This is a genomic window from Streptomyces sp. NPDC006711, assembly GCF_042869775.1.
Lineage (GTDB): Bacteria > Actinomycetota > Actinomycetes > Streptomycetales > Streptomycetaceae > Streptomyces.
This window is the reverse complement of record NZ_JBIAGO010000019.1, coordinates 56,371-156,414: the sequence shown is the minus strand read 5'-3', so window position 1 is coordinate 156,414 and position 100,044 is coordinate 56,371. Positions and strand designations below refer to the sequence as shown.

At 71.4% G+C, this 100,044-nt stretch carries 87 protein-coding genes, 1 tRNA gene and 1 pseudogene (1 of these 89 only partly in view); 63 read left to right on the top strand and 26 right to left on the bottom strand.

Annotation, left to right across the window (positions count from 1 at the left end; all coding sequences use genetic code 11):
- The first annotated feature begins 891 nt into the window (after window positions 1-891).
- From ACFYM2_RS29595 to ACFYM2_RS29490, 22 genes are all read left to right on the top strand, one after another.
- Window positions 892-2,367, top strand: coding sequence for an FAD-dependent monooxygenase (locus ACFYM2_RS29595; RefSeq protein WP_359002063.1), 1,476 nt, complete (start codon window positions 892-894; stop codon window positions 2,365-2,367).
- A gap of 45 nt (window positions 2,368-2,412) precedes the next feature.
- Window positions 2,413-3,066 carry a TetR/AcrR family transcriptional regulator gene (locus ACFYM2_RS29590; protein ID WP_359002061.1) on the top strand — a complete coding sequence of 218 codons (654 nt, stop codon included), beginning with the start codon at window positions 2,413-2,415 and terminating at the stop codon, window positions 3,064-3,066.
- Window positions 3,067-3,098: 32 nt separating this feature from the next.
- Window positions 3,099-3,428: a TcmI family type II polyketide cyclase gene (locus tag ACFYM2_RS29585; protein WP_359002059.1), complete on the top strand. Its 330-nt coding sequence runs from the start codon at window positions 3,099-3,101 to the stop codon at window positions 3,426-3,428.
- 43 nt (window positions 3,429-3,471) lie between these two features.
- A complete protein-coding gene (locus ACFYM2_RS29580; protein WP_359002057.1) occupies window positions 3,472-4,746 on the top strand; it encodes a beta-ketoacyl-[acyl-carrier-protein] synthase family protein in 1,275 nt (424 codons plus the stop codon).
- Complete coding sequence (locus ACFYM2_RS29575; protein ID WP_359002055.1) at window positions 4,743-5,960, top strand: ketosynthase chain-length factor; 1,218 nt, start codon at window positions 4,743-4,745, stop codon at window positions 5,958-5,960. The genes ACFYM2_RS29580 and ACFYM2_RS29575 overlap by 4 nt, the downstream gene beginning before the upstream one ends.
- Before the next feature lie 102 nt (window positions 5,961-6,062).
- Window positions 6,063-6,332, top strand: coding sequence for an acyl carrier protein (locus ACFYM2_RS29570; protein ID WP_350230928.1), 270 nt, complete (start codon window positions 6,063-6,065; stop codon window positions 6,330-6,332).
- Window positions 6,333-6,455: 123 nt separating this feature from the next.
- Window positions 6,456-7,241, top strand: a complete 786-nt coding sequence (fabG, locus tag ACFYM2_RS29565; protein WP_359002053.1) for a 3-oxoacyl-ACP reductase FabG — start codon at window positions 6,456-6,458, stop codon at window positions 7,239-7,241.
- A gap of 47 nt (window positions 7,242-7,288) precedes the next feature.
- Window positions 7,289-8,248 carry an aromatase/cyclase gene (locus ACFYM2_RS29560; protein ID WP_388840476.1) on the top strand — a complete coding sequence of 320 codons (960 nt, stop codon included), beginning with the start codon at window positions 7,289-7,291 and terminating at the stop codon, window positions 8,246-8,248.
- Between the two features lie 2 nt (window positions 8,249-8,250).
- Complete coding sequence (locus tag ACFYM2_RS29555) at window positions 8,251-10,608, top strand: SDR family oxidoreductase (protein WP_388840473.1); 2,358 nt, start codon at window positions 8,251-8,253, stop codon at window positions 10,606-10,608.
- A 105-nt stretch (window positions 10,609-10,713) separates the two neighbouring features.
- A complete protein-coding gene (locus tag ACFYM2_RS29550) occupies window positions 10,714-12,135 on the top strand; it encodes an MFS transporter (protein WP_388840469.1) in 1,422 nt (473 codons plus the stop codon).
- Window positions 12,136-12,140: 5 nt separating this feature from the next.
- Window positions 12,141-12,725 (top strand): NAD(P)H-dependent oxidoreductase, encoded by a 585-nt coding sequence (locus tag ACFYM2_RS29545; protein WP_359002045.1) that lies wholly within the window; start codon window positions 12,141-12,143, stop codon window positions 12,723-12,725.
- A gap of 71 nt (window positions 12,726-12,796) precedes the next feature.
- Window positions 12,797-13,216, top strand: a complete 420-nt coding sequence (locus tag ACFYM2_RS29540; RefSeq protein ID WP_388461346.1) for an acyl carrier protein — start codon at window positions 12,797-12,799, stop codon at window positions 13,214-13,216.
- Entirely contained in the window at window positions 13,213-14,049 is an 837-nt protein-coding gene (locus tag ACFYM2_RS29535) for a 4'-phosphopantetheinyl transferase superfamily protein (RefSeq protein ID WP_359002041.1), read from the top strand. Before ACFYM2_RS29540 ends, ACFYM2_RS29535 begins: the two co-directional genes overlap by 4 nt.
- A gap of 5 nt (window positions 14,050-14,054) precedes the next feature.
- Window positions 14,055-14,360, top strand: coding sequence for a hypothetical protein (locus ACFYM2_RS29530; RefSeq protein WP_388840465.1), 306 nt, complete (start codon window positions 14,055-14,057; stop codon window positions 14,358-14,360).
- Window positions 14,361-14,394: 34 nt separating this feature from the next.
- Window positions 14,395-15,957 carry an acyl-CoA carboxylase subunit beta gene (locus ACFYM2_RS29525; RefSeq protein ID WP_388840462.1) on the top strand — a complete coding sequence of 521 codons (1,563 nt, stop codon included), beginning with the start codon at window positions 14,395-14,397 and terminating at the stop codon, window positions 15,955-15,957.
- A gap of 56 nt (window positions 15,958-16,013) precedes the next feature.
- On the top strand, window positions 16,014-16,877 hold the full coding sequence (locus ACFYM2_RS29520; RefSeq protein WP_359002035.1) for an NAD(P)H-binding protein: 864 nt from the start codon (window positions 16,014-16,016) through the stop codon (window positions 16,875-16,877).
- Between the two features lie 59 nt (window positions 16,878-16,936).
- Window positions 16,937-17,626: an antibiotic biosynthesis monooxygenase gene (locus ACFYM2_RS29515; protein WP_388840459.1), complete on the top strand. Its 690-nt coding sequence runs from the start codon at window positions 16,937-16,939 to the stop codon at window positions 17,624-17,626.
- Between the two features lie 5 nt (window positions 17,627-17,631).
- A complete protein-coding gene (locus ACFYM2_RS29510) occupies window positions 17,632-18,408 on the top strand; it encodes a class I SAM-dependent methyltransferase (RefSeq protein WP_388461351.1) in 777 nt (258 codons plus the stop codon).
- 40 nt (window positions 18,409-18,448) lie between these two features.
- Window positions 18,449-20,077 carry an MFS transporter gene (locus tag ACFYM2_RS29505; RefSeq protein WP_388840456.1) on the top strand — a complete coding sequence of 543 codons (1,629 nt, stop codon included), beginning with the start codon at window positions 18,449-18,451 and terminating at the stop codon, window positions 20,075-20,077.
- Between the two features lie 11 nt (window positions 20,078-20,088).
- Window positions 20,089-20,721 (top strand): DsbA family protein, encoded by a 633-nt coding sequence (locus tag ACFYM2_RS29500; protein ID WP_359002028.1) that lies wholly within the window; start codon window positions 20,089-20,091, stop codon window positions 20,719-20,721.
- Between the two features lie 152 nt (window positions 20,722-20,873).
- Window positions 20,874-21,122 carry an acyl-CoA carboxylase epsilon subunit gene (locus ACFYM2_RS29495; protein WP_359002026.1) on the top strand — a complete coding sequence of 83 codons (249 nt, stop codon included), beginning with the start codon at window positions 20,874-20,876 and terminating at the stop codon, window positions 21,120-21,122.
- Window positions 21,119-21,589 (top strand): nuclear transport factor 2 family protein, encoded by a 471-nt coding sequence (locus ACFYM2_RS29490; protein ID WP_388461356.1) that lies wholly within the window; start codon window positions 21,119-21,121, stop codon window positions 21,587-21,589. Before ACFYM2_RS29495 ends, ACFYM2_RS29490 begins: the two co-directional genes overlap by 4 nt.
- 94 nt (window positions 21,590-21,683) lie before the next feature.
- Here the strand turns inward: ACFYM2_RS29490 and ACFYM2_RS29485 are convergent, their stop codons facing one another.
- Window positions 21,684-22,568 carry a hypothetical protein gene (locus ACFYM2_RS29485; RefSeq protein WP_388840452.1) on the bottom strand — a complete coding sequence of 295 codons (885 nt, stop codon included), beginning with the start codon at window positions 22,566-22,568 and terminating at the stop codon, window positions 21,684-21,686.
- A 226-nt stretch (window positions 22,569-22,794) separates the two neighbouring features.
- Between ACFYM2_RS29485 and ACFYM2_RS29480 the strand changes: the two genes are divergently transcribed.
- From ACFYM2_RS29480 to ACFYM2_RS29470, 3 genes are all read left to right on the top strand, one after another.
- Window positions 22,795-23,790 (top strand): alpha/beta hydrolase, encoded by a 996-nt coding sequence (locus tag ACFYM2_RS29480; RefSeq protein ID WP_359002020.1) that lies wholly within the window; start codon window positions 22,795-22,797, stop codon window positions 23,788-23,790.
- A gap of 65 nt (window positions 23,791-23,855) precedes the next feature.
- Window positions 23,856-24,011: a hypothetical protein gene (locus ACFYM2_RS29475; protein WP_388461361.1), complete on the top strand. Its 156-nt coding sequence runs from the start codon at window positions 23,856-23,858 to the stop codon at window positions 24,009-24,011.
- 141 nt (window positions 24,012-24,152) lie between these two features.
- Window positions 24,153-25,424, top strand: coding sequence for an MFS transporter (locus ACFYM2_RS29470; RefSeq protein WP_388840449.1), 1,272 nt, complete (start codon window positions 24,153-24,155; stop codon window positions 25,422-25,424).
- On the opposite strand, the gene ACFYM2_RS29465 is transcribed toward ACFYM2_RS29470, so the two are convergent.
- Window positions 25,352-26,830 (bottom strand): FAD-dependent monooxygenase, encoded by a 1,479-nt coding sequence (locus tag ACFYM2_RS29465; protein ID WP_388840446.1) that lies wholly within the window; start codon window positions 26,828-26,830, stop codon window positions 25,352-25,354. The two genes, ACFYM2_RS29470 and ACFYM2_RS29465, sit on opposite strands and share 73 nt — an antisense overlap.
- A 370-nt stretch (window positions 26,831-27,200) precedes the next feature.
- On the opposite strand from ACFYM2_RS29465, the gene ACFYM2_RS29460 reads away from it, so the two are divergent.
- Together ACFYM2_RS29460 and ACFYM2_RS29455 are read left to right on the top strand one after the other, a co-directional pair.
- On the top strand, window positions 27,201-28,271 hold the full coding sequence (locus ACFYM2_RS29460; RefSeq protein WP_388840443.1) for an LCP family protein: 1,071 nt from the start codon (window positions 27,201-27,203) through the stop codon (window positions 28,269-28,271).
- A 115-nt stretch (window positions 28,272-28,386) separates the two neighbouring features.
- On the top strand, window positions 28,387-30,102 hold the full coding sequence (locus tag ACFYM2_RS29455; RefSeq protein WP_388840491.1) for a class I adenylate-forming enzyme family protein: 1,716 nt from the start codon (window positions 28,387-28,389) through the stop codon (window positions 30,100-30,102).
- A 63-nt stretch (window positions 30,103-30,165) separates the two neighbouring features.
- Here ACFYM2_RS29455 and ACFYM2_RS29450 read toward each other — a convergent pair whose 3' ends face one another.
- Complete coding sequence (locus ACFYM2_RS29450; RefSeq protein WP_388840488.1) at window positions 30,166-31,473, bottom strand: M6 family metalloprotease domain-containing protein; 1,308 nt, start codon at window positions 31,471-31,473, stop codon at window positions 30,166-30,168.
- A gap of 314 nt (window positions 31,474-31,787) precedes the next feature.
- Here ACFYM2_RS29450 and ACFYM2_RS29445 point away from each other — a divergent pair, with 314 nt between their 5' ends.
- Window positions 31,788-32,444 (top strand): TetR family transcriptional regulator, encoded by a 657-nt coding sequence (locus ACFYM2_RS29445; protein ID WP_359002010.1) that lies wholly within the window; start codon window positions 31,788-31,790, stop codon window positions 32,442-32,444.
- Window positions 32,445-32,539: 95 nt separating this feature from the next.
- On the top strand, window positions 32,540-34,084 hold the full coding sequence (locus tag ACFYM2_RS29440) for an MFS transporter (protein WP_359002008.1): 1,545 nt from the start codon (window positions 32,540-32,542) through the stop codon (window positions 34,082-34,084).
- Between the two features lie 55 nt (window positions 34,085-34,139).
- Here ACFYM2_RS29440 and ACFYM2_RS29435 read toward each other — a convergent pair whose 3' ends face one another.
- Window positions 34,140-34,631, bottom strand: coding sequence for a MarR family transcriptional regulator (locus ACFYM2_RS29435; protein WP_359002007.1), 492 nt, complete (start codon window positions 34,629-34,631; stop codon window positions 34,140-34,142).
- Between the two features lie 417 nt (window positions 34,632-35,048).
- Here ACFYM2_RS29435 and ACFYM2_RS29430 point away from each other — a divergent pair, with 417 nt between their 5' ends.
- On the top strand, window positions 35,049-36,071 hold the full coding sequence (locus tag ACFYM2_RS29430) for an RNA polymerase sigma factor RpoD/SigA (protein WP_388840440.1): 1,023 nt from the start codon (window positions 35,049-35,051) through the stop codon (window positions 36,069-36,071).
- A gap of 123 nt (window positions 36,072-36,194) precedes the next feature.
- Here the strand turns inward: ACFYM2_RS29430 and ACFYM2_RS29425 are convergent, their stop codons facing one another.
- Window positions 36,195-37,187, bottom strand: a complete 993-nt coding sequence (locus ACFYM2_RS29425; protein ID WP_388840437.1) for a helix-turn-helix transcriptional regulator — start codon at window positions 37,185-37,187, stop codon at window positions 36,195-36,197.
- A gap of 63 nt (window positions 37,188-37,250) precedes the next feature.
- On the opposite strand from ACFYM2_RS29425, the gene ACFYM2_RS29420 reads away from it, so the two are divergent.
- The 3 genes from ACFYM2_RS29420 (at window position 37,251) to pfkB (ending at window position 40,681) form a co-directional block, all read left to right on the top strand.
- Window positions 37,251-38,780 (top strand): MFS transporter, encoded by a 1,530-nt coding sequence (locus tag ACFYM2_RS29420; protein ID WP_359002001.1) that lies wholly within the window; start codon window positions 37,251-37,253, stop codon window positions 38,778-38,780.
- Window positions 38,781-38,972: 192 nt separating this feature from the next.
- Complete coding sequence (locus ACFYM2_RS29415; RefSeq protein WP_350230900.1) at window positions 38,973-39,734, top strand: DeoR/GlpR family DNA-binding transcription regulator; 762 nt, start codon at window positions 38,973-38,975, stop codon at window positions 39,732-39,734.
- Window positions 39,731-40,681, top strand: coding sequence for a 1-phosphofructokinase (gene pfkB, locus ACFYM2_RS29410; RefSeq protein WP_388840434.1), 951 nt, complete (start codon window positions 39,731-39,733; stop codon window positions 40,679-40,681). The genes ACFYM2_RS29415 and pfkB overlap by 4 nt, the downstream gene beginning before the upstream one ends.
- Before the next feature lie 87 nt (window positions 40,682-40,768).
- Here pfkB and ACFYM2_RS29405 read toward each other — a convergent pair whose 3' ends face one another.
- Entirely contained in the window at window positions 40,769-41,011 is a 243-nt protein-coding gene (locus ACFYM2_RS29405; RefSeq protein WP_328312306.1) for a hypothetical protein, read from the bottom strand.
- A gap of 131 nt (window positions 41,012-41,142) precedes the next feature.
- On the opposite strand from ACFYM2_RS29405, the gene ACFYM2_RS29400 reads away from it, so the two are divergent.
- Window positions 41,143-41,397, top strand: coding sequence for a hypothetical protein (locus ACFYM2_RS29400; RefSeq protein WP_359001997.1), 255 nt, complete (start codon window positions 41,143-41,145; stop codon window positions 41,395-41,397).
- A gap of 39 nt (window positions 41,398-41,436) precedes the next feature.
- Here the strand turns inward: ACFYM2_RS29400 and ACFYM2_RS29395 are convergent, their stop codons facing one another.
- The 6 genes from ACFYM2_RS29395 to ACFYM2_RS29370 form a co-directional block, all read right to left on the bottom strand.
- Window positions 41,437-42,330 carry a DUF6227 family protein gene (locus ACFYM2_RS29395; protein WP_359002075.1) on the bottom strand — a complete coding sequence of 298 codons (894 nt, stop codon included), beginning with the start codon at window positions 42,328-42,330 and terminating at the stop codon, window positions 41,437-41,439.
- Between the two features lie 166 nt (window positions 42,331-42,496).
- Entirely contained in the window at window positions 42,497-43,795 is a 1,299-nt protein-coding gene (locus ACFYM2_RS29390) for an Ig-like domain-containing protein (RefSeq protein WP_388840431.1), read from the bottom strand.
- A gap of 112 nt (window positions 43,796-43,907) precedes the next feature.
- Window positions 43,908-44,963: a P1 family peptidase gene (locus ACFYM2_RS29385; RefSeq protein WP_388840428.1), complete on the bottom strand. Its 1,056-nt coding sequence runs from the start codon at window positions 44,961-44,963 to the stop codon at window positions 43,908-43,910.
- A 50-nt stretch (window positions 44,964-45,013) separates the two neighbouring features.
- A complete protein-coding gene (locus ACFYM2_RS29380) occupies window positions 45,014-45,214 on the bottom strand; it encodes a DUF397 domain-containing protein (RefSeq protein WP_388840425.1) in 201 nt (66 codons plus the stop codon).
- A gap of 95 nt (window positions 45,215-45,309) precedes the next feature.
- Window positions 45,310-45,429, bottom strand: coding sequence for a DUF397 domain-containing protein (locus ACFYM2_RS29375; protein WP_359001990.1), 120 nt, complete (start codon window positions 45,427-45,429; stop codon window positions 45,310-45,312).
- Complete coding sequence (locus ACFYM2_RS29370; RefSeq protein WP_388840422.1) at window positions 45,398-46,303, bottom strand: Scr1 family TA system antitoxin-like transcriptional regulator; 906 nt, start codon at window positions 46,301-46,303, stop codon at window positions 45,398-45,400. The genes ACFYM2_RS29375 and ACFYM2_RS29370 overlap by 32 nt, the downstream gene beginning before the upstream one ends.
- A gap of 157 nt (window positions 46,304-46,460) precedes the next feature.
- On the opposite strand from ACFYM2_RS29370, the gene ACFYM2_RS29365 reads away from it, so the two are divergent.
- A complete protein-coding gene (locus ACFYM2_RS29365; protein ID WP_359001986.1) occupies window positions 46,461-46,691 on the top strand; it encodes a hypothetical protein in 231 nt (76 codons plus the stop codon).
- A gap of 373 nt (window positions 46,692-47,064) precedes the next feature.
- Window positions 47,065-47,268: a hypothetical protein gene (locus tag ACFYM2_RS29360; protein ID WP_388840418.1), complete on the top strand. Its 204-nt coding sequence runs from the start codon at window positions 47,065-47,067 to the stop codon at window positions 47,266-47,268.
- A 60-nt stretch (window positions 47,269-47,328) separates the two neighbouring features.
- On the opposite strand, the gene ACFYM2_RS29355 is transcribed toward ACFYM2_RS29360, so the two are convergent.
- From ACFYM2_RS29355 to ACFYM2_RS29345, 3 genes are all read right to left on the bottom strand, one after another.
- Window positions 47,329-47,595, bottom strand: a complete 267-nt coding sequence (locus tag ACFYM2_RS29355) for a histidine phosphatase family protein (protein WP_388840485.1) — start codon at window positions 47,593-47,595, stop codon at window positions 47,329-47,331.
- A 164-nt stretch (window positions 47,596-47,759) separates the two neighbouring features.
- Complete coding sequence (locus ACFYM2_RS29350; RefSeq protein WP_388840415.1) at window positions 47,760-48,041, bottom strand: hypothetical protein; 282 nt, start codon at window positions 48,039-48,041, stop codon at window positions 47,760-47,762.
- Between the two features lie 61 nt (window positions 48,042-48,102).
- The gene (locus ACFYM2_RS29345; protein ID WP_359001978.1) at window positions 48,103-49,263 is read right to left on the bottom strand and encodes a low temperature requirement protein A; all 1,161 of its coding nucleotides are present in this window, start codon (window positions 49,261-49,263) and stop codon (window positions 48,103-48,105) included.
- 415 nt (window positions 49,264-49,678) lie between these two features.
- Between ACFYM2_RS29345 and ACFYM2_RS29340 the strand changes: the two genes are divergently transcribed.
- The 8 genes from ACFYM2_RS29340 to ACFYM2_RS29305 all read left to right on the top strand — a co-directional run bounded on the left by ACFYM2_RS29340 (window position 49,679) and on the right by ACFYM2_RS29305 (window position 56,848).
- Window positions 49,679-50,446: a DUF1838 family protein gene (locus ACFYM2_RS29340; protein WP_388840412.1), complete on the top strand. Its 768-nt coding sequence runs from the start codon at window positions 49,679-49,681 to the stop codon at window positions 50,444-50,446.
- Window positions 50,447-50,558: 112 nt separating this feature from the next.
- The gene (locus tag ACFYM2_RS29335; protein WP_388840409.1) at window positions 50,559-50,993 is read left to right on the top strand and encodes an ester cyclase; all 435 of its coding nucleotides are present in this window, start codon (window positions 50,559-50,561) and stop codon (window positions 50,991-50,993) included.
- A gap of 308 nt (window positions 50,994-51,301) precedes the next feature.
- Window positions 51,302-52,417 carry an MFS transporter gene (locus tag ACFYM2_RS29330; RefSeq protein ID WP_388840406.1) on the top strand — a complete coding sequence of 372 codons (1,116 nt, stop codon included), beginning with the start codon at window positions 51,302-51,304 and terminating at the stop codon, window positions 52,415-52,417.
- Window positions 52,414-54,714, top strand: a complete 2,301-nt coding sequence (locus ACFYM2_RS29325) for a molybdopterin oxidoreductase family protein (RefSeq protein WP_388840403.1) — start codon at window positions 52,414-52,416, stop codon at window positions 54,712-54,714. The genes ACFYM2_RS29330 and ACFYM2_RS29325 overlap by 4 nt, the downstream gene beginning before the upstream one ends.
- 8 nt (window positions 54,715-54,722) lie before the next feature.
- Window positions 54,723-55,379, top strand: coding sequence for a 4Fe-4S dicluster domain-containing protein (locus tag ACFYM2_RS29320; RefSeq protein WP_388840400.1), 657 nt, complete (start codon window positions 54,723-54,725; stop codon window positions 55,377-55,379).
- Window positions 55,376-56,017, top strand: coding sequence for a ubiquinol-cytochrome c reductase iron-sulfur subunit (locus ACFYM2_RS29315; RefSeq protein WP_388461403.1), 642 nt, complete (start codon window positions 55,376-55,378; stop codon window positions 56,015-56,017). The genes ACFYM2_RS29320 and ACFYM2_RS29315 overlap by 4 nt, the downstream gene beginning before the upstream one ends.
- Entirely contained in the window at window positions 56,014-56,472 is a 459-nt protein-coding gene (locus ACFYM2_RS29310; RefSeq protein WP_388840397.1) for a hypothetical protein, read from the top strand. Before ACFYM2_RS29315 ends, ACFYM2_RS29310 begins: the two co-directional genes overlap by 4 nt.
- Before the next feature lie 172 nt (window positions 56,473-56,644).
- Window positions 56,645-56,848 carry a hypothetical protein gene (locus ACFYM2_RS29305; RefSeq protein ID WP_359001964.1) on the top strand — a complete coding sequence of 68 codons (204 nt, stop codon included), beginning with the start codon at window positions 56,645-56,647 and terminating at the stop codon, window positions 56,846-56,848.
- A 202-nt stretch (window positions 56,849-57,050) separates the two neighbouring features.
- On the opposite strand, the gene mscL is transcribed toward ACFYM2_RS29305, so the two are convergent.
- The 6 genes from mscL to ACFYM2_RS29275 form a co-directional block, all read right to left on the bottom strand.
- Window positions 57,051-57,608 (bottom strand): large conductance mechanosensitive channel protein MscL, encoded by a 558-nt coding sequence (gene mscL, locus ACFYM2_RS29300; protein ID WP_359001962.1) that lies wholly within the window; start codon window positions 57,606-57,608, stop codon window positions 57,051-57,053.
- 123 nt (window positions 57,609-57,731) lie between these two features.
- Window positions 57,732-58,223 (bottom strand): hypothetical protein, encoded by a 492-nt coding sequence (locus tag ACFYM2_RS29295; RefSeq protein WP_388840394.1) that lies wholly within the window; start codon window positions 58,221-58,223, stop codon window positions 57,732-57,734.
- A gap of 600 nt (window positions 58,224-58,823) precedes the next feature.
- Window positions 58,824-59,657, bottom strand: coding sequence for an S-methyl-5'-thioadenosine phosphorylase (locus ACFYM2_RS29290; RefSeq protein WP_359001956.1), 834 nt, complete (start codon window positions 59,655-59,657; stop codon window positions 58,824-58,826).
- Between the two features lie 74 nt (window positions 59,658-59,731).
- Complete coding sequence (locus ACFYM2_RS29285) at window positions 59,732-60,043, bottom strand: FmdB family zinc ribbon protein (RefSeq protein WP_350230877.1); 312 nt, start codon at window positions 60,041-60,043, stop codon at window positions 59,732-59,734.
- 68 nt (window positions 60,044-60,111) lie between these two features.
- Window positions 60,112-61,383: an MFS transporter gene (locus ACFYM2_RS29280; protein WP_359001954.1), complete on the bottom strand. Its 1,272-nt coding sequence runs from the start codon at window positions 61,381-61,383 to the stop codon at window positions 60,112-60,114.
- A 284-nt stretch (window positions 61,384-61,667) separates the two neighbouring features.
- Entirely contained in the window at window positions 61,668-63,254 is a 1,587-nt protein-coding gene (locus ACFYM2_RS29275; RefSeq protein WP_388461412.1) for a potassium/proton antiporter, read from the bottom strand.
- A gap of 259 nt (window positions 63,255-63,513) precedes the next feature.
- Between ACFYM2_RS29275 and ACFYM2_RS29270 the strand changes: the two genes are divergently transcribed.
- Complete coding sequence (locus ACFYM2_RS29270) at window positions 63,514-66,267, top strand: penicillin acylase family protein (RefSeq protein ID WP_359001950.1); 2,754 nt, start codon at window positions 63,514-63,516, stop codon at window positions 66,265-66,267.
- A gap of 18 nt (window positions 66,268-66,285) precedes the next feature.
- On the opposite strand, the gene ACFYM2_RS29265 is transcribed toward ACFYM2_RS29270, so the two are convergent.
- Complete coding sequence (locus ACFYM2_RS29265) at window positions 66,286-66,867, bottom strand: 5-formyltetrahydrofolate cyclo-ligase (RefSeq protein WP_388461416.1); 582 nt, start codon at window positions 66,865-66,867, stop codon at window positions 66,286-66,288.
- 104 nt (window positions 66,868-66,971) lie between these two features.
- Here ACFYM2_RS29265 and galU point away from each other — a divergent pair, with 104 nt between their 5' ends.
- The 7 genes from galU (at window position 66,972) to ACFYM2_RS29230 (ending at window position 72,575) form a co-directional block, all read left to right on the top strand.
- Window positions 66,972-67,874 (top strand): UTP--glucose-1-phosphate uridylyltransferase GalU, encoded by a 903-nt coding sequence (galU, locus tag ACFYM2_RS29260; RefSeq protein WP_350230872.1) that lies wholly within the window; start codon window positions 66,972-66,974, stop codon window positions 67,872-67,874.
- A 6-nt stretch (window positions 67,875-67,880) separates the two neighbouring features.
- Window positions 67,881-69,182: a gephyrin-like molybdotransferase Glp gene (gene glp, locus ACFYM2_RS29255; protein WP_359001946.1), complete on the top strand. Its 1,302-nt coding sequence runs from the start codon at window positions 67,881-67,883 to the stop codon at window positions 69,180-69,182.
- Between the two features lie 59 nt (window positions 69,183-69,241).
- Window positions 69,242-69,739 carry a cyclic pyranopterin monophosphate synthase MoaC gene (gene moaC, locus ACFYM2_RS29250; protein ID WP_359001944.1) on the top strand — a complete coding sequence of 166 codons (498 nt, stop codon included), beginning with the start codon at window positions 69,242-69,244 and terminating at the stop codon, window positions 69,737-69,739.
- Between the two features lie 89 nt (window positions 69,740-69,828).
- Window positions 69,829-70,335, top strand: coding sequence for a molybdenum cofactor biosynthesis protein B (locus ACFYM2_RS29245; RefSeq protein ID WP_388840482.1), 507 nt, complete (start codon window positions 69,829-69,831; stop codon window positions 70,333-70,335).
- A complete protein-coding gene (locus tag ACFYM2_RS29240; RefSeq protein WP_388461472.1) occupies window positions 70,332-70,967 on the top strand; it encodes a GNAT family N-acetyltransferase in 636 nt (211 codons plus the stop codon). Before ACFYM2_RS29245 ends, ACFYM2_RS29240 begins: the two co-directional genes overlap by 4 nt.
- Window positions 70,968-71,280: 313 nt before the next feature.
- Window positions 71,281-72,426, top strand: coding sequence for a gephyrin-like molybdotransferase receptor GlpR (gene glpR / locus ACFYM2_RS29235; RefSeq protein WP_388840390.1), 1,146 nt, complete (start codon window positions 71,281-71,283; stop codon window positions 72,424-72,426).
- Between the two features lie 75 nt (window positions 72,427-72,501).
- Window positions 72,502-72,575, top strand: a tRNA-Ala gene (locus tag ACFYM2_RS29230).
- A gap of 194 nt (window positions 72,576-72,769) precedes the next feature.
- Here ACFYM2_RS29230 and ACFYM2_RS29225 read toward each other — a convergent pair.
- Window positions 72,770-74,035: a hypothetical protein gene (locus ACFYM2_RS29225; RefSeq protein ID WP_388840387.1), complete on the bottom strand. Its 1,266-nt coding sequence runs from the start codon at window positions 74,033-74,035 to the stop codon at window positions 72,770-72,772.
- Window positions 74,036-74,951: 916 nt separating this feature from the next.
- Between ACFYM2_RS29225 and ACFYM2_RS29220 the strand changes: the two genes are divergently transcribed.
- From ACFYM2_RS29220 to ACFYM2_RS29200, 5 genes and pseudogenes are all read left to right on the top strand, one after another.
- Entirely contained in the window at window positions 74,952-75,500 is a 549-nt protein-coding gene (locus ACFYM2_RS29220) for a hypothetical protein (RefSeq protein WP_388840384.1), read from the top strand.
- A complete protein-coding gene (locus tag ACFYM2_RS29215) occupies window positions 75,497-77,926 on the top strand; it encodes a LamG-like jellyroll fold domain-containing protein (protein WP_388840381.1) in 2,430 nt (809 codons plus the stop codon). Before ACFYM2_RS29220 ends, ACFYM2_RS29215 begins: the two co-directional genes overlap by 4 nt.
- Before the next feature lie 152 nt (window positions 77,927-78,078).
- Window positions 78,079-85,176: a polymorphic toxin-type HINT domain-containing protein gene (locus ACFYM2_RS29210; protein WP_388840378.1), complete on the top strand. Its 7,098-nt coding sequence runs from the start codon at window positions 78,079-78,081 to the stop codon at window positions 85,174-85,176.
- Between the two features lie 755 nt (window positions 85,177-85,931).
- Window positions 85,932-86,462, top strand: a pseudogene (locus tag ACFYM2_RS29205) (XRE family transcriptional regulator); the annotation flags it as partial.
- Window positions 86,463-86,464: 2 nt separating this feature from the next.
- The gene (locus ACFYM2_RS29200) at window positions 86,465-86,935 is read left to right on the top strand and encodes an NUDIX hydrolase (protein ID WP_388840375.1); all 471 of its coding nucleotides are present in this window, start codon (window positions 86,465-86,467) and stop codon (window positions 86,933-86,935) included.
- Between the two features lie 70 nt (window positions 86,936-87,005).
- Here ACFYM2_RS29200 and ACFYM2_RS29195 read toward each other — a convergent pair whose 3' ends face one another.
- Window positions 87,006-87,491, bottom strand: a complete 486-nt coding sequence (locus ACFYM2_RS29195; RefSeq protein WP_388840372.1) for a GNAT family N-acetyltransferase — start codon at window positions 87,489-87,491, stop codon at window positions 87,006-87,008.
- 61 nt (window positions 87,492-87,552) lie between these two features.
- Between ACFYM2_RS29195 and ACFYM2_RS29190 the strand changes: the two genes are divergently transcribed.
- A complete protein-coding gene (locus tag ACFYM2_RS29190) occupies window positions 87,553-88,356 on the top strand; it encodes an exodeoxyribonuclease III (protein ID WP_388461430.1) in 804 nt (267 codons plus the stop codon).
- A gap of 81 nt (window positions 88,357-88,437) precedes the next feature.
- On the opposite strand, the gene ACFYM2_RS29185 is transcribed toward ACFYM2_RS29190, so the two are convergent.
- On the bottom strand, window positions 88,438-89,064 hold the full coding sequence (locus ACFYM2_RS29185; protein WP_388840479.1) for a MerR family transcriptional regulator: 627 nt from the start codon (window positions 89,062-89,064) through the stop codon (window positions 88,438-88,440).
- A gap of 321 nt (window positions 89,065-89,385) precedes the next feature.
- On the opposite strand from ACFYM2_RS29185, the gene ACFYM2_RS29180 reads away from it, so the two are divergent.
- The 3 genes from ACFYM2_RS29180 to ACFYM2_RS29170 are packed head-to-tail and all read left to right on the top strand — an operon-like array spanning window position 89,386 to window position 92,809.
- Window positions 89,386-90,978 (top strand): flavin-containing monooxygenase, encoded by a 1,593-nt coding sequence (locus tag ACFYM2_RS29180; RefSeq protein WP_388840369.1) that lies wholly within the window; start codon window positions 89,386-89,388, stop codon window positions 90,976-90,978.
- Entirely contained in the window at window positions 90,975-91,937 is a 963-nt protein-coding gene (locus ACFYM2_RS29175; protein WP_359001914.1) for an alpha/beta hydrolase, read from the top strand. The genes ACFYM2_RS29180 and ACFYM2_RS29175 overlap by 4 nt, the downstream gene beginning before the upstream one ends.
- Window positions 91,934-92,809, top strand: coding sequence for an SDR family oxidoreductase (locus ACFYM2_RS29170; RefSeq protein WP_350230859.1), 876 nt, complete (start codon window positions 91,934-91,936; stop codon window positions 92,807-92,809). The genes ACFYM2_RS29175 and ACFYM2_RS29170 overlap by 4 nt, the downstream gene beginning before the upstream one ends.
- Before the next feature lie 649 nt (window positions 92,810-93,458).
- On the opposite strand, the gene ACFYM2_RS29165 is transcribed toward ACFYM2_RS29170, so the two are convergent.
- Window positions 93,459-97,025: a S41 family peptidase gene (locus tag ACFYM2_RS29165; protein WP_388840367.1), complete on the bottom strand. Its 3,567-nt coding sequence runs from the start codon at window positions 97,023-97,025 to the stop codon at window positions 93,459-93,461.
- A 188-nt stretch (window positions 97,026-97,213) separates the two neighbouring features.
- On the opposite strand from ACFYM2_RS29165, the gene ACFYM2_RS29160 reads away from it, so the two are divergent.
- Together ACFYM2_RS29160 and ACFYM2_RS29155 are read left to right on the top strand one after the other, a co-directional pair.
- A complete protein-coding gene (locus ACFYM2_RS29160) occupies window positions 97,214-97,789 on the top strand; it encodes a TetR/AcrR family transcriptional regulator (RefSeq protein ID WP_359008187.1) in 576 nt (191 codons plus the stop codon).
- A gap of 118 nt (window positions 97,790-97,907) precedes the next feature.
- Window positions 97,908-100,044: the 5' portion of an MMPL family transporter gene (locus ACFYM2_RS29155; protein ID WP_388840364.1), read on the top strand. The gene runs 89 nt beyond the window's last position; the window shows 2,137 of its 2,226 coding nt (coding positions 1-2,137); its start codon is at window positions 97,908-97,910; its stop codon lies beyond the right edge, outside the window.

Below are 100,044 nucleotides of genomic sequence, written 5' to 3'. Positions count from 1 at the left end.
CGCGCCCAGCCACCCACGGCCCGCAGCCGGGGCCCCTGGGGCTCCGCCCCAGACCCCCTTCGCGCCTGAACGGCGCTCGTCCTCAATCGCCGGACAGGCTGAAGATGCCCATGCCGGCCCGCACGGGATGCCTCAGGGGCGCGGGGAACTGCGCGACCAGCCATCCACGGTCCGCAGCCGGGGCCCCTGGGGCTCCGCCCCAGACCCCGTTCGGCCTGAACGGCCTCGTCCTCAATCGCCGGACGGGCTGAGGTTGCTTGGGTGGGCCAGCACAAGCCGTACTCCCGGACAGGCTGAAGGCGCCGCTGCGGGCCAGCACAAGCCCCTGCGGCTCCGCAGAAGGTGACTTCTGGCGGCCATACGAATTGGCGTACAACACCGTAACCCCCCATGCGACATGCGCCGATTCACGCAGGGCCGGCCCAGAACGCGTACGTCAACGCGAACGCCAAGGGCGGGAATCCCCCGGGCAATCGCCACCCGCGCCTGGAATTGTGCGGGAAATCGCGGGGCCGGAAGCGTGGTTTCCGGGGCGGCAGAAATCCGGCCCGCAATTTACGCACCACACACACCCCTGACGCAAGGTGTTTTCCTCCGCCCCCGGGGCAGGGTCAGGAAGCGGGGTGTGGGCTCGGCCCGGGTTCTGGGGTGGGGGCCGGGGGGTCTGTAGTTCACATGACGTTCCCCGGACGTATCTGTGGACGCACCACCAATGCGTGAAGAAACACCGCACCGTCTTGAACGGCCGCCCCTTGAACTCCCTTTGCCGGGCGAAGAAGCTCATTCCTAGCTTCCGCGGTTGTGTGTTGGACCGCGTGTACTCCCCAGGTGCGTGACGCGTTTTCGTCGCGGCGCCCTTGCAGGAATCCCTAGATGGCCAAGGAGAGGTACATGGACGCTTCGGTGATTGTCGTGGGCGCGGGCCCCGCCGGAATGATGCTGGCGGGCGAACTGCGGCTCGCGGGGGTCGAAGTCGTCGTCCTGGAGCGCCTGGAGAAGCGCACCGGGGAGTCCCGGGGGCTCGGCTTCACCGCCCGCACGATGGAGATCTTCGACCAGCGGGGCATCCTGCCGCGCTTCGGGGACGTCGAGACCAGCGACCTGGGGCACTTCGGGGGGCTGCCGATCGACTTCTCCATCCTGGAGGGCGCCCGGCAGGCCGCGAAGTCCGTTCCGCAGTCGGCCACCGAGACGCATCTGGAGGAGTGGGCCACCAGCCTGGGCGCGGACATCCGGCGCGGCCACGAGGTCCTGTCCATCACCGACAAGGGCGACGGCGTCACGGTGAAGGTGCGCGGCCCCAAGGGCGAACACACCCTGCGCGCCCCCTACTTGGTGGGCTGCGACGGCGGCCGCAGCCTGGTCCGCAAGGCGGCGGGCTTCGACTTCCCCGGCACCCCCGCGACGATGGAGATGTTCCTCGCCGACATCAAGGGCGTCGAGCTCAAGACGCGCATGATCGGCGAGACGCTGCCCGGCGGCATGGTCATGGTGGGCCCGCTGCCCGGCGGCACCACCCGCATCATCGTCTGCGAACGCGGCACCCCGCCGCAGCGCCGTGAGGTCCCGCCGTCCTGGCACGAGGTCGCCGACGCCTGGAAGCGTCTGACCGGCGAGGACATCTCGGCGGCCGAGCCCGTCTGGGTCAGCGCCTTCGGCAACGCCACGCGTCAGGTCACCGAGTACCGGCGCGGCCGCGTCATCCTGGCCGGCGACGCCGCGCACATCCACCTGCCGGCCGGCGGCCAGGGCATGAACACCAGCATCCAGGACGCCGTCAACCTGGCCTGGAAGCTCGCGGCCGTCGTCAAGGGCACCGCCCCGGAGGACCTGCTCGACACCTACCACAGCGAGCGGCACAAGGTCGGCGAGCGGCTTTTGATGAACACCCAGGCGCAGGGCCTGCTCTTCCTCAGCGGCCCCGAGGTCCAGCCGCTGCGCGACGTACTGAGCGAGCTCATCAAGTACGACGACGTCGCCAAGCACCTGACCGCCATGGTCAGCGGCCTGGAAATCACCTACGACGTCGGATCCGGCAGCCACCCGCTGCTCGGCAAGCGCATGCCGCACCTGGAACTGACCACGGCCAGGCGCACCACGTCCAGCACGGAACTGCTGCACGCCGCCCGGGGCGTACTGCTCGACCTCGACGACAACCCGAGGCTGCGGGCCCGGGCCGCCGGCTGGTCCGACCGGGTCGACATCGTCACCGCGAGCACCGGACCGCTCTCCGAGGCGAGCGGCCTCGCGGGCACCACCGCCGTGCTGATCCGCCCCGACGGATACATCGCCTGGGCGGCGCCCGGCAGCAACCACGACCTGCCGATGGCCCTGGAGCGCTGGTTCGGCCGGCCCCTGGCCGGCTGACCGGCCCGACACCGTCCGACCAGCACGTCAACGGAGGAACACACCATGGCTACGCCGCAGGCAACCATCGCGCCGCCCCAGGCAGGGCCGGCGGAGGAGCGCAGGGACGTCGTGCGGGCGGCCCGCGCCGTCTTCGCCCGCGAGGGCTGGAACCACACCACCATCGAGGACATCGCCGAGGAGGCCGGACTCGAACCGGCCACCGTCACCCACTACTTCAAGGACAAGGAGCAGCTGCTCCTGTCCGTCCTGCTGGAGAGCGCCGCGTCGGTCGCCGCCGCGGGGACCGTCATCGCCGAGGACCACCTCGCCGATGTCACCGACCTGGTGGGGGACCTCACCGCCCTTGGCCGGGCCTGGCTGACCCCGCTCGCCGACTTCCCCGAGCACTTCGCCATCGTCCGCCACCTCGGCGCGGAGGCCACCCGCCTGCCGGCCGGTGTGCTGGAGATGTGGCAGACGGCGGGCCCGCGCCAGGCGCAGCGCGAGCTGGCCCGACGGCTGCGGCGGATCGCCGACGCCGGGCTGCTTGACATCCCCGACGCGGACCACGCCGCCGGCCGGTTCACGCAGCTGGTCGCGGGCAGCGTCGTCCAGCGCTCGTTCCACGGCGCCCTGCCGCTCGCGGACTTCGAGACCGAGGAACTGATCGCGGCGGGCGTGGCGGACTTCGTCCGTCTCTTCGCCCCCGCCGCCTGACAGCGCCCCACACCCACGGAAGAGGAAAGACATTGCACAGCACCCTGATCGTGGCCCGCATGGACGTCGAGTCCAGCGCCCAGGTCGCCAAGCTCTTCGGCGAGTTCGACCAGACGGAGATGCCGCACCGCATGGGCACCCGGCGCCGTCAGCTGTTCTCGTACAAAGGCCTGTACTTCCACCTCCAGGACTTCGACGGCGACAACGGCGGAGAGCTGATCGAGGAGGCCAAGACGGACCCCCGGTTCGTGGGGATCAGCCAGGACCTCAAGCCGTTCATCGAGGCCTACGACCCGGCCACCTGGCGCTCGCCGGCCGACGCCATGGCCACCCGCTTCTACGACTGGACGGCCTCGCGGTGATGCTGTCCGCCACCGACATGACCACTGACACGAGAGGAGGCCTTTGCTAGTGGGCCGCCGAGTAGTAATCACTGGGGTGGGAGTGCTGGCGCCGGGCGGTATCGGTGCCAAGAACTTCTGGAGTCTGCTGAGCGAAGGACGCACGGCGACCCGGGGGATCACCTTCTTCGACCCGTCCTCCTTCCGCTCCCAGGTCGCGGCCGAGGCCGACTTCGACCCGGAGCTGCACGGGCTGAGCCCGCAGGAGATCCGCCGCATGGACCGCGCCGCGCAGTTCGGCGTGGTCACCGCCCGCGAGGCGCTGGCCGACTCCGGTCTCGACCTCGCCGGGTTCGACCCGCACCGCACCGGGGTCACCATCGGCTCCGCGGTCGGCGCCACCACCGGTCTCGACGACGAGTACCGCGTGGTCAGCAACGACGGCAAGCTGAACGAGGTCGACCACACCTACGCGGTGCCGCACCTGTACAACTACTTCGTGCCGAGCTCGTTCTCGGCGGAGGTGGCCTGGGCGGTCGGGGCCGAAGGCCCGGCCACCGTCGTCTCCACCGGCTGCACCTCCGGAATCGACTCGGTCGGCCACGCCGTCGAGCTGATCCGCGAGGGCACCGCCGACATCATGATCACCGGCGCCACCGACGCCCCGATCTCGCCGATCACCATGGCGTGCTTCGACGCGATCAAGGCGACCACGCCGCGCAACGACGACCCCGAGCACGCCTCCCGCCCCTTCGACGGGACCCGCAACGGCTTCGTCCTCGGCGAGGGCAGCGCCGCCTTCGTCCTGGAGGAGTACGAGAGCGCCAAGAAGCGCGGCGCGCACATCTACGCCGAGATCGCCGGCTACGCCTCGCGCTGCAACGCCTTCCACATGACGGGTCTGCGTCCGGACGGCCGCGAGATGTCCGAGGCGATCAACGTCGCCCTGGCCGAGGCGCGGATGAACCCCGACCGGATCGACTACATCAACGCGCACGGCTCCGGCACCAAGCAGAACGACCGCCACGAGACGGCCGCGTTCAAGCTGAGCCTCGGCGAGCACGCGTACCGCACCCCCGTCAGCTCCATCAAGTCGATGGTGGGGCACTCGCTGGGCGCCATCGGCTCCATCGAGATCGCCGCGTCGATCCTCGCGATGGAGAACAACGTAGTGCCGCCCACCGCGAACCTGCACACCCCCGACCCGGTGTGCGACCTGGACTATGTGCCGCTGACCGCGCGGGAGCACCGTACGGACGCGGTCTTGACAGTCGGCAGCGGATTCGGCGGTTTCCAGAGCGCGATGGTGCTGGCCCGCCCGGAAAGGAGCGCGGCATGAGTGCCAAGGCAGTGATCACCGGCATCGGCGTGGCCACCCCCAACGGGCTCGGTGTGGACGACTTCTGGGCCGCGACCCGGGTCGGCAAGAACGCGATCGACCGGATCACGCGGTTCGACGCCTCGTCCTATCCGTCCCAACTCGCGGGCGAAATACGCGGGTTCGAGGCGTCCGAGCACCTGCCCAGCAGGCTGCTGCCCCAGACCGACCGGATGACCCGGCTCGCCCTGGTCGCCGCCGACTGCGCCTTCGAGGACGCGGGGGTCAGGCCGGACGACATCCCGGAGTTCGACATGGGCGTCGTGACCGCGTCCACCTCGGGCGGCTTCGAGTTCGGCCAGAACGAGCTGCAAAAATTGTGGAGCCAGGGCAGCCAGTACGTCTCCGCATACCAGTCCTTCGCCTGGTTCTACGCCGTCAACAGCGGCCAGATCTCCATCCGCAACGGCATGAAGGGCCCCAGCGGCGTCGTCGTCAGCGACCACGCCGGCGGCCTCGACGCCATCGCCCAGGCCCGCCGCCAGATCCGCAAGGGCAGCAAGCTGATCTTCTCCGGCGGCTTCGACGCGTCGGTCTGTCCCTGGGGCTGGGTCGCGCAGATCGCCGGCGGCCGGATGTCCACCAGCGACCGGCCCGAGCGCGCCTATCTGCCCTTCGACAAGGACGCCTGCGGCTATGTGGCAGGTGAGGGCGGCGCCCTGATCATCCTGGAGGACGAGCGGACGGCGCGTGAGCGCGGGGCGGCGAACATCTACGGCGAGGTCGCGGGCTACGGCTCGACCTTCGACCCGAAGCCCGGCAGCGGGCGCGAGCCCGGACTGCGCCGCGCCATCGAGGTCGCGCTCGCCGACGCCGGTGTCTCGGCCGAAGAGGTGGACGTGGTCTTCGCCGACGCGGCCGGCACGCCGAGCCTCGACCGCGAGGAGGCCGACGCCATCATCGCGGTGTTCGGGCCGTCCGGTGTCCCGGTCACGGCGCCCAAGACCATGATCGGCCGCCTGTACTCCGGCGCCGCCCCGGTCGACGTGGTCTCCGCCGTCCTCGCCATCCGCGAGGGTCTGATCCCCCCGACCACCAACGTCGAGCTGTCGCCCGAGTACGACATCGACCTGGTCACGGGCCAGCCGCGCACCGCGTCGGTGCAGACCGCGCTGGTGCTCGCCCGTGGCGTCGGCGGCTTCAACTCCGCCGTGGTCGTGCGCTCGCTCGACTGAGCCACCGCACCTGCCAGGACGCCGGCCCGCAGCCGCGGGAGGCGCCCCCCATTTGCCGTCGCACCCGCGCACCCGGTGCGAACTCTTCACGAAGGAGACCCCATGTCCGCCCAGGAATTCACCATCGACGACCTCAAGCGCATCCTGCTGGAGGGCGCAGGCGCCGAAGAGGGCGTCGACCTCGACAGCGACATCCTCGACACGGACTTCGAGGAGCTGGGTTACGAGTCGCTGGCGCTCCTTGAGACCGGTGGCCGTATCGAGCGCGAGTACGGCATCTCCCTCGACGACGACGTCTTCGCGGAGAACCCCACCCCGCGCACCCTCGTCGCCGCGATCAACACCTACCTCGGGGACCTCGTCGGCGCCTGAACCGCTCCGCCGGCGCCGGGACGGCACGACGATGCGTGCCGTCCGGCGGCCGGGGGCCCGCTGTGCCCCGATGCTCCCTCTTTCTCTTTCTCTATTTCGCTCTGTCCATTGGAGAAGCAAGCCATGTCGCAGCAGGACAAGCGCGTCGCCCTCGTCACCGGCGCCACCAGCGGGATCGGCCTGGCCGTCGCCCGCCTTCTGGCCACGCAGAACCACAAGGTGTTCATCGGCGCCCGCAACGCGGACAACGTCGCCGAGACCGTCAAGCAGCTCCAGGACGAGGGCCTTGAGGTGGACGGCACCACCCTGGACGTCCGTTCCTCCGACGACGCCCGGGCCTTCGTACAGGCGGCCGTCGACCGCTTCGGCACCGTGGACGTGCTCGTCAACAACGCCGGCCGCTCGGGTGGCGGCGTGACCGCCGACATCGACGACGAGCTGTGGCACGACGTCATCGACACCAACCTCAACTCGGTCTTCCGGCTGACCCGCGAGGTCCTGACCACCGGCGGCCTGCGCCACAAGGACCGCGGCCGGATCATCAACATCGCCTCCACCGCCGGCAAGCAGGGCGTCGTCCTCGGCGCCCCGTACTCGGCCTCCAAGCACGGCGTCGTGGGCTTCACCAAGGCGCTCGGCAACGAGCTTGCGCCGACCGGCATCACCGTCAACGCGGTCTGCCCGGGGTACGTCGAGACGCCGATGGCCCAGCGGGTGCGCCAGGGGTACGCCGCCGCCTACAACGCCACCGAGGACGCCATCCTCGAAAAGTTCCAGTCGAAGATCCCGCTGGGCCGCTACTCGACGCCCGAGGAGGTCGCGGGCCTCGTCGGCTACCTGGCCTCGGACACGGCCGCCTCGATCACCGCGCAGGCCCTCAACGTCTGCGGCGGCCTCGGCAACTTCTGATCCGTCCGTCGCCCTCAACTCACCTTCACACACAAGGAGTTACCAGCATGTCGCAGCCCGGCCTGCGCGAGGTGGAGCACGAGATCACGATCTCCGCTCCGGCCGCCGCCGTGTACCGGCTGATAGCCGAGGTGCAGAACTGGCCCCGGATCTTCCCGCCGACGATTTACGTCGACCACGTGGAGCGCTCCGCCACCGAGGAGCGCATCCGCATCTGGGCCACCGCCAACGGCGAGGCCAAGAACTGGACCTCGCACCGCACCCTGGACCCCGAGCGGCTGCGGATCACGTTCCGCCAGGAGGTCTCGGCGCCGCCGGTCGCCTCCATGGGCGGCACCTGGATCATCGAGCCGGTCTCGGCGACCGACTCCCGTGTGCGGCTGCTGCACGACTACCGGGCCATCGACGACGACCCCGAGTCGCTGAAGTGGATCGACGAGGCCGTCGACCGCAACTCGCGCTCGGAGCTCGCCGCCCTCAAGACCAACGTCGAGGCCGCGCACGCCGCCGAGGACCTGACGTTCTCCTTCGAGGACACCGTCCAGATCGCCGGCTCGGCCAAGGACGTCTTCGACTTCGTCAACGAGGCCCAGCTGTGGCCCGAGCGCCTGGCGCACGTGGCCACCGTCCGCTTCGAGGAGCCCTCCCCCGGCCTTCAGGAGCTGGAGATGGACACCCGCGCCAAGGACGGCTCGGTGCACACCACCAAGTCCTACCGCGTGGCCTTCCCGCACGAGAAGATCGCGTACAAGCAGGTGACGCTCCCGGCGCTGATGACGCTGCACACCGGTTACTGGACGTTCGCCGAGAACGCCGACGGCGTCGCCGCCTCCTCGCAGCACACCGTCACCCTCAACACCGCGAACATCGCCAAGATCCTGGGCGCCGACGCCACGGTCGAGGACGCGAGGAAGTACGTCCACACCGCGCTGAGCACCAACAGCCGCGCCACGCTCGGCTACGCCAAGGACCACGCCGAGAACATCGCCCAGAACAAGGCGGCCTGACCATGGCCGGGGACCACACCGAGACCCAGGTGATCGTGGTGGGCGCGGGCCCGGTCGGGCTGTTCCTCGCCGGTGAGCTCCGGCTCGCGGGCGCGGACGTGGTGGTCCTCGAACGGCTCACCGCGCCGACCACCGAGTCGCGGGCGTCCACCCTGCACGCCCGCACCATGGAACTCCTGGACGCCCGCGGCCTGTTGGCGCCGCTCGGCGACATTCCCAGCGACGTGATGGGCCACTTCGGGGGCATCCCGCTCGATCTCACGCTTCCCGGCCCCCACCCGGGCCAGTGGAAGGTCCCGCAGACCCGCATCGAGGAGCTGCTGGGACAGTGGGCCAAGGACCTGGGCGCGGACATCAGGCGCGGTCACGAGGTGACCGGGCTGACCGTGACCGAGGAGTACGCCGAGGCCGAGGTGCGCACGGCCGGGGGAGTGACGGAGTTCTTCCGGGCCAAGTGCGTCGTCGGCTGCGACGGCGAGAACAGCGTCGTGCGCCGGCTGGGGGGCTTCGGCTTCCCCGGCGCCGACGCGAGCCGCGAACTGCTGCGCGCCGACGTGGCGGGCATCGACATCCCCAACCGCCGCTTCCAGCGGCTGCCGCGAGGACTGGCCATCGCCGCCCGGCGTCCCGATGGAGTGACCCGGGTGATGGTGCACGAGTTCGGTGCGGTGCCGCGCGGCGCCCAGCCCGAGTTCGCGGACGTCGTCGGCGCCTGGAAGCGCGTCACCGGGGAGGACATCGCCGGCGGCACCCCGCTGTGGGTGAACTCCTTCGGTGACGCCTCCCGGCAGGCCGCCACCTACCGCGACCACCGGCTCTTCCTCGCCGGTGACGCGGCCCACCAGCAGATGCCGATCGGCGGGCAGGCCCTCAACCTGGGTCTTCAGGACGCCGCCAACCTCGGCTGGAAGCTCGCCGCGCAGGTGACCGGGCGCGGGCCGAAGGGGCTGCTGGACAGCTACGACGGCGAACGGCGGGCCGTGGGGCAGAAGGTCCTGAGCAACATCAGGACCCAGGCGCTGCTGCTGCTCGGCTCGGCGGAGGTCGACGCCACCCGCGAGGTCTTCGCCGAGCTGATCGGCGAGAGCGAGAACGTAAGGACCCACCTGGCCGGAATGATCTCCGGCCTCGACATCCGCTACGACGTGGGTCCGGACGACCTGGGTCCTGACGGCGTAGGCCCGGGCAGCCACCCGTTGCTCGGCCTGCGTCTGCCGCACTGGCAACTGGCCACGCCCGAGGGCGAGTTGACCACCGCCGAGACCTTGCGCGCAGGGCGGGGCGTGCTGCTGATCCTGCCCGGTGACGCCGCGCGCGGCGCGGAGCTGGCCTCCGCCGCCGCGCCATGGACGCCGCTGGTGCGCACGGTGCACGTGAGCGCCCTGGCCGGCGCCCCCGCGCCGGACACCGGCGCCCTCCTGGTGCGCCCCGACGGCTATGTCGTCTGGGCCGACACCGACACCGACACCGACAGCGGCCCCGGCAACGCCCGGGCAGCCGGCCTGCCGCGAGCGCTGACCCGATGGTTCGGCGACCCGGCAGGCACCACCAGGACGACGACGCCGGCCACCGCGCCGGCCAAGAAGTGGAGTACAGACATGGGCAAGCTCACCGGCAAGACGGCGCTCGTCACGGGCTCCAGCCGCGGCATGGGGCGCGCGACGGCGATCCGCCTCGCGCGGGAGGGCGCGCTCGTCGCCGTCCACTACACCGCCAACAAGGACGCGGCCGACGAGGTCGTCGAGATCATCGAGAAGGACGGCGGGCGCGCCTTCACCGTGCGGGCCGAACTCGGCGTCCCGGGCGACGCGCACGAGCTCTTCCTCGCCCTGGAGAGCGGCCTGCGCGAGCGCACGGGCACCACCGACCTGGACATCCTGGTCAACAACGCCGGTGTGATGGGCGGCGTCAAGCCCGAGGAGACCACGCCGGAGAAGTTCGACGAGCTCTTCGCGGTCAACGCCAAGGCCCCGTTCTTCCTCATCCAGCGGGCGCTGAAGAACATGCCCGACGGCGGCCGCATCATCAACATCACCTCCGGCCTCACCCGGTTCGCGAACCCGGACGAGATCGCGTACGCGATGACCAAGGGCGCGGTGGACCAGCTGGCGCTGCACTTCGCCAAGCACCTGGGGCCGCGCAACATCACCGTCAACTCGGTGGCGCCCGGCATCACCCGCAACAGCAACCCCGTCTTCGACATCCCCGAGGCGGTGGAGGCGATGGCGGGGATGTCCGCCTTCAACCGCGTGGGCGAGCCCGAGGACGTCGCCGACGTCGTGGCCTTCCTCGCCACCGACGACGCCCGCTGGATCACCGGCTCGTTCGTCGACGCCACCGGCGGCACCCTGCTCGGCTGAGGCCGGGCCCCCGCACCGGGCCGGCCGCGGCACTTCCCCCCATCGCGGCCGGCCCCACGGACCCCATCCACCGACACCCCACGACCCCTGCGGAGCGAGGTCACGATGCTCTCGACACCCACGCGCCCCGGCCGGGCCGGCGCCCGCTTCACCCCCGCCCAGTGGGGGCTGCTGTCCGTGCTCGCCGGCAACATGCTCATCGACGCCCTGGAGGTGTCCGTCGCGCTGGTCGCGCTGCCCTCCATCGGCGACGATCTGGGCCTGGCGACGGCCGGACTCCAGTGGGTGGTCTCCGGGTTCGCCGTCGGCTTCGGCGGGCTGCTCCTGTTCGGCGGCCGTCTCGTCGCGATCCACGGCCGGCGCCCCGTCTACCTCGTCGCGCTCCTGGTGTTCGCCGCCGCGTCACTGGCGGGCGCACTGGCGACGAGCGCGGCGCTGCTGATCGCCACCCGCTTCGTCAAGGGCTTCTGCGCCGCGCTCACCGCGCCCACCGGGTTCGCGATCATCGCGTCCGTCTTCCCCGAAGGGCCCGCGCGCAGACGGGCGTTGTCGGTGTACTCGCTCTTCGGCGCCAGCGGCTTCTCGGCCGGACTGCTGCTGTCCGGCGCGCTCACCGAGCTCAGCTGGCGCTGGACCTTCGCCTTCCCCGCGCCGGTCGCGCTGGTGCTGTTCGGCGCCGCGCTGCGGCTGATCCCGCGCGATGAGCCGGGCACGGCGGTGAACGCGCCGCGCCGCTACGACGCGGCGGGCGCGCTCGCCCTCACCGGCGCGATGCTGGCGCTGGTAGCCGCACTCACCCTCGGCGCAGGGCGCGGCTGGGACGCCCCGGGCACCGTCGCCCTGTTCGTGCTCGCCGCGCTGCTCGCGGCCGTCTTCGTCCGCGTCGAACTGAGCGCGCACGAACCCCTGTTGCGGCTCGACCTGCTGCGCCACGGCCCGCTCCTTCGCTCCGCGCTCGGCGCCGGCGCGCTCAACGGCTCGTACCTGGGGCTGCTCCTGGTGGTCACCCTCAGGATGCAGCGACAGGCCGGCCACGGCCCCTGGTCCACCGGCCTCGCGTTCCTGCCGGCCGCCGCGCCGCTCGCCGTCACCGCGCTGCTGTCGGGCCGGCTCGTCGCCCGCTTCGGCCCGCCCCGGCTCATCGCGGCGGGCGCGGCGTCCGCGACCCTCGGGTACGCCCTGTACGCGGCCGGGCACCAAGAGTCCTACGTGCGCGACCTGTTGCCCACGTTGGTGCTCGTCGGCATCGCGTTCGTGCTGGCCTTCACCGCCTTCCACGTCCAGGCCACCAGTTCCGTAACCCCCGCCGACCAGCCCGCGGCCGGCGGCCTCTACCAGACCTCCGTACAGCTGGGGGCGGCCGTCATGACCGCCCTGTGCGCCGCGGTGCTGCCCTCGGGGCAGCGCCCGGTCCTGTACCTGATCACGGCCGTGGGACTCCTCGGCCTGGTCGTCGCACTCCGTGGCCTCGCGCCCGGGCGGGTGGCGCGCGGCGCCGCCCGGCAATCCCCCGAAGATGAAAGGTGAAAGACATGTCGAACGAGCCCCTGCGGCTTGCCGTCATCATCAGCAGCGTCCGCGAGGGCCGGTTCGGACCGGTCATCGGGGAGTGGTTCGCCGCTCAGGCGAAGGAGCGCGCCGACCTGGAGGTCGACGTCATCGACCTGGTCGACCACGAGCTGCCGTACGCGCACTCGTTCAGCCCCGCCGGTGAGGCCGCCGACATCCTGGCGAAGATCTCGCCGCGTCTTGAGGCGGCCGACGCCTACGTCGTGGTGACGCCGGAGTACAACCACAGCTACCCCGCCTCGCTCAAGCACCTCATCGACTGGCACTACACGCAGTGGCGCGCCAAGCCCGTCGGCTTCGTCTCCTACGGCGGCCTGTCCGGCGGTCTGCGCGCCGTCGAGCACCTGCGTCCGGTCTTCGCCGAGCTGCACGCGGTGACCGTCCGCGACGCCGTCAGCTTCCACAGCCCCTGGGGCACGTTCGACGACAACGGCAAGCCCAAGGACGAGACCGGTCCGGCCGGTGCGGCCAAGGTGCTCCTGGACCAGCTCACCTGGTGGGGCACCGTGCTGCGCGAGGGCCGGGCGAAGACCCCGTACCAGGCCTGACGCCCGGCTCCTCGGGGGAGCGCGGCGCACCGCGCTCCCCCCGGGGAGCGGGACATCCATCGGAAAGGGACATGACTGTGAACCGCACGGGTCGCTCCGCCCGTACGTGCGGGGCCACCGCCAGGGCTACGGCGGCGCCGGCCCCCGACCCGGCCCGCCTCGCCCGCGTCGGCCACGCCGAACGCACCCGCGTCCTCGACGCCTACGTACGTCAGGAGCTGGGCCGCGTCCTGGGCATCAGCGCGCACCAGGTGGACACGGTCGGCCGGCCGATGCGCAGCCTCGGCGTAGGCTCGATCGCCGGGCTCGAACTCCAGCACCGGATGGAGCGGGCCCTGCGGGTCGAACTCGACTTGCAGATGCTGCTGCTGGCCAACAGCGCGGCCGAACTCGTCGCGTGCCTGGCCGGACAGCTGGGGCCGCGCCCGGCCCGCCCGCACGACAGCGCGGTTCACGACAGCGCGGCCCACGACAGCGCGGTCACGGCATGAGCGACGCCCGCGCCAGGAGCCACGCCTTCCTCCCCGAGCCGTCGCCGCGCCGGGCGGACGAGGAGTTCACCCTCGGCGACGGCGCGCTCGACCTCTGGCTGATGCGCAGCCCGCACCCCGACCGCGCGCACCTGCTGGACCGCTCCGAACTCGACGCGGCCGAGCGTCGCCGCGCCGACTCCTTCATCCGTCCCGCCGACGGCCTGCTGTACGCGACGGTCCATGTCGCGCTGCGCCGGCTGCTCGGCCGCTATCTGGACACCGCGCCGAAGGACGTGCGCTTCACCCGCGAGCCGTGCCCGGGCTGCGGCGAGCGCCACGGCCGCCCGGCCCTCGACCTGCCCGCGCCGCCCCTGCACTTCTCGCTCTCGCACAGCAGCACCGTCGCGTTCATCGGCGTCGCCACCACCCCGCTCGGCGTGGACGTGGAGCGGCTGCCCGGCGCCGAGACGATCGACGTGTGCGTCGGGGCCCTGCACCTGGACGAGCAGCGCGAACTTGCGGGATGCCCGGCCGGGACCGAGCGGGCGGCGGCCTTCGGCCGGATCTGGACCCGCAAGGAGGCCTACCTCAAGGGCATCGGCACGGGCCTCAGCCGTTCTCCCGCCCAGGACTACCTCGGGGCGCGGGCCGAGCGCCATCCGGCGGGCTGGACCGTGCTGGACGTGCCGTGCGGCGCCACCCACGCGGCCGCCGTCGCCGTGCGCGGCGGCGTCCCGCTGAGCACCCGGGTGCGCCTGCTGGAGGAGGAGTGGCTGCGCGCCGGCCCCGCCGCCCCCGCCGACGGACACCGGGCCCCGGCCCTCGCTCGCCGACCGACGACAAGGACGTGATCCAGATGACCGGCACCGCATGCGTCTTCCCCGGACGGGGTTGCGTGCGGGTGGGCATGGGCCGGGACGTGCTCGTGGCGCGCCCCGAACTCGCCCTCGCCCACCACCGGGTGGCCGCGGACCACCTCGGCATCCCGCTGACGCAGCTGTGCCGGCACGGCCCGGCCCGCGAGCCGGTTCGTCGAGACGGGGCCCGGCCTGGTGCTGAGCGGCCGCTCCGCTCGATTGCCCCCCGTGTGCCCGTGTACGCCGGCGGCAGCGCCCGCCAACTGGCCCTGACCGAAAGCGCGTTGGCGCCCGCCGCCGTCTGACCGACTTTTTTGACCAAGGAGAGTGGGAACCATCATGTCCGCGAGCGACCAGTCGATACGTGCCCGGGTCGAGGAGCTGTCGGAGCTCAAGGAGACGGTGCGCGGCGGCGACGCCGGCGCCACCGAACGCCAGCACGCCAAGGGAAAGCTCACCGCGCACGAGCGCATCGAACTCCTGCTGGACAAGGGCTCGTTCAACGAGGTCGAGTCGTTGCGCCGCCACCGTGCCACCGGCTTCGGCCTTGAGCACAAGCGGCCGCACAGCGACGGCGTCGTCACGGGCTGGGGCTCCGTGCACGGCCGTACCGTCTTCGTGTACGCCCATGACTTCCGGGTCTTCGGCGGGGCGCTCGGCGAGGCCCACGCCCAGAAGATCCACAAGATCATGGACCTCGCGGAGGCGGCGGGCGCCCCGCTGGTCTCCCTCAACGACGGCGCGGGCGCCCGCATCCAGGAGGGCGTCACCGCGCTCGCCGGCTACGGCGGCATCTTCCAGCGCAACACCCGCGCCTCCGGCGTCATCCCGCAGATCTCCGTGATGCTCGGCCCCTGCGCGGGCGGCGCCGCCTACTCCCCGGCGCTCACCGACTTCGTCTTCATGGTCCGCGAGACCTCGCAGATGTTCATCACGGGCCCGGACGTCGTCAAGGCGGTCACCGGCGAGGAGATCACGCAGAACGGCCTGGGCGGCGCCGACGTGCACGCGGGGACCTCAGGCGTGGCGCACTTCGCCTACGACGACGAGGAGCACTGCATCGAGGACGTGCGCTACCTGCTGTCGCTGCTGCCCGCCAACAACCGCGAGCTCTCTCCCGTGCAGCACTCCGGCGACCCCGCCGACCGGATCAACGAGGCGCTGCTCGACCTGGTCCCGGCCGATCCCGGCCAGGCCTACGACATGCGCAAGGTCATCGAGGAGGTCGTCGACGACGGCGAGTACTTCGAGGTGCACCCGGCCTGGGCGCCCAACATCGTCTGCGCGTTCAGCCGCCTGGACGGCCACGTGGTCGGCATCGTCGCCAACCAGCCGGCCGCCATGGCGGGCGTCCTGGACATCGAGGCCTCCGAGAAGGCCGCGCGTTTCGTCCAGTTCTGCGACGCGTTCAACATCGCGCTGATCACCCTCGTCGACGTGCCGGGCTTCCTGCCGGGCGTCGACCAGGAGCACAACGGCATCATCCGGCGCGGCGCCAAGCTCCTGTACGCGTACTGCAACGCCACCGTGCCACGGATCTCGCTGGTGGTGCGCAAGGCGTACGGCGGCGCCTACATCGTCATGGACTCCCGTTCCATCGGCGCGGACCTGGCCCTGGCCTGGCCCACCAACGAGATCGCCGTCATGGGCGCCGAGGGCGCGGCCAACGTCGTCTTCCGCCGCGAGATCAACGCGGCCGACGACCCCGACGCCGTACGCCAGGCGCGCATCCAGGAGTACAAGGACGAGCTCATGCACCCCTACTACGCGGCCGAGCGCGGCCTGATCGACGACGTGATCGACCCGCGTGAGACGCGCTCGGTGCTCATCCGCTCCCTGGACATGCTCCGCGCCAAACACGCCGAACTGCCCTCGCGCAAGCACGGCAACCCGCCCCAGTGAGCCCCCGCGGCCACACCCCCTTCCCCTCTCGACCGCTTGACCTAGGGAATGCAACGATGCCGAAGAAGAACACCGTCCTGGTCACCGCCGCCACCGGCAACGTCGGCCCGCACGCCGTGGCCCAGCTGCTTGAAGCCGGCGCCGACGTGCGCGCCCTGGTGCTGAAGGACGACCCCAACCTTGGCCGGCTGCCCGCGGGCGTCGAGCTGTTCGAAGGCGACCTGGCCGACCCCGACAGCCTGGACGCGGCCCTGGACGGCGTCGACGGCGTCTTCTTGATGTGGCCGTTCTTCACCACCAGCGTGGAGACCGCGCCCGCCGTGGTGAAGAAGATCGAGGCCCGGGCCCGCAGGGCCGTCCTCGTCTCCTCCATCGGCGTCCACATCGGCCTGGAGCGCGTCGACAACAACTGCCACGCCTATCTGGAGGAGCTGCTGGAGGCGACCGCCCTGGAGTGGACGTTCCTGCGCACCACCGGCTTCCAGGCCAACGCGCTCGGCTTCGCCCAGCAGATCAAGGACGGGGGAGTGGTCCACTTCCCCTACGGCGCCGCCACCCGTACCTCCGTGCACGAGGCGGACCTCGCGGCCGTCGGCGTGGCCGCGCTCACCGAGGACGGGCACGCCCACCAGAAGTACCTGGTGACCGGGCCCGAGGCGCAGTCGCAGGAGGAGCAGGTCCACATCATCGGTGAGGTGCTGGGCCGTGAGCTCGGCTGGCAGGACGTGGAGCACGACGCCGCCCGCGCCGCGATGGTCGCGACCGGCTGGCCGCCCTCGTACGCCGACGGCGCCCTGGACTATTTCGCGGCCCTCACCAAGGAGCCCGAGCTGGGCTCGACCGTGGTCCAGGACGTCACGGGCAGGCCGGCCAGGACCTTCCGGAGCTGGGCCGATGAGCACGTCGAGGCGTTCCGCTGAGCGAGGCCCCGGCCGCCGTCGAAGGCCTCAAGTCACCGCAGTCGCAACGGAGTTGTCGTATGTCAATCGCAGTCGAGCGGGCAGCCGCGCCGAAGGCCGGGTTCGTCACCTTCGGTGTCCTGCGCGTGGACGGACCCGGGACCGCCGCGTCCCTGGTGCGGATCCTCACCGACGAGGTGGGTTCCTGGGTGCGCCACACGGAGGGGTTCATCTCCTCCCGCGTCCATGTCAGCGCCGACGGCACCACCGTGATCAACCGCGGTGAGTGGACCAGCGAGGCGGCCTACCGCACCTCGTTCGGCACCAACCCGGCCGGGGGCGTGCTGCACGCGCTCGGCACCCGCCCCGGCGTGCTCGCCGCGACCGTCTTCAGCGGCGCCCCCGCCGAGGGCGCCATCGAGGGGCCCGCCGCCGGCGAGCGGCCCGGGGTGGTCGTCGTGGCCACCCGGCACCTGGGCGGACCCGAATCGGCCCACCGGCTGCTGGACCTGCTGGCCCGCAGCGGCGAGTGGAAGCGGGACTTTCCCGGACTCATCTCGGTGACGCCCTACCTCAGCGAGGACGGCACCGAGTTCGTCAACTACCCGATGTGGGTGAGCGAGGTGGCCTACAGCAGATGGATGGCCGACCCCCGCATCCTGGAGGGCCAAGAAGAGCTCGCCCGGCTCGAAGTGGCCCCGCCCCAATACGTGTTGTGCGCCGTCGCCGCCCATGTCGACGCGGCCGCGCGCACCGAACAGAAGAGGTGACCCGCATGACCACCACCGCACAGGACTCCGAGACCGCGTCGGTCGAGGCCGCGCTCAGCGACCTGTGGGAGTCGATCTACGACCCGGGCAGCCGCGCCATCATCGAGCAGCTGCCCATCGGCCGCACCTGGCGGATCCTCGAACTGGGCGCTGGCGCGGGCTCGATGGCGTACTGGCTGGCCGAACGGGCCGACCAGGGCTCCGTGCTCGCCGTCGACAGCGACACCAGCGCCCTCGACGCGGACCGCCACCCCAACCTGGAGGTCCGCCGGCTCGACATCGCCGAGGCCGACTTCGAGCCCGGCTCCTTCGACCTGATCTTCGCCCGCGCCGTCTTCGAGCACCTGGAGCGGCCCGAGGAGGTGCTGCGCCGCGCGGTGACCTGGCTGGCGCCCGGCGGGCACTTCCTGGTCGAGGACTTCTACTTCCTGCCCAGCGAGCACTGCGCGACGGCCGTGGGCCGCGCCCTGGTCGGCGCCTACCTCAAGGGCTGGGAGGCGGCAGGCGCCGACATGCACTGGGGCCGCAGGCTGCCCGCGACCCTGGCCCGCGCCGGGCTCGGCTCGGTGGACCTGCGGGTGACGCCGCTGGGCCCGGGCCAGCACGCCGCCGACAACGAGCTGATGCGTCTGCGCATGAAGCTCCAGGGGGCGGGCCTGGTCGAACGCGGCCTGGTCGGCGCCGAGGACCTGGACCGGTTCGTGGCGAACCTGGACGACCCGACCGCCCGTGACGTGACCACCCTGCTCTTCTCCGCCTGGGGGCGGAAGGACACCGAGTGACGCGTCCAGCACGAGCAACGCGTACCACCAGAGAGGCATCATGACTGCTGCGAAGCACCCACCGAAGGACAAGGGGCAGGGCACCACCCTTGTCCTCGTCGGCACCCTGACGATCATGGCGGGCGCCACCGTCGCGCCGGCGATCCCGGGGATCCGCGAGGCGTTCGCCGACTCCGCCAACGTCGATCTCCTCGCCCGGATGATCACCACGACGCACGCCCTGGCCATCGTGCTGTTCTCCCCGCTGGCGGGCCGCGTCGTGGAACGCCTCGGGCGCAAACGGGCCCTGATCACCGGCCTGTTCGCGTTCGGCATCGGCGGCAGCTCGGGGGCCTACCTGCCGGACCTGTACAGCCTGCTGGTCGGCCGGGCCGTCCTCGGCATCGGCGTCTCCCTCATCATGACCAGCAGCATGGCCATGATCGCCGACCTCTACGAGGGAGCCGACCGGCAGCGCCTGCTGGGCCGGCAGGCGGCGGCCGGATCGTTCGGCGGCGTGGTGCTGCTGCTCGGCGGCGGGGCGCTGGCGGGTCTCGACTGGCGCGTGGTGTTCCTGATCTACCTGCTCGGCGGACTGCTGCTGGTGCCCGCGCTGATGTTCCTGCCCGGTGGCCGCACCATCGCCGCGCCCAGTGAGCCGGGCGCGCCACGGCCCACCGGGAGCCGCAAGGTGCCCGGCGGCATCGTGGCGGCGCTCGCCGCGATGCTGCTCGGCCAGGTCGCGTTCTACTCGGTGCCGGTGCAGGTGCCGTTCCTGGTCGAGGACCACTTCGACGCCCCCTCGGTGGTCGCGGGCGGCGTCATGGCGGTGCAGACCTTCACCACGGGCATGGTCGCGATGCGGTTCGCCTTCTTCCGCCGGCTGGCCGGTGAGTTCACGCTCGCCGCGCTGTCCTTCCTGGCGATCGGCATCGGCTATCTGATCCTCGCGGTGGCGCCCAACATCGCCGTCCTGGTCGTGGCGCTCCTTGTGATGGGCACCGGGCTCGGCTTCCTCATGCCGAACCTGAACAACTGGGTGCTCGCCGAAGCGCCCGCCGAGGTACGGGCCCGCTACGCGGGACTGCTGACCACCGCCCTCTTCCTCGGTCAGTTCCTCGCGCCCGTCATCACTCAGCCGATCGTCTCCGCGCTCGGCATCCAGCCGACCTTCGCCGTCGTCGCGTGCGGCGCGCTGGTGGTGTCGGTGGCCTATTACCTGGGCGGCCGCGCGCAGCACAAGGAGCCCGCCGCCGGGCGGGACGCCGGTGAGGTGGAGGAGCTGACGGAGCGCTTCCTGGCCGGCCTGCGCACCCCTGAGCCCGGCAGCGAGCCGGCCTGGGCGCGGTCCGTCTTCACCGAGGACGTCATGTTCAGCTACCCCGACGGCACGGACCGGGGCATGGAGGGCTTCGAGGACTTCCACCGCCGGGCCCGGGACGGCTGGGGCCCGCTGGAGCGCCTGGACGCGGATTACGCCGTGGACGTGGACGGCGACCGGGCGACGGTGACGGTGCGCCAGCAGGCGACGCACGAGCCGGGCGCCACGGACGCCGCCACCCAGGTCGACATCGAGGGCCACTATGAGGCCCGGGCGGTGCGCACCGCCGAGGGGTGGCGGTTCGGCTGGTTCCAGGTCCGCTCCGTGACGGTGCGACCCCCGCACTCCGGCGTATCCGCCACGCACTGAAAGGCCTTCTCATGTCCCCCGCGACGCACCACCCGCCGCTGCACGTCGAGATCGCGCTCGACCTGACCTGCGTCCACTCCTCCATCGGCTTCGCCCGCTTCGAGCGCGCCGCCGCCCGCCACCGGGCGGCCGGACACGTCCTGGACGTCGCCTTCCTGCCGTTCCAGGTCACGCCCGACGCACCGGCCGAGGGTGTCCCGCTGGACCAGGTGCACCTCGGCTTCTTCGGCGGCAGGGCCGAGATGGAGCGGGCCAGGTCCGCCATGGCGGCGGTCGGTGCGGGCGCAGGCCTCGACCTCCGCTTCGACCGCGCCGTGCACGTGAACACCTTCGAGGCGCACCGCCTGCTGGCCCGCGCCGCAGCCCAGGGGCTCGGCGAGGCCATGGCCGAACGCCTCTTCCGCGCCTATCTCACCGACGGCCTCAACATAGGCGAGCGCGCCACCCTGGACCGGCTCGCCGCCGAGACCGGAGTACGCCCCGGGGAGGATCCGGGCGAGGCGGAGCGGCTGCGCGACCGGCTCGCGCGGACCCGGGGCCTGGGCATCCGCTCGGTGCCGGTCTTCCGGATCGGCGCCGCCACCGTCACGGGGGCCCAGGACGAGGAGGTCTTCGACCGCGCCCTCACCGCCGCTCTCGCCTGAACCACCCCCGCGTCCCGGATGCCGTCGCGCCCCGTGGTGCGGCGGCATCCGGCCTTTCACAACCCCACGCCCCACGCCCCACGCCCCACGGCGGCCGGCTCCATCTGCCGACGCCACCGACGGAGCGGTCTTCATCAACGGAGGGAAACGACATGAGCACGTCCGCCATGAACGGCGAGACCCTGGTCCGGGTCGAGAAGGGCAACCCGACCGAGGCCGAACTCGCGGCCCTGGCAACGGTGTTGCTGGCCCGGGCCGCAGCAGCCGGGGACGGCGCTTCGGCGGGGCCCGACGCGGCGGCCCGTGCCACCGCGCGCTGGCACCGCCTGGAGCGTTCGGCCGCGCACCGGCCGCCGCGCAGCTGGCAGGGCGGGGCGGGGCGCAGGGGCGCGGGAGCGTGAGCGGGCAGCGCATGGCGACGCGGGACGCCGCCGACCGGGCGGAGCTGCGGGAACTCTTCGACCGCTACGTGGTGGCCCTGGACTCGGTGGCCGAACGCGACCTGGACGACGACTGGTTCCGTACGGTCTTCACCGAGGACGTCGAGCTGTCCTTCCCGATCGGCTCCCACCACGGAGTCGCGGGCTACGCCGCCTTCCAGCGCACGGCCCGGGCGTGGTGGCGCGCCACGCACCACATCAGCGGCCCCCACGCGGTGGACGTCGAGGGCGACGAGGCACGGCTGCGCGTGCACCAGCTGGCCACGCACGTGCATCTGGCCGCCGACGCCGGGCTGTTCGAGGTCGGCGGGCACTACGAGGCCCGCGCGCTGCGCACGGCGGACGGCTGGCGGCTGGCCCGGATCGTCTTCCACGTCGACTGGACGAGGGGGCGGCGTCTTGCCGCCTTCGCCGACGCCCGGTTCTGAGCGGCCGGCCGGCCCGGGCGGACGGTCGGCTCCCCGGGCCGCCGCCCGGACCGCTCCCCGCGCCGCCGCCCGGGCCGACCGTCCGCCCCCGTACTCAGACCGGCAGGAACAGCTGGCGCAGATGGGCGGGGTAGGCGCCCGCGTCGGCCGCCGCCCGCACGAAGGACTCGGTCAGTTCGGTCAGACGGGCCACCCCCTCGCCGCCCAGGTGCGCGAACGGCGCGGCGTCCAGGCGGTCGGTCTCGTCCTCCAGGTCTTCGCGCAACGTCCTTCCCTGCTCGGTGAGTTGGTTCTCCGGGCCGAGCAGGCCGCGCGCCCGCAGGCGGCTCTCGGCCTCCTCCCACTCCCGCTCGCTCCAGCCCTGTCCGGCGATCACCGCGTCCTTGGGTACGCCCTCGCCGGTGGCGGCGTGCAGGACCAGCGCGTCGAGTCCGGCGATACCGGCGCCGACGAGGACGCAGAGATGGCCGTCGCCCCGGTACTCGCGCAGCAGCGTGGCCGCGTACCAGAGCGCCAGGTGTGCGGGCTCGGGCTCCTTCACGTCCGCCAGGGCCGCGTACATGGGGCGCCCCTGGGGGACGCAGGCCTCGGTCGCCCGCAGGGCCAGCCGTGCCGCCTCGGCCATCCGGGGGGACGCGAGGGTGTCGTGCCCGAGCAGCCGGCGCAGGGTGCTGTCCGCCGCGGCGAACCGCAGTTCAAGGACCTCGGCCGGGGTGATCCGCTCCCAGACGTGCGGCAGGTGCCGGGCGAGGAGGCCGTGCCCGATGCCGCCGAGCGCGGCGCTCGCGGTGCCGGGGCCCACGGCTCCCAGGGCCGCCGTCTTCGCCGTCAGGTGCGCCGCGGCCGGGTCGGTGATGCCGCGTGCGGCCAGCGCGTCGGCGAAGTCGGCCGTGAAGTAGGCCGTCGAATGCAGGGAGTTGAGCATGCGCTGACAGCGACGGACCGCATGCTCCGGAAGAGAAAGAGTAGTCATGTTCATGACATATACGGTATGCCCTGAACGATCACGGATGGAAGATGTTTCGTGGCTGATGTGACGTACCGACTCGCCGTCGGTCAGGCGCCCGGAGCGCCGGAACCCGCTCTGCACACCCTCGTACGGCGCCGCGTCACCTGGTGCCTGCGCGCGGCCCGGTGCCGCGCCGCCGCCCCCCGTGGCGAGGTCATGGATCCTGTCCCGAGCAACGCCTGGAGCGCTGATAGTCATGGCACAACCCTCGAACGCCGCTGAGCCGCAGGTCCGCGAGATCACCCTGGACGCCGCCGGCATCACCCTGTCCGGGCTGCTCGCCGAGCCCGCGGGCGTCCGGCCCAGAGCCGTGCTGGTCGCCATCCACGGAGGCGGCATGCGGGCCGGATACTTCGACAGCCGGGCCCGCCCGGGCCTGTCCCTGCTGACCACGGGAGCCGGACTCGGCTACACCGTGCTCGCCATCGACCGCCCCGGGTACGGCAGTTCGGCCGCAGCGCTGCCCGAGGGGCTGGGCCTGTGCGAGCAGGCCGCCACCCTGCACGCGGCCCTCGCCGCGTTCGCGCGGGGCCACGACACCGGCGCCGGGTTCTTTCTCGTCGCGCACTCTAACGGCGGCAAACTCGCCCTGGCGTCGGCCGCCGACGACAGGACCGGGCTGCTCGGACTCGACATATCGGGCCTGGGCAGCCGGTTCGCCGTGGACCCGCACCAGCTGCCAGGGCCGGCCGGCCACGGCGCGTGGCGCAGGCACTGGGGCGCGCTGCGCCTGTACCCGCCGGACGCCTTCCGGCTCGGGCGCTCGCTCGTCTCGCCGGTCCCGGCCAGGGAGGCGCTGGAGGGGCCCCTGTGGCCCGAGCTCTACCCGGGCTTCGCCGCCCTGGTCCAGGTCCCCGTGCGGTTCACCTTCGCCGAGCAGGAACAGTGGTGGCACTTCGACGAGGAGGCCATCGCCGCCCTGCGCGGACCGCTCGCCGCGCCCCGGGTGTCCGTCGACCACCAGCCCGACGCCGGGCACAACATCAGCCTCGGCTGGGCGGCCCGCACCTACCACCTGCGGGCGCTGGCCTTCCTGGAGGAGTGCCTGCTGGCGCACGACGCGGCGCCGCCGAGGCCGGCGCGGCGCGAGGCCGCCGCCCCCGGGCGCACCGGATCCGTCGGCGGCCTCGACGAGGACCCCGACCGCCACGGCGCCCGCGCGACCGCCCTCGCGCCATCCCGCGTCGCCTGACCGCACACCGCACCGCACCGCACCGCGCGCGACCCCCGCCCCGACCGACCCCGAAAGGCCCCGGCGTGACTTCAGACCTGCTCGACGACGACGACCTGACGACCTTCGAGTTCTTCGGCACCATGCCCATCGCGGCGGGACCCGTCCCCAAGCGCCCGGCGCTGCTCGCAGGCGAGGACCGGGAGACGCCGGACCGCCACATCTTCCGTGGCACCGACTGACCGGCCGCCACGTCCGACAGGGACCTGACACACGCGTGACCCCGCTCTGAAGGTGTCCCTCCTAGGCTCGCCACCCGTGCGCGTATCCACGTCACGTACGCAGCGATGAGAGGGATCCGTGACATCCGACCGGAGCGCCGCATGAGAGGCACGCTCGCCGGCACCTTCCAGTCCCTGACGATCCGCAACTTCCGGCTCTTCGCGGCCGGCCAGCTGGTGTCGGTCGCCGGCACCTGGATGATGGTCGTCGCCCAGGACTGGCTCGTGCTGTCCCTGACCGGCGACTCGGGCACCGCCCTGGGGGTGGTGACGGCGCTACAGTTCGCGCCGCTGCTGCTGCTCACCCTGTACGCGGGCGGGCTGGCCGACCGGCACGACAAGCGCCGGCTGCTGATGGCGGTCAATCTCCTGGCGGGCGCCTTGGCGCTGGCGCTCGCCGTGCTGGTCCTGACCGGCCAACCGCGCCTGTGGCACATCTACCTCTTCGCGCTCGGGCTCGGCACCGTCAACGCCGTGGAAGTGCCCACGCGCATGTCGTTCGTCAGCGAACTCGTCGGCGCCGAGCTGCTGCCGAACGCGTCCGCGCTGAGCGCCGCGTACTTCAACTCGGCCCGGGTCGTGGGCCCGGCCCTCGCCGGTCTGCTGGTCGGCCGGCTGGGGCCGGGCTGGGTGATGCTCCTGAACGCGGCCAGCTATCTGGCCACCGTGGGCGCGCTGCGCCTCATGCGGCCCGCCGAACTCCTGCGCGGCGGATCAGGCCGCGCGAGATCAGGCGTCGCGCACGGGATCCGCCACCTGCTCTCCCGGCGTGACCTGCTGCTGCCCATGGTCCTCGTCGCCGTGACGGGACTGTTCGGCTTCAACTTCCAGGTCACGCTGCCCCTGCTCGCCAAGACCGTCTTCCATGCCGACGCGGACGCCTTCGGGCTGCTCACCGCGTGTTTCGCCGCGGGCTCCCTCGTGGCGGCGTTCGCCACGACGCTGCGCAGGGGCCGTCCGGCGTTCGGCCTCGTCGTCGTGGCCGCGGCCGTGTTCGGCGCCCTGGAGTGCCTGGCGGGCCTGGCCCCCGGCTACGCGGCGGCGGCCGTGCTGCTGACGCTCACCGGCTTCGGGTCCATCTACTTCGCCCAGGCGGCCAACCACCACATCCAGCTCGGCACCGATCCCGCCTACCGGGGCCGGGTCATGGCCCTCTACACGCTGGTGTTCCAGGGCACGACCCCCTTCGGCGCGCTCCTGGTCGGCAGGCTGAGCGAGAACCTGGGCGCGCGCTCGGGCCTCGTCGTCGGCGGCGCGTGCTGTCTGCTCGCCGCCGCCGTCGTCCTCGTACTGCACCGGCGTCAGCGCGGCTCGCCGAACCAGCCGCGCAGCGCCCCCGTCAGCTCCTCGCCGTCCGGTGCCCACGCCACATAGCCGTCCGGGCGCACCAGCACCGCCGAGGGTTTCCCGTGCGCGGACGCGGCGGCGCGCACCGTGCGAAGGACGGGCGCCCAGGCCGCCGCCCCGGCCGGTACCTCGTACGCGTCGCCGAGCACCAGCAGCAGCGGGCGGCCGTCGCGCAGCAGGGTGATCACATCGATCGGGCCGTCCTCGGTCTCCAGGGTCTCGTTGTCGAGGAAGCGTCCTTCCCACGCGGAGGAGTGCTCGGCGCGCGGCGGGTAACACAGGCCCTGGGCGCTGACCATGCCGCCGATCAGGCGACCGCCCTCGTCCTGGGAGAGGAGGCTGTCGAAGAGAGCGCGCAGCGGGTCGAGGTCCGAGTCCGGCCGCATCAGGGTGAGTTGGGCCAGCGTGTTGTCGACGACCTGCTGGGCGACGGGCCTGCGCTCGCTGTCGTAGGAGTCGAGCAGCCCCGGGCCCGCCGTGCCGCGCAGGTGGAAGGCCAGCTTCCAGGCGAGGTTGAGGGCGTCCAGGAGGCCGGTGCTCAGACCCTGGCCGCCGATGGGGAAGTGGACGTGGGCGGCGTCGCCCGCGAGGAAGACGCGGCCCTGGCGGTAGCCGTGGACGATACGGGTGAAGTCGCTGAAGCGGCTGAGGCTCTGGGCGTCGGTGAGCGGCACCTCATGGCCGCTGATCCGCGACAGCTGTTCCTGCAATTCCGCCTGGGTCAGCGGGGTGTGGCGGTCGGGGTGGGGGGCGCTGAGGTCCAGGACGCGGACCAGATGGCGTCCGTCCGGCAGGGCGCGCGCCACGGTCCAGCCGCGCGCGGTGCGCCGCCAGCCCTCCGCAAGCGCGCCCGGCTCGCCGACCCGCACGACGCCCATCGAGGCCGAGACCGTCGGCTCGCGCACATCGGCCGGGAAGGCGAACTGTTCGCGGACCGTGCTGCGGGCACCGTCGGCGCCGACGACGAAGTCGGCGCGGAACTCCACGGTCCCCTGCGGGCCCTCGGCCACCACCACGGCGTGGTCCTGGCTCTGGCGCGCCTCGACGACGCGATGGCCGCGCAGGACGCGGGCCCCCTTCTCCAGCGCGCTCTTCTCGAAGTCCCGCTCCAGGTCGGCCTGGGCGCGCTTGAGGAGCGCGGGGGGCTCACAGGCGGGCGTCGTGATGGACAGGCCGGTCAGGCCGCCGAAGTGGAACGGCGTCGTCACCGTGCCCGAGCGGGTGCCGGACACCGGCAGGTCCAGATAGCCCCGCCGGACGAGCCCCTGCACGGTGCGCGCGTGCAGGGTGTTGGCCTTGGGGTGTTCGTCGATCGTGGTCTTCGACTCCAGTACGACGGTGTCGATGCCGTAACCGGCGAGTTCCGCGGCGACCACCATGCCGACCGGCCCCCCGCCGACCACGACGACGCGCGTCGCGACAACCTTGTGCATCGAGCCCTCCCCCTTGCGCCCGTACGCCCGTGCGATCCGGGCCAGCGCGAACCTAACACAGGCGCGGACGCCGAGGATCCGGGGAAATGGCTGATCAGCGACCATCGCGTCCGGGCCGGCCCGCCCCCGTACGGCACCGCCACGCCCGCCCCGGGCCCGGGCCGCCTGGGCCATCCGGGTGACCCCGGCGGACAGGCCGCCGTGGGCCGCCCGCGCCCGGCTTCCTCACCGCGCGGACCCACCAGGGACGCGTCCCCTCCGGGAGCCAAACTGCCCGTTATGCGGAAGTATGTACCTTTCAAACCGGGTGCGGTAACGCCCTGTGTGTACGCATGCGCAGCCTTGGGGCGCCGACGGACGGAGTCGAGGGATGATGCACGGACCTCGCGGGGGCCGCATACCCCGGGTCGGCCGGACCGCCCGCATCGTGCTCTGCTCGCTCCTCGGGGTGCTGCTGCTCATCGGCGGCGCGGCCGCCTACACCTGGCACCGGCTGAACCGGAACATCTCCGGCGTCGAGCTCGGCTCCCTGCTCACCCCGGCCGCATCCGCCACGTCCGACCTCAACATCCTGATCGTCGGATCCGACTCGCGGGCCGGCAAGAACGCCGCGCGCGCGGGTGGCGGCGACGCCACCGGGCGCTCCGACACCACGCTGCTGCTCCATGTGTACGGCGGCCGCAAGAAGGCGGCGCTCGTCAGCATCCCGCGCGACACCATCGTCGACCGCCCCGCCTGCACCACCGCGTCCGGCACCGAGCTGGCGGCGCGCGAAGGCGTCATGTTCAACTCCGTGTACGAGACGGGCGGTGCCCCCTGCGCGGTCGCGGCGGTGGAAGCGCTGAGCGGCGGGCTGCGCGTGAACCACTACGTCGAGGTCGGCTTCAACGGCTTCGCGGAACTGATGGATGCGCTCGGCGGCACCGACATCACCCTCGCCAAGCCCATCGACGACCAGCAGAGCGGGCTCCATCTCCCGGCCGGCAAGCACCACTTGAACGGGCAGCAGGCCCTCGACCTGGTCCGCACCCGGCACGGCGTGGGCAACGGAAGCGACCTCGGCCGCATCCAGCTCCAGCACCAGTTCCTCACCGCGCTGATCGGGCGGATCAGTGGCGGGCGGCTCCTGTCCGACCCGGCCGGGCTCTTCGAGGTGGCCGACGCCGCGACGAAGTCCCTGACCACCGACTCCTCCCTCGCCCACGTCGGCGACCTCGCGTCCCTCGCCTACTCGATGCGGGGGCTGACCGCGCGGGACGTCCAGATGGTCACGCTGCCGGCCCAGCTTGAGCAGGGCGACGAGGACCGCCTGGTGCCGGACGCGGCCAAGGCCCCCAAGGTCTGGGACGCGCTGCGGGGCGACCGCCCGGTCCCGGACGACGCCCTGTCCGGCACGGCGTCGGGACCGAACGGAATCGGCCAGGTCGTGCTGCCGGGCTGAGCGGGTATGTCCCGGCCCCGGGCCGTTGTGTTCTACACCGACCTTGACCGGAGCCGAGGAGGGGCATAGCGTCGTGCCGCACATACTGAGCGGACGCTTAGGAGGGCATCCCGTGGTGACGACAGGGGAGCAGGACGGTGGGGCGCGGCCGGACGCGGCGCGCATCGAACCCGGCCGGGCCGAGGCGCTGCTCACCGCGCCCGGCGCGCCGTTCGCCGTCGTCCGGGGCGAGAGCGGCGCTCTGGAGTACGCCACCGGGCCGCGCACCCTGCGGGAGTTCGCCGAGACGGTCTGGGCCTTCGGCGAGAGCCCCTTCCTGATCGCCGAGAGCCGCACCTACTCCTACGCCGAGTTCTTCGCCGCCTCCTGCGCCCTGGCCCGCCGCCTGGCCGGCACCTACGGGCTGCGCCCCGGTGACCGCGCGGTCATCGCCCTGCGCAACCACCCCGAGTGGCAGATCGCCTTCTGGGCCGCCCAGTTGGCGGGCCTGGTGGCCGTGCCGCTGAACGCGTGGTGGACGGCGGAGGAGTGCGCGTACGCCCTCGACGACTGCGACCCGGGGGTGCTGCTCGTCGACGGCGAGCGCCTGGAGCGGGTGGCCGGATGGGCCGGCGCGCGCGGGGTGCGCGGCCTGGTCTTCCACCACGCGGGCGCGCTGCCCGACGGCTTCGAGCGGTACGCCGACCTCGCCGAGCTGACCTCGCCCGACCCGGCCGCCGGGCCGCCGGACGTCCACGTCTCGCCGGACGCGGACGCCACCATCATCTACACCTCCGGCACCACCGGCCGCCCCAAGGGTGCCGTCGCCACCCAGCTCGCGCAGGCCGGGGCGGTCATGAACCCCCGCTTCCAGGCGGCCATGTCCCTGCTCGGGCGCGGCCTCGTCCCGGGGCAGGGGCCCGCCCCGGTCACGCTCATGACCTTCCCCTTCTTCCACGTGGCCGCGTTCACCTCGGTGTACGCGACGATGTCGGCGGGCGGTGCGCTGGTCCTGATGCGCAAATGGGACGCGCGGCGGGCCCTCGCCCTGATCCGTGAGCACCGGGTCACCGCCTACGCCGGTGTCCCGGCGACCGCCCTGCAACTCCTGGACGCGGCCGATGAGTTGGGCGACCGGCTCGACACGCTGACCGCGCTCAACACCGGCGGCGCGCCGGCCCCGCCCGGTCTGGTGAGCGGGCTGAGCGCGCGGTACGGCTCACGGGTCGAGCCGCGCAACGGGTACGGGCTGACCGAGACGAGCGGCGGGGTGCTGGCCAACTTCGGCGCGGAGTACCGCCAATGGCCCGAAAGCGCGGGGCGGCCCACGCCGGCGACGGAGGTGCGGGTCGCCGGGGCGGACGGCGCGGCGCTCGCCGAGGGGGAGACCGGCGAACTCTGGCTGCGCGGGCAGTCGTTGGTGCGCGGGTACTGGAACGATCCGGAAGCCACCCGGCAGGCGTTCTCTGCGGGGTGGTTCAGGACGGGTGACCTCGCGGTGGTGCGCGAGGGGCGGGTCGGGATCGTCGACCGGATCAAGGACATGGTGATCCGGGGCGGCGAGAACGTGTACTGCGTGGAGGTCGAGGGGGTCCTCCACGACCACCCGGCGGTGCTGGACGCGGCGGTGCTCGGGGTGCCGCACCCGGTGCTGGGGGAGGAGGTGGCGGCGGTGGTGCAGGTGCGGCCGGGCGCGTCGGTGTCACCGGACGAGCTGCGGGCCCATGTGGCCGGGGTGCTTGCGGGGTTCAAGGTGCCGGCGCGAGTGATGGTGGGCGAGGACCCGCTGCCGCGCAACGCGACGGGGAAGGTGCTGAAGCGGGAGCTGCGGGAACGGTGGGAAGGCTCCTGAACCGGCCATGAAAAGCGGCGAGTTCGGCACCAGTCGCCGGATCCGGCTCCGGATCCGGAGCGGTCAGGAGCGGGTCACCTTCACGTGGTAGTTGCCCATGCCGTCCACGCCCGTCACCGCGATCCGGATTCCGTTGGTCCGGTCCGTGAAGGATTCGCCCGTGGTGTACGTCGCGTCGGAGAGTTCCGCGTTGACGTTGGGGCGCCGGGTGCAGCCCCCCGCCGTGGGTTCGGCGTCCGAGACGCTGATGGGGCCGCGGCCGGTGTCCACGCCCGCGTCCACGCGGTAGATCAGCACCCCTGGCTTGCAGACCACCTCGTCGTTGCCGGCCTGGGTGCGGACCTCCACCGCGTACCCGCTCTCCTTGGTGACCGGCACGAAGACCAGCTTGGGGCCGCCCTCGGTGGCCAGCGGGGTCAGCGCGTACTGGCTGTCGCCGGTCCCGGTCGCGCAGGACACCTGGCTGTTGTCGAGCCAGCCCAGCTTCCACTTGTGCCAGCCCAGCATGTCGTTGTTGGCCCCCCAGTCCTCGGACATGATGTCCCAGTGCCCGACGGCGCCGCCGCCCTGCGCGGTGTAGAGGTCGGGCAGCCCGAAGACATGGCCGTTCTCGTGCGGCAGCACCCGGTAGCCGGTCTGCCCGTACGACCCCGACCCGTCGTCCTGGCGGCTGTAGACGAACGAGGTGTTGGACAGCGGGACCCCGTCGGCGTACGGCGCGTCCTCGTTGCCGGAGAACGTCACCGACAGGACCGTGTCCAGCGCGGAGGGGCCCGCGTTCGGCGTGACCAGCACGTTCACCAGGTCGTACTTGGAGAAGTTCACCCGGGGGCCCGCCGCCGCGACCATGTCCTGGACCAGCCGGTGGTAGCCCGGCTCATAGGGGGAGCCCCGGTCGATCCCGTACGCCGAGAAGGCCTTCGGCATCCGGAGCCACTGCGGGATGGGCGCCTCGGGCCGGTAGTCGAGGCGGCCGTAGGAGGCGTTGCGGAACCAGTTGCTGGTCTGCGGGAAGAACTCCTGGTAGCGGCTGAGCGCGGTCCCGCTGCCCGGCGCGTCCGGGAAGTCGATCATCAGCGTGAGGGCCCGGACGATTCCGGTGGAGTGCGCGTACCCGGGGGGCGTCGGCATCCCCTCCGACATCTGGACGCCGAGCGTGGCCGGGATGCGGCAGGGGTCGAGCGGGGACTCGCCGGGGGCGGCCACCGGCCCGGCGGAGGCGCGGGTGGCGACGGTGAGCGTGGTGGATCCGGTGGTCAGCGCGGCGAGCGCGACCGAGGTGAGGGCGGCGCCGAAGAACGTGCTGCGGCGCCGGGTGCGTATCCGGCGTCCGGGCGCCCGGTCCGGGCGGGACTGGCTGACGTCCTGCATGCGCACGCCCTCGCCTTCGGGTACGCGGCAGCTGGCCGGTTCCTCGCTGCGCTCGTCTGATCACCCTGTGTCGGAGGGGTCGGGGGCGCGCGCTGGGTGGCCCGAATGTGGGTTTTTCCGGACATGGGCGGCGGTGGCGCAGGTCACATTCAGGACGGGAAATAAACGGGGACGCTCTCCCCGTTTGAACCGGTGTCCCCACGAAACGGGGAGTGCTTCTCCGCTTGGGTCAGGTCCCGGCGGAACCCGTCCATCGCGCTCGCCCTGAACAGGCGATCGCCCCCGTACCCCGGTCAAGAAGAAGGAGCACAGCCGTGTCGACTGCCGCCGCACCCGCCAGCGCTCAGCCGCGCCGCGCCCCGCGTCCGCGGGCCGACGCCCTGCGCAACCGGGAGCGGATCATCGCCGCCGCGCGGGAGATGTTCGTCGAGTTCGGCGCCGAGGTGCCGCTGGACGAGGTCGCCCGCAGGGCCGGCGTCGGCAACGCCACGATCTACCGCCACTTCGCCGACCGCACCGAGCTCATCACCAGCGTGGTCCTGTCCGTCATGGACCGCGTCGCCGACCGGGCCGAGGCGGCCGCCGCCGAGGAGGCCGACCCCTTCGACGCGCTGCGCCGCTTCGTGCACGCGGCGGCGGACGAGCGGATCGGCGCGCTCTGTCCGATGCTCTCCGACCGCTTCGACCAGGACCACGCCGAGCTGAACGCGGCAAGCGTCCGCCTCGAACGCGACGTGGAGGGGCTGATGGACCGCGCCCGCGCGGCCGGCCGGCTCCGCACCGACGTCGCCGTGGGCGATCTCATGGTCGCCCTCTCCCAGCTGACCCGGCCGCTGCCGGGCACGCCCTGCCTGAACATCGACCAGTTCGTCCACCGTCATCTGCAACTGTTCCTCGACGGGCTTCAGGCCCCGGCGCGGTCCGAGCTGCCGGGCAGTGCGGCGACCCTCGAAGACCTCCGGAGGGGTTGACCGTCTTCTTGGTTCAACTCCCCGTTCACATCCTGTAGTTGAAGCGCAGTTACAACACTTTTCTCGGTAATCCGCGTCCCAAGGTGGCTACCCCCATGTCTCAAACAGTCGGTCTGGACAAGCCGGACCAGCTCTCCCTCGTCCCCGACCCCAGTCGCTGGAAGGCGCTCGCCTTCATAGCCCTGGCCCAGCTGATGGTCGTGCTCGACGCGACGATCGTGAACATCGCGCTGCCCTCCGCCCAGCACGCGCTGCACATCAGTGACGCCAACAAGCAGTGGGTCATCACCGCTTACGCCCTCGCGTTCGGCGGCCTGCTCCTGTTCGGCGGGCGCATCGCCGACCTGTGGGGCCGCAAGCGCACCTTCGTCGTCGGTCTGCTCGGCTTCGCCGCGGCCTCCGCGCTCGGCGGCGCCGCCACCGGTGAGGCCATGCTGCTGGGTTCGCGCGCGCTCCAGGGTGCCTTCGGCGCGCTGCTGGCGCCGGCCGCCCTCTCGCTGCTCGCCGTGATGTTCACCGACGCCAAGGAGCGCGCCAAGGCGTTCGGCATCTACGGTGCGATCGCCGGTGGCGGTGGCGCGGTGGGCCTGATCCTCGGCGGTTTCCTCACCGAGTACCTGAACTGGCGCTGGACCTTCTTCGTGAACATCCCGTTCGCGATCGTCGCCGCACTCGGCGCCTACCTCGTCATCCGTGAGCCGGCCGGCACCCGCAACCGCTCGCCGCTCGACGTCCCCGGTGTGCTCCTGTCCACCACCGGCCTGGTCGCGCTGGTCTACGGCTTCACCCGCGCCGAGTCGGCCGGCTGGTCGGACGCCGTGACGATCACGATGTTCGTCGCGTCCGCGGTGCTGCTCGCCGCCTTCGTCACCGTTGAGGCCCGGGTGCGCCACCCGCTGCTGCCCCCGCGCGTCATCACCAACCGCAACCGCGGCGGTGTCTACCTCTCGCTCGGCCTCGCCATCATCGCGATGTTCGGCCTCTTCCTCTTCCTGACCTACTACCTCCAGGTCGTGAAGGGCTACTCGCCGGTCAAGACGGGCTTCGCGTTCCTGCCCATGATCGCGGGCATGATCACCGGCTCCACGCAGATCGGCGCCCGCCTGATGACCCGGGTCGCACCGCGCCTGCTGATGGGCCCCGGCTTCCTGACCGCCGCGGCCGGCATGCTGATCCTGACCCAGCTGTCCATCTCGACCTCGTACGCCGCGGTGATCCTGCCGGCGCAGATCCTGCTCGGCCTCGGCATGGGCACCGCGTTCATGCCCGCCATGTCGCTGGCCACCATCGGCGTCGAGCCGCGCGACGCGGGGGTCGCCTCCGCGATGGTCAACACCTCGCAGCAGGTCGGCGGCGCGATCGGCACGGCGCTGCTCAACACCATCGCCGCCTCCGCGACGACCGCGTACGTCACCGGGCACATGGCCCTCGGCGCCACCAACCCCGAGCTCCTGAAGCTCCAGGCCATGGTGCACGGCTTCACCGCCGCCATCTGGTGGGCGGTCGGCATCCTGGTGACCGCCTCCGTCATCGCCGTCACCTTCATCAACACCGGCCGCCCGGGCGGTACTTCGGTCGCCGGGACGGGCGCCGGTGAGGATGCCGAGGACGAGGTGCGCATCCCGGTGGTCGCCCACTGACCGCCCGCGCCCGGTAGCACCCCGGACGCACGGACCTGCCCTGGCCCCGCTCGACTCAGCGGAGCCAGGGCAGGTCCGCTTTGGTGTCGGTGGGCTGGAGCCCCTGCGCCATCACCCGCATGATCTCGCCGAGCTGGTCCACCTGCTCGGGGGTGAGCCGGTCGAACAGGGCCTGGCGTACGGCGGCGACATGCCCGGGCGCCGAGCGCTCAAGGACCTCGTACCCGGCGTCGGTCAGGGTGGCGAGCTGGCCCCGCTTGTCGGAGGGGCAGTCCTCGCGCCGCACCCAGCCGTTCTTCTCCAGGCGCGCGATCGCGTGGGAGAGCCGGGAGCGGGTGATCTTCGCGTTCTTGGCGAGCTCGGTCATCCGCAGCCGCCGCCGGGGCGCCTGCGAGAGCTGGACGAGCAGCCCGTAGTAGATGTGCGGCATCCCGGCGTCGCGCTGGAGCTGTCGGTCGAGGTGGTCTTCGAAGAGCCGGGTGGCGTGGAGGTAGGCGCGCCAGGTGCGCTGCTCCTCGTCGGTGAGCCAGTTGGGTGCCGAGGTCATACATCTACTGTACGGACGCTCCTTGAATGTTTAACTAGCTCTCGCTCTGCGCGGAGTCCGGCAAATCGGTCATCGCGAGCAACCGCACCGCGGCGCAGGCCGTCTAGGTGAAGGGGGGCGCGGTCGCGGGCGGTGCTCTTCGGGGGTGAAGGGGATCACATCGCCTGTGATGGCGGTCTCAGGGATGAAGGTGTCATAAAGACCGGCAAACGCCCCCGGTCCGCCCTCGTCACCCGCTCTGACCTGCGCCTCTGTACGGATTCGCGGTCCCTGTCACCCGCTCGCGGCGCGACAGGGTACTGCATGATCACGAATCTGGAGGGCCCGGTCGGGAATTCTGTCCGGATTCCAGCCGTTGTTTCCATCGGATGCAGGGCACCCGGGAGGGTGTCGCGACCACTCAGTAAGGGAGCACGCATGGCAACCCGCGCCGTCGCCCGCCGACAGTCCGCCTCTGGCGGTTCGGATTCGGGAAGCAGGGTCCGCGCAGTCAGCGGTGAGATCGCCGACCGCGACCTGGTCGGTATGTACCTCGACGAAATCGCGCGTACGCCGCTGCTCGACGCCGCCAAGGAGGTCGAGCTCTCGCAGACCATCGAGGCCGGTGTGTACGCACGCCAGATCCTCGACGGCGCGGCGACGTCGGACGTCTACGCGCCGGGGTCGGGCAAGGCGGCCGGAGCCACCCGCGAGGAGCTGGAGGCGCTGTACGCCGAGGGGGAGCGCGCCAAGGACCTGTTCATCCGATCCAACCTGCGCCTGGTCGTAGCCGTGGCCCGGCGCTACCCGAGGGCGGGTCTGCCGCTGCTCGACCTCATCCAGGAGGGCAACGCCGGCTTGGTGCGCGCGGTCGAGAAGTTCGACTACGCCAAGGGATTCAAGTTCTCCACGTACGCGACGTGGTGGATCCGCCAGGCCATCACCCGCTCCATCGCCGACCAGTCCCGCACCATCCGCCTCCCCGTCCACCTCGTGGAGGAGCTGGGCCGCATCCGCCGGATTCAGCGCGAGTTCAACCGGGAGAACGGCCGCGACCCCGAGCACACGGAGATCGCCGCCGAGCTGGGCTCCACGCCCGAGCGCGTCGGTGACGTGCTCGACTGGGCGCGCGACCCGGTCTCCTTGAACATGCCGGTGGACGACCAGGGCGAGACCCAGTTCGGCGATCTGCTTGAGGACACCTCGGCCGTCTCGCCCGAGCAGTCGGTGCTCACCCTGCTGCGCAGCGAAGAGCTCGACGACCTGATCGGCAAGCTCGACCAGCGAACCGCCTCGATCATCAAGATGCGTTACGGCATTGATGACGGTCGAGAGCGTACGCTGACAGAAGTAGGCAAGGAACACGGACTGACCCGTGAGCGCATCCGGCAGATCGAGAAGCACGCGCTGCTCGAGCTGAAGAAGATGGCGCGCGACACGGGCTCCGACGCGGCGGCCTAGGCCCCGCCCCCCCAAGACGAGCTCCGGCACCCTCCCCCCCTGGTGCTGGGGCTCCCGGCCCCGGCACCTTCCCCCCCTGGTGTCGGGGCCCCTCTCTTTTGTCTCCTCTGTTCTCCCTCTCCTTCACTCCTCCGGCGCAGCCGGGGCCGCCCGGATCAGACGCTCGCCCAGATCGCGCAGATACGCCGTCATCACCGGTGGCTGGTGGACGGTGAATTCGCAGTCCACCAGGGCGAGCCGCAGCGCCACCCACTCCAGGGAGTCGGTGCACGAGGCGCGCAGGCGGCAGCGCCCCTCCTCCAGCGGCTCGGGCGCGCCGAGGACGCCGGGCAGGCGGGCGGTCACGAAGTCGGCCGGCGCCTCGAAGGTGATGTCGAGATCCAGGACGGGCAGGACGGGCCTGAGCCGCTGCATCGAGGCGCGCACGAACTCCGCCGCGTTCGCCTCCGGCAGCTCACGCGGCGCGAAGCGCGCCCCGGTCGCGAACGGCTCGGTGATCCGGTCGACCCGGAACGTACGCCAGTCGCCGCGTTCGATGTCGTACGCCACCAGGTACCACCGGCGCCCCGTGGAGACCAGGCGGTAGGGCTCGGCCAGGCGCTTGGTGGCGGTGCGGTCGCCCGAGACATAGCCGAAGCGCACCCGCTCCTCACCGGTGACGGCCGAGGCCAGCGTGGTCAGGGTGCGCGGGTCGACGGTGGCGCCGTCCCCGCGCCAGGCCCCGGACAGCGGCATCGTGGCGGCCTGGAGGTTCGCGACGCGGCGGCGCAGACGCGAGGGGAGCACCTGCTCCAGCTTGGCCAGCGCCCGCACCGAGGCCTCCTCCACCCCGTCCACCGCGTGGCCCGCGCCCGCACGCAGGCCCACCGCGATCGCCACGGCCTCCTCGTCGTCGAGGACCAGCGGCGGCATCGCCTTGCCCGCGACGAGCCGGTACCCGCCGTCGGCGCCGCGCGCCGCCTGCACGGGGTAGCCGAGCTCGCGCAGCCGGTCGATGTCGCGCCGCACCGTGCGCCGGGACACCCCGAGCCGGTCCGCGAGCTCGCCGCCGGGCCATTCGCGCGGGGTCTGGAGCAGGGAGAGCAGTTGCAGCAGCCGTGCCGGGGTGTCGGTCATGCCGTCCAGGATGCCGCGCCAAAGAGGACACAGTGTGACCTAAAGGCGGTCTACTTTCCTCCCATGTCTTCCACCACGACCAGTAGCACCCCTGGGGCCGCGGCGAGCGCCGCCGCCGACCGCCGCCGGTGGTTCGCCCTGGCCATCGTGATGACCGCGGCCTTCATGGACCTGGTCGACGTCACGATCGTCAACATCGCCATACCCTCCATCCAGCAGGACACCGGGGCGAGCTTCTCCTCGATCCAGTGGATAACCGCCGGCTACGCGCTCGCGTTCGCCGCCGGCCTGATCACCGGCGGCCGCCTCGGCGACATCCACGGCCGCAAGAAGCTGTTCCTCATCGGCATCGGCGGCTTCACGCTCGCCTCCGCGCTGTGCGGCTTCGCCGCCAACCCCGAGATGCTGGTCGCCTCCCGCATCCTCCAGGGCGCGATGGCCGCCCTGATGGTGCCGCAGGTCCTCTCGATCGTCCACGCCACCTTCCCCGCGCACGAGCGCGGCAAGGTCTTCGGCCTGTTCGGCGCGATCGTCGGCCTCGGCGCGGTCTCGGGACCGCTGCTGGGCGCGCTGCTCACGGAGTGGAACCTGTTCGGTCTCGAATGGCGCCCGATCTTCCTGATCAACCTGCCCGTCGGGATCGTGGGCCTGATCCTCGGCACCAAGTTCATCAGCGAGTCCAAGGCGCCCAAGGCCCTCAGGCTCGACCTGCTCGGCGTCGTCCTGGTCACGCTCGGCCTGCTCATGCTGCTCTACCCGCTCACCCGCGGCCGCGAGCTCGGCTGGCCGCTGTGGGGTTACGTCTCGATGGCCGGCAGCGTCGCGGTCTTCGCCGCTCTGATCACCTACGAGCGCAGGAAGGCGGCCAGGGACGGCTCGCCGCTCATCGAGCTGTCGCTGTTCAAGGTGAAGAGCTTCGCCGCGGGCATCGCCGTGCAGGCCACCTTCGGCGTGGGCCTGGGCATCTTCTTCCTGGTGTGGACGCTCTACATGCAGATGGGCCTCGGCTGGAGCGCGCTGCGTGCCGGTCTGACCGGGGTGCCGTTCTCCATCGCGGTCTCCGTGGCGGCCGGTCTGTCCGTGCAGAAGCTCGTGCCGCGCTTCGGCCGCAAGGTCCTCCAGGGAGGCGCCCTGACGATGGCCGCCGGACTGCTGATCTACATCTGGGAGGCGGGCCACTACGGCATGGACATCGCCCCCTGGCAGATGGCGCTCCCGCTGGTCGTGATGGGGCTCGGCATGGGTCTCATCGTGGCCCCGCTCACCGACGCGGTGCTCTCGGAGGTCCCCAAGGAGCACTCCGGTTCCGCGTCCGGGCTCATCAACACCGTGCAGCAGATGGGCAACGCGCTCGGCCTCGGCCTGGTCTCGGTCGTCTTCTTCGGCTCGATCGGTGACGACCTCGCGCCGCCGCGCCTGAACCAGGCGTTCGTGGCGGGCTTCCAGCACTCGCTCTGGTACGTCGCAGGCGTCCTCGCGGTGATCTTCCTGGTGATGTTCGCGCTGCCGGCCCGCCCCCGGCTGCACGTCGAGGGCGCGGTGGACGAGGCCCCGGCACCCGAGCCGGCCAAGGAGGCGCAGCCGGTCGGCTGATCCCCGGCTGCCGCACGGCCCGCGACGGCCCCCAGGTCATCGGACCCGGGGGCCGTCGCGCCGTGGGCAAGATCACCGGAGCCCGGGCCCGTTTGTGCCCGCCGGGTGCCCGGAACGACGTACGAGAAGCGCGCACGGTCGTAACCTGACAGGGCAACCACAAGTTCGGGCAGGGAACGGACGTAACCAAACGTGTACGCACCGGAGCGGCAGCAGGAGATCCTACGGATCGCGCGGGAGAGCGGGCGCGTGGACGTGCTCACGCTGGCCGAGACCTTCCAGGTCACCGCCGAGACCGTACGGCGCGATCTGAAGGCACTCGACCGGGCCGGCCTGGTGCGCAGGGTGCACGGCGGTGCCATCCCGGCCGGGCGGCTCGACTTCGAACCCGATCTCGCCGAGCGCGAGTCCACCGCCGCCGACGAGAAGCACCGCATCGCCCGGGCCGCCCTCGCCGAGCTCCCCACCGAGGGCAGCGTCATCCTCGACGCGGGATCGACCATCGCCCGGTTCGCCGCCGAGCTGCCCCTGGAGAGCGGGCTCACCCTCGTCACCCACGCCCTGCCCGTCGCCGCCCGGCTCGCCGACCACCCCGCCATCGACCTCCACCTCGTCGGCGGCCGGATCCGCCACCGCACCCGGGCCGCCGTGGACGCCTGGGCGCTGCGCGCCTACGGCGAGATCCGTGCCGACGTCATCTTCCTCGGCGCCAACGGCTTCTGTGCCGCCCACGGCCTCACCACCCCCGACCTCGCCGAGTCCGCCGTCAAGCGCGCCGCGATCGGCGCCGCCCGCCGGGTCGTCCTGCTCGCCGACTCCACCAAGCACGGCCAGGAGCACTTCGCCCGCTTCGCCGACATGGCCGACGTGGACGTCCTGATCACCGACCGCGGGCTCGCCCCCGAGGACGCCGCCGCCATCGAGGCCGCCGGCACGGACGTGATCACGGTATGAACATCCTGACCGTCACGCCCAACCCCAGCCTCGACCGCACCTACGAGATCCCCGGCCTGCGCCGGGGCGAGGTGTTGCGGGCCGGCCGGGAGCGGGTGGACCCCGGCGGCAAGGGCGTCAACGTCTCGCGCGCCGTCGCGGCCGCCGGGCACCGCACGGCGGCCGTCCTGCCGCTGGGCGGCGCCCCCGGCGACCTGCTCGCCGACCTGCTCGCCGCCGAGGGCATCGAGGTCGCCGCCGTCCCCGTCGCCGGCCGCACCCGGTCCAACATCGCGCTCGTCGAAGCGGACGGCACCCTGACCAAGATCAACGCGCCGGGCCCCGAACTGAGCGCCGCCGAGAGCGAGTCGCTGCTCGCCGCCGTACGGGAGCACTCCGCGCGGGCCGACTGGATCGCCTGCGGTGGCAGCCTGCCGCTCGGCCTCTCCCCCCAGTGGTACGCAGGCCTCGTCGCCCGGGCCCACGCGGCGGGCGCCCGGGTCGCGCTAGACACCTCGGGCGCCTCACTCGTCGCCGCCCTGCGCGAGCGCCCCGACGTGGTCAAGCCCAACGCGGAGGAGCTGGCCCAGGCCGTCGGCCGCCCCCTGGCCACGATCGGCGACGCGGTCAAAGCGGCGGAAGAAGTACGGGAGTCGGGGGCCGGGGCGGTGCTCGCGAGCCTGGGCGTGGACGGCCAGTTGCTGGTCACCGCGTCCGGCACGTACTTCGCGCGCGCTTCTGTGGACGCCGTACGCAGCAACGTCGGAGCCGGTGACGCCTCGCTCGCCGGGTTCCTCATGGCGGGCGGCGAAGGCCCCGAGGCGCTGGCCGCCGCCGTCGCCCACGGCGCGGCCGCCGTCCGCCTCCCCGGCAGCGTGATGCCGGCCCCTGCCGACCTCGCCACGGCGTCGGTCACGGTCACGCAAGCGGTACCGCTGGAACGCCCGCTGAGGTCTCCGGCGTCCTGAGGCGGAACTGAACTGCCGTCGGCTGGGCGGTGGTTGACGGACGGGAGGTGCCGTAGCGGGGCCGAGCCCTCACCGAGTTGGGACCGGCTACCGGGTCAGCCGGTTGCCGGGGCCTTCGGGTCCGGGGTAGTCCGGATCGTCCTCGCCGCTGGGCAGCGGGCGGTGGCCCTCGGACCAGTCATTGGTCCACCCGCACACCCCGCAGGCGTAACGCCCGTCGAGACCCGCGACGCGGGTACCGCATTTACGGCAGTCCGCCTCGGTGATCTCCGGGGTGAACACGGGCTCGGGTTCGGGCAGTGGATCGAGCTCCGGCGGCCAGGGACTCATGCGGGGAGCGTACCGGTAGGGCCGACGGGGCCGGGCGTCTTCGGATGTCATGACGTGACATGTACCACTTGGGGACCAAAGTCCCCGCAGCCCCTGCCGCAAGTCCCGGCCGGTGTTGTCTACTGGGGCCCGTGGCTCAGAACCTTACGATCATTCAGCAGATAGGCCTTTCCGTCCTCGCTGCGGCGAGTGTCGCCTGGGTCGTCGGACTGGTCCGCGTCCTGCGCCGTGAGCGCACCGACCGGGCGCGGTGGCGCGCGGTGCGGCCGCTGGGGGCGGTCGGGCCGCAGGCGGGGCCGCCCGCCCGGGAGGCGGTGGCCCTCACCGAGGCCGAGCGCGACGCCTTCGCCGGCCTGGTCCGCCAGCTGGATCCCCGCCGGTCCTGACCGCGCGCGTACGGGGCCGGGCCTTGGGGGGCGCGGGCCTCAACTCACGCGCGCGCGGCGCTCCATGGCGGTGCGCGCCGCCTGCTCGCTCCCGTACACCTCGCACATGTGGCGGCCGTCCGGCGTCGCCGTGTGCTCGACCTCCCACAGGCTCAGCTCGCTGCCGTCGAGCAGCAGGAACGCGTGCTCGTACAGCGTGAAGGCGGCCTCGTGGCCGGCCGCGCGGCTGTGGCTGCCGAACGCCTGGGTGATCCAGTGCGCGTGCGCCGCCCGCAGCCGCAGCGCGGTGCGGTGGCCGGGCCGGTCGCGGTTCTCGGCGCGGCGCAGCAGCCGTCGCGCGTGGTCGGCGGAGTCGTCGGGGGCGTACGGGTGCGGGCGTTCCGTGCCCGGCGCGGTGCGGGCGTGCTCCGCGATGGCGTCCGGGCCGAGCCCCGACTCCCAGCCTTGGAGAATTTGAAGGTCCTGGAGCCGGGCGAGCAACGGGTCGAGAAGCGGGGGCGGGTCGAGTAGCGGAAGCGGGTCCGTCAACTCGCCTTTCTGGCGGGCGAGTTCGTCGGGATCCGCGTCCGCCGGGAGCGCCTTGCGGCGCAGGCGTGCCGCGGCGACGCGGGCCTCGTCCTCGGCCGCGTACACCTCGTGGGCGTACTCGCGGCCGTCGTGATGGGCCACTTCCCACAGGGTGACGGTGGTGCCGTCCAGGAGCAGATAGCAGTGCCGGTAGGTCTCGCGGCTCAGGCGGTGGCCGGCCGTGCCCGCCGCCGACGTGTGCAGCGAGGAGTGGAGCGAAGTGGTGTGCGCCATCGCGGAGTCGAGGCGTTCGACGAGCTCGTCCGGCAGGTCGAAGGAGTTCAGGGCCCGCCCCAGGAGCGCGGCCAGCTGATCCTGCGCCGTTTCGTCGCCGGGGCCGCGCTCGCCGTCGAGCGGGTGGGGCACATGGAGCACCAAGGTTTCTCCTGGCCGTCGCTGTTGGTCACGTAGAAGGTGCTCAACGTAGCTCCTGAGGGCCGATCGCGCAGCGGGGATGGCCGAAACTTTTCCGGCCGGCACCCCACGAAAGGGTTACCGGCCGGTGAAGTTCCGTCTACGGGACGGGAGTTGGTCAGGAGGCGCTGTCCGCCGTCCACTGGGACCAGGGCAGGTTCCAGCCGTTGAGGCCGTTGTCCGGGGCGATGGTCTTGTCGGGCGAGCCCTTCACCACGACGACGTCACCGATGATGCTGTGGTCGAACATCCACTTGGCCGAGGTGTCGCCCGCCGCGCCCTTCACGTCCCGCATGCCGACGCAGCCGTGGCTGGTGCCCTCGTTGCCGAAGACCGAGGGGTCGCCCCAGTAGTTGCCGTGGATGAAGGTGCCGGAGGTGGACAGGCGCATCGCGTGCGGCACGTCCTTGATGTCGTACTCGCCGCCGAAGCCGACGCTGTCGCCGTTCATGCGGGTCTGCGTGAACTTCTCCGAGATCACCATCTGGCCGTTGTAGGTGGGGTGCTCGGCGCTGCCGGTGGAGACGGGGATCGTCTTGATGGTCTTGCCGTCCTGCTGGACGGTCATCTCCTGCGTCTTCACGTCCACCGTGGAGACCTGGTTGCGGCCGATGGTGAAGGTGACGTCCTTCTTCTGGACGCCGTAGACGCCCTTGGAGCCCTCGACCTTGTCCAGGTCTATCTTCATCGTCACCTGGGACCCGGCCTTCCAGTAGTCCTCGGGGCGGAAGTCGAGACGCTGGGAGTTGAACCAGTGGCCGACGACCTGCTGCCCGCTGCTGCTGGTGACCGTGATGTGGGAGAGGACGTCCTTCTTGTTGGTGATCGGCTTGTTGAAGGTGAAGGAGACCGGCATGCCGACGCCCACCGTGGAGCCGTCGTCGGGGGTGTAGGTGCCGATGAAGCTGTCCTGGGCCGAGACGGTGGTGAACTGCGAGTTCTCCGTCGCGGCCCGGCCCTTGTCGTCCTTGCCGCTCGCGGTGATCTTGTACTGGGTGCCGCGCTCGACCTTGCCGGTCGGCTTCCAGGACAGACCGTCGGCCGTGAGCTGGCCGGGCACGGCCTTGCCGCCCTGCGCCTCGGTCATCGTCACGTCGGAGAGCTTGCCGCCCTCCGCCTTGACGGCGACGTCGTTGATGGAGGCGTTGGTGGAGCCGTCCTTCGCCGAGATGGTGATCTTCAGCGTGGAGGCGTCCTTGGCGGCCGCGGCGTCCGAGCCCTTGCCGTTCTTGGCGTCGTCGTTGGCCTTGGCGTCCCCGCCGCAGGCGGTCAGCGCGAGCGCGCCGACCAGAAGTCCGGCGGCACCCGCGATCAGCCGGACGCGGCGCCGGGCCTGCCCACGCGAGGGGCGCGCGGTGCCGTACTGCTGGGGGTGCGCTGCGTTGTCCGACGCCGGCGGTGTCACGGGCTGCTCCATGTCTGCGTTATGTACTGCGAATTGAATCCAGTACGGGCATAGAGCACCCAAATGGGCCACCTGGTTGCGGGTGGCGATTGTGACGGCGGTCACATTGGCGCGCGGCGGGACCTCAACTCCCGTACAGATCCCTATAAGAGGGGAATGTCCCCCCGGGTCCTTCGACGCTTGTCGCGGCCCGCACCCCCCGGACGACGGCCCGCGCCACGACGTCCGCCCCGGCGGCCAGGACGTGGTTCAACTCCGCCGGGCTCAACGGGCCGGGCGCGGCGCCGCCGTCCGCGCCGTGCGTCCCGGTCGCCAGGGCGAACACGGTGTCGCCGTCGTGCATCAGATGGACGGGACGGATCGCGCGGGCCAGCCCGTCGTGCGAGGTCCCGGCGAGCTTGCGGGCCTGCGGCCGGCTGAGCGGGGCGTCGGTGGCCACGACGGCCAGCGTGGTGTTGAGCGGCGGAAGCCCCATCCGCTCGCGGGCTTGGGCGATCCGCGCCTGGGCCGCCAAGTGGGTTGCGGTGGGCGGCGGTTGAGGCGACCGGGTCCCGTACTCCCCGCGCCCTCCGTACTCCCCGTACAGGATCCCGGTGAGCGGGTCGATGGGCGAGCCGACGGCGTTGACGACGGCCAGCGCGGCGACCGTGGCCCCCGAGGCGAGCCGGACGCTCGCGGTGCCGACGCCGCCCTTGATCCCCCCGACCACGGCCCCGGTCCCGGCCCCCACATTGCCCTCGGCGGCCTCAGGCCCCGCGCTCCCGGCCGCCTGCGCGGCCGCCCGGCCCACCGACGCGTCGGGCCGGGCCCGCCAGTCGCCGCCGCGCCCCAGGTCGAACAGGCAGGCCGCGGGCACGACCGGAACCACCTGGTACGGCTCGGGGCCCACCCGGACCCCGCGCCCCTGTTCCTCCAGCCACGCCATGACCCCGCCCACGGCGTCGAGCCCGTACGCGCTGCCGCCGGTCAGGACCACGGCGTCGATCCGCTCGACGACGTTCTCCGGGTCGAGCGCGTCGGTCTCCCGCGTGCCGGGCCCGCCCCCGCGCACCGCGACCCCGGCGACCGCGCCACCCGGCGGGGCGAGGACGACAGTGGTCCCACTCAGCGCCCCGACCCCGCCCACGCCCGCGTGGCCGACCCGGAACCCGGGGACGTCGGTGAGGGAGTTGGTAGTCATGGTGGCCTCCTAACCTCTGGCGCGACCCGGATCGGTCGCTTGGTGGCGGGTTACGTGTCGGAGCGCTTGGCCAGCGCGACGAGCCCGGCGAAGGCGTCGGGGGAGAGCAGGAGCACGGGGCTGTCGGACAGCTTGCTGTCACGGACGGGGACGAGGGACAGCCCGTCCACGATCTCGACGCAGTCCCCACCCTCCTGGTTGCTGTGACTGGACTTGCGCCAAACGGCGCCGGACAGGTCGAGCTGGGACACGCGCACTGTTGCCCTCCATCACGGATCGGATCACGCTTTTTCGAGCTGTCCCGCGCTTGCCGTTGCGCGGCCCGGGTCGGTTGCTTGGTGCCGGGTTACGTGTCGGAGCGCTTGGCCAGCTCGACGAGCCCGGCGAAGGCGTCGGTGGAGAGCAGGAGCACGGGGCTATCGGACAGCTTGCTGTCACGGACGGGGACGAGGGACAGCCCGTCCACGATTTCTACGCAGGCCCCACCCTCCTGGTTGCTGTGACTGGACTTGCGCCAGGCGGCGGCGCCGAGGTTGAGCTGGGACTCGCGCACTGCTGTCCTCCATGACGGATCGGATCATGTCTAGCGACATGCACGGCGGTAGAGCGTCGGCTCTGAGCTGATCGTAGGAGATTCCGTACGACTTGACCTCGTGCGGATCCTCGATCAGTTGCCCCGAGTCAGCACCCTCGGTGTATGCCACCACCGTTCCGTCAAGCATGGTCAGAATGTTGAGCGAGCCGCCCATGGCTGAGTGTTCCCCCTGGCTGAAGGGCAGCACCTGAACGGTGACGTTGGGCTGACGGCAAACGGCCAACAACTGCGCCATCTGTTCGTGCATGACGGCGGCTCCACCGACGGGGCGTCGCAGCACCGCCTCGTCCAACACCACCCACAGCGTGGGCGGGTTGGAGCCCGCCAGGCGTTCCTGGCGGGACAGCCGGCCCTCGATCCGCTCTTCGAGCTGTTCCGCCGATTTCAACGAGCGCCCCACACGCAGCGTGGCCCGCGCATACGCCGGCGTCTGCAACAAGCCGTGCACGGTCTGGCCCGTGTATGCCGCGATGACTGTCGCCCTCGCCTCGTAGCCCATGTACGCCCGTGACCAGTCGGGAAACGTCTCGCTATAGACGTGGGGCCAGAGATCCTGCAACAAATCGTCGGAGCCGAGTTTTTCATCCAGCGCCCGCGAAAGCTCAAGCGTCGGCTTGGCTCCGGTGGCTCCTTCGAGTTGGGCGATCCGGCTGTGTTCGACCGCCACCAGGCCGCCCAGGTGCCTTTGTGTCCAGCCTTTTGCCAAGCGCAGCATCTTTAGTCGTTTGCCGTAGGTCTCCGCCATGGTTGACGGAGCGTCAACCGCCTTGGCCATAGCCTCACTTCTCGCTGGCTTTACGGTTGGAACGGTAAAGGCGTACCCCCTGTTGAGAGTACGGCGCGCGGCCGAAGGTGGAACCAGGAAAAGCAGAACCACACCCGAAGGGCGACGGCGCCGGATCATGACCAGCCAATCCCCCAGAACCATCAGCCAGGCGGACGACGTGGCCGAGCTGGACGTCGCCATGGCCCGGGGCCGCCTCCATCGGCTCCGGCCGGAGTGCCCCGAAGGCGAGCGCTGTCCCTTTCCGGCCTGGCTCGCCGTGCCGGACTGGGTACCCCGTACCGGCTACGCGCTGCCCACTCGGCGCGTGCTCGAAGCCGTCGAAGCCGGACTCAGGAAGAAGCTGTGACCGGCCCCGAGCCGGCACGGGGGCGCCCCCGTGCGCCGCAACCCGGCATGACCGTCATGGATGAGGCCACGGGACGTGTGGGACGCGTACTGGGATCCGTGCAGGGCGTGTACTGGCTCCGCCCTGTCGGAGGGGGCCCCAAATGGGCGGCGGACCCCGCCGGCCTCAGACCCGCGAGCACCGGTGCGTACGGTGTGCGGCGCGAAGCCGACCCAGGTCCGGATTGCGCCCTGTGCATTGCGGCGAGTCACGAGATGGCCGAGGCGCACAGGAAAGGAAATGACGCGGGCGTGCGGCAGGCCACCGAGTTCATCCAGGGGCACCCGCATCACGCGCGAGGGGCGGAACATTGAACCTTGCCGCACTGCATTCCATGGATTTCCGCAAACCGCGACCCGGCCCCATTGACCCCAAGAGCTGTGCTGCCTGCGCCCTGATCGCCGACATCGCACGCGAAGCGGTGGAGACCATGAATCTGGACCTGGCCCGCGATTTCGTCGAACTGGGCGCCCGGCACGCCTTGTTGGGACACCCCGATGATGACCGCCTGGACCGGAGCGGCTTCGGCTTCCTGTAGCGCGACCGACGAAATACGGCGCCCGGCCGCGCCTCGGCTGAATGAACCGGCGCACGCGGCTTACGGAACGTTCCAGGCGGCGATGACCGGCCGGCCGTCCTCCGTCGTGAGGGAGCTGAGCGTCCCCGGATGCGGACGGCCCAGGAGGCGGCTTGCGGACGGGGGCAGGCCGAGCCGGCGCACGGTGAGGACGCGTGCCAGGTGGCCGTGGGCGACGACGGCCACGTCGCCCTCGCTTAGGAGGGGGCGGACGCGGTCGAGCACCGCGTCCGTGCGCGCGGCTCCTGCGCGAGCTGTTCGCCGGGGGGCCGCGTCACCGGGGCGCAGGTTGATCGACCTTGCGACCCCGCTGAGCGCTTTCAGCTCCGGGGACGCTGTTGATCCGTCGCGCCGCGCCCGCGCATTCTCGCCGAGGCCGGAGCACCGACTACGTCCCGGGCCAACCCATCCGCCTGCCGGAACCCGCGCCCAGTGGCCGAAACGGTGCCTGGCTACGACCCGGATCCATCAACGGCACGTTCTGTGGCGGCCGCCGACTCGGCAAGTGCGCGGACGACGAGGAGAGCCGTCGCCTCGTCACGGATTCCCGTGGCCTCCCCCTGCTCCATGATCAGGTGCGCCGCTCCGTACGCGGTGGCCTGAGCCAACGGGTATTCCCCCAGGGCGAGATCCCTCCCGATGATCTCGATGACGGTGTCGAGGTCGGGCACGACGTCGTAAAGGGTCTTGCCATCCGCCCACACGGCTTCTCGGGCCCTCGGCTCTTCCGTCATGGACGAGATCTTCGCACCGGCTGGACGGCAGTTCCGCGAGAGAGTGGGGAGGGGAGGCACTTCACGGTGTGGCCGGGGCTTCGGGGCGGCGGCGGTTGAGGGTCCAGCCGACCGCCACCGTCAGCGCGGCCACCGCGCCGGCCAGCGGCACCGCGGCCCGGCCGGCGAATGTGCAGGCCACGATCGCCAACGCCGCTACCGGCAACGCAAGTTGCTGCGCCGCGCCCCGCTTGAAGTGGCGTGAGTGCAGGAGCCATACCGTCAGCAGGAACAGGGCCGCCGGAACCGTCACGGCGGAGGCGGCCGCGTGCGAGGAGATGTGGGCCTTGCCGACCGTCTGCTCGATCGCGACCTCCATGCCCGCGCCAATCGCCGCGGCCGATGCGAGCACCACGTAGTGGCCGTAACCCCACACGAAGGCCTGCCGGTTGGAGGTCAGATGGTCGTGGATGGGCACCGCGAAGTAGATCCACCACGCGGCGAACACGATGAGCAGGCCGCCCGCCGCGAGCGGCAGCAGATCGCCGAGCTCGTCGTGCTCGTCGAGGGCTTCCTGTACGGCGATGGTGGCCGCCGACACCGTCTCGCCCAGCACGATCAGCGTGAACAGGCCGTACCGTTCGGCGATGTGGTGCGGGTGCCACGTCGTGGTGTACCGGCGCTCGGCGATCATCGGCACGCTCAGCTCGGCGACGACGAGCAGCGGGAAGACCCAGGTGTGCTGGGAGTTCGGGACGAACAGCACGCCGACCCAGCCGAGCTGGCACACCACGAGCCCGGCGGCGTAGCGCAGGCACGCCCGGCGTTCGTCCGGGTCCTGGCTGGTCAGTGCTGCGCGCAGCCACTGGCTCGTCAGTGCGAGCCGCATCACGATGTAGCCGACGACGGCGATCGTGAAGTCTCCGGCGTCGAAGGCGCGCGGGACGCCCGCCGCGAGGATGAGCACGCCGGTGATCTGGACGAGGGTCACCACGCGGTACAGGGCGTCGTCCGTGTCGTACGCGGAGGCGAACCACGTGAAGTTCATCCACGCCCACCAGATGGCGAAGAACACCGTGGCGTATCCGGCGAGGCCCGCCAGTACGTGGCCTTCGGCCAGGGCGTGGACCAGGCGGGCGCCGGCCTGGGCGACGGCGACGACGAAGCAGAGGTCGAAGAACAGCTCCAGTGGGGTCGAGGCGCGGTGGTGTTCGTGGCGGTTGCGGGCGGTCATGCGTGGCATGGGGTCAGCGAACCAGACCGGGCGGGGTGGGGGCGCCCCCAACGCGGGGGGCCTCGCGGATTGCCACGGATGCCACGGCCTCCCCACGGGGCCCACCCCCAGCCCCGGCCCCACCGGGCAGGCCGAGCATGTCGCATGCTGGCCCCCACCGGATGCCCAGGGGCGCGGGGAACTGCGCGCTCAGCCTCGCACGGCCCGCAGCCGAGCTCCCTGGGGCTTCGCCCCAGACCCCGTTCGCGCCTGAAGGGCGCTCGTCCTCAATCGCCGGACGGGCTGACTATGCCTATGCGGGCCAGGATCGGACGCCTCAGGGGCGCGGGGAACTGCGCAACCAGCCCCGCAGGCCAGGGCGTACCCTCGGCCACGCGTCACGCGTCGAGGTTTCCCCGCCGCGCCGGCGCGCAGAGTAACCCGTATGACCACACCGGCAGAAAGCCTCCGCCAACTCGCCCGCACCCGCGCCTCCTTGGGGGGCGAGGAAGTCATCTACTGGTGGTCGGGAGACGTGTACTCCTGGGCCCCGGACGAGCCCTACCAGCGCCTCTTCGGGTTCGAGGGCGTCAACGTCGCCCGGCTCGTCCAGGACGACGACGCCGCCCCGGACGCGTACCAACTGCTCACCCGCGAGGCCGCGTTCTATCTCGACCCCGTCACCCGCAGGATCCTCGACACCTGGCAGGACCTCCCCGTCACGCACATCTGGAACGACCCCGCCAACCAGAAGTGGCGTCCCTTCCCGATCCCGACCACGGAGCTCGGCGGCCAGATCTGCTTCAGTCTGGAGATCCCGCTCTCCTACCCCTCGCCGCTGCCGGTCGCGCAGTACCCCGAGCACTCGGCCGGCGACACCTACCAGGCGCTGGAACTGTTCCAGTTCTTCGCCGACCGCGTTGACCTGGCGGGCCCCGCGCCCAGCGTCTCCGCCACGATGTCGTGGACCCGCATGTCACCGTGGGCCCCCTGGATGGCCCGGGGCCAGCGGCCCGGCGGGCTCGCCTACCACTGCCGCGGCCGCAAACTCGCTTCGTACGCCGAGGTCCCCGAACGCACCCGCGCCCACATCGCCGACCACCACCCCGAGTTCGCCCACGCCCCCGAGAAGTGGAGCGAGCCGAACGAGACCAGCTGGACCTACTTCCGCAAGCACAACCCGCCGACCGCCGGCTTGGCTGCTTCTGAGTGAACCTCCGGGGCCGCCCGGCTCCCCGCCCGGACGGGCGGGGAACCCCAGTGGTGACGCGTCGGGCCATGTGCGCCGTTCCGGTGCCACCACGCGAGTGCGAAGAGGGGTTCCGGTGTCGACCGAAGAGAACAAGCAGTTGGTACGCCGCTTCTACCAGGCGATCGACGCGGGCAACATCGATGCCCTGGACGAGTTCGTGGCCGAGGACTACTTGGACCACTCACCGCCCCCCTTTCCCGGGTTCGCACCGGGTCGTGCGGGCCTCAAGGAGTCGTTCCGCCTGTTCTGGGAGGCCACGCCGGGCACCCATACGATCGAGGACCAGATCGCGGAGGGCGACAAGGTCGTGTCCCGCCTGACGGCTCGCGGGGTGCACGAGGGGGACCTTCCGGGGATCCCCCGTACCGGCAAGACGGTGGAGACGACCGCTGTGGTGATCCATCGCATCGAGAACGGCCGGCTCGTCGAGAAATGGTCGGAACGGGACCTCCTTCGCATGCTTCAGCAGTTGGGTGTTGTGCCGACGCCCGACGGGACGGCGGGTTAGGTGGTGTCTGGTGGATCAGGGTCGGTCAGGGCGCGGCGTCTGGTGCGGTGCATCGCAAGGCGCCGGAGCGTCTCGATAGCGGAGCTATCGGGGCGATTCGGCAACGCCGCGAGGTGCCGTGCCAGACGCCGCGCCCCCGGCCATGGTCCACCAGACACCCCCTAGCGAGTACGGCGGGTGATGGTGACGCCCTGCCGGAACCGGGCCGGCGACGGCTTGGTCCCGGCAGGGCGAAGGACGTCCGGGCGGAGTCACCCTGTTGACGGTAAAACGAGTATTTGGTACGGAATTGTCCCTATCGTGAGGGGGTGACCGAGCCACCCGCACCCCCCGCAGCAGGGCCGGACGTCACCTCGCCGGGTCTGCTGCCCTCACCGGCGTCGGCCCCCGCGCCCGCCCGGCGTTCCGTGGCGGCCCGCGCCACCCTGGCCGGGACGGCCGTTTCCGTGCTGCTCGTGCTGGCCATCGTGTTCGGCAGCAGGCTGCTCAAGGACTTCGACTCCGCCCTCCTTCCCTACGCGGTCGCCACCGTGTTCCTGGCCTTCGGTGTCGCCTACCGCTACACCGTGTGGATCTCCTCTCCTGGCGCGCGCCGCCTCTTCCGGCAGGGGTGGCGCAGCCTGTTCTCGGCCGCCAACTTCCGCAAGGCGCCCACCGCCCTGCCGAGGATGATCGCCACCTACCTCGGCTTCCAGAAGTTCCTCGGCGCCCGCTCGCACGCCCGGTGGGCCGCGCACCAGTTGATCTTCTGGGGCTGCCTGCTGGCTGCCGCGATCACCTTCCCGCTGACCTGGGGCTGGTTCACCTTCACCGGGGACTCCGCCGCCGGCCCCGGATATGAGATGCGGATCTGGGGGTTCAAGATCCTCGGTTTCGACTCGCTGAGCGTGCCGGGCTGGCTGATGTTCCACGGCCTGGACATCGCCGCCGTCCTGGTGATCCCGGGCGCCTCGTACTTCCTGTGGCGCCGGATGAAGGACCGGGGAGCCATGACAGGACAGCGCTTCGGATACGACCTCGTGCCGCTGATCGCGCTGATCGTGATCTCCGTGACGGGGCTGCTGCTCACCTTCTCCTCGATCTTCCTGCACGGCGGGGGCTACGAGTTCCTGGCCGTCCTGCACATGGTGTCGGTGGTCTTCACGCTCATCCACATCCCCTTCGGCAAGTTCTTCCACATCGTGCAGCGGCCGGCCGCGGTCGGCATGCAGCTCTTCAAATACCCCTCCCGTCAGGACGAGCGCGTCTTCGCGTGCAAGCGCTGCGGCGAGCCGATCGACACGGTCGCCTACGTCGAGAACCTGCGGGGCACCATGCGCGACCTGTCGCTCGACTTCGACGCCTGGGCCGCCTACTGCCCGCGCTGCAAGCGGGTACTGCGCGGTTCCGCCTACCTCAGCAACGTCAAGAAGGGCTTCAAGTGAGCAGCCGGCCCCTTCCGCTCGACCCCTCGATCGCACCACCCGGCACCCGCGACTTCCGGGACGCCGGCGGCATCCCGGCCGACCAGTGGCACGCCGACCAGAACGGCGAAACCCTCGTGCCGACCCACTGCTGCTTCTGCGGGGTGCAGTGCGGCATGTATCTGCGGGTGGACCGGGCGGGCAAGGTGTTCGGGGTGGAGCCGCGCAACCACGACATCAACCGGATGCGCCTGTGCCCCAAGGGCATCAACGCCTACCAGCAGGTCAACCACCCCGACCGGCTGACCGCCCCGCTCATGCGCCGCTCCCGCGACGAGCCGTTCCGCGAGGTCTCCTGGGAGGAAGCGCTGGACTTCACCGCCGCCGAGGTCCGCCGCATCCAGGCCGCCCACGGCAACGACGCGTTCGGACTGCTCGGCGGGGCGAGCCTGTTCTCGGAGAAGACGTACCTGGTCGGCAAGTTCGCCCGGGTCGCGCTCAAGACGCGGCACGTCGACTACAACGGCCGGCTGTGCATGGTCTCGGCGGCCGGCGCCAACAAGCTCGCCTTCGGCATCGACCGCGCCGGAAACCCCTTCTCCGACATCCTGCTCACCGACTGCCTCCTGATCGCCGGGTCCAACGTCGGGGAGTGCTTCCCCGTGATGACCCAGTACCTGTGGGGGGCCCGGGACCGAGGCGCCACCCTGATCGTGATCGACCCGCGCGAGACGGCCATCGCGCGCACCGCCGACATCCACGTCGCCCTCAAACCCGGCACCGACGCGGCCTTCTTCAACGCCGTACTGCACGTCGTGATCGAGGAAAACCTCGTCGACGAGGAGTTCGTCGCCGCGCACACCACCGGCTGGGACGAGGTGCGCGCCGCCGTCGCCGACTGCACGCCCGAGACGGCAGGCGACATCTGCGGGATCCCCGCCTCGCAGGTCGTCCAGGTCGCCCGGGCCTTCGCGGGCGCGGGCCGGGCGATGGCCTGGCACGCGCGAGGCATCGAACACCACTCCCAGGGCGTCGAGAACTGCCTGACCGTCATCAACCTGTGCGCGGCCACCGGAAATCTCGGCAGACCAGGCGCCGGGTACGGCACCATCACCGGCCAGGGCAACGGGCAGGGCGGGCGCGAGCACGGCCAGAAGTCCGACCTGCTGCCCGGCGGACGTTCCATCTCCAATCCCGAACACCGCCGCCAGATCTGCGAGATCTGGGGAATCGAGGAGACCGAACTCCCGCCTGCGGGCACCTCGATGATGGAAATGGTCTGGCAGATGCAGCGCCACGAGATCCGCGGCCTGATCGGCATCTGCAACAACCCGTTCGTCTCCCTCCCCAACTACGCGACGGTGAAATCCGGTTACGGCGCCCTCGAGTTCCACGCTCAATTCGACTTCTTCCTCTCCGAGACCGCCGCCAACGCGCACGTGGTCCTCCCCGTGACCACCTGGGCCGAGGACGAGGGCGTGATGGCCAACGCCGAGGCCCGGGTGGTCAAGCACAACAAGGCGCAGGAGCCACCCGCCGGGGTGCGCACCGACACCTGGGTGATGTGTCAGCTGGCCCAACGCCTGGGCGCGGGCGCCAAGTTCGCCTATGAGGGCTCCCGCGATGTCTTCGAGGAGCTGCGGCTCGCGTCGGCCGGAACGGTCAACGACTACTACGGCATCACCTACGAGCGGCTTGAGGAGACCGGCGGTATCGCCTGGCCCTGCCCCTCGACCGACCATCCCGGCACGCCCCGGCTGTTCGAGGACGGCAGGACCGCGCACCCCGACGGCAAGATCCATATGCAGGTCGTGGAGTGGCACCCGCCGATGGACCCGTACGACGAGGACCACCCGATGTCGCTGACCACGGGCCGCACCGTGGCGCACTTCCTGTCCGGCAACCAGACCCGCCGGCTCGCCGCACTCGTCGAGCAGACGCCGCGCCCCTGGGTGGAGGTCCACCCCTCGCACGGCTTCCGCAACGGCGACCCGGTACGGGTGGTGACCCGGCGTGGCAGCGAGGTCTTCCCGGCCCTGGTCACCGCGGCCATCCGCCCCGACACCGTGTTCATCCCGTACCACTGGGCCGTCCCCACGGCCGCCAACGCGCTCACCATCGACGCCCTCGATCCGCGCTCGAAGATTCCCGAGTACAAGGTGTGTGCCTGCCGCATCGAGGCCGCCGAGCGGATCGACGAGGTGCCGGCGCCACCGGTCGCGCCGGGGCACGTGGCGTATCCGGCGGCCCAGGTCTCGCGCACCGACCCCCTGCCTCCCACGTCCCCGCAGGGCCGTGGGACCGCGGAGAGGAGCTGAGGGCCGCCGTGATGGGCAGAACGATCTTCATCGACCCGGGGCGCTGCATCGGCTGCCAGGCCTGCGTGTCCGCGTGCCGCGAGTGCGACTCGCACCGGGGCAAGTCCATGATCCATCTTGATTATCCCGACGAGGGTCACTCCGTCGCCTCCCTTCCCACGGTCTGCATGCACTGCGAGGACCCGGTCGCGCCCTGCGCCGAGGTGTGTCCCGCCGACGCGATCCTGGTGACCGCGGACGGTGTGGTGCAGCAGGCCGACACCACCCGCTGCATCGGCTGCGCCAACTGCGTCAACGCCTGCCCCTTCGGCGTACCGAAGATCGACCTCCAGGCGAAGCTCCAGATGAAGTGCAACCTCTGCTACGACCGCACCTCCTACGGTCTGGCCCCCATGTGCGCCACGGTCTGCCCGACCGGCGCGCTCTTCTACGGCACCGTCGACGAACTGCGCGCCGAGCGCCCCGGGGTCCAGGTCGCCGACTCCTTCACGTTCGGCGATGTGGTCGTCTCCACCGGCGTGGCCATGGTCGTGCCCGCCGACAAGGTCCAGTGGCCGGTGCCCGGCGGCCTGCCGATCGTCGAGGTGAACGGAAGAGCCGTGAACCAAGCCGACTCCGACCGGGGTGGCGGGCGACGCGCGGGCGGGAAGGACGGCACCCGATGAGCGTCACCGACCAGACCCCCGCCGCCCCCGACCCGGCCCGGGCCGCCCTTCACGACCGGATCGCCGCCGACTCCCTCACCACCCGCCGCGACTACCTGCGCATCGTCACCACCGTCTCGGGCGGCCTTGCCGTCGGCGGCCTCGCCGTCGCCGCCGGCGTACTGTACCGGCACGGCGACGGCGACGGACCGCCCGACGCCAAGCAGGTGGCGCGCGTCCTCGCCCCCGGCGAGTCCGTCGCCTTCCGCTTCCCCGGAGAGGACGACCGCGCGGTCGCCGTCCGCCTCAAGGACGGCACCCTCGTGGGCTACTCCGCCGTCTGTACGCATCTGGCCTGCGGCGTGCTGTGGCGCGAGGACCGGGGCGCCGAGGGCGAGTTGTACTGCCCCTGCCACGAAGGTGTCTTCGACGCCCGCACCGGAGAGGTGACGGCGGGACCCCCGCCGCGTCCGCTGCCCAAGGTGCTCCTGGTGGAGCAGGACGACGGAAGCGTCTGGGCGGTGGCCACGGCGCGATCCGGCGAGAGCACCAAGGACGCCGTCTGCCGGCAGTTCGCCGGCCAACGTCCCGACCTGGCGGCCCGCCTCGGCTGCCCCGCCGCGAACGCCCGGGCGGCCGAAAGGAGTGAGCGGACATGAACCCCGACGCGGAAGGGGGCGCGTCCCGGCGGTTCGGTGGGAGCCCTGATGGCAGGGCCCCGGGCGGCGGGGACACCGCTGGGCCCGGCGAGGGGCACGCCGTGCCCGTGCGGCCCTCGTACACCCCCGGCTCCGCGCAGCCCCGCCTCAACCGGCCGGTCCATGAGCGCTACCCGCAGATCCGTCCGACCAGCGGCTATGGCGACCCCCGCGTCCGGCACACCGGGGCGGGGCCCGGCGCCGGCAGCGAGCAGGAGCCGGAACGCTCGTCGAAGCTGACGGCCCGCCTCGTCCTGGCGATCACCGTGGTCATCGGCCAGCTGTGGGGCCTGACCGTGGTGGTGAACGAGTGGATGCGGGGCAACACCAGCACCGCCTGGTGGGGTGCGGGCTTCCTGTGTCTGTCGTTCCTGGTCGTCCTGGGCCTGTGGACGCTCGACCCCAAGGACCGTTGATTCGCAGGGTTGTTGGGGCTGGCGTCCGGGGCGAGGCTGATCCCGGGGAGTGCGGGGCCGACCGTACGCGTACGGGCAGGAGCAGTGCGCGCAGCGCCAGCCGCCGCTGCCCCGCCGCCCACGGGACCGTCTGCCGGGCGGAGGGCGCCGTCGCCCGCCGTACCCTGGAGACATGAGCACCGCCCCCGCCCCCGGTCCCCGCGACCGGGACTCAGAGTCCAAGGAGCCGGCCAAGCCGAGGCTGGTCTTCGACGACCCGCTGGACCAGCAGTCCGCCGACGACACCGACCGTGGCTGGGGCGAACGCCCCGCCTCCCCGGACAGCGCCGCCGACCTGGCCCGCTTCCTCGACGAGAAGCCGCCCCACCACATCTGAGGTGTGCGCGGTGTGCGGGTCGCCGCCGGTGTCCGTGTCCGTGTCCGTGTCGCGTGCGGCGCGCCGGCCGCCCGCCGCCCCCATGACGTCTGCGGCGAGTGGGTCACCCACCGCGTCGTCCGCGACGAGTAAGCCACCCACCGCGTCCGCGCCCCGCGCGATGTGTGGTCCGGACGTCGTGCTCGCGTCGTAGAGGGCGGTCCTAGAACCCTGCGGGGCCGGAGCCGGGGCCCGATCCAGGGGTGGAGCCCGGAGCGGTGCCGGGGGCGGAGCCGGGACCCGCACCGGAGCCAGGGCCCGAGCCCGAGGCCGGGCCGGAGCTGGGGCCGCGCTGGGCGACCAGGACGTCGCGGATCTCCTTCAGCACCTCCAGCTCGCTGACCTCCATCGTCTCGCGCACCCCCTCCTTCGCCTTGTCGTGCATGGCGCGCTTGGCCAGGATCCTGGCCATCGGCAGCACCATCAGGAAATAGACGACGGCCGCGGTGATGAAGAAGCTCAGCACGGCGCTGAGCACCCCGCCCCAGAGGATCTGGATGCCCGAGTCTCCCGTGCACGGGCCCTTCAGGCAGGAGTGGTAGCTCTCCAGGTTCTTCGTGCCGAACGCGCCGACCAGCGGGTTGATCACGCCCTTCACGACCGAGTTCACGATGTTGGTGAACGCGGCGCCGATCACCACGGCGACGGCCAGGTCGATCACGTTTCCACGCATCAAGAAGGCCTTGAAGCCGGCCATCACGCCTGTCTTGTCCTCGCTCACCAATGAGCCTTTCTTCGCGTGTGCAGGGGGCGGAGCGAACTCCTGCGCCACCTTGGACAGCGCGGACGCGCGCTGTCCAATCCGCGCACGCGAACTGGTGACTTGTCCGTTCGCCCGTGCGAATCAGCACAGGGTCACCGCCAGCCGGGACGTGGTGCCCGCGCCCGCCAGCGCCCTGGCGGTCTCGAGCGGTACGGCGAGGATGACGAGAGCCCCGGTGTCCGACGCGGCCTGCCGCGAAGCAGGAACTCCCTTGACCCTGGCGTTCGTTGCCACCACGCGTGCCTCGCCGGCCGCGCCCGAGGGCGAGTTGGCGGACGCGATCACATCGACCCGGTCGCCGGGCCTCAGCAGCCGTACGGTCTCCGCGTCCGCGATCCGTACCGGGGCCGACACGAGCTCGGCCGCCGCCACCGGGGCCGGGCGCGCGGGCCCGCGTTCGCGTGGCGCCGGGGCCGTGGCCGGACGAGGGCGCTCGGCTGCCTGCGGGCTGGAGACCGCGAGGGCCGCCGCCGTGACCGCGAGCCCCGCCGCCAGGGCCCGCCGTCGCTTGCGCATCGCGCGGCGCAGCGCGTTCTTCCCGCCGCGCACCCGCAGCGGCGGGAAGAACGGCACGCTGCCGGGCTCCGGCGCAGGCAGGGGAGGCAGGTAGGGGAGGGGCGAGGGACGGCGAGCGCGGGCGGAGGTGAAGGGGGAGCTGGGGGTGTGGGTGTGGGTGTGGCTCTGGGTGTGAGCGGGTGCGGGCGCCGGCCTGGGCTCGGGTGCCGTCCCGGGCCTGGACGTGCGCATCGCCTCCGGCCTGGACGCGGACGCACGTACCTGCGGGTGCAGGGGCGGGCGCCCGGACCTGGACGCGGTCGTGCCTGCGGGCGCGGGCCCCTGCGGAGGCGTGGACGCGCGCATCGTGGGCTGGGCGGACATCGTGAGCTGTGTGGGCATCGTGCGCTGTGCGGACATCGTGATCACTGCCGATCGTGGAGTGCCTGTGCTGCTCTGACGCTCCTCACGATCCCCCGTCCCGCGCGATCTCGCCGGGGCCTGTGGACCACCCTCCGCTTGTGGACAACTCGCTCACCCGAACGGGGAGTTCAGTCCCGAACCCCCGAACCCCCGAACCCCGAACCCCGAGCCCCGGGCCCGCACCCACCCCGCCCTCACGCCGACGCTCGCACCCGCTTCACCCTCAAGACCCTCAAGCCCGCCCCGCTCCCCACCTCACGGCAGCTCGATCCCCAGGTCCCAGCCGTCGTGTGCGTGCGTGCACAAGCAGTCGCGGTCCTCCGTCGCCGGAAGGGCCGCGACCGCGTCGAACAGGACCTCGCGCAGGCGCGCCACGTTCTCGCCGAACACCTTCAGGACCTCGGTGTGCGAGACGCCGTCGCCGGTCTCGGCGCCGGCGTCGAGGTCGGTGACGAGGGACATGGACGTGTAGCAGAGGCCCAGTTCGCGGGCGAGGACGGCCTCCGGGTGCCCGGTCATGCCGACCACCGACCAGCCCATCGCGGCGTGCCACCGCGACTCGGCGCGGGTGGAGAAGCGGGGCCCCTCGATGACGACCATGGTGCCGCCGTCCACGGCCTGCCAGCCGTGGCCGTCGGCGGCGGTCAGCGCGGCCGCACGGCCGACGGGGCAGTAGGGGTCGGCGAACGTGGTGTGCACGACGTTGGGGATCGTGCCGTCCGGCAGCGGCACACCGTCGAAGAAGGTCTGCGTGCGCGCCTTCGTACGGTCCACCAACTGGTCCGGTACGAGCAGCGTGCCCGGCCCGTACTCCTGGCGCAGGCCGCCGACCGCGCACGGGCCGAGGACCTGGCGTACCCCCACCGAGCGCAGCGCCCACAGATTGGCGCGGTAGTTGATGCGGTGCGGCGGCAAGTGGTGGCCTCGGCCGTGGCGGGGGAGGAACGCCACCTTCCGCCCGGCGATCTCGCCGAGGAAGAGTGAGTCGCTTGGGGCGCCGTAGGGGGTGTCCACCTGGACTTCGGTGACGTCCTCGAGGAACGAGTAGAAGCCCGAGCCGCCGATGACGCCGATCTCTGCGTTGGTCATGCCGGTCACACTAACGGGGGCCCCGAACGCGAAAACCCCCGCCGTGGAACGGCAGGGGTGATGCGCTGCGGCGGTCAGGCGGCCGGGCTCGCGCTCGACGAGGTCGACGCGGAGGTGGAGCTCGTCGACGCGGCGGGCTTGGAGTCCGAGCTCGACGACGTCGAGGTCTTGGACGCCGAGCTGGACGCGGGGGAGCTGCTGGACGACGAGCCACGGCTGTCGTTGCGGTAGAAGCCCGAGCCCTTGAAGACGATGCCGACCGCCGAGAACACCTTCTTCAGGCGTCCGTCGCAGTTCGGGCAAACGGTCAGGGCGTCATCGGTGAACTTCTGCACCGCCTCGAGGCCCTCGCCGCACTCGGTGCACTGGTACTGGTAGGTCGGCACTTGTCTTCCTCCTGGCACTCTCACTCGATGAGTGCTAACGACGGTCCATAGTGACGTATTCCTCGGGATCAGTCCACCGCGACGGGGACACGGTGACCGACGCCACGCGCCACGGTACGTGCCGGAGCGGGCGGGGTGAGCCGCGAGCGCAGGGCGTAGAGCGTGATCAGAGCCAGCACCGTGCCCCCCATCGGCACCAGGAATCCGGCGGTCGAGCCGTGGGCGTCGGTCAGGCGTCCCGCGACGGTGACGGCTGCGGCCTGGCCGAGGGCCACCGCGCCGGTCAGCCAGGTGAAGGCCTCGGTGCGCGAGGTGGCCGGGACCAGGGACTCGACGAGCGTGTAACCCGTGATCAGGGCGGGGGCGATGCACAGGCCGACGATCAGGCCGAGGCCGCCGAGCAGCAGGGCGGAGTGCGCCGCCCACAGTCCGGACGCCGCCAGGGCGAGCGCCGTGTAGCCGGCGATCAGACGGGTGCGAGGGGCGGACTTCCAGGCGATGGCGCCGCACGCGATGCCCGCCAGCATGTTTCCGGCGGCGAAAATGCCGTAAAGGACGCCGTTGATGCCGGGGTTGCCGATCTCTTCCGCGAACGCGGTCAGCGAAACCTGCATGCCGCCGAAGACCGAACCGATGCCGAGGAAGGCCATCGCGAGGACGCGGACGCCCGGGATGGACAGCGCGGAGGTGTGCTCGCTCCGCTCGTGGTCGGCGGCGCTGCGTACCGGCGGCTGCGTACCGCGCCGGGCGGCGAACAGGAGGCCGCCGACGAGGGTCAGCGACGCCTCGGCGATCAGACCGGCCGCAGGGTGGACGCTGGTGCACAGGGCGGTCGCGAGGACGGGACCGATGACGAAGGTGAACTCGTCGGTCACCGACTCGAAGGCCGCGGCGGTGGCCATCAGGGGGGAGCCGTCGAGCCTGCTGGCCCAGCGGGCCCGCACCATGGGGCCGACCTGCGGGACGGAGGCGCCGGTGGGCACGGCCGCGATGAACAGGGCCCACAGCGGCGCGCCGGCCAGCGCGAGCGCGGTCAGCGCCGACACCGAGGCGGCGTGGACGAGCACGCCCGGCACCAGGACCGCGCGCTGTCCGAAGCGGTCCGCGAGCTTGCCGCTCTGCGGCGCGAACAGGGCCATGGAGACGCCGGTGAAGGCGGCCACGGCGCCGGCGCCGCCGTAGGAGCCGGTGGTGTGCTGGACGAGCAGCAGAATGCCGATGGTGAGCATCGCGAAGGGCTGCCGGGCGGCGAAGCCGGGCAGGAGGAAGGACAGTGCGCCGGGTGTGCGCAGCAGCTGCCCGTAACCGGGCCGCTGGTCAGAAGTGACCGTGGATGCCACGGCCCCTTGCCTTTCTGCCGCCTGGTAGCGCGCCCCATGCACGGATTGTGGGTGCGGGCGTTGCCGAGAGCTGTCCTCTTGCGCGGAACTGCGGTAGATGCCGGGGGCTGCCGCAGGGAGCTCCCGACCGCCATACGGTCGCGCCAGCTCTGCGTCAGGCAGAGTTGGTCGATCAGTGGTGTGCCTTCATGATACAGAGGTTTGGCACTCCGTGCCTGTGATTCCGCACGGAGTGCCCACCGTCGCCCCCTGTTTATGCGGCCGTCACGCGGCTTGACAGGGCGTTACGCGTCGTGGCGTCCCGTTCGCCTTGTCTTCACCGGCTTCGCGCCGGGCGCGGCGGCCCTGTCGCCCCCGGCGCCGAGCCAGCCGGCGAGCTTGCCGCCCTGGCCGACGGCGCGCAGCCGGGACTCGGCGGCGTCGCGTACCGGGTCGGTCGCGACCACCAGGAGCTCGTCGCCGCGCCGCAGCATCGTCGTGGGGCCCGGCACGAAGCTCGCGCCGTCCCGGACCACCAGCGTGACGGCGGCCCCGGGCGGCATCCTCAGCTCGTGCACCTCCACGCCGTGCATCCGGGACTTCGCCGGGATGGCCACGGACAGCAGATGGCCGCGCAGCCGCTCCAGAGGGGCGGACTCGACGCCGAGGTCGGCGGCCTCGTCGGCGTCGGAGAGCTGGAGCTTGCGGGCGAGCCACGGCAGTGTCGGGCCCTGGATGAGGGTGTAGACGACGACCAGGATGAAGACGATGTTGAAGATCTTCTCGCTGCCCTCGATCCCGGACACCATCGGGATGGTGGCGAGGATGATGGGGACCGCGCCGCGCAGCCCCGCCCAGGACATCAGGGCCTGCTCCTGCCAGGGCAGCCTGAACGGCAGCAGGCTGAGCAGGATCTCCACCGGCCTGGCCACCATCGTCAGGACGAGGCCGATGATCACGGCGGGCCAGAAGTCGGCGGTCAGGTTGTGCGGGGTGACCAGGAGTCCAAGCAGGACGAACATGCCGATCTGGGCGAGCCAGCCGAGTCCGTCGGCGAAGCCGCGGGTGGCGGCCCAGTGGGGGAGCTTGGCGTTGCCGAGCATCATGGAGGCGAGGTACACCGCGAGGAATCCGGAGCCGTGTGCCATCGCGCCGGCCGCGTAGGCGCTGACCGCGATCGCCATCACGGCGATCGGGTAGAGGCCGGAGGCGGGCAGCGCGACATGACGCAGCCCGTAGGAGCCGAGCCAGCCGACCGCGAGCCCGATCGAGGCGCCGATGGCCAGCTCCAGGGCTATCTTCCCGACCAGGAGGTACCAGGAGTCGACCGGGCCCGGGGTGGAGAAGGCGACGACCAGGATGACGACGGGGGCGTCGTTGAAGCCGGATTCGGCCTCCAGGACGCCGGTGATGCGTGAGGGCAGCGGCACCTTGCGCAGCACCGAGAAGACGGCCGCCGCGTCCGTGGAGGAGACCACCGCGCCGATGATGAGCGACTGGCGCCATTCCAGGCCCACCAGATAGTGCGCGCCCGCCGCCGTGATTCCCACGCTCACCGCGACGCCGACGAGCGAGAGCACCATCGCCGCCGGCAGCGCCGGTCTGATCTCTTTCCACTTGGTGCCGAGGCCGCCCTCGGCCAGGATCACCACGAGCGCGGCGTAGCCGATGACCTGCGTCAGCTCGGCGTCGTCGAACCGGACGTCGAAGAGGCCGTCCTGGCCCATCACGATGCCGATGCCGAGATACAGGAGCAGGCTGGGGAGCCCGCTGCGTGAGGAGACGCGCACCGCCGCCACGGCGATGAGCAGAACGAGCGAGCAGATGAGCAGGAGTTCGTTGAGCTGGTGGACAGTCAGTGGCCGATCCTTCCCCTCAGGCGCCGCAGGCACCCCCTGAAAATCGTGCATCCCCGAGCGCCTGATGCGCATCCGGGGGCCCCGGGGGCCGCACCAGTCGCACCGAGTGAAACGTTCCTGCGCCCCAAGGTACTTCGTTACCTTACCTAATCTTTGACGCTTTCTTTACGCGCGTGCTCCGTTGTGCGGTGTCCCCGCGGGCGAACGCGGACACCGCGTCCGGGGCTGTCAGCGGCTGCGCCTATGGTTGCTCCCAGTACTCCTGGACCACCCTGCCCCTCGAAGGACAGCGATGCCCGCCACCACAACCGCCCCTTCCGCCGGTACGAAGGCCGGCAAGACGACCAGGAAGAGGGGACGCCGCCTGCGGCTGTTCGTCCTCGTCCTGGTGCTGGCGCTGGTCGCGGGCGTCGCCTACGGCGCGTACTGGGGCGTCAGTACCGTGCGCGCCTCCTTCCCGCAGACCACCGGCACCCTCAAGGTCCCCGGTCTCCTCGGCCAGGTCGAGGTCAAGCGCGACGACTACGGCGTTCCGCAGATCTACGCCGACAACGACGCGGACCTGTTCATGGCCCAGGGGTACGTCCAGGCGCAGGACCGCTTCTGGGAGATGGACGTGCGCCGGCACATGACGTCGGGCCGGCTCTCGGAGATGTTCGGCAGCGGCCAGGTGGACACCGATGCCTTCCTGCGCACGCTGGGCTGGCGCCGGGTCGCGCAGCAGGAGTACGACACCAAGCTGTCGCCCGCCACGAAGAAGTACCTCCAGGCGTACTCGGCGGGGGTGAACGCGTACCTCAAGGGCAAGGACGGCAAGGACATCTCCGTCGAGTACGCGGCGCTCAGCTTCACCAACGACTACAAGCCGGAGGCCTGGACGCCGGTCGACTCGGTGGCCTGGCTCAAGGCGATGGCCTGGGACCTGCGCGGCAACATGCAGGACGAGATCGACCGTTCCCTGATGACGAGCCGGCTCAGCCCGCAGCAGATCAAGGACCTGTACCCGGCCTACCCGGCCGCCACGCACCGCCCCATCGTGGACGAGGGCTCGTACAACAAGGCGACCGGGCAGTTCGACCCCCAGCGCGCCGCCACGGCCTCCAACGGGGCGTCAGGCACCGCCCAGGGCGCACTCCAGGGCACGCAGAGCCAGCTCGCGTCGCTCTCCGACACCCTCGACACGATCCCCTCACTGCTCGGCCCCAACGGCAGCGGCATCGGGTCCAACTCCTGGGTGGTGTCGGGCAAGTACACGACGACCGGCATGCCGCTGCTCGCCAACGACCCGCACCTCGCGCCGATGATGCCCTCGCTCTGGTACCAGATGGGCCTGCACTGCCGGAAGCTGTCCAGCTCGTGCACCTACGACGTGGCGGGCTACACGTTCTCCGGGATGCCCGGCGTGATCATCGGTCACAACCAGGACGTCTCCTGGGGCTTCACCAACCTCGGCGCCGACGTGACCGACCTGTACCTGGAGAAGATCTCCGGCTCCAACTACCTCTACGACAACGAGGAGAAGCCCCTCGTCACGCGCGAGGAGGTCATCAAGGTCGCCGGCGGCCCCAGCAAGACCATCACCATCCGTGAGACCAACAACGGCCCGCTGGTGTCCGACCGCGACGACGAGCTGGAGACGGTCGGCCAGAAGGCGCCCGTCAACACCGCCGCCCCCGACCGGGGATCGGGCTACGCGGTCGCCCTGCGGTGGACGGCGCTCGACCCCGGCAAGTCCATGGACGCCGTGTTCGCGCTCGACAAGGCCAACGACTTCAAGTCCTTCCGGCTCGCGGCCAAGGATTTCGAGGTCCCCTCGCAGAACCTGATCTACGCCGACACCAAGGGCCACATCGGCTACCAGGCGCCGGGCAGGATCCCGGTCCGCGCCGACGGTGTCGACGGCACCATGCCGGCCCCCGGGTGGGACTCGAAGTACACGTGGAAGAAGAACTACGTCCCCTTCGACGCGCTGCCCTATGAGTACGACCCCCAGCGCGGCTTCATCGTCACCGCCAACCAGGCCGTGATCGACGAGAAGAAGTACCCGTACCTGCTGACCAAGGACTGGGGATACGGCACCCGCAGCCAGCGGATCAACGACCTCATCGAGTCGAAGATCAAGGGTGGCGGCAAGATCTCCACCGAGGACATGCAGAAGATGCAGATGGACAACAGCAGCGAGATCGCCGCGCTCCTGACGCCCGCCCTGCTCAAGATCGACGTGTCCGACCCCTCGGTGCGCGAGGCGCAGAAGCTCCTCGAAGGCTGGGACTACACCCAGGAGAACGACTCGGCGGCCGCCGCCTACTTCAACGCGGTGTGGCGCAACGTCCTGAAGCTGGCGTTCGGCAACAAGCTGCCCAAGGAGCTGCGGCCCAAGGGCGAGTGCCTGTACGTGACGCCGCCGGCCGGCACGGGCCCGGTCGACGACCCCGACAAGAAGGTCCTGGAATGCGGCGAGCGCGACGGCGACTCGGCGCAGCCCGACGGCGGTGACCGCTGGTCCGAGGTCGTCCGCACCATCTTCAACGACCAGAACAACAGCTGGTGGAAGTCGCCCGCGACCCGTCTGGACAAGGCCACCACGACCCGCGACCAGCTGCTCGCGCGGGCCATGAAGGACGCCCGCTGGGAGCTGACGGCCAAGCTCGGCAAGGACACCACCACCTGGACGTGGGGCCGGCTGCACCAGCTGACGCTGGAGAACCAGACCCTCGGCAAGGAGGGCCCCGGCGTCCTGCGGTACATCCTCAACCGCGGCCCGTGGAACCTGGGCGGCGGTGAGGCCGCGGTCGACGCGACCGGCTGGAACGCGGCGAGCGGGGACTACGGCGTCACCTGGGTCCCCTCGATGCGGATGATCGTCAACCTCAAGGACCTCGACAAGTCCAAGTGGATCAACCTCACCGGCGCCTCGGGTCACGCCTACAGCGCGCACTACTCGGACCAGACCGAGAAGTGGGCCAAGGGCGACCTCCTGGACTGGTCGTTCAGCCAGAAGGCGGTCGACGCGTCAACCGTCGACACGCTGAAGCTCACGCCGTAGTACGGGCGACACGAGCCCTCAGTCGCCGAAACGCGTCACCCCGCAGGGGGTGACGACCGCTCGCACGGGGTGGTCGTGCGGTTCCTCCGGGACCCGCGCGACCACCTCGTTCGCGTACAGGAGCACCACAAGGGCGGGCGCGCTTCCCGACGCCTCGACGCGGGCGAGCACCCGGTCGTAGGAGCCGCCGCCGCGCCCCAGCCGCATCCCGCGCGCGTCCACCGCGAGTCCGGGCAGCAGCACGGCGTCCGCGCCCGTCACGGCGCTCGGACCGAGCCGTTCGCCGTCGGGCTCCAGGAGCCCGCGTCCGGCCGGCAGCAGGTGCTCGGGCCCGGCGTAGACGGCCCAGTCCAGGTCGTTGTCCGCGAGCAGCACCGGGAGCAGCACCCGTACGCCCCGGGCACGCAGCGCGTCGATGAGCGCACGGGTGCCGGGCTCGCGGCCCACCGAGACATACGCGGCGACCGTGCGCGCCACGGCGAGTTCGGGCAGCGCGAGGGCCTGTTCGGCGAGCGCCAGGGAGGCGGCGCGCAGCTCGTCCTGGTCCAGCCGCTTCCTGGCGTCGAGGAGGCCGCGCCGCAACAGGGCCTTTTCGGACATGTGATCACTCACCGTATTTCTGCAATCCCCTCAAATGCTCGGGTAAGAGAGCGAATTCACCGGAGAATAATCTTCTGCCCATACGCAGCGGATAGGGTGCCCGCATGACTCAGTCGCCTCCTCGGATCACCAAGGCTGTCATCCCCGCCGCCGGTCTCGGCACCCGGTTCCTTCCGGCCACCAAGGCCACACCGAAGGAAATGCTGCCGGTGGTGGACAAGCCGGCCATCCAGTACGTGGTGGAGGAGGCGGTGGCGGCGGGCCTGTCGGACGTCCTGATGGTGACCGGACGCAACAAGCGGCCGCTGGAGGACCACTTCGACCGGAACTACGAACTGGAGTCGGCGCTGACCCGCAAGGGCGACGCGGACCGGCTGGCCAAGGTGCAGGAGTCCAGCGACCTGGCGGCCATCCACTACGTACGCCAGGGCGACCCGCGCGGTCTGGGACACGCCGTCCTGTGCGCGGCCCCGCACGTGGGCGAGCAGCCCTTCGCGGTGCTCCTGGGCGACGACCTGATCGACGCCCGTGACCAGCTGCTTTCCCGGATGGTGGAGATCCAGGAACACGAGGGCGGCAGCGTGATCGCGCTCATGGAGGTCGACCCCGAGCAGATCCACCTCTATGGCTGCGCGGCCGTCGAAACCACCGCCGAGAGTGATGTCGTGCGGGTCACCGGCCTGGTGGAGAAGCCCGAGGCGGCCGAGGCGCCCTCCAACCTCGCCGTCATCGGCCGCTATGTGCTGGACCCGGCCGTCTTCGGCGTGCTGCGCACCACCGAGCCCGGCCGGGGCAACGAGATCCAGCTCACCGACGCGCTCCAGCACATGGCCGCGGACGAGTCGATCGGCGGCCCGGTGCACGGCGTCGTCTTCAAGGGCCGCCGCTATGACACCGGCGATCGCGGAGACTACCTGCGAGCCATTGTCAGACTGGCATGCGAACGTGAAGACCTGGGCCCGGACTTCAAGGCCTGGCTTCGCCGGTACGTCACCGAGGAGATGTAGGCACCCGTGAGCAACACGATCTGGTCGGTGGACGAGCACCTGGACGACATCCTCGCCGCCGTCAGGCCGCTCGAGGCCATCGAGCTGCAACTGCCCGACGCCCAGGGCTGCGTCCTGGTCGAGGACGTGATGGTGCCCGTCGCCCTGCCGCCCTTCGACAACAGCTCGATGGACGGGTACGCGGTGCGGGTCGCCGATGTGGCGGGCGCCAGCGAGGAGTTCCCTGCGGTGCTCACCGTCATCGGTGACGTCGCGGCCGGCAGCAAGGACCTCCCCACCGTCGGCCCCGGCCAGGCCGCCCGGATCATGACCGGCGCCCCGCTGCCGCCCGGCGCCGAGACCGTCGTCCCCGTGGAGTGGACCGACGGCGGCAGCGGCCTGGGAGCCGCCACCGGCATGCGCCCTGCGGGAGCCTCCCCCGAAGGGGCGAGCGGCGAAGTGCGGGTGCACCGGGGCGCAGAGGAGCGCGCCCACGTCCGCGCCCGGGGCAGCGACGTCCAGGCGGGCGATCTCGCCCTTGCGGCGGGCACCGTGCTCGGGCCGCCGCAGATCGGGCTGCTCGCCGCGATCGGCCGCGGCACGGTCACCGTCCGCCCGCGCCCGCGCGTGGTGGTGCTGTCCACCGGGAGCGAACTGGTCCAGCCAGGCGAGGCGTTGGGCGACGGCCAGATCTACGACTCCAACAGCTTCGCGCTCTGCGCCGCCGCGCGGGACGCGGGCGCCATCGCCTACCGGGTCGGCGCGGTCACCGACGACGCGGCGGTGCTGCGCGACACCATCGAGGACCAGCTGATCCGCGCCGATCTGCTGGTCACCACCGGAGGCGTCAGCGTCGGCGCGTACGACGTCGTCAAGGAGGCGCTGTCCTCGGTGGGCGACGAGGACCAGCCGGGCAGCGGCATCGACTTCCGCAAGCTGAAGATGCAGCCGGGCAAGCCCCAGGGCTTCGGCTCGATCGGCCCCGACCACACCCCGCTGCTCGCACTGCCCGGCAACCCGGTGTCCTCCTACGTCTCCTTCGAGCTGTTCGTACGCCCCGCCATCCGCACTCTGATGGGTCTTGAGGACGTCCACCGGCCCACCGTCCGCGCCACTTTGAAAACCGGCAAGGCGCTCACCTCGCCCGCCGAGCGGCGCCAGTTCCTGCGCGGCACCTACGACGCCGACGCGGGCACCGTCAGCCCCGTGGGCGGCTCGGGATCGCATCTGATCGCGGCCCTCGCGCTCGCCGACTGCCTCATCGTGCTCCCCGAGGACACCACGTCGGCGGAGCCCGGCAGCGAGGTGGAAGTGATCCTGCTCGGCTGAGTGTCAGCGGGTGGGGGTACGGTGTCTGCCCACAGAAGCCGTACCGGGAGCGCCACCGAATGAGTACGACGCAAGGCAGGCTCACGCACATCGACGAGGCGGGCGCGGCCCGCATGGTCGACGTTTCCGACAAGGACGTCACCGCGCGCACCGCCCGGGCGAGCGGCCGCGTGCTCGTCGCGCCGCGCGTGGTGGAGCTCCTGCGCGGCGAGGGCGTGCCCAAGGGTGACGCGCTGGCCACCGCGCGCATCGCGGGGATCATGGGCGCCAAGCGCACCCCCGACCTCATCCCGCTCTGCCACCCGCTGGCCGTCTCCGGCGTGCAGCTCGACCTCGCGGTCACCGACGAAGCGGTGGAGATCCTGGCCACGGTCAAGACCACCGACCGCACGGGCGTCGAGATGGAGGCGCTGACCGCCGTGTCCGTGGCGGCGCTGACCGTCGTCGACATGGTCAAGGCCGTCGACAAGGCGGCCGTCATCACCGACATCCGGGTCGAGGAGAAGACCGGCGGCAAGTCCGGCCACTGGCACAGGCCCGAGGAGGCCGGAGCATGACGTCCCCGCAGGCGGGCCCCGTCCCGTCGCGCCCGGGGCCGCAGGCGGCGGCGCCCTTCCCGCCCGGCGGCGAAGACCTCGGCCAAGCGCTGCTCGCGCCCTACGCGGCGCTCGTCGTCACCGCCTCCAACCGGGCGGCCGCCGGGGTGTACGCGGACAAGGGCGGCCCGCTGCTCGCCGAGGGCCTGGGCGCGCTGGGCTTCGCCGTGGACGGCCCGCTGGTCGTGCCGGACGGCGACCCTGTGGAGCAGGCGCTGCGCGCGGGCGCGGCCGCCGGGTACGACGTGATCGTCACCACCGGCGGCACCGGCCTCTCGCCCACCGACCGCACCCCGGAGGCCACCCGCGCCGTCCTCGACCACGATGTTCCCGGCATCGCCGAGGCCATCCGTGCCGAGGGCCTGGCCAAGGTCCCCACCGCCGCCCTCTCCCGAGGCCTGGCCGGAGTGGCCGGCGGGCGCACCCTGATCGTCAACCTGCCGGGCTCCACTGGCGGCGTACGCGACGGAATCGCCGTCCTGGAGCGGATCCTGCGGCACGCCGTGGACCAGATCCGCGGCGGCGACCACCCCAGACCGTCGGGGAGCCCGAGCTGAACGTTCCTTCGTGGCCGGTCGAGCTGGCGGAGGGCGATGTGGTCCTCCGCCCCATAAAGGTGCGCGACCAACGGGCCTGGCGCGAGGTCAACCGGCGCAATCGCGACTGGCTGCGCCCCTGGGAGGCGACGATCCCGCCGCCCGCGCCCGGCGCGCCCTTCCCGCAGCGCCCCACCTACCGCCAGATGGTCCGCCACCTGCGCACCGAGGCGAGCGCGGGCCGCATGCTGCCCTTCGTCATCGAGTACCAGGGCCAGCTGGTGGGCCAGTTGACGGTCGCCGGGATCACCTGGGGGTCGATGTGCTCGGGCCACGTCGGGTACTGGGTGGACCGCGAGGTGGCGGGGCGCGGCGTGATGCCGACGGCCGTCGCGCTCGCCGTCGACCACTGCTTCCGGGTGGTCGGGCTGCACCGCATGGAGGTGTGCATCCGCCCCGAGAACGGGCCGAGCCGCCGGGTGGTGCAGAAGCTGGGGTTCCGTGAGGAGGGGCTGCGGCCGCGCTATCTCCACATCGACGGGGCGTGGCGCGATCACCTGGTGTACGCGCTGACCGCCGAGGAGGTCCCCGAGGGCCTGCTCGCCCGCTGGCGCCGGGCCAGGCAGCCGCATCCGGGGCACCCCGGGCAGTGACCCGGGGGCGGGAGGGGCGGGCGGTCGGCCGGGGCAGCGGGGACGGGCTCTGGGCAGCCCGAGCCGTGGCAGAGGGCACTCGGGGCTGCCATCCAGCCCCAACCCAGCACCACCCCAGCCTCACCCCGACCGGAAAATAAAATAAACGTTCGAATTCGACACCCATCTGTTCGAATCCGTTCGAATTCTACCCGGCATCTCCCGTCGAACGATCTGAGAAATCACAAAAAAAGCCGGTGATATCAGCCAGATCGTGCGACACACCGGCTCAATTGGCGTATCCCCGCGCGCCAGCCCCTCTACGGTGTGGTGTGTGAGCAGCAGCGGCCTCATTTACGCAGTCATCGTCGGGGCCTGGGCCGCCTACTTGGTGCCGATGTGGCTCCGCAGGCAGGACGAGCTCAACGAGGCACGCCCGACGGAACGCTTCAGCACCGCCATCCGGCTGCTGTCCGGCCGGTCGGCCATGGAGCGCCGGTACGCCAAGGAGCTGCGCCAGCGGGCCATCGAGGAGGACGCGCCCGGGGCCGAGCCCGGCCATTCGGCGGACGCCCTCACGGAGCCCCTGGCCACCCCGGGGGAGTCCACGGGCCACCGCGAGTCCGCCGTGCCCCGGGCCCGCGACAGGCGCGCCGCGCCACAGGAGCGGCCGGACGCCCCGGAGCAGCGCGGGGAGCGCCGCGAGCCCCCGGCGGGGGAGCCCCGGCGCGAACGTGGGCCGCGCCCCGGGGGAGCGGGAGCCGGGGCCTCGGCCGAACGGGCACGGCGCGCCCAGCGCAGCGCCGTGCTCGCGCGCCGCCGGCGCACCACCGTCATCCTCTTCCTCGCCTTCACGCTGGGCGCGATCGTCGCGGCGGTGGGCGGCCTCGGCTTCCTGTGGGCGCCGGCCGTACCGGCGGCCCTCCTGAGCGCGTACATCGTCCACCTCCGCGTCCAGGAGCGGCGGCGCTTCGCGTTCACCATGGACCGCCGTCGCGCCGAGGCGGCGGCGCAGCGGCTGCGCGAGAGCCGGCCGAGGGCCCGGGTCACGGCGCCGGGCACCGAGCCCGACGACGAACCGGAAGCCCACCACCCGGCCCCCGTGCCCGAACCCGCACCCGCGCCCGCCCTCTCCCCGCAGGAGGCCGGACGGCGCGCGCTGGTCGAGCAGACCGACCACGCGGAGTGGGTCGACCAGCAGCGCGAGCGCGGCCCCGAGCGCGGCGCGAGCTGGGACCCGGTGCCGGTCCCGCTGCCCACGTACGTGACCGCGCCGGTCGCCCCGCGCGCCACCGGCAGCATCGACCTGGGCGCCCCCGACACGTGGTCGTCCGCCCGCTCCTCGACGGCGGACCCGGCCCCGTCCCCCGAGCCGGCCGCCGAGGAGCCCCCGCGCCGGCGCGGGGGCTCAAGTCGCCGCAGGACGCCCCTCTTCGATCAGTACGCGGACGACGACCGCCCCCGCGCCGCCAACGAATGAACCCGCTGCCGCTGACCAGCGGGGACCGGATTTCCAACCACTCCCATCCGGGTGCTAAGGTTTCACTCGTTGCAAGGGCCTGTGGCGCAGTCCGGTAGCGCACCTCGTTCGCATCGAGGGGGTCAGGGGTTCGAATCCCCTCAGGTCCACAACAGGTCAGAGCCCCTGTCGGAGAAATCCGGCAGGGGCTCTTTCCGTGCGTCCAGCAGCGAAGTACAGCAACTTCTTCCGAGCTCGCTTGGCCGGTCGACCCGCCGAGCCCGCGCGCCGCCCGGGCAAGCAAGGCGGACGCGGCCCCATGCCGAACACGCACGCCCCGGCCCGGGGTCGGCGCTGCGGCACCTTACGGGGAGTGGGTCCACACCATCGTCAGGTATCCGCTGTAGAGGGCGGAGGCGATGGCGGTGCCGGTGAGGACGGCGTAGACGGTGGTGGTGCGCGCCCGGGCGAGCGCTGTGGCCAAGGGGAAGAGGAGGGGGAAGGCGGGGAGCAGGAAGCGGGCTTTCGCGTGGAAGAAACCGGCGCCGCCGACGGTAATGAGGACCAGCGCGGCAGCGTATATCCAGACGCCGAGGGGCGGTCGGCGCAGCGCCAGGCTTGCGAGCAGGACGACCGCCGTGATGACGGTAGCGGCAACCACGACGTAGTCGAGGGAGAGTTGGGGCTGAGTGAACAGGTCGCGCAGGCGTTGGATGGTGAAGGTACCGCCGTCAAGCGTGGACCCCCACAGTCGCTGCTCGACGAAGTAGCCGTCCCAGCGGCGCATGCGGTGCCCGACCCAGAGGACGAAGGCGATCCAGCCGAGGGGTGCCAGGGCCACGGCGCCGTACAGCCGGGCCCTAGGGCGTCCGGGCGCGTGCCCGCCCGGGAGGGGCAGCGGCTCAGCCGATCGCCCGCCGGTGGTGGACCACAGGTGCCAGGCCGCGCCAAGGGTGACGGCGGCGATGACGGCGAGGCCGGAGGGTCTGGTGGCACCGGCGAGCAGGGCCAGGGTCCCGGCGGTGAGCCAGGCCCGGGTGAGTACCGCGTACAGGGCCCAGGCGGCCAGCGCGGTGAACACCGGCTCCGTATAGGCCATGGACTGTACGAGGGCGTGCGGCACGACCGCGTACAGGGCGACGGTGAACAGCGCGACCCGTGCGCCGTGCAGCTTCTCGGCGACGGCGAAGATCCCCCAGGCCGCGAAGAGTGAGGCGGCCAGCGCTGCGCCCCAGGCGGCCCAGCCGACCGGGAGTCCGGTGGCGGCGCGGACGGCCCGTATCAGAGCGGGGTACAGGGGAAAGAAGGCGAGCTTGCAGGTGGGGCCGCCCAGCTGACAGGCGGGGACCATATGGCCGCTGTAGCCGTGCTCCGCGATGTTGAGGTAGTAGACCGAGTCCCACCGTGTCGCCAGGATCTCGTACAGGCCGAGCCCCTTGCGGTGCCCCCATGCACCCACCAGGGCGATGCCGGCCAGGCGCAGCCCGCAGTGCAGCAGCAGCGCCGCCCGTACCCGCCGCCATGACGCGGCCAGAGCGCGGAGAGCCGACCGCGCGTGTCCGGAAACAGGTGTCGAACCCCGGCCTCCTCGGCTGCGGGGCGGAGCGGTGTGTATCTGAGTCCCTGTCACATTCCCGTCCAAAAGGTCAATCAAGGTGCTCACCTGGCATGCCGCATCCCGCTTCACCCCGGCGGCGCTTTTCACCCCGGGGTACGAAAGAGCAGCGGAAGGCGGGCCGTACGGGTGGGGCGCGGGCCGCCAACTGCGGCGTCGACGCGGCTCAGCGGAGCGTTCGTATGAGCTCCGCGGCGCTCCCCGCTCGTGCGGCGGCGTGTCGATCATCGGTCACGGCGCGGCTCGGCGCCAGGGGCCGCCGCCCTCCGTCTTCCGGTGCCGGCGGTGCGGAGGCCCTGTTGACGGACGCGGCCCCTGAGCCGCCAGCGACAGATGCGCATAGAAGCGACATTGGCTGGTTCATATGCGAAAGGCGTGGATGGGTGATTTCGGCTACTGGGTGTGCGAGTCAACGCGAAGTAAAGGATTGAGATACCCGCCAGTCTGACGAGGTGGGTCCTGCGGTCTCTGTCACGCCCCTGCCGTGGCTGGAAGCTCTTCCTCAAATCGCCAACATCCGGGGATGGTTGGGTGTGTTGCGACAACCCCGGTCGGCTGGAAACGAGCGCTGGGCGTGGAGGGTCGCGGACCGGCGCCACCGGATTTGACTGGGGAAAACCGTTGACCTGCGGCGTTGCCGTTGCGTTTGATGCGCTCACTTGTGTCATTTCTGTGTTGTTCCTGTGGGGGGAGCGTCATGCGGGGTGTGGGCGGCCGACGTGCCGTGAGACGGAGACCGAGTCGCGGGGCGGCGCGGGTGGCGGCGTTGGCCGTGGTGTCGGGCCTGTTGTTCGCCACGGCTCAGCCCTTGGCGGCCGCTGCGGACTCGGCGGTTTCCAGCGAGGGCGGGGCGTCGAACGGCGTCCCTTCCGGTCGGGGGGAGACGCCGGAGTCGCGGGCGGTCGCCGAGGCCAGACGCAGCGGGCGCGATGTGAACGTTCCCTCGCTGGAGAACGAGACGAGCGAGGTGGTGGCCAAGCCGGACGGCCGGCTCGCCGCGACGATTCACACCAAGCCGGTGCGCACCCGTAAGGCGGGTGCCTGGCGCGACATTGACACCACCCTGCACACCACCGGCGGCGGGACGATCGCCCCGGTGGCCACCGTGACGGACTTGGAGTTCTCCGGCGGCGGTACGCGGCCACTGGTGCGGATGTCCAGTGCGGGCAAGGAACTGGAGCTGACCTGGCCCACCCCGCTGCCGACGCCGGTGGTCAGCGGGAACACCGCCGAATACCGCTCGATCCTGCCGGACGTCGATCTGCGGATGACCGCCACCGACTCCGGGTTCACCCAGCTGATCGTGGTCAAGACGCCGGAGGCGGCCAAGAATCCGCAGCTGGACCAGCTGAAGCTCGGGATGTCCAGCGCGGACCTGACGGTGCGCAAGGAGACGGACGGCTCCTTGTCGCTCGTCGACAAGGCGGCCGGCGGCACCGTGTTCCAGGCGCCGAAGCCGATGAGCCGGCGGGCCCGGTGACCACCTCGCTCGACTTCCCCGGGTCCTCCGACGCGCAGGCCGATCTGGCGTGGACGGACGGGGTGGGCCGCTACGGCACGTTCACCTTCACCACCGCGTCCAGCGACGCGGTGGCCTACCAGTGGGGGCTCGACCAGCAGCCCACCGAGGACCGCGAGGTGGCCACGAGCCGAGGAGGCGCCCGCTCGGTGCGGGTGCTGATGCCGAGCGAGGGCCCGCACACCTTCACGGCCCGCGCCAAGGACGCGGCGGGCAACGCCGGTGAGACCACCACGTACTACTTCAACGTGCGGCGCGGGCAGGACCCGAGGGCGAGCTGGGCGATGAACGACGCCGCCGGGACGAGTCTGGCCTCCGGCCCGCCCGCGCACTTCCCCGCCACCGCCACCGGCGCCACGCTGGGCGCGGCCGGGCACACCGGCACGGCCGCGGCCCTGACGGGTGAGACGGCACCGGACGGGACGCCCAAGAGTTACCTTTCCACCCAGAGCGCGGTCCTGGAGACGGACCAGAGCTTCACCATCTCCGCCTGGGTGAACATCGCGGACGTGTCCGCTCAGTTCCAGTCCGCGGTGAGCCAGGGCGGTGCGCACCAAGGAGTCACGCTGGGTCTGAGCGATGGAAAGTGGGCCGTCAAGATGCCCACGGCGGACCACGCCACCGACTACGGCTGGTACATCGCCGCGTCGGACGTGACCCCCGTGGCCAACGAGTGGACACACCTGGCCGGAATGTACGACGCGGCCGCCAAGACCCTGACGATGTACGTCAACGGCAAGCCCTCGCCGCCCACGCAGGGGGTGAGCCTGTGGTCGGCGCGCGGAACGATGGACTTCGGACGGCTGCGCTGGCGCGACTCGTACACCGACGCGTGGAAGGGCTCGGTGGACGATGTCCGGGTCTATGACCGGGCGTTGGGCTCTGTCGCGGCCACGGAGCTGGCGACCGGCCGCGCGGTCTCCGGGGGAAGGGGCGCGAAGGCGGTGTGGTCGCTCGACGAGAGCGGCACGAGCGCGGACGGCGTCACCGAGACCGGCGCGCTGACCACGTCCGGTGACGTACGGGCGGGCATCGCGGACGGTGTCGAGGACAAGGCGGTCCGGTTCGGGGCGAATGGGTACGCCACCTCCGCACGCCCCGAGGTGGACGGCACCCGCAGTTTCTCCGTCTCCGCCTGGGTGCGCCGCCCGGCACCGGCGACCGGTGACACCACGGCCAAGGTGGCTGTCAGCCAGCCCGGAGCGCACCAGCCCGAGTTCTCGCTGTACTACTCCTCCTCCGGCAAGAAATGGGCCTTCAGCCGGAACACGGAGGACTCCGCGGTCGGCGCCTCCGAGGTGCGCGCCATCCAGCCCGCCTGCACCGGGCCGGAGAACGGGGTGCCGTGTTTCGCCCCGACGGCCAACGAGTGGACGCAACTGGTGGGGGTCTCGGACGCGGTCACGCACAAGATCCGTCTCTACGTCGACGGCTACCTGGCCGACGAGAGCAACTACACCCAGACCACTCCGTGGCCCGCGCCCGGACCGCTCATGGTCGGAGGCCTGACCAGGGAGGGAACTCCGGCGGAGTTCTTCGGCGGTGACATCGACGACGTGCGCGTCTTCGACCGGATCGTCACCGGTGACGAGGCCAGGGCGATGGTCCAGCAGCGTCCCCGGCTGGCCGCGCGGTGGAAGTTCGACACCGCCACCGCCGCGACTCCTCCCGTCTCGGCCGACGACCGTCAGTCGTTCCCCGCCTCGCTCCACGGCGGCGCCACCGTGTCCGGCGGCGCGGACGACGCGCACGTGGGCTCGGGGGCGCTGAGTCTGAACGGCACGGACGGGTTCGCCGGGACCGGCTCGGTGCCGCTGAACACGGGGCAGAGCTTCACCCTGGCGGCCTGGGCCCAGTCGGCTGCGCCGCCCAACCGGGACATGACGGTGCTCTCCCTGGGCTCCGGCGCGGGTCCCGCGCTCACGGTGCGCTGGAAGTTCCTGCGTACCAGCGACGACCCGGCCGGCTCGGCCAACGTCGGGGAGTGGCAGGTGGAGACGGTGGACAGCGCGGACAAGAAGACCGTGGTGGCGCACACCTTCACCGGGTCGCAGGCCGTCGGCGCGCACTGGAACCATCTCGCGGTCACCTACGACGCCTTCGCGGATCAGCTGACGCTCCTGGTCAACGGCCAGCGGGAGAACGAGATCTGCCCGGACGCCGGGTCGGGCTGTACGGCGCACGTCTCCTTCGGCTCGGCGGATCAGCCGCGCACCGCCGACCAGGAGCTCAGGTTCGGGCGCAACCCGTCCGCCGTCGCCAACGCCGACTGGTTCTCCGGTCAGATCGACGACGTCTGGGCGTACCAGGGCGTCCTGAGCCCCGCCGGTATCGAGCAGCTGGCACAGGGCGCCGAGCTCGACTCCGCCACCGGCCCGGCCAGCTAGTCCGCCCGGCCCACCGTCATGGGCCTGCCCCTCGCCGGGGGCAGGCCCATGGCCCGGCCCCTTCTTGCCTCCTGTTCCTACCTGCCTGGCTCACCGCCGGCACGATCAGCCGCCACGGACCTCGTCCCGGCGCGGCAGGGGAATCGCCTACGATGCGCATCACACCGGCCCGCCGAGCGGGCGTCCGTACCCCAGCGAGAATCGCTGTCGTCCTGTCGGCCGTGCTGACGGCGGGACTGCTGCAAGCCCTGCCGGGCCCGCAGGCCCTGGCCGAGTCCAACCTTCCCGTCGCGGCGTGGAAGGAGAAGTCGGTCAAGGGCGCCGACGCCAAGATCAAACCGAGGCCGGCGGACAGGACCGTCTCGCGGCCGAGGACGCCGAAGACCAGCTGGCCCAAGGAAGGCAGCGCCGCCGTCGTCCTTCCGGCGGCCGGTGGCACCGCGACGCCCGGACCGGGCACCAAGGCCAAGTCCCCGTCCCTGCCGGTGTCGTTGACGGCGGTACCGCACGGCCCGCTCGCCCCGCAACGGCGCGCCGCGTCGTCGTTCGCCCAGCCGGACACGGACGCCACCGTGCGGGTGCTGGACCGCGAGGCCGCGCGAAAGGCCGGGGTGGACGGCGTCCTGATGACGGTCGCCGCGCACGGCGGCGCGGCCGACACGGTGCGAGCCACGGTCGACTACGGCGCGTTCGCGGACGCGGCGGGCGCCGGGTACGGCGAGCGGCTTCGCCTGGTGCGGCTGCCCAGTTGCGTCCTGAGCACCCCGAGCAAGCCGGAATGCCGCGTCCCCACCCCGCTGGCGGGCGCCAACGACACGGAGAAGCACACGGTGACCGCCGACGCGGTCACCCTCACCGACGCCGCGACCACGCCGAAGTCCGGGGCCCGCGCGCTCGCCGCGCAGGCGGGGCCCGCGAGCGGCATGACCGTGCTCGCCGCGACGCCCGGCGCCGCGGGGCCGGCCGGTGACTTCAAGGCCTCGCCCCTGTCGGCTGCCTCGACCTGGAGCACGTCGCTGAACAGCGGCTCGTTCACCTGGTCCTACGGCATGACGGTGCCGCCGGTGCCCAACGGCCTCGCCCCCACCGTGGGCCTGTCCTACAGCTCGGGCACGATCGACGGGCGTACCGGCAACAGCAACAACCAGGCGTCCTGGGCCGGCGACGGATTCACCATCGACCCCGGTTTCATCGAGCGTTCCTACAAGGCGTGCGGCGACGACGGGGTGAAGACCGACGGGGTCGAGACGGGCGATCTGTGCTGGGCGTACGACAACGCCACCATCAGCTTCAACGGGCACTCCGGTGAGCTGATCCCGGTCAGTGGCGACGAGTGGCGGATCAAGGGGGACGACAACACGCGCGTCTTCCGCTGGCACCGGAGCGACCAGGGCAACGGCGACAACGACGGCGAGTACTTCCGCGCCACCACTCCGGACGGGACCAACTACTACTTCGGCTACAACCGGCCCGACAACTGGAGTGCGGGCAAGCCCGAGACCAAGTCGGTGGAGACGGTGCCGGTCTACGGCAACAACAGCGGCGAGCCGTGCCACAAGGACGCGTACGCGGACTCCTGGTGCCAGCAGGGACGCCGCTGGAACCTCGACGTGGTCGTCGACGCCAAGGGCAACGACATCACCTACTGGTACAAGCAGGAGACCAACACCTACGGCCGCAACCTGAAGGACACCGACGGCACCCCCTATGTGCGCGCCTCGGTGCTCGACCACATCGAGTACGGCCAGCAGCTCAAGGACGTGTACTCCGGCACCGTCAAGCCGATGGCCCGGGTGGACTTCGCCACCGCCGAACGCTGCCTGGAGACGGACACCTCGCTGTGTGACCCCGCGAAGATCAACACCAACCGGCAGTACTGGTACGACACGCCCTGGGACCGCAACTGCGACTCCGGCAGCACCTGCGACATGGGGCGCCTCGCCCCGACGTTCTGGGGACGCACCCGGCTGACCAACGTGACCACCAAGACGCTCCAGGCCGACGGCAGCTACAAGCCCATCGACTCCTGGGACCTGCACCACAAGTGGGGCACCGCCGACTTCGACTACCAGCTCCTGCTCGACTCCATCAAGCACACCGGTCTGAGCGCGGCCACCCCTGTCGTGCTGCCGGCGACGACCCTGTCCTACAGCGCGCAGCCCGGGCGCCTCGACAAGAGCGACGACGGGCGGCCGGGTTTCTACAAGCAGCGCCTGCGGACCGTCACCGACGAGTCGGGCGGCCAGCTGGACGTGAACTACTCCCAGCCCGCGTGTTCCTGGGACGCCCTGCCGAGCCCGCAGGCCAACACCACGCGCTGCTTCCCGCAGATGTACCAGGCCGGGTTCACGGACCCGGTGATCACGGAGTGGTTCAACAAGTACGTCGTGGACTCGGTCATCTCCACCGACCGCACCGGCGGCGCCGTGAGCACCCAGACCGACTACTCCTACCTCGACGGCGGCGCGTGGGCCTTCGACGACACCGAAGGCATCACCAAGGAGAAGCTGAAGACCTGGTCGCAGTGGCGTGGCTACGCCAAGGTCCGTACGCAGAGCGGCAGCAGCCAGGCCATGTCCACGCAGAGCGACCACTACTTCCTGCGCGGCATGAACGGCGACCGCAGCGATCCCGGTGACAAGACCAGGACCCGTTCCGTCACCGTCCCCGACGGCGAAGGCACCACGCTCACCGACGACGAGGCCTGGGCCGGGTTCGAGTACCGCGGCGAGACCTTCGACAAGCCGGGCGGCAAGGTCCTCGCCAAGTCGGTGAACACGCCGTGGAAGAAGGAGACCGCCAAGCGGGTCCGCGACTGGGGCACCACCACCGCCAACCTCACCGGCGCCGCGAGCAAACGCGCCTTCACGCGGCTCGACGCGCAGGACGGGTGGCGCGAGACCCGGGTCAACACCGCCTTCGACGACCTCGGCCGTCCCACGACGGTGGAGAACCTGGGCGACACGGCCGTCGCCGCCGACGACCAGTGCACGCGGACCACCTACGCCGACCACGAGTGGATCCGGTCCGCCGTCATCCACAGCGAGACCGTCGCGGCCACCTGCGCGGCCGACCCCGACCGGGACACCCGCGCGGACGGCACCTCCGTGGTCCTGGCGGACACCCGGACCCGCTACGACGGCCAGGCCTACGGGGCCGCGCCCACCAGCGGCCTCGCCACCATGACCGAGACCCTGAAGTCCCGCACCGGAAACAGCGCCACCTACCTCGACAGCACCACGGGTTACGACTCCTACGGGCGCGCCCTGACCTCCACCGCCCTGGCCTCCACCAGCGTCTTCGACACCTCCGACGCCGCCAAGGCGCCCAGCACCACGCCGACGGCCGCCCCCCGTACCACGACGACCGTCTACACCCCGGCCACCGGGCGGCCCACCAAGATCGCGGTCACCGGCCCGCCCGCGACCGCGGGCAACGCCGCCACGGCCCAGACGACCACGTCCTACCTCGACCTGACGCGCGGCCTGCCCTTCATCAGCACCGACGCCAACAACCTGCGCACCGACCTCGAATACGACGCGCTCGGGCGCCCGTCGAAGATGTGGCTGCCCAACCGGTCCAAGGTGAACAACCAGTCGCCGAACCTCCAGTTGCGCTACACCAACGACGACAACGCCATCCAGTCGGTGGCCGCCCTCACGCTGAACAACGACGGTTCGTCCGACACCAGTTACACCCTGTTCGACGGCCTCGGCCGGGTCCGCCAGACACAGTCGCCGGGACCCGACGGCGGGCGCCTGCTCACCGACACGTTCTACGACGAACGCGGCCAGGTCCGCCTCGCCTACGCCCCCTACCACAACACCTCGGCGCCCAGCGGCACCCTGTTCACGGTGGTGGACGCGGACGGCATCGAGACGCAGACCGCCACCGAGTACGACGGCCTGGGGCGGCCCACCAAGTCGACGCTGCTCTCCGGCAACGGCACGGGCACTCCGCTGGCGACCACCACCACGGCCTACGACGGCGACCGCGTCACCGTCACACCGCCCAAGGGCGCCACTTCCACCACCACCATCAGCGACGCCCAGGGCCATCCGACCGAGCTGCGCGAGTACCACGCCACCAGCCCGGCCGGCCCCTCGGGCCCGTACGACAGCACCCGCTACCGCTACGACCCGGCCGGGCACATGACCGGCCTGACCGGACCGCAGGGCGCCGAGTGGTCCTGGAGCTTCGACCAACTCGGCCGCCAGACAAAGGCGGTGGACCCGGACAGCGGCACCGCCACCAAGACCTACAACGACCTCGGTGAGGTCACCTCCGCCACCGACGGCCGCGGCAAGACCGTCGCCAGCGTCTACGACAACCTCTCGCGCCTCCTGGAGACCCACGAGGGCTCGGCCGACGGCCCGCTGCTGACCTCCCAGACCTGGGACAAGGTCAAGGGCCAGCCCGCCACCTCCACCCGGCATGTGAACATCGGCGGCACGGACTACCCGTACAAGACCACCGTCAACAGCTACGACCCGCTCTACCGGCCCCTCAAGACCACCCTCACGGTCCCGAAGGTGCCCGGGCAGGAGGCGTTGGCCGGTGACTACGCGACCGGCAGCTCCTACAACCTGGACGGCACGGTCCAGGCCACGTCCTACCCCGCCGCGGGCAGCCTGCCCGCCGAGGTGGTCGCCTTCACGTACAACAAGCTCCACCAGAGCACCGGCGCGGGCAGCAACCTGTCCGCCTACCTCACCGGCCAGACCTACACCCTGACCGGCAAGCCCTACCGCTCCACCCTGAACGCGGGCGGCACCACCACCACGATCACCAACGGCTACGAACAGGGCACCCAGCGCCTGTCGGTGAGCCGCACCGACACGGAGAACGCGTCCGTGCCGGCCCGCGCCAACGCCTACAAGTACGACGAGGCGGGCAACGTCACCGAGCTCAGCGACGTCTCGCGCACGGGCACCGACCGGCAGTGCTTCCAGTACGACTACCTGGCCCGCCTCACCGAGGCGTTCACCCCCACCGACCCGGCCTGCCCCGCGACGCCGGACGGCGCCAAGCTCGGCGGCCCGGCGCCCTACTGGTCCAGCTACACCTTCAACACCGACGGCACCCGCAAGTCCCTGACGCAGCACGACATCACGGGTGACGCCTCGAAGGACCAGACCCGCGCCTACGCCTATCCGGTCGCGGGCGCGAACCACCCGCACGCACTGCTGTCCGCCGCCACCACCACGGGCGGTGGCACCCCCGCCACCGACTCCTACGCCTACGACCAGAACGGCAACACCACCCGCCGGACGCTGAACCCGAGCCCCGGTCTCTCCAGCGACCAGACGCTGACCTGGGACACCGAGAACCACCTGGCCAACGTCGCGGACACCGTCCAGACCAGGACCGCCACGTCGTCCGTCACGACGCAGAAGACGACCGACTACGTCTACGACCCGAGCGGCAACCGTCTGCTCGGCCACACCCTGGACACCGCGCACCCGGCCGACGAGAACACCACGCTGTATCTCGGCGCCTCCGAGCTGAAGCTCGTCAAGGGCGCGGCCAAGCCCGCGGCCACGCGCTACTACCCGCTGGGCGCGGCCACCGCCGTCCGCACCGACGACAACAAGGTCACCTTCCAGGTCACCGACCACCACGGCACGGCCGACACCGCGATCGACGCGACGGACGGCACGGCGACCCAGCGCCGCACCACCCCCTTCGGCGAGGACCGCGGCACACCGCCGTCCTCCTGGGCCGGCACGAAGGGCTTCGTGGGCGGCACAAAGGACGCGTCCACGGGCCTGACCCACCTGGGCGCCCGAGAATACGACCCGACCACGGGCCGCTTCGTGAGCGTGGACCCGGTGCTGGACGGCACCAACCCGCAGTCCCTGAACGGATACGCCTACGCCAACAACAGCCCGGTAACGTCCAGTGACCCGAGTGGGCTGTGGATCGACGACGGCAGCGGACATTCCGAGCAACGGGACCCCGCAACTGGCAAGTCCACAGGACCCTCGGTTTGGTTCCAGCAACATCTGGATTCCTACAGTGGCTCCAGCTCCGGCAGCGGCTCCCGCTCCTCCGTCGGCTCCGGGTCGCACTCCGACCCCGGCTCCGGGAAAAAGACCCGGAAAAAACTCAAATCCGATATCGGGTGTGCCCGCTTCGGTAGATGTGAGTACAAGGAGACGACTCAGCCGCTCGGAGATGACGGCGACATTATTCCTGGAATAGTCACTGGAGCAGTTGACGGCCTAACGTGGGGATGTGAACTATTCAAACTATTCGGCGAAGTTGATTGTGCCAGTGATGCAATCCGCACGGAATATGCAGATCATGGCGTAGCTGTGGGTTCTGAAACGTTCGACAGGTTCTCCTCGGTAGGTAATTTGGCCGTCGGGGCGGTCGAAGCGGAAGTGGGGGGCGGCGGGGGAGTCGGAAGCTTGTTCCGTAGGGCGTGCAGCTTTTCGCCCGAAACTCCAGTCCTTCTGGAGAGTGGGGAAGCAAAGCCGATAGGAGAAGTGCAAGTCGGCGACAGTGTAGTGGCAGCGGACCCGAAAACCGGGATAAAGGTTGGAGGTCGTGAGGTAGAAGCAACTTTGGTCCACCATGACGACGATCTCATCGACCTTGACATTCGCGACGTTAGTGGGGTGCCGCACACTATCCATACAACGTCGGAACATCCGTTCTGGGATTCAAGTGCAGGAGAATGGGTATCAGCGGGTAAGCTGGGCCCGGGTGAGGCTCTTACTACCGATGAAGGGAAGAGAGTCACTATCCTCGCGGTGAGGGCCGCGCATGGCGCCGCAGACATGTATAACCTGACAGTCGGCGACCTGCACACGTACTACGTGCTCGCCGGCAATACGCCAGTACTGGTGCACAACACGTGCGGTCCAGTGAATAGGACGTTCCCAACACGCTCTGGGGCGAAGGCGGCGGCGCACGACCGGGCCGGAATTCCATCTGATGCAGTTCCGGATGCGACATGGACGGTTGGCGCCGACGTGACCCAGCGCGGGATGCCTGGCTATAGGTTTGATTCGAATCCGGGTGCGCACGGGATCTACGAACAGTTCGAAACAGAGGGGGGCTCTCGTCTCATCGCCGAGCACACCAATGATCCGAATGCGCCGTTCTCACACTTTCATGCGGGCCAACCGAAGGGTGACCCAACTCGTGAAGGTGTGAACTTTGGCTGGGATATGACCTCAGAGTTCGAGCGCTACTCCCCGGTAGGAGGATCGCACCACATGTACTACAAGTCGGATGGGTGAGCACCTTGGATCTTGAAGCGCGCAGTTCTTTGCTGGAGGAGGCCGGACTTGCTGTCCTGGACAGTGCATGGGTCGGGGAAGTTCCGGACCCTATGCAAGCGTGGCGCCCAATCATTACCGGTGGGGCTACTCCTGACGTCCGGATTCGCTCCCTTGAGGCAAATAGGCATCTCTCTGAAGTTCAAGACCAATGGTCGAGGCTTTCTGAGGAGGTTGGCATCTTCGGAGATCAAGGCGACTTTCTCGTCAGCGTGGCTGGTGCAGGTGCTGCGAATGCCCCTTGGGCTCACGTTCGGCGCACCAGCTCGATGAGGATGGCGCAGCGACTTGGTTCTGTGGCCGGAGAGCCGGAGTTTGTCGCAATGTCTCTCGATGGCCGCGTTGTATGCGGAGTGACGACTGAGGAGTACGAGGTCTGGATCGTGGCAGCACTGATCGGTTAGGTGCCGTCAGCGGAGATCACGGAGGCCCCACCGGGCTGTTTCCGGTGGGGCTTTTTGGTGCTTGACGGCAACGTCAACGGACGTGTTCGGTACACAGGGGTGTTCGTCGCCATCGTCGGACTTGCTGGTGATCTTGACCGGGTCGTGGAGGGAGTGGCCGTGGAGGTCGATGGCGTCGCATTGGGGGCGGAGCCGGACGTTCACCGTGCCCCGACAGCTCCTCGACTACGACGAGTTACGTTACCTGTTCAGGATGAAGGTGTCCGCCGAGTAGCGGAGGCCAAGGAACTGGATGCGGCGGAGTCCGGCGTGGCGGGCCAGCCCGAGTTGCAGCTCTACGAGCAGCGGGCCGATATCCCCGTCTCGACGTTCATCGACATCTTGACCCGGGCCAGGGAACGGATCGACATCCTCGTCTACGCGGCCGTCTTCCTCCACGAGGCGTACCCGCGGCTGAACGAACTCCTCGCCGAACGCGCTGCCGAAGGCTGCACCGTCCGCATCGCGACCGGGGACCCCGACAGCGAGACCGTGCAAGCTCGCGGCCAGGAGGAGAGGTTCGGCCACGGCATCGAATCCCGCTGCCGCCTCGCGCTCATGCACTACAAGCCACTCGCCGCCACACCCGGCATCGAAGTCCGCACCCACGCCACCACGCTCTACAACTCCCTCTACCGCGCCGACGACCAGCAACTCGTCAACGCCCACGTCTGGGGCGTCAACGCCTACGCAGCGCCGGTGTGGCATCTTCGCCGGCACGGGACAGGGGGCATGTTCGACACCTACGCCGAGAGCTTCGAAGCCGTGTGGACTACCGCGACGCCCGTACGAGCGGAAGGCTGACCGTGGCCCGCACCGAGTACTACGACGACCCCAGCGCGCCCAAGCCGAACAGCATGGTCGTCGCCGCATCCGCCGTCGTCACCGACGATCACGGGCGCATCCTCCTCCAGCGCCGCCGCGACAACGACCTGTGGGCACTGCCCGGAGGCGGCATGGACCTCACCGACTCCCTGCCCGGCACAGCCGTCCGCGAGGTGAAGGAAGAGACCGGCTTCGACGTAGAGATCACCGGCCTGGTCGGCACCTACACCGACCCGAAACACATCATCGCCTACACCGACGGCGAGGTCCGGCGCCAGTTCAATGTCTGCTTCACCGCCCGCATCACCGGCGGCCGGCTGGAGATCTCCGACGAGTCCACCGAGCTCCGGTTCGTGTCGCCGGAAGAGATCGAGCAGCTGCCGATGCACCACACCCAACGGCTCCGGCTCCAGCACTTCCTGGAACACCGTGGAAACCCATACCTGGGCTGAACCGCCTGACGGCGGTTGCGACGGCACCACCGCGCAGCGCGTCCGACGCACAGCGGCTGGGGCGGGCGGGTCAGGGATTGCGCAGCGGCTTCGCGAAGCAGCGGCTGGATTCGTAGGTGCGGTAGTGGCCGAACTTTTCGCAGGGTTCGTAGCCCGCCGACACGTACAGGGCTATCGCCTCCGGCTGCTTGTCGCCGGTTTCCAGGACCATGCGGGTGCGGCCGGCCGCGCGGGCGTCGGCTTCCAGGGTGGCCAGGATGCGGCGGGCCAGGCCCTGGCCGCGGGCCTCGGGGATGACGTACATCCGCTTCAGCTCCGCGTCGCCGTCGCGGTAGTTCTCCTCGTTCGCCTCCTGGCCGCGCCAGCCGCCGGTCGCCACCGGGCGGTCCTCGGCGTCGTATGCGATCAGGTACAGGCCGCGCGGCGGCAGGAACATCGTGGGCTCAAGGAACGTGGCGTCGCCGCCGTCCCCGTACCGCTCGATGTATTCGAGCTGCACCTGGTCGTTGAGCTTCAGCGCGTCGGGGTGATCGTACGAGCGGTGGTGGATAATCATGCGTCGTAGCGTACTTCTATGCGGGGAGTGGGGCGGGCCGGGAGGTCGGTAGGGTGCCGGGATGCTCACTGTTACCTCTGTGAATGTAAACGGGCTCCGGGCCGCCGCCAAGAAGGGCTTCGTGGAATGGCTCGGGGGCAGCGAGGCCGACGTCGTCTGCCTTCAGGAAGTGCGGGCCGAGCCCCACCAGCTGCCCGCCGAGGCCGGGGCGCCCGAGGGCTGGTTCGCCGTGCACGCGCCCGCCGCCGCCAAGGGCCGGGCCGGTGTGTCGCTGCTCACGCGGCGCGAGCCCGACCGGGTCCGTACGGGGTTCGGGAGCGCGGAGTTCGACGGCAGTGGACGGTACGTCGAGGCGGACCTGCCCGGGGTGACCGTGGCCTCCCTCTATCTGCCCTCCGGCGAGGTCGGCACCGAGCGGCAGGACGAGAAGGTCCGCTTCATGGCCGAGTTCATCGCGTACCTCAAGGAGCTGCGGGTGCGGGCCGCCGCCGACGGGCGCGAGGTCGTCGTCTGCGGCGACTGGAACATCGCCCACCAGGAGGCCGACCTCAAGAACTGGAAGGGCAACAAGAAGAACTCCGGCTTCCTGCCCGAGGAGCGGGAGTGGATGACCCGGGTCTTCGACGCCGCCGACGGCGGGTACGTCGATGTCGTGCGCGCCCTGCACCCCGGCGTCGAGGGCCCGTACTCGTGGTGGTCCTACCGGGGGCGCGCCTTCGACAACGACACGGGCTGGCGCATCGACTACCAGGTCGCCACGGCCGGGCTCGCCGAGCGGGCGGTCAAGGCGTTCGTCGAGCGGGCGGCCACGCACGGCGAGCGGTGGAGCGACCACGCGCCGGTGGCGGTGGTGTACGACCTGTAGGCCGTCCCCGTCGGCCTACAGGTCGTACACGGGACCGCCCCACGCGGGCCCTCGACGTGCGGGCCCGCCACCTCCCACCCCCTACCCCTCCCGCTCTCCCGACAGCCGCCGGTCCAGCGCCAAGGACAGCTCCGCGTCCACCACCGCCTTCGCCAGCGGACGCAGCCGTTCCGTGTCCTGCGGTGACGCGTGGGTCCGCAGCAGGTCGGTGAACAGCGCGGCCAGCGCGTCCGCGTGGTCGCGGACCTCGCGGCCCGCCGCCAGGACCGCCGCCAGCGGTACGCCCTCGCGCACCAGGGACGCCGAGACGTCCAGCAGGCGGCGGCTGATGTGGACGATCTCCTCGCCCGACACCGCGAGGTAGCCGAGGTCGAGCGCGGCCGCCAGGTTCTCCGGGGTGACCTGGTCCGCGAAGTGGTCGGCCAGCGCTTCCGGCGTCAGGCGCACCGGGGTCTCCTCGGTGGGTTCGACCAGCCCGAGCGCTTCGCCCGCGTCGCGGCCCGACTCGAACGCCGAGGTCAGGTCGGCGATGCCGGAGAGGGTGTGGCCGCGTTCCAGGAGTGCGGAGATGGTCCGCAGGCGCGCCAGGTGGTGGTCGTCGTACCAGGCGATCCGGCCCTCGCGGCGGGGTGGCGGGATCAGGCCGCGCTCGCGGTAGAAGCGCAGGGTGCGTTCGGTGATGCCGGCTTCCCGGGCCAGCTCCGACATGCGGTACTCGCGGATGCCGTGGAATCCGTGGACGCCGTCCCGTCCCGCCGCCCCGCTGTCGCGCCCGCTGTGCGTGCTGTGGGTGCCCTTACGCGCCTGGTCGTCTGCCACGCGGCTCAGCCTATGCGCTGGGCGTACGCCGTCGGCCGCCCGCGAGTTCCGGCGCCCCGGCCCGCCTCGTGGGCCGAGGTACCGACCCGTGCGTACCCCCGGTAACTTTCGCGGCCGCCCCCCTACCGCTCGGTATGTGTCTGCTCTACTCTCCCAACAGTGCCAGTGATTGCTGGCAGTATTGAGGGAACCGATCGTGGAGGCAGTGGCATGGCCCAGCACGAGGACGAGCACGGACATGAGGCCGCACCCGGGCGGGGGGCCGGGCGCGGGGACCGGCGCGAGCACGTGCGGGTCGCGGTGGTCGGGTCGGGGTTCGGCGGGCTCGGCGCGGCGGTCCGGCTGCGGCGCGAGGGGATCACCGACTTCGTCGTCCTGGAGCGGGCCGGATCCGTCGGCGGCACCTGGCGCGACAACAGCTACCCCGGGTGCGCCTGCGACGTACCCTCGCACCTCTACTCCTTCTCCTTCGCGCCCAACCCCGACTGGCCCCGCACCTTCTCAGGACAGCGGCACATCCGCGCCTACCTGGAGCACGTCGCCGACACCTTCGGGCTGCGCCCGCACATCCGCCTCGACCACGAGGTGACGATGATGCGCTGGGACGCCGAACGGCTGTGGTGGGAGATCGAGACAGCGGGCGGCGCCACGCTCACCGCCGACGTCGTCGTCTCCGCCACCGGCCCGCTCTCCGACCCCAAGGTGCCGGAGATACCCGGGCTCGACACCTTCCCCGGCGAGGTGTTCCACTCCGCGCGCTGGGACCACGACTACGACCTGCGCGGCAAGCGCGTCGCCATGGTCGGTACGGGCGCCTCCGCCATCCAGATCGTGCCCGCCATCCAGCCCGACGTCGCGCGCCTCACCCTCTTCCAGCGGACGCCGCCGTGGGTCATGCCGCGCATGGACCGCGCGATCAGCGGCGCCGAACGCTGGCTGCACCGCCGGCTTCCCTTCACCGGTGCGGCCCGGCGCGGACTCCTGTGGGGCATAAGGGAGTTGCAGGTCAGCGCGTTCACCAAGCGGCCCAACGAACTCGGGCTCGTCGAGTCCATAGCCAAGGCGAACATGGCGCGCGCCATCAAGGACCCGGCCCTGCGCGCCAAGCTGACGCCCGACTACCGCATCGGGTGCAAGCGGATCCTGCTCTCCAGCTCGTACTACCCGGCGCTCGCCCGGCACAACGTGGACGTCGTCGCCTCCGGGCTCGCCGAGGTGCGCGGCTCCACCCTGGTGGCGGCCGACGGCACCGAGAGCGAGGTCGACGCGATCATCTTCGGCACCGGGTTCCACGTCACCGACATGCCGATCGCGGACCGCGTCGTGGGTGCCGAGGGGCACACGCTCGCCGAGTCGTGGAAGGACGGCATGCAGTCGCTGCGCGGCGCGACGGCGGCCGGGTTCCCCAACTGGATGACCATCATCGGGCCCAACACCGGCCTCGGGAACTCCTCCATGATCCTCATGATCGAGTCCCAACTCGCCTACATGGCCGACTACTTGAGGCAGCTGAACGTGCTCGGCGGGCGGGCCGCGCTCACCCCGCGCCCCTCCGCCGTCGGCGCCTGGAACCGGCGGGTGCAGGAACGCATGAAGCGCACCGTGTGGAACACCGGCGGCTGCACCAGCTGGTACCTCGACGCGGCCGGCCGCAACACCACCGTCTGGCCCGGCACCACCAGCGAGTTCCGCCGCGCGACACGTGAGGTCGATCTGGGCGAGTACGAGGTCGTACGGGCCCGGGCCGCCGGGGCGGAACCCGTGGCCGGCGTCCCCGGTGAGGCCTCGACGGTGTCCGCGTGAGCCGGGCCGGCGCCGCAGCCGTGCGGCGCGGGGTGTACGCACCGCCCGCGCCGGACCGCGTCCTGAGCGCCCGCTCCGCCGACGGCACGCCGCTCCACGTCGAGGTGCACGGGCCGGCCGGTGCGCCCGCCGTCGTCCTCGCGCACGGCTGGACGTGCTCGACGGCGTTCTGGGCGGCGCAGATCCGCGCGCTGGCCGGCGAGTGCCGGGTCATCGCCTACGACCAGCGCGGGCACGGGCGGACCGCCGCCGCCGAGGTCTGTTCCGCCGACGCGCTCGCCGACGACCTCGAAGCGGTGCTGGAGGTGGCGCTCGCGCCCGGGGAGCGGGCGGTGCTGGCCGGGCACTCCATGGGCGGCATGACGCTCATGGCCGCCGCCGGACGCCCCGGCATGCGCGAGCACGCCGCCGCCGTCCTGCTGTGCAGCACCGGTGCCTCGCGGCTGGTGGCCGAGTCGCGGGTGGTGCCCCTGCGCGCCGGGCGGCTGCGGACCGCGCTGACCGGGCGCGTCCTCTCCTCCGGCGCGCCGCTCGGTCCGGTCACACCGCTCGCCAAGAAGGTCCTGCGGTACGCCACGATGGGGCCGGGCGCGGCCCCGGACAAGGTCGAGGCGTGCGCCAGGATCGTGCACGCCTGCCCGCGCGGGGTGCGCCAGGCCTGGTCCCAGGTGCTGGCCGAGCTCGAAGTGAGCGCGTCCGTACGGGAGTTGGCGGTGCCCACAGCCGTAGTGGTGGGCGAGGTGGACCGGCTCACGCCGCCCGTGCACGCGCGGCGGATCGCGGACGCGCTGCCCGACTGCCGCTCGCTCGACGTCCTCACCGGCGTCGGGCACATGACGCCCATCGAGGCGCCCGAATTCATCACCGGGAAGATCCGCGCGCTGGTGGCCGCGCATCTGGCCGCGCCGGCCGCCCCGGGTTCGTTCGCCGCCGTCGACGCCGAGGAGAGTGCCGTATGAGCAGGGCCGTACTGGAAGGACAGGTCGCCGTCGTCACGGGCGCGGCCCGGGGGGTCGGCGAACTCCTCGCGCGCAAGCTGTCCGCGCGCGGGGCGAGGGTCGCGCTGGTCGGGCTCGAACCCGATGAGCTGAAGCGGGTCGCGGCGCGGCTGGGCACCGACGCGGAGTCCTGGTACGCGGACGTCACCGACCACGAGGCGATGGCGCGGGTCGCGGCCGAGGTCAAGCAGCGGTTCGGCAAGGTGGACATCGTCGTCGCCAACGCGGGGGTCGCCTCCGGGGGGCCGTTCGTCGACTCCGACCCCGACGCGTGGCGCCGGGTCATCGAGGTCAACCTCATCGGCGGGGCGGTCACCGCGCGGGCCTTCCTGCCCGTCCTGATGGAGTCGCGCGGCTACTTCCTCCAGATCGCCTCGCTCGCGGCGATCACGCCGGCGCCGATGATGACGGCGTACTGCGCGTCGAAGTCCGGGGTCGAGGCGTTCGCGCACAGTCTGCGGGCGGAGGTCGGCTACAAGGGGGTGCGGGTCGGGGTCGGTTACCTGTCGTGGACCGACACCGACATGGTGCGCGGGGCGGACCAGGACGACGTGATGCGTGAGCTGCGCTCGCGGCTGCCGTGGCCGTCGAACCGGACGTATCCGCTCGGGCCGGCCGTCGATCGCATCGTCGCCGGGATCGAGCGGCGGTCCTCACATGTGTACGCGCAGTGGTGGCTGCGGGGGATGCAGTCCGTGCGGGGATATCTGCCCGGGGTGATCGGGGCGGTGGGGGCGCGGGAGATGCGGCGCTTCGAGCCGAGGTTGGGGTCGGTGGGGCGGGGGTTGGTCGGGGCGGGGGGTGCGGCGGATGAGCGCCGCGGGCAGGTCTAGCGATGGGGTGCGGGCCCCCTTCGACCCCGCCAAGGGGTGCGGGTTGGCCATGGGGTGCGGGCCCCTCGGACCCCGCCAGGGGCGCGGGGTTGGCCATGACGCGCGGGCCGGCCCGACCCTGCCAGGGGCGCGGGGAACTGCGCGCCCAGCCACGCACGGTCCGCAGCCAGGGTCCCTGGGGCTCCGCCCCAGACCCCGTTCGGCCTGAACGGCCTCGTCCTCAAACGCCGGACGGGCTGGGTATGCCTCAGCAGGAGCCCTGTTAGGGGCGCGGGGAACTGCGCGAGGAGCGACCACGGTCCGCAGCCGAGGTCCCTGGGGCTCCGCCCCAGACCCCGTTCGGCCTGAACGGCCTCGTCCTCAAACGCCGGACGGGCTGAGGTTGCCCATGTGGGCCCGCACGAGCCCTGCCCCGGGGTGGCCCCCATGCGGGCCAGCACCGATCCCGCCAGGGGCGCGGGGAACTGCGCGCTCAGCCACGCACGGTCCGCAGCCGAGGTCCCTGGGGCTCCGCCCCAGACCCCGTTCGCGCCTGAAGGGCGCTCGTCCTCAAACGTCGGACGGGCTGAGGTTGCCGGTGCGGGCCAGCGCCGAGTAGTTAAGGGGCGCGGGGAACTGCGCGCGCAGCCACGCACAGGTCGTCGCCGGGTCAAGGGCGGGGCGGTCTTGGGGGGAGTGGGGGGCGGCGGCGGGTCGGGGTGGTGGTGTAGCCGGGTGGGGTGGACGCGGGGTGGGTGGTCAGGAGGTCCAGGGCCAGCTGGACCGCGTCGTCCAGCTGGGCATGGCGACCCTCCGCCCAGTCCAGCGGGGTACGCAGGATCTCCAGATCCGGCTCCACCCCGTGGTTCTCCACGGACCACCCGTACGCGTCGAACCACGCCGCGTTCATCGGCACGGTGATGACCGACCCGTCCCCCAGCGTATGACGGCCCGTCATGCCCACCACCCCGCCCCACGTCCGCTGCCCCACCACCGGCCCCAGCTTCAGCAGCCGGAACGCCGCCGTGATCATGTCGCCGTCCGAGGACGTCGCCTCGTCGGCGAGGGCGACCACCGGACCCCGGGGGGAGTTGGAGGCGTACGACACCGCCTGCGCGTCCCGCGTCAGGTCCCAGCCGAGGATGCGCCGGGTCAGCTTCTCCATCACCAGCTCGCTGATGTGGCCGCCCGCGTTGCCCCGTACGTCCACGATCAGGGCGGGACGGCTGACCTCAAGGCGCAGGTCGCGGTTGAACTGGGCCCAGCCCGAGCCGCCCATGTCGGGGATGTGCAGATACCCGCACTTGCCGCCGCTCAACTCCCGTACCACTTCCCGGCGTTTGGCCACCCAGTCCTGGTAGCGAAGGGGCCGCTCGTCGACCAGCGGAACCACCGCGACCCGGCGCGACCTGCCCTCGCTGCCCGCCGGACGGAAGGTCAGCTCGACCGTCGTGCCGCCCGCGCCCGCGAGCAGGGGATAGGGCCCGGCCACCGGATCGACGGGACGGCCGTCCACATGGGTCAGGACGGCGCCCTCGCGGATGCCCGCGCCCGCGAGCGGTGAGCGCGCCTTGGAGTCGGACGAGTCGCCGGGCAGGATCCGCCGGACCACCCAACTCCCGTCCCGGCACACGAGGTTGGCGCCGAGCAGGCCCTGGGCCCGCTGGTAGTGCGGAGGGCCCTCATTGCGCCGCGCGGCGGTGACGTACGCGTGGGAGGTGCCGAGCTCGCCCAGTACCTCGCGCAGCAGATCGCCGAACTCGTCCGGGGACGCGACCCGTTCCACCAGCGGTCGGTACTGGTTCAGGATGTCCGGCCAGTCGATGCCGCACATCTTCGGGTCCCAGAAGTAGGAGCGGATGATGCGGCCCGCCTCGTCGAACGCCTGGCGCCACTCCGACCCCGGATCGACCTCGTGCAGGATGCGCCGCAGGTCCAGATAGACCGTCGAGTCGTTGTCGCCCGGCTCGGTGGCCGGCACCGCGCGCAGCTCGCCCTCGTCGACCACCACGAGACGGCTGGCGTCGCCGCTGATCGCGAAGTGGTCGAGGTGGTCGACCAGTTCGGTCCTGCGGGCCTTGGAGATGGTGAAGTGCTCAAGGGTGGGCCGGCCAGAGGTGTCGGCCGGGTTGGCGAAGGTCTCGCCGAGCGCGCCCGAGATGGGCCAGCGCAGCCACACCAGACCGCCTCCGGCGACCGGGCGCAGCGCCGAGTACTTCGACGCGGACACCGGGAACGGCGTGACCCGGCTCTCAAGCCCCTCCATCTCCACCGTCACCGTGGGATCGCCCGAGTCGTCCAGCGGGTCGAGGCCGCCCGCCGCGGGCCGCCCGTCCGGGGAGAGCGCGAACGGGGAGGGCGTCGCCGAGTTGAGCGGTACGAGGTAGGGGCGGCAGCCCAGCGGGAAGGACAGGTCGCCGGTGTGCACGTCGTACACCGGGTCGAAGCCGCGCCAGGACAGGAACGCCAGATAGCGGCCGTCGCTGGTGAACACCGGATTCTCGTCCTCGAAGCGGCCGTTGGTGACGTCGACGACGGTGTGCGGGCCCGGGCCCGCGATCCGGGCCATCTTGATCTGCCGCAGGGAGCGTCCGATGCCGGGGTGCGACCAGGTCAGCCACGCCCCGTCGGGCGAGAAGGCGAGGTCGCGCACCGGCCCGTTGACGGAACGGATCAGCTCCGTCACCTCGCCCTCACCGGTCACGGTGGACGAGGCGGGCGGCACGGCCACGGCACCCGGGCCGCCCACGACACCCGGGCCGGCAAGGGCACCCGGGCCGGGAAGGGCGCGCCCCGCTCTGGGGCCGGGCCCCGCGCCATCCGGGCCGCCGGACCCGGCCTCGGGCCCCGCGCCATCCGGGCCGCCGGACCCCGCCCCGGGCCCCGCGCCACCCGGTCCCGCGCCCGGGTCCTGAGCGTCACCCCGGTCGTCCGTAGCCCCGCCCGGCTCCGTATAGCGGCGCAGCCGTGTCGCCCCGGTCGGTTCCGCGACGGCCGCCGCCTCCTCCGCCACGTCGAGGAGCAGGAGCCGGCCGTCGTTGGAGGCGATCGCCAGGCGTTCGCCCTGCGGGTCGGAGACCATCTCCTGCACCCGGCCGAGGCGGCCCGCCGCGAGGCGGCGCGGGCGGCGCTCGCCGCTGGCGCGGGGCAGGAAGGCGATCTCCACCGCGTCCTCGCCGTCCGCGTCCGTGATGTAGGCGACCTGGCCGCCGCTGCCCAGCATCTCGGGCAGCCGCACCCGTACGCCCGGGGTGTCGGCGATGGTGCGGGCCGGGCCGTCGCGGTGGGTGAGCCAGTACAGACTGCCGCGCACCACGACGGCGCTGGCCCGTCCCGTGGTGTCCACGGCCAGCGCGTCCACGTGGTTGGCGGCCGGGACCTGGTAGGTGCGCCGCCCGGCGCGCGGCCCGCCCAGGCGTACGTCGAGTTTGCGCGGCACCGAGTCGGGGGTGAGCGCGTCCACGATCCACAGGTCGCCCGCGCACTGGTAGACCACCCGGCGGCCGTCACTGGAGGCGTGCCGGGCGTAGAAGGCGTCGTGGTCGGTGTGGCGGGTCAGATCGCTGCCGTCGGGCCGGCAGGAGTACAGGTTGGCGACGCCCTCGTGGTCGGAGAGGAAGGCGATGCGGCCGTCCACGAACATGGGCGAGTCCAGGTGGCCGCCGATGTCGGCGAGCAGCCGCTCGCCGTGCAGCCACAGACGGCCGGTGGCGCCGCCCCGGTAGCGCTTCCAGCCGGCCGGTTCGTGCGGCGGCTTCCCGGTGAGCAGCAGGGTGCGGCGCTCGCCCGCCAGGTCGGCGACGGCGATGTCGGAGACCGGGCCCCAGGGCAGCTTGCCGCCGGGGGAGCCGTCGGTGTGCAGGCTGTAGGCCCAGGAGAAGTACGAGAACGGCTGCCCGTGCGAGGACACCGCGAGGATGTGCCCGTCCGGCGACCAGCCGCAGACCCGGGCGTCGGATGAGCCCCAGTAGGTGAGCCGGCGCGCCGGTCCGCCGTCCACCGGCGCGAGGTGGATCTCCGGGTCGAGGCTGCGCCAGGTCGTGTACGCGATGTGGCGGCCGTCGGGCGAGAAGCGCGGATGGCCGACCTTGGTGCGGTCGACGGTGACCCGCCAGGCGCGCGAGGGGCTGTGCCCGGCCGGCACCAGCGGGGCGACCCAGAGGTCGTCCTCGGCGGCGAAGCAGAGCAAGTCGTCGTGCAGATGCGGGAACCTGAGGTACGCGGCGTCGTCACTCACCCCCCAATGCTTTCCGCGGGAAAGGGGCGCGGCAACTTGTGGGAGGGGTTAATTCCGCTTCGGTGGCCGCTTCGGTGACCGCTTATTCCGTTCCGACACCTGTGGCCGAGAACACAAGCGAAACGGTTTCGTTTCGCTTCGCTCCGAGGTTACCTTCGTACGGTAAGCAAAAGGAGAGGAGGTCGGACATGGCGGGCAGGCTCACCCCGGAACGCGCGGCTGAGCTCTACGAAGCCGTGCTCGACCTGCTGCGCGAGGTCGGTTACGACGCCCTGACCATGGACGCCGTCGCCACCCGCACCCGGGCCAGCAAGGCCACCCTCTACCGCCAGTGGGGGAACAAGCCGGAACTGGTCGCACGGGCGCTGCGCCACAACAAGCCGGTCGGTCTCGCCGAGATCGACACCGGCTCGCTGCGCGGCGACTTCCAGGCGATGGTCGCCCGCGAGGACGACTGTCAGATGGAGAAGGACTCCGCACTGATGCGGGGTCTGATGCGGGCCGTCCACGACCACCCCGAGCTCCACAAGGCGCTGCGCGAGGTGCTGATCGAGCCGGAGATCACCGGTCTCGACACGGTGCTGCGGCGCGCGGTGGAGCGCGGCGAGGTCAGTGCGGACAACCGCGCCCTCCCCTACGTCGTGCACATGATGGTCGGCGCCTTCGCGGCCCGGCAGTTCATCGAGGACCGGCCCGTCGACAGGGCCTTCCTCGCCGACTACTTCGACGCCGTGGTACTCCCCGCCCTCGGCGACCCCCGCTAGGCACCCCGCCCGGCACTCCCCACGCGGTACCCGCTCCACCTGACGTACGCCGCTCTCGTCGTCGGGCTGGTTCCCCACGCCCTGCTCTTCCATACGACTCGACCGGGAGTACGCCCTCGTGGCCACGTTCCTCTACCGCCTCGGCAGGTTCGCCTTCCGGCGCCGCCGCTATGTCGCCCTGGTGTGGGTGGCACTGCTCGCGCTCGCCGGGTTCGGTGCCGCCTCCGCCACCACCGCCACCTCCTCCTCGTTCTCGATCCCGGGCACCGAGGCGCAGCGCGCCTTCGACCTGCTCAAGGAGCGGTTCCCGAACCAGACGGCCGACGGGGCCACCGCCCGCGTCGTCTTCAAGGCGCCGGCCGGGCAGAAGATCGCCGACCCCGCCAACAAGGCCGCCGTCGAGAAGACCGTGGCCGGTCTGAAGTCGGGCTCCGACCAGGTCGCCAAGGTCACCGACCCGTTCGCCGCGGGCGGCGTCTCGCAAAGCGGCCAGGGTTCCGTCGCCTACATCCAGGTCTCCTACAAGGCCAACGCGATGCAGCTCACCGACGACACCCGCGACGCGCTCAAGAAGAGCGGCGAGGACGCGAAGAAGGCCGGCCTCACCGTGGAGATCGGCGGTGACGCGCTCCAGGCGATGCCGGAGACCGGCGCCGGTGAGATCGTCGGCGTGGTCATCGCGGGCCTCGTCCTGGTGATCACCTTCGGCTCGCTGGTCGCGGCGGGGCTGCCGCTGCTGACCGCGCTGATCGGCGTCGGCATCGGCGTCTCCACCATCACCGCGCTCGCCAACGTGCTGGACCTCGGCTCCACCACCTCCACGCTCGCGATGATGATCGGCCTCGCCGTCGGCATCGACTACGCGCTGTTCATCGTCTCGCGCTACCGGGCGGAGCTCGCCGAGGGCCGGGAGCGCGAGGAAGCCGCGGGACGGGCCGTGGGCACGGCCGGGTCCGCCGTCGTGTTCGCCGGTCTGACCGTGGTCATCGCCCTGGTCGGCCTCGCCGTCGTCAACATCCCGATGCTCACCAAGATGGGTGTGGCCGCGGCCGGCACGGTCGTCATCGCCGTCCTCATCGCGCTGACCCTCATACCCGCGCTGCTCGGCTTCGCCGGCAAGCGGGTGCTCGGCCGCAAGGCCCGCAAGGCGCACGAGCGGGGCGAGCGCGCCGCCGACGCCAAGCCCAACATGGGCACCCGCTGGGCGAGCTTCGTGCTGCGCAAGCCGGTGTGGGTGCTGTTGGCCGGCGTCATCGGTCTCGGCGCGATCGCACTGCCCGCGAGCTCGCTCCAGATGGGTCTGCCCGACGACGGCTCGCAGCCGACGTCCACCACCCAGCGCCGCGCCTACGACGCCCTCTCGGAGGGCTTCGGACCCGGCTTCAACGGACCGCTCATGGTGGTCGTGGACGGCAAGGGCGCCGCAGGGGGCGTCAAGGGCGCGGCCGACGCCACGGTCGCCGCGATCAAGAAGCTCCCGGACGCGGGCCCGGTCATGCCGCCCGCGTACAACAAGGACTCCGGCAACGACACGGCGACCATCACGGTCATCCCGAAGTCCAAGCCGTCCTCCACGCAGACGGAGGACCTGGTCCACTCGATCCGCGACACCGGTGCCGCGCTCAAGGCCGACACCGGGGCCAAGCTCCTGGTGACCGGCTCCACCGCGATGAACATCGACTTCTCGCAGAAGATGAACGACGCCCTGCTGCCCTATCTGGCGCTCGTCGTCGGCCTCGCCTTCCTGCTTCTGATGGTGGTCTTCCGCTCCGTCCTGGTCCCGCTGAAGGCGGCCCTCGGCTTCCTGCTCTCGGTCGTCGCGGCCCTGGGCGCGGTCGTCGCGGTCTTCCAGTGGGGCTGGCTCGGCTCGGTGTTCGGCGTGCAGCAGACCGGCCCGATCATGTCGATGATGCCGATCTTCATGGTGGGCGTGGTCTTCGGTCTCGCGATGGACTACGAGGTCTTCCTGGTCACGCGGATGCGCGAGGCGTACGTCCATGGCGAGCGGCCGGGACAGGCGATCGTCACCGGGTTCAAGCACGGTGCCCGGGTGGTCACCGCCGCCGCCGTCATCATGATCGCGGTCTTCTCCGGCTTCATCGGCTCCAGCGAGCAGATGATCAAGATGATCGGCTTCGGTCTTGCGATCGCGGTCTTCTTCGACGCGTTCATCGTCCGCATGGCCATCGTGCCGGCCGTGCTCGCCCTGCTCGGCGCGAAGGCCTGGTGGCTGCCGCGCTGGCTGGACAAGGCGC

Bases quoted from the DNA above. Each gene is read 5' to 3' on its own strand.
- ACFYM2_RS29595 (WP_359002063.1), top strand. From the start codon at position 892: ATGGACGCTTCGGTGATTGTCGTGGGCGCGGGCCCCGCCGGAATGATG.
- ACFYM2_RS29590 (WP_359002061.1), top strand. From the start codon at position 2,413: ATGGCTACGCCGCAGGCAACCATCGCGCCGCCCCAGGCAGGGCCGGCG.
- ACFYM2_RS29575 (WP_359002055.1), top strand. From the start codon at position 4,743: ATGAGTGCCAAGGCAGTGATCACCGGCATCGGCGTGGCCACCCCCAAC.
- ACFYM2_RS29570 (WP_350230928.1), top strand. From the start codon at position 6,063: ATGTCCGCCCAGGAATTCACCATCGACGACCTCAAGCGCATCCTGCTG.
- fabG (WP_359002053.1), top strand. From the start codon at position 6,456: ATGTCGCAGCAGGACAAGCGCGTCGCCCTCGTCACCGGCGCCACCAGC.
- ACFYM2_RS29560 (WP_388840476.1), top strand. From the start codon at position 7,289: ATGTCGCAGCCCGGCCTGCGCGAGGTGGAGCACGAGATCACGATCTCC.
- ACFYM2_RS29555 (WP_388840473.1), top strand. From the start codon at position 8,251: ATGGCCGGGGACCACACCGAGACCCAGGTGATCGTGGTGGGCGCGGGC.
- ACFYM2_RS29550 (WP_388840469.1), top strand. From the start codon at position 10,714: ATGCTCTCGACACCCACGCGCCCCGGCCGGGCCGGCGCCCGCTTCACC.
- ACFYM2_RS29545 (WP_359002045.1), top strand. From the start codon at position 12,141: ATGTCGAACGAGCCCCTGCGGCTTGCCGTCATCATCAGCAGCGTCCGC.
- ACFYM2_RS29540 (WP_388461346.1), top strand. From the start codon at position 12,797: ATGACTGTGAACCGCACGGGTCGCTCCGCCCGTACGTGCGGGGCCACC.
- ACFYM2_RS29535 (WP_359002041.1), top strand. From the start codon at position 13,213: ATGAGCGACGCCCGCGCCAGGAGCCACGCCTTCCTCCCCGAGCCGTCG.
- ACFYM2_RS29530 (WP_388840465.1), top strand. From the start codon at position 14,055: ATGACCGGCACCGCATGCGTCTTCCCCGGACGGGGTTGCGTGCGGGTG.
- ACFYM2_RS29525 (WP_388840462.1), top strand. From the start codon at position 14,395: ATGTCCGCGAGCGACCAGTCGATACGTGCCCGGGTCGAGGAGCTGTCG.
- ACFYM2_RS29520 (WP_359002035.1), top strand. From the start codon at position 16,014: ATGCCGAAGAAGAACACCGTCCTGGTCACCGCCGCCACCGGCAACGTC.
- ACFYM2_RS29515 (WP_388840459.1), top strand. From the start codon at position 16,937: ATGTCAATCGCAGTCGAGCGGGCAGCCGCGCCGAAGGCCGGGTTCGTC.
- ACFYM2_RS29510 (WP_388461351.1), top strand. From the start codon at position 17,632: ATGACCACCACCGCACAGGACTCCGAGACCGCGTCGGTCGAGGCCGCG.
- ACFYM2_RS29505 (WP_388840456.1), top strand. From the start codon at position 18,449: ATGACTGCTGCGAAGCACCCACCGAAGGACAAGGGGCAGGGCACCACC.
- ACFYM2_RS29500 (WP_359002028.1), top strand. From the start codon at position 20,089: ATGTCCCCCGCGACGCACCACCCGCCGCTGCACGTCGAGATCGCGCTC.
- ACFYM2_RS29495 (WP_359002026.1), top strand. From the start codon at position 20,874: ATGAGCACGTCCGCCATGAACGGCGAGACCCTGGTCCGGGTCGAGAAG.
- ACFYM2_RS29485 (WP_388840452.1), bottom strand. From the start codon at position 22,568: ATGAACATGACTACTCTTTCTCTTCCGGAGCATGCGGTCCGTCGCTGT.
- ACFYM2_RS29480 (WP_359002020.1), top strand. From the start codon at position 22,795: ATGGCACAACCCTCGAACGCCGCTGAGCCGCAGGTCCGCGAGATCACC.
- ACFYM2_RS29470 (WP_388840449.1), top strand. From the start codon at position 24,153: ATGAGAGGCACGCTCGCCGGCACCTTCCAGTCCCTGACGATCCGCAAC.
- ACFYM2_RS29465 (WP_388840446.1), bottom strand. From the start codon at position 26,830: ATGCACAAGGTTGTCGCGACGCGCGTCGTCGTGGTCGGCGGGGGGCCG.
- ACFYM2_RS29460 (WP_388840443.1), top strand. From the start codon at position 27,201: ATGATGCACGGACCTCGCGGGGGCCGCATACCCCGGGTCGGCCGGACC.
- ACFYM2_RS29450 (WP_388840488.1), bottom strand. From the start codon at position 31,473: ATGCAGGACGTCAGCCAGTCCCGCCCGGACCGGGCGCCCGGACGCCGG.
- ACFYM2_RS29440 (WP_359002008.1), top strand. From the start codon at position 32,540: ATGTCTCAAACAGTCGGTCTGGACAAGCCGGACCAGCTCTCCCTCGTC.
- ACFYM2_RS29435 (WP_359002007.1), bottom strand. From the start codon at position 34,631: ATGACCTCGGCACCCAACTGGCTCACCGACGAGGAGCAGCGCACCTGG.
- ACFYM2_RS29430 (WP_388840440.1), top strand. From the start codon at position 35,049: ATGGCAACCCGCGCCGTCGCCCGCCGACAGTCCGCCTCTGGCGGTTCG.
- ACFYM2_RS29425 (WP_388840437.1), bottom strand. From the start codon at position 37,187: ATGACCGACACCCCGGCACGGCTGCTGCAACTGCTCTCCCTGCTCCAG.
- ACFYM2_RS29420 (WP_359002001.1), top strand. From the start codon at position 37,251: ATGTCTTCCACCACGACCAGTAGCACCCCTGGGGCCGCGGCGAGCGCC.
- pfkB (WP_388840434.1), top strand. From the start codon at position 39,731: ATGAACATCCTGACCGTCACGCCCAACCCCAGCCTCGACCGCACCTAC.
- ACFYM2_RS29405 (WP_328312306.1), bottom strand. From the start codon at position 41,011: ATGAGTCCCTGGCCGCCGGAGCTCGATCCACTGCCCGAACCCGAGCCC.
- ACFYM2_RS29390 (WP_388840431.1), bottom strand. From the start codon at position 43,795: ATGGAGCAGCCCGTGACACCGCCGGCGTCGGACAACGCAGCGCACCCC.
- ACFYM2_RS29385 (WP_388840428.1), bottom strand. From the start codon at position 44,963: ATGACTACCAACTCCCTCACCGACGTCCCCGGGTTCCGGGTCGGCCAC.
- ACFYM2_RS29370 (WP_388840422.1), bottom strand. From the start codon at position 46,303: ATGGCGGAGACCTACGGCAAACGACTAAAGATGCTGCGCTTGGCAAAA.
- ACFYM2_RS29365 (WP_359001986.1), top strand. From the start codon at position 46,461: ATGACCAGCCAATCCCCCAGAACCATCAGCCAGGCGGACGACGTGGCC.
- ACFYM2_RS29360 (WP_388840418.1), top strand. From the start codon at position 47,065: ATGGATTTCCGCAAACCGCGACCCGGCCCCATTGACCCCAAGAGCTGT.
- ACFYM2_RS29350 (WP_388840415.1), bottom strand. From the start codon at position 48,041: ATGACGGAAGAGCCGAGGGCCCGAGAAGCCGTGTGGGCGGATGGCAAG.
- ACFYM2_RS29345 (WP_359001978.1), bottom strand. From the start codon at position 49,263: ATGCCACGCATGACCGCCCGCAACCGCCACGAACACCACCGCGCCTCG.
- ACFYM2_RS29340 (WP_388840412.1), top strand. From the start codon at position 49,679: ATGACCACACCGGCAGAAAGCCTCCGCCAACTCGCCCGCACCCGCGCC.
- ACFYM2_RS29315 (WP_388461403.1), top strand. From the start codon at position 55,376: ATGAGCGTCACCGACCAGACCCCCGCCGCCCCCGACCCGGCCCGGGCC.
- ACFYM2_RS29310 (WP_388840397.1), top strand. From the start codon at position 56,014: ATGAACCCCGACGCGGAAGGGGGCGCGTCCCGGCGGTTCGGTGGGAGC.
- ACFYM2_RS29305 (WP_359001964.1), top strand. From the start codon at position 56,645: ATGAGCACCGCCCCCGCCCCCGGTCCCCGCGACCGGGACTCAGAGTCC.
- ACFYM2_RS29290 (WP_359001956.1), bottom strand. From the start codon at position 59,657: ATGACCAACGCAGAGATCGGCGTCATCGGCGGCTCGGGCTTCTACTCG.
- ACFYM2_RS29270 (WP_359001950.1), top strand. From the start codon at position 63,514: ATGCCCGCCACCACAACCGCCCCTTCCGCCGGTACGAAGGCCGGCAAG.
- ACFYM2_RS29265 (WP_388461416.1), bottom strand. From the start codon at position 66,867: ATGTCCGAAAAGGCCCTGTTGCGGCGCGGCCTCCTCGACGCCAGGAAG.
- galU (WP_350230872.1), top strand. From the start codon at position 66,972: ATGACTCAGTCGCCTCCTCGGATCACCAAGGCTGTCATCCCCGCCGCC.
- moaC (WP_359001944.1), top strand. From the start codon at position 69,242: ATGAGTACGACGCAAGGCAGGCTCACGCACATCGACGAGGCGGGCGCG.
- ACFYM2_RS29210 (WP_388840378.1), top strand. From the start codon at position 78,079: ATGCGCATCACACCGGCCCGCCGAGCGGGCGTCCGTACCCCAGCGAGA.
- ACFYM2_RS29195 (WP_388840372.1), bottom strand. From the start codon at position 87,491: ATGATTATCCACCACCGCTCGTACGATCACCCCGACGCGCTGAAGCTC.
- ACFYM2_RS29190 (WP_388461430.1), top strand. From the start codon at position 87,553: ATGCTCACTGTTACCTCTGTGAATGTAAACGGGCTCCGGGCCGCCGCC.
- ACFYM2_RS29185 (WP_388840479.1), bottom strand. From the start codon at position 89,064: ATGTCGGAGCTGGCCCGGGAAGCCGGCATCACCGAACGCACCCTGCGC.
- ACFYM2_RS29180 (WP_388840369.1), top strand. From the start codon at position 89,386: ATGGCCCAGCACGAGGACGAGCACGGACATGAGGCCGCACCCGGGCGG.
- ACFYM2_RS29170 (WP_350230859.1), top strand. From the start codon at position 91,934: ATGAGCAGGGCCGTACTGGAAGGACAGGTCGCCGTCGTCACGGGCGCG.
- ACFYM2_RS29160 (WP_359008187.1), top strand. From the start codon at position 97,214: ATGGCGGGCAGGCTCACCCCGGAACGCGCGGCTGAGCTCTACGAAGCC.